Source organism: Arcobacter sp. F2176, assembly GCF_004116465.1.
GTDB lineage: Bacteria > Campylobacterota > Campylobacteria > Campylobacterales > Arcobacteraceae > Arcobacter > Arcobacter siniprincipis.
Map to the genome: position 1 here is coordinate 1 of NZ_PDJV01000003.1, position 115,343 is coordinate 115,343.

The following is a 115,343-nucleotide window of genomic DNA, read 5'->3' on the forward strand; positions in this document are numbered from 1 at the left end:
ACAACCCCTTTATAAAGGGGTTGTATGGAGTTATTTTTGTAATTTAGTAGGTGTTTATTTAGTGATATTTTAGATAAAAATTATTAGAGGTTCTAAGGGTGTTTTTTCTTAACTTAACGGCATTGGGGGACAAGATACCAATTAATTGTAAATTGAATTACATCTCAAAGGTTGAAACTTCACTTTTTTCTAATGTTGTTTTTACGGTGGCAGCTTCGCATTTCTTACTTTGTTTCAAAAATACATTTACTTTATTTAATATAGAAAACTTAAGTTCCCTAAAAAAGGTACTTTATAGATAAATTTATATCAATTTATCTATTATTTTTTGTTTCCTATCTTCTGTCGACAGTTCATAATATTAAAAATTAATTATCTAACAGTAGTCTTATAATAAATCAAAAATATATAATTGAATAAGCATTTTCTGTATTCTATAAGATATAATAAGATTTAGAATCTTTATTCCATTATTATAGAACTGTATTTTACTTTTATTCAAAAGGGCATTTATATGAAGAATTTAAAAAACATAAAAATATTATATATAGATGACGAACAATTTATTAGAGAAGATGCTGTTGAGTATCTTAGTTTTTACTGTGATAATGTATACGAAGCAAGTGACGGATTAGATGGATTAGAGAAGTATAAAGAGCTAAAGCCTGATATTATTATAACAGATATAAAAATGCCAAAATTAAATGGTATTGAGATGATAAAAGAGATACGAAAAAGTGATAAAAATACTAAAATTATCATTGCTACTGCATTTTTAGAAACTTCATATTTACTTGAAGCAATAGAACTTGGACTTATAAAATATCTTGTAAAACCTATAATGGAAGATGCTTTATTACCTGTACTTGAAAGCTGTACAGATGATATTATCCAAAAGTCTTCTATATTTAATATTTGTGGTGGATATAAATTTGACATATTAAACCAAACACTTTTTTTAAATAAAGAACAAATATCACTTACAAAGAAAGAATTACATTTTTTAGAACTATTAATAAAAAACTCTAAACGTGCAGTAAAATATGATGAGTTTAGTAGCTACGTTTGGGATGGATATATGACTGAAGATGCTTTACGTGCTATTGTGCGAGAACTTAGAAAAAAAATTTCTAAACAGAGTATAAAAAATATATCTGGTATTGGATACCAAATTAATTTAATAGGCTAAAAAATGTATAGATATTTATTGATGTTATTAATGTTTTTTTCAACTCTTTATTCAAATGATCCTATACAACCACTGCCTAAAACAGTTAAATATGATAGAGAAAAAGCACTTCTTGGTAAAAAACTCTATTTTGACCCAATTTTATCAAGGGATAATACAATATCCTGTGCAAGCTGCCATAACCTTGACCTAGCTGGAGTAGATAACCTTCAATTTTCTTATGGAATAAAAGGGCAAAAAGGAATCATCAATACTCCTACTGTGTTAAATTCAATATTCAACTTTAGACAAATGTGGGATGGAAGAACAAAAACATTAACCCATCAAGTACAATTTCCTATAACCAATCCATTAGAAATGGGAAATAGTTTTGAAAACCTTATTAAAACATTGAAAAAAAAATCTTATTATAACAATACATTTAATGCTCTTTATTCAAATGGAATTACTAAAGAAAATATTGGTGATGCCTTAGAAGAGTTTCAAAAAACACTTATAACTCCAAGTACATTTGATGATTATCTAAGAGGCAATAAAAATGCTATTACTGAAAATCAGAAAAAAGGATTTGAACTTTTTAATAAAAAAGGGTGTGTTTCTTGCCATAATGGTATAAATATAGGCGGTGGTCTTTATGCCCAATTTGGTTTAACAAATGAAGCCATTGCAAAAAACTTGATAAATGAAAATACAGATAATAATTCCTTTAAGAATGGATATAATCCAGACTTAGGTCTTTATAATATAACAAAAAACGATTTTGATAAATTCTATTTTAAAGTACCAACATTAAGAAATGTAGCTCTAACATATCCATATTTACACAATGGTCGGATAAAAACTTTAAATGAAGCTATAAGTTCAATTGCAAAAGCTCAATTGGGCTTAGACCTAACAAAAGAAGAAACTTTTTTAATTGAAGAGTTTTTAAAATCTTTAAGTGGCAAAGTAACAATAATAGAATGAAAGAATATTTAATAAAAAACAATATCTATATAGTTTTGATAACTTTACTTATACTTTTTTTCCTAATGATTTATACAATTGTTGTACATAAAAAATATACGCAACTCTTTTTTGAACACAATGATCAAATAAATACAATTATAGCTCTAAACAATAAACTTAATAGTTATATTTTAGGTAATAGTGCTGTTAATAATTTTGATGTCTTAAATAAAGATATAGATAGAAGTTTAGAATCTATTGAAAAATTAAAAAATGATGCAATACTAACTAAATTTCAAAATTCATATATAAAAGCATTAGATGATTTATATACTAAATTTAATAAAAAAATCATCTGGTTAGAAAGATTCAAAGCAAGAAGAGCAACAAATAAACAAACAATTTCTATTATTTTAGATAGATCACATAATGAGCTTTTAAACTTTGATATTCAGACAAAAAATAAACTCAATAATATAAGAATCGATATATTAGAAAAAATTGAGCAAAATAGTTTTTACAATATTGATGTTGTTAAGCATTATGATCTAGAATTAGATAATAGTTTTTTAATAAATTTTTTAAATAAGGTTAAAGCACTCCAAAAAAGCATTAACTTTCAATTAAAATATCAAGATATTGCTATAAATCATAGTATAGATAAGCTCCTAAAAGAAACTAAGAACTTGCTGTTTCAACAAAGAGAAAAAGCACAACATAGTGTCTATATAAGTTTAAATATATTATATGTACTAGTAACAATATTCTTAATACTTTTTACACTATTTTATAGAAAACTACAACTATCACAAAAACAATTACAAAATCTTACATATCAAAGTAAACTTGCATCAATGGGAGAAATGATAGGTAATATTGCGCACCAATGGAGACAACCACTAACCCATATTTCATATATATTAATGAATATAAAAACTGCATATGAAAAAGATAAGTTAACACCGGAGTACTTTGAAAAAAAATCAAAACTAGCAAACTCTCAAATAAAATATCTCTCAGATACAATTGATGATTTTAGAGACTTTTTCAAAAATACAAATCAAAAAGAATTTTTTAATTTAAGTGTTTCTATAAAAGAGGTGACAAATCTTTTAAAAGATAGTTTTAAATCTCATAATATAAATATTGAGTATAATTTAGATGATGCTATCTCTATAAAAGCTTATAGAGGTGAATTTTTACAAGTGCTTTTTAATATTCTTAATAATGCAAAAGATGAATTTATAAAAAAAGAACTAATAAATGCAAAACTAATAATAAAAACTTATACAAAAAAAGACACCATAAAAATTGAAATAAGCGACAATGCTGGTGGCATAAAAAATGAGCTACTTGAAAAGATATTTGAACCATATTTTACTACAAAAGATAAAGGATTAGGTATTGGGCTTTATATGTCAAAGATTATTGTTGAAAAGAGTGATGCTAGATTAGAAGTTCAAAATATTAAAGCTGGGGCTTCATTTATTATTATATTTAAAAAGTAAATTTTAATTTTTAGAAAAATTTTATTTTCTCATAATTTCCACATTTTTTTTTCTTATACTTCTTAATAAAACATTTTAAGGAGAGAAAATGAAAAAAGCTATGGTTTTAGTAACAGTTTTATTTGCAGGAGTAAGTGCTTTTGCAATGTCAGATTCAGAACTTTTAAAAAAAGCTGGCGATGCTGGTCTTAAAGCAATCCCAACTAGTCAATTAGAAATATTAAAACTTGTGGATAACCCAAAAAATCCAATTACAGATGCAAAAATTGAGCTTGGTAAAAAACTTTATTTTGATCCAAGACTTTCAAAAAGTGGAATTATTTCATGTAATACATGTCATAACTTAGGAATGGGTGGAGTTGATGGTGTAGGTGCAGCAGTAGGTCATAAATGGACTCCAAATCCAGCACACTTAAATTCACCAACTGTTTATAACTCAGTATTAAATAAAGCACAATTTTGGGACGGAAGAGATCCTCACTTAGAAGCTCAAGCACAAGGACCTATTCAAGCAGGTCCAGAAATGGCTGCGCCAAAAGGTTTAGTTGAAAAAAGAGTTCTTTCTATGCCTGCATATGTACAAGAGTTCAAAAAAGCTTATGGAGATAATGTAAAAATTGATTTTTCACTAATTACTGACACTATTGCAGTATTTGAAAGAAAATTAATTACTCCTTCAAGATATGATGCATTTTTAAATGGAAATATGAATGCTTTAACTCCAAGTGAAAAAGAAGGCATGACTATATTTATTGACAAAGGATGTGCTTCTTGTCACAATGATATTGGTCTTGGTGGAACTATGATGCCATTTGATGCTAAAAAATATAATCTTAATGTAGGTGGATTTACTGGTACAAAAGATGGCATGGTTAAAACTCCAACACTAAGAAATATTGAAGAAACTGCTCCATATTTCCATAATGGAAATGTATGGTCTTTAAAACAAGCAGTAAAATTAATGGGTGATATTCAACTTGATATGAAAATCTCTGATAAAGATACTGATAAGATTGTAACTTTTTTAAATGCTTTAACAGGTGTTAAACCAGATATTTCATATCCACAACTTCCAGTAATTACTGAAAAAACTCCAAAACCAGATATGAATTAAATGATTCTAGGGATTTGTTCCCTGGAGTTATTATTATCTAAAAAGATTAAAGCTTATTTTTTTAATATAATCAAAATTTAACAAAAAGCATTAAAAACTATTTTTAAAACTGAGAGGCATATACCCTGCCAACAAGAAATAAGACACAAAGTTCTGACATATTTTCTCATTTTGTTTCAAAATAATACTTTACCTTATTTTTATAAAGTCCTATTTAAAGGCATTACTAATACAATTATAAAATTTAAAACAATTTTGAAACAATTTGGTTTCAAAATATGTTATACTTTTTTTGTATAAAAACAAAGGAGAATAACATGTTTAAAAATTCAATTTTAAAAAAATTGTTAGCAACTTCAGTAATAACTGCAGCAATGTTAACAGGTGCAAATGCAGCAGAGAGTAAGTATGTAATTGCAACAGCAAGTACAGGGGGAACTTATTATCCAGTTGGTGTAGGTATTGCAACAATTGCTTCAATCAAATTAGCAAAAGACCATAAAGTTACATTCTCTGCAATTACAAGTGCAGGAAGTAATGAAAATGTTGACATGCTAGGAAAAGGCGAAGTAAACTTTGCTATTTTACAAGGACTTTATGGTTCTATGGCTTGGCAAGGAAAAGGTCAATATAAAGGCAATGCTCAAAAAAACCTAAGATCAATAACAATGTTATGGCAAAATGTTGAGCAATTTACTATCAAAAGTAAATATGCAAAAACTGGAAATATAAAAGATATAAAAAATCTTTATGGGGAAAGATTTTCAATCGGTGGAAGAAGTTCAGGTTCTAGAGTTTCTTCAGAAACTATCTTAGAATCACTTGGAATTGATTACAATAAATTAGATTTACAGTACTTAGGTTATAGCCCAAGTTCTACTGCTCTTCAAGATGGAAAAGTACAAGGTATGACAACTCCATCAGGTCCTCCAACATCAGCTGTTACAAATGCTTTTGCTTCAATTGGAAATGATAATATAAAAGTTTTAAATTTCACAAAAGAAGATGTGGAAAAAATTGATGCTGATTATCCTGTTTGGACACCATTTACTATAAAAGCTGGAACTTATCCTGGACAAACAAAAGATATAAATACAATAGCTCAACCAAACTTATTAGTTGTTACAAAAGATACACCAGAAGAAGTTGTTTATTTATTAACAAAAACAATTTATGAAAATCTACCATTTTTAAATAGTGTACATAAAGCAACACTTGCTATGTCTCTACAAAAAGCAATAGATGGATTACCAATGCCTCTTCATAAAGGTGCTGCAAAATACTATAAAGAACAAGGTATTAAAATACCAGATTCTTTAATCGATAACTAAAAATAAAGAGAGTTAAACTCTCTTTATTTTATATCTTACATAAGTGATTTGAAATCATTTATGTAGCTTATAAATCTAAGGACAATAATCATGATACAAATAAAATACTTTAAAGAAATAACATTTATTTATGCAATATTTATTTCACTCTTTCACTTTTATGTGAATATTTGGGGAGGAATAAGTGACTTATGGTTTAACTCAGCTCACTTTGCACTTTTAGGTTCTCTTGGATTTTTAACTTATGAATCTAGTAAAGGAGATGATAAAGTAAGTATTTTAAATATCATTCTTGCAATATTGTCTTTGTGTACATTTATTTATATGGTTTTCTTTGAAGAGAGTCTGTATTCAGTTGCTCACTCACAAATGAGACTAAGTGATGTAATAGTTGTCTGTATGACAATAGCTTTAGCAATAGAGTTAGTGAGAAGATATACAGGTTATATTATTCCAGCACTTATAATATTATGCATTAGTTATATACTTTTTTTAGGTCAGTATTTCCATGGTGTTTTTGCTTTTGGAGGAATGGAATTAGATAGATTTTTATATAGAATGTATTATACAAGTGAAGGGTTATTTGGACCAATTGCAACAATCTCTTCTACTTATGTATTTATGTTTATTTTATTTGCTGCTTTTTTATTGAAATCAGGAGCAGGGGATTTTATAGTAGATATTTCAAATGCAGTTGCAGGGAAATATACAGGTGGAACTGGTCATGTTGCAGTATTTTCTTCTGCGCTTATGGGAACTATATCTGGAAGTGCAGTTGCAAATACTGTATCAACAGGTTCGATTACAATTCCTATGATGAAAAAAGCAGGTTTCAAAGGAACTTTTGCAGCAGCAGTTGAAGCAGCAGCTAGTACGGGTGGACAAATAATGCCTCCTATTATGGGAGCAGGGGCTTTTATTATGGCTCAAATTACTCATATACCTTTTTTAACTATTATCTCTGTTTCTGTGTTACCAGCAATTTTATATTTTGCTTCTATTTCGTTTTATATTCATATACATGCAAAAGAAAATGACATAAAAGGTGAAGATAATGATATCAAAATTCTTCCCTTATTAAGAGAAGGATTTCATTTTATTATTCCTATTACTACATTAGTTGGGCTTTTAATTTATGGTTATTCTCCTACTTATGCAGCTTCAATTGCAATAATTACTATTGTTTTAGCCTCATATTTAACAAAAAACAAAAGAATGGGAATCAAAGAAATTTTAGAAGCTTTAGCCTTAGGTAGTCAAAATATGGTAGTAACTGGAGTCTTATTAATTGCAGTTGGTGTTATAGTTGGAGTTATAAATATCTCAGGTGTTGGAATTACTTTTTCTCAACTTATTATGGAATGGTCAGGTAACTCTTTACTTATAGCCATTGTTTTAATAGCTATTGCTTCACTTATTTTAGGAATGGGATTACCTGTAACTGCATCTTATGTTGTATTATCTGTTTTAAGTGCTCCTGCTCTTGTTGGTCTTATGTTAAGTCCAGAAATGGCAGCACTTGTAAATGCGGGTATTCAAATACCTGAAACAGCTATGTATTTATTATCAGCTCACTTGATTATCTTTTGGTTATCACAAGATTCAAATCTTACTCCACCCGTTTGTTTAGCAGCTTTTGCAGCAGCAGCTATAGCAAAAACTCCTCCAATGCAAACTGGACTTGTGTCTTGGAAAATAGGTAAGGGTATGTATATTATTCCTTTATTGTTTGCTTTTACTCCACTTGTAAGTGGGGATTGGTTTGAGAGATTTGAAGTATTTATTTTCGCTTTCTTTGGAATTTTATCTTTTTCTATTGTTATGGAAGGTTTTTGGGATAAAAAGATGATGATTTTAGAAAGAGTTGTGTTTGGGGTTGCTACAATTTTATTATTAACAGAAGATGAAGCTTATCATTTTGAGTCATTTTTTGGTATAGTACAAACTACACATATCGTAGGATTTATTATCTTTGTTGTTTCTATGATATTACATAAAAAGTTGTTTAAAGAGGGAAACAAATATGCAGGAATTGATTAATACTTTAAAATCTTGTGGTTATGATCCACACTTTGTTCAGACAAAAGAAGAAGCTTTTAATTTAGCTAAAACTTTTATAAAAGAGGGCATGGAAGTGGGTCTTGGAGGTTCTGTTACTGTTGGCGAAATAGGATTACTTGATTATTTGACAAATAAAAAAGATATAACTTTATACAATCAATATGAACTTGGTATTTCTATGGAAGAAAATACACATAGAAGAAGACAAGGATTAGTTTCAGATATCTTTGTTACAGGAATAAATGCTTTAACAAAAGATGGGAAAATAGTAAATGCTGATGGAAGTGGAAATCGAGTAGCTGCTTTTTGTTTTGGTCCAAAAAAGATATTAGCAATAGTTGGAGTAAATAAAATCGTTGAAAATTTAGAAGATGGTTTTAAAAGAGTTATGGAAGTAGCTGCTGTTAAAAACATAGATAGAATGAACAAAAAAGCAATAGAGATGGGAAAAGAACCAAGTCAAAATTTAAATACAATTGCCAATAAATTTACTTGGGTAAAAGCAGATGAAAAAGATAGAATCACAATTATTCTTATAAATGAAGAGTTGGGATACTAAGATGCATGATTATTTAATAATTGGTGCTGGAATTATTGGGCTTAATATTGCAAAAAATCTAAAAGAGAGATTTCCTGATAGTAAAATCTTAGTTATAGAAAAAGAGCCTGAAGTTGCAATGCACAGTAGTGGTAGAAACTCAGGCGTTTTACATGCTGGTTTTTATTACACTGCAAACTCGCTTAAGGCTAAGTTTACAAAAGAAGGGAATATGGCCCTTAAGAAGTTTTGTAAACAAAGAAATCTAAAATTAAATGAATGTAAAAAAGTAGTAGTAGCTACAAATGAAGATGAACTAAGTGGTTTATTAGAGTTAAAAAATAGAGGTGATGCAAATGGAGTTGAACTTCAATGGCTAAGAGAAGAAGAACTAAATACCCTTTATCCTAATATAAAAACTTATGAAAAAGCACTTCTTTGTCCAAGTACAGCAACTGTAAATCCAAAAGAAGTGACAAAAGAGTTTGCAAAAGTTATACAAGAGCTAGGAGTTGAGTTACTTTTAGATTGTAAATATATCTCTTCAAGTAAAGATGCAATTCTTACAAGTAAGGGTGAATTTTACGCTAAAAAAGTGATAAATTGTGCCGGTTTATATGCTGATAAAATTGCAAGAAATTATGGCTTTTCAAAGGATTATGTAATCATTCCTTTTAAAGGAGTATATTTAAAAGATAAAACAAATATTTCTCAACTTAGAACAAATGTTTATCCCGTACCAAACTTAGCAAATCCTTTTTTAGGAGTTCATTATACTTTAACAGTAGATAATGAGAGTAAAATAGGACCAACAGCAATTCCTGCTTTTTGGAGAGAAAACTACAAAGGTTTTGATAACTTCTCTTTAAAAGAGTTTTTAGAAATTTCATATTATGAGTTAAAGCTTTTTATTACAGATGCTTTTTCATTTAGAAGTTTAGCTTTTAGTGAGATAAAAAAGTACAATTTCAAGTATTTTAAAAACCTAGCTATGAAACTAACTAAAAATATGAATCATGATGGTTTTGACTCTTGGAGTACACCAGGTATACGAGCACAACTTTTAAATAAACACACCCTTGAACTTGTACAGGATTTTGTAGTGGAATCAGATGAAAACTCAGTTCATGTATTAAATGCAGTTAGTCCTGCATTTACCTCTTCAATTCCTTTTGCAAACTGGGTAGTTGAAGAGCATATCTTAAAATAAAAAAGAATTCTTTTTTATTTTAAGGTAAAATTTCATCTTTTACTTTTACACATTCCTCATAAACATTATCAAGTAATTGTCTAGCTTTTTTTTCTCTTCTATATTGTCCAAAAAAGTATATTAAGGCAAAGGCACCTAATAAATCAAATGTAAAAGCAAACCAAGCTTCCATAAGAAAAGCATAAATTCCCCAAGAAAAAGTAGATACCAAAAGTAAAAGCTTCATCTTAAACGAATCTTTTGAAATAGTAGCCAAAGGTGTTGTAATAGATGCTAATACTAAAAATAGACCTTCATACTCTTTTAAACCTAAAAGTAAAAATATAGAAAAAAATGGAATAGAATATAAAATTGCTCTTTCAAGTTTTCTATACTCAAATGCTCCAACATAATACATAAGGGCTATTATAACTGATTGATAAACTCCATGTATCCCACCACTTTGATATAAATCAGGTATTATAAAAACAACTGAAGTTCCTAATAAAATTTTTGTTTTTATTAAATCTTTTATTGCCATACCAATGGCATTTAAAACTATTGCTAATACGCCTAGCAAAGGCACCATAAAGGAAAACATGAAGTTTCCCTTTTAAAATTTAAAATTGGCTAATTTCATAAGTGATATGCTAACAGGTTTTATTAGCTTATCATTGAAATCATAGTGTACATTGTGGCAAGCTTTTTGATGTTTTTCAACTCCATCATCACTTCCTATAAGAGCAAAGGCTCCTGGGATTTTGTTTAAGTAATAACTAAAGTCTTCACTTGCCATAATTGGAGTTGCAATATTGCTTTGCCAGTTTTCACCTAAGGTGTCTTTTAATACTTCTCTCACCCTTGAAGCTTCCTCTTTATGATTGATTGTTGGTTGATATCTATCTCTTAAATCAATATCCACATCTACATTATATGCTAGTGCAATCCCTTTTGATATCTCTTCTATTTGATTAAATACTTTTGTTTTTAGTTCATTTGTAGGAACCCTAATACTTCCTTCAACTTTTGCATTATCAGGAATCACTGTTACTCCACTAATTGCATCTATTGATGTAACAGATACTACAACAGCATCTTGTGGTGCCACTTGTCTACTTACAATTTGTTGTAGTGCCATAGTTAATGCAGAAGCTGCAAGAACTGGGTCTTTACAAATTTCAGGTTGAGAGGAGTGTCCTCCCGAACCTTTAAGTGTAATATGAAAAGTTCCATTTCCAGCCATTACTGTACTCTCAGGACAAACAGCTTGACCAAATTTAATAGCTGGCCAATTATGCCAACCAAAAATCATATCAACTCCATCTAAACATCCCTCTTCAATCATCTTCTTAGCTCCATGACCTCCCTCTTCAGCAGGTTGAAATATAAGAGATATTGGGTTTGTTAGTTTATCTTCATTTTGTTTTAACCAAATAGCAGCTGCCATTAGAGTTGCTGTATGACCATCATGTCCGCAAGCATGCATACATTGAGTTTTAACTGATTTATATGAAACATCAGTTTTCTCTTCTAATGGAAGAGCATCAATATCTCCCCTTAATGCTATATGAGGTCCCTGTTTATCTTGGGCAAGTAAGCCAACAGTTCCAGTTCCTGCATAAGTTTTATATGTAATATTATGATTATCTAATATCTCTCTTATTGCTTTTGCGGTATCTGTCTCTTCCCAAGTCAATTCGGGATTTTTATGTAAATTATGTCTAAAATTTGTAGCAAACTCTACTACTTCATCAAAATTATTATACATACCGACTCCTTTTTATTCTAAATACTGAATCACTTTTGCTAATTCATTATATTTTGTTAGACAATCATCACAATTAACTAAAATCTCTGATTTTGCTATTATATAACTTTTGCCTGTTGTTCTATTTCTTACTACATTCTGTCCATCGATATTTTCAACTGCATCAAAAGTACCAATAAATTTTGTACCTCTTAAACTTACAGTTTCTAATCTTTCACCTGGTTTAATCTTGTCCTCGTATTGCAAATATGCTAATCTAGCAGAGGTACCTGTTCCTGTTGTACTTCTACAAATAACTCCTGAGTGAACATAAGTGGTTGACCTTGAGGTATAAAAACCATCTTCTTTTTTCTCAACTTCTCCCATAAAATGTAGAAAAGGAACTGGTCCAACATCACCTAATAAATAGTGTCTTAGTGACTCTTTTTTTCTAACTGCTTCAACTATTAAATAAGCTGTATCACTTAATCTTTTTTCTTCATCAAGTGTAAGATTAAATCCTAACTCACTAGCTTCTACAAGGATATAGAAACCTCCACTATAAGCTACAGAATAGGTAATCTCACCTAACTCTTGGATTACAATTTTTTCTTTATATTGGTAAATATAACTTGGAAGTCCCTCACAAGTTATAGATTCAACTACACCGTTTTCTACTTTAGCTTCAATATCTACAAGTCCAGCTGGTGCTTCAAGTTTAAAGTTTAAGATACCATCTTTTTTCTCAACTAATCCATTTTCAATAACAGCTGTTGCAGTACACATGGTATTTGAACCTGAATATATAGGATAACCCATAACTTCCATGATAATATATCCAGCAACTGCTTCTTTATTCTTAGAGGGAACTACCAAATCAATAGACATCTCAGGGATACCATAAGGTTCATAAAGTAGTGTTTCTCTCAAATCATCAGCATGTTCCTGCAAATAAAGCATCTGTTCTCTTACACTATTACCCTCTAATTCTTTTATACCTGTAAATACTATTCTACTCACATCACCACCTGCATGGGTGTCTATTAGTCCTATTGTGTGTGGCTTATTCATTTTCTGTCTTTAAAGAGTATTTTGCACCATGTTCTTCCCATTGAGAATCAGGTACGATTACTATTTTCCCTAAATATCCTTTTCCCCTTGAAACAAAATATTTTTCTGCTTCATGAAGATTTGAAAGTTTAAAGGTTGCGTGTAATATGGGTTTTAGTTTTTCCTCTTTTATCCATTTCATTAATTGTTTTGCTTCATTTTTTGTACCATGTGATACCCCATGAATCTCCACTTGATAAAGATAAATCTTAGACCATAATACTTCAGTGATGTTATATGAACTAGCTCCTGCTATACTTAGTCTTGGATAGTCATCTCTTTTTTTCATATCTACAATCATAGTATTAATAAAAATATTTGTATACTCTCCACCAACTAAATCCATAACAGCATCAATATTCTCACCCTCTGTTGCTTCTAAAATTCTTTGTTTTAAAGTTGATATTTCACCTCTATCAATCACTTTTTTAGCACCAAGAGCTAAAAGTTCCTCTTCTTTATCCTTAGAACTAAGGGCATAAGGAATAGCTTTTAAGACTTTGCACATTTGGATTAGTGCAGTTCCAACTCCTCCACTTGCTCCACTGATTAAGACTTTATCACCTTTCTTTACTCTTGAGGCATTTAACATTCTAAATCCAGTTTGATATGAACACATACCTAATGAAGCTAGTTGGGCATCATCAATATCTTTATTTTGCATGGCATAGAAGTTTTCACTAGGAATGGCTACATATTCTGCATATCCACCATCTTTTCCATGTCCATAATAATCAGGGATTAAATTTAAATTGGGATTTTGAGATAAATAGATATTAAAATCAACAAGTCCCCTTTGACCTATTAAACTTTTATTTTTATCATCTGCAACTTTTTCAACTGTTCCAACAATATCAGCTCCTTGAATTCGAGGAAAAGTGAAAGTATTATCACCAGTCATATTAAAAGAAGTTACTTCTTCTTTATTATTATCATCAACTGGATATAAACCTTCTCTGGCTTTTCTATCTGTATTGTTTTTAGCTGTTGCTGTTACTTTTATAAGAACCTCACCTTTTTTAAGTGTAGGAATCTCAACATTTTTATATACTAACTTATCTATTCCACCATGACCAACTAAGACCATAGCTTTCATTGTATTATTTTTCATAATTACTCCAATTAATTTTTTTATATTTTTAGGTATAAAATTAACTGGAGTGTTCTATCACATTAAAATATACTCTGTTAAAAGAGTATATACTTATAAATTTTATGTTTTTTATTTTCATTTAAACAACCAATACCGGACATTTAGCTAAACCAGAGATTTTATGAGAAGTTCCACCTAGTAAATAACCAGTCAAATCACCTTGTCCTTGTTTTCCTACTACAATTAAGTCAATATCATTTGTTTTTGCAAAATGCAAGATTTGTTTTGCAACTTGTCCTGAACGAATAAATCCTTTTATTTTTTCTTCTTTTAGTCCTAAATTATGAGCTATTTTTTTACCATCTTCTACAATTTCTTTTGCATATTGTCCTAAAACATCATCCATAGTTTCATACTCAACTGCACCTCTTACCATAGACAAAGAACCTTCAATGAAACTATGATGTCTAAATACAGAAACAATATTTAGTTCACTATTAAAATTTTTGCAAATTTCGCAAGCTTTTTCAAGTGCATTATAAGCTAACTCTGAACCATCTAATCCTACTAATACTTTTTTAAACATATTTGTTCCTTTATCTAAAAGCTAAGTCCCTAAAATATAGGGCAATTTGTGGAAAGAAAATTAGTGCAACAGCTACTGATAAAAGTATAAATATAAAAGGAGGTGTTCCTTTTATTACTTCAAAATATGGTCTTTTAAATATGGCAATTGCTGTAAAAATATCACAACCAAATGGTGGGGTAGCAGATCCAATTGCAACTTGTAGTGTAATAATAGTACCAACTAAAACAGGATCTAATCCAACAGCTTCAACAACTGGTGAAAAAATTGGAACAAGAACTAAGATTACAACAATAGGGTCAACAAACATACATCCCACAAAAAATGCAATAGAAATTACTGCTAATACTCCATATGGTCCCATTTCTTTAATACCAATTGAGGCTAATATTTCTTGTGGAACTTGAGCAAAAGATAAAATCCAAGCAAATGCTGCACCAGAAGCTACTAATATAAATACAACAGCTGTAACTAAACCAGTTGCAACAGCTGAACTATAAAATTCTTTAAATTTCATAGTTCTAAAAACAACTCCTTCTAAAAATAAAGCATAAGCAACACTAACAGCCGCAGCTTCAGTTGGACTAAAAATACCACCAAAAATACCACCAATAATGATTACTGGAAATCCTAAAGGCCATAGAGCATGGTAAAAGGCCAATAGTCTATCTTTCCATGAAGATTTTTCTTGAGTTGGTATATCATTTTTATATGCATAACCAATACAATATACTGAGAAAAGAAATAAAATTAAAAGTCCCGGTCCAATACCAGCAATAAAAAGTTCAGGAATTGAAGTTTTTGAAACAATTCCATAAATAATCATCCCAATACTAGGGGGAATTAAAAAAGCAATATCACTTGAGTTGATTATTAAAGCAAGGATAAATGAATCTTTATATCCACCTTTTTGTAGTCTTGGTCTAAGTGGAGAACCAATTGCTACAACAGTAGCTTGAGTTGAGCCTGAAACAGCACCAAACATAGCACAAGCACAAGCTGTACTAACTGCCAAACCACCCTTTATATGTCCCACAAAAGACATTACTAAATCGATTAGTTTTTCAGCTGATTTTCCTCTTGTCATAATATCTGCTGATAAAATAAACATAGGAACTGCTATAAGAGCAGCTGGTCTAATCCCACCCATCATTTGCTGAATCATAAATTGCATTCTATCAAAATCACCAAATACTTCATGAAATCCAACAGTTGAGCCTGCAATTAAAGGTATCATCATTGGAAAGCCTAGAAGTAATAATACAACCATTATAGAAAAAATTAAAATTGCCATTTCTTACTCCTAAACTTCTATTTGATTTGCAGCATCTGTATAACCATCTTTTATATTTGTAGAAAGGTATACATCTTCATTTCTAATATTTTTAAGTACTGTTGAAAAATATTGCAAGCCTGTGATTATGAAACCAATAGGAACCCATAAATAGATAATATAAACATCAATTCCTAGTGCAGGTAATATTCTGCCACTATTGTATATGCTTACGATATACAAAATCGCATAATATGATAAAAAAAACATAAATAGACCAGTTATAGTTGAAATAATAATCATAAATATTTTTCTTAAATTAGAATTTAATAAGTCATAAATAGCTGACATTCTTATGTGTCTACCTTGTCTTGCTGCATAACTCAATCCAGCAAAAGTTACAATAACTATAAAAATCATATTTAATTCATCTGTGAATATAATTGCATCATTGAAAATAAATCTACTAACAACTGCAGCAATAGTATTTATAGCCATTGCTATAATCCCAAGTCCTAACATTAGTTTTTCAAATTTGCCAATTATTTTATCCATAAAGTCAAGACCTTTTAAAAGAGGGTTAATCTTTTTTTTGGATACTTTTTCTGAATTCTCCATATTTAACTCCTGAATAGATAGCTTAAGTGCTATCTATTTTTTTATTAAAACTTAAAAGTTTTATTTCGCATTTTTTTCTGCTTCTTCAAGGTCTTTTCTCATTTGAGCTAAAAGTTTTTTATTTGAATCACTTTTTTCAGCAAATTTTTCTTGAACTGGTTTTGCTCTTTTTTTAAATACTTCTCTTTCTTCTTTTGTTAGTGTAACAATTTTATAATCAGGATTAGTTCTTACTATTCTTCCTAAACCATAAGCATCAAGTTTTTGTGCTTCTTTTAAAATCACTTTTTCAGCATGAGCAGAAGCATCTTGTACAAGTTTTTTATCTTTGGCACTTAATTTATCATAGAATTTTTTGTTTGTAACAGCACAAGCATTAAAACTACTATGTCCCATATAAGTTAAAACTTTTGATAATTTATCTAAATCATATGCTTCAATCCAAACAGTTGGATTTTCTTCTCCATCAACCATATTTGTTTTTAAAGCACCAATTAAATCTCCCCAACTCATAGGAACAGGAGAAGCTCCAAATGCTTCATATGTATCAACTAAAATTGGAGAACCTGGCATTACTCTCATTTTTTTACCTTGTAAATCTTCAGGTGTTCTAAATACTTCATTTGTAGTAATTGCCATTTCACCTTCAGGAAAAACTGCTAATAATTCTAATCCATGTTTATTAAATATTGGAGGTAACATTTTGTTAATAGCTTTTGAGTTTTTGAAAAAATAATCTAACTCTTTTGTATCAGTTGGTAAAACATAAGGTAGTGTAAATAGATCCATTTCTGGGATTGTTCCACCCATATAACCAGTTGATTGACCTAAAAATTGCAACAAACCAAATTTAGTTTGCTCTAAAAGGTCTGTCTCTTCACCTAATGAACCAACAGGATAGATTTTGATTTTATTGTCAGAATGACTCTCTATATAGTTTTTAAATGCTACTGCATAAATACCTTGAGGATCATCTAACCCCTCACCCATTGCATACTTCCATGTTGCTGCACTAAGACTTGTTGCAGCTATCATACCTGCAAGAACCAGAGATTTTAAGTTAATTAATTTCATAAATTTTCCTTTATTTTTTATTATTTGTTCTAAACACCATTTCCTTGTGTCTTTTTAAAAGGTTTTTTATTTAAATCCTCCTTTATACTCTATTTAATGAATAACTCTCTTGGGAAATCACAAAAAGTTTCCACTCCTGTATCTGTGATATAAATACTTTCAGTTATTTCCATTCCCCAATCAGCTTGCCAAATACCTGGCATAAAGTGAAAAGTCATACCAGGTTCTAGTACTGTTAAGTCCGTTGACCTTAAACTGCAAGTTCTCTCACCCCAATCAGGAGGATAACTAACTCCTATAGGATAACCACATCTTGCACCATTTCTATCAATACCATATTTGTGCATTACTGTATCAACTGCATTTGCAATGTCACAAGTTCTATTTCCAGGTTTTGCTTGCTCTAATCCTGCATCAATAGCTTCTATTAGTGCTTTTTCAGCATCATAATATTTTTGATTGGGTTTGCCCATAAAAATAGTTCTTGACATAGGACAATGATATCTTTTATAACAACCTGATATCTCAAAATAAGTTGCCTCATTCTTTTTAAAAGGTCTTTCATCCCAAGTAATATGAGATGCAGATGCATCCGCACCTGAAGGTAACAATGGTACAATTGAAGGATAATCACCACCATATCCATCAACACCTGCAATTGCAGTTTCATAGATTTGTGATACAACATGACTTTTTGGAATACCAACTCTTACTACATCTAAAACTCTTTGATGTATTTTTTGAGTGATTTTTCCAGCTATTTTCATAAATTCAATCTCTTTTGCAGATTTAATACCTCTTGCCCAATTGACTAAGTTATTTGCATTTATAAAGTTTGCATTTGGTAAAGTTGCTGTCAATCTAAAATGAGCTTCCGCAGTATAATAATAACTATCTCTCTCTGTTGCTATTACACATTTATCCCATTTCTTTTTATTAAGAATATTTTCTCCAATCCATGTCATTGGATGTTCATCTAAGTTTTGTACATATTTTTCTGGATAGCCATAAAGATTATCTTCTTTCATATAACATTTTATCAATGCAGCATTTCTATCCATAAGTCTTCCAAACCAAATAGGCTCATCCTCATCAAGGGAAATAATAACCCCTTGATGAACATAGAAAGACCAACCATCATATCCTGTAAGCCAATTCATATTTCCCGGATCAGTTGCAATTAAAACATCGATTCTTCTTTGTTGCATCAATGATTTAACTCTTCTAATTCTTTGGATATACTCCTTTTTTGTAAAAGGTAATTTTTCTCTCATTTTAGTTTCCTATTTAACAGGACCTACCCAAACTTGTTGAGTATTCACAAACATTTTAATACCATGAGGACCTAATTCTCTTCCTAAACCTGATTTCTTAACTCCACCACTTGGAAGTCTAGGATCTGATTTTACAATTCCATTAATTGAAACTTGGCCAGTAACAATTTTACTTGCTATTAGTTTACCTTTTTCTATATCTCCTGTCCAAACTGAACCACCTAATCCGTATTCAGTGTCATTAGCAATTTCTAATGCATGGTTTGCATCTTTTGCTTTGATTACTGCTGCAATTGGACCAAATGTTTCTTGGCAAGATACAACCATTCCTGGTTCTACATCTGCTAAAAGGGTTACTGGAAAAAAGAATCCTTTTCCTTCCATTCTATTTCCACCTAAAACTAGTCTTGCTCCTGCACTTACTGATCTATCAACTTGTTGGTGCATTTCTTCAACTAATTCACGTCTTGCTATTGGACCAATTTTTGTTGATTCATCTTTTGGGTCACCTAAAGTTAATTTTTCAAATCTCTCTTTTAATAAAGAGATGAATTTATCATAAATAGGTTCTTCTACAATGATTCTTTTTGCAGCAATACAAGATTGACCAGCATTGATATATCTTGAAAGAACAATTACATCTGCTGCATGTTCTAAATCTTTTGTATCAGCTAATACAATAGCTGCATCACTTCCCCCAAGTTCTAATACTACTGGTTTGATTTCACTTCCAGCGATTGCACCAACAGCTGAACCAGCTTTTGATGAACCTGTAAGTGATACACCAGTAACTAGTGGATGTCTAATGATTGATTCTATTTGTGAGTGGTTAATAACTACATTTTGAACTAGATTTTTAGGCATACCTGCTTTTTCAAAAGCTTGTACAATTTTAACTGCACATAGTGGAGTATGAGAATCATGTTTCATAATACAAGTGTTTCCCGACATAAGTGCAGGTGCTAAGTATCTAAAAGCTAACCAAAATGGTGCATTCCAAGGAAGTAATCCTAAAGTTACACCTAAAGGTAAATATTGCACAAAGCTTTCTGTTGCATCAGAATCAATATATTCTGTTTTTAAATATTCTCCAGCATTTTGAGCGTAGTGTTCTGCTGCCCAAGCTGCTTTTGTTACTTCACCTCTTGCTTCATTGATAGGTTTACCCATCTCTTCAGTCATAGGGAGAGCATATTCATCAAGATTATCTTTCATCTCTTTTGCAACAGCTCTTAAAAGCTCAGCTCTTTGTTCAAAAGAAGTGTCTCTCCAAGAGTTTAAATATGTCTCTTGTGACTTTTCAATTATTTCTCTTACTTCTTCAGCTGTATTCATAGGAATCTCATACACTGTTTCTTCAGTGTATGGATTTATTGATTTAAAATGTGTTGAACTATATCCCATAATAACCCCTTAGCCTAAGATTGCTTCAACAGATTTTACAAATCTGTTTAGACCTTCTTTTAAAGTATCTTCTTCAATTGTTAATGGAGGAATAAATTTGATAATTTCACCTGTACTACAAGCACCAATAATCAAACCATTTTCAAAACATTTTGTAGTGATTTCTTTTGTCATTGCTGCACTTTCGAAATCAATTGCTAGCATCATTCCTTTTTGTCTTACACCTTTTACAGCATCATATTTAGAGTTTAAGGCATCTATAGTCTCTCTTATGATGTTACCTTTTCTTTTTGTTTCATTATTAAAAGTTTCATCTTTGAAATAATCTAAACCAACTTTACCTGCTACAAAAGAGATACCTTGTCCTCTAAATGTTCCTGTATGTTGTCCCGGGTTCCAAGCTTTATCAATCTCTGGTTTATTAACTAGCATTCCAATAGGAGTTCCAAAACCACCTAAACCTTTTGCTAAGATAATAATATCTGGATCAACATCTAAATCATCAAAACTAAAGTAGCTTCCACATCTTCCTACACCACATTGAATACTATCAAGTATAAATAATGCTCCAGTATCTTTTGCTAGTTTTTGTACACCTTGTAACCACTCTTTTGTAGCCACTCTTACTCCACCTTCTGCTTGAACTGGCTCAACAATAAAACCAGCAGGAGGTAACATCCCCGAACCTAAATCAAACATTTTTTGTCTTAAGTTTTCTAAAGCTTCCATATCATTAAAAGTATCTCTAATAACATTATTTAAAGGTACTCCTGAACTACTTCTAAAGGCATTATTTGCTGTACAAGCTAAAGCACCTAAAGTCATACCATGGAAACCTCTATTAAAAGCAACAATTTCTGTTCTTCCAGTAACTTTTCTAGCTAATTTAAGTGCTGCTTCAACTGCATTTGTTCCAGTTGGTCCTGTAAATTGAACTTTTCTATCCGCCCAACCTCGTGGTTCTAATACAGTTTTTACAAATGTATTTATAAAGTCTCTTTTTACATCTGTAAACATATCTAGTGAGTGAACAACTCCATCTCTTTGGATGAAGTCAACTACTGCTTCTTTCATTTTTGGATTATTATGTCCAAAATTTAAAACACCTGCACCTGCAAAAAAGTCTATAAATTCTTTATTATTTTCATCTATCATTACTGCGTTTGATGACGATTTAAAAACAGTTGGTACTGCTCTACAATAAGCTCTAATTTCTGATTCGTGTTTTTCAAATGTATTCATTTCATTTGTCATTTTTTTTCCTTAAAATATTTTATTAGTTTTTTTGATTTTGTGGAAAAGACCCTACGAGATAAGTAATATGTTTAATGTAATAATTTTATTTATGTATTAAACAATATTGCTTAATAGCACAATTAAAGTAATCAAAGGTAATTGTGCAGGGTCTACCTGGCACCTAGAATGAAGTTTTTGTCTTGAATTAATATATTTTGTATTTGTTTTATTGGATGTGGAATAATATACATAATATTTGAGAAGATAAAAGAATTAAATACTTCTTCTAATTCTAATAATCTATTATTATAAAAAATCATATTAACTCCTTTTCTTATTATAACATGCAAGAAGTCTAACCAAAATAAAAATCTATGTCAATTTTAAGCTGTATATAAAATATACAAATTGACTGCGACTTTTTGTTAGTGTAAACTATCAATTCAAATATTGTATTAAGTGTATTCTTAAAATTAAAATAAATTATAAACTTATTTTAAAATTTGAAGTTAAATAATATTATTTTTATTGCTTATTAAAAAAATAAATAAAGTCATATTTTATATTTTAAAGCTATTATTATAACTTATTGAATATTAGGAAAATAATGATAAAAAATCTTTTTAAATCAAGAGTAGCTTTACTTTATATATTATCGATATCTATGGTTTTTGCTTTTTCAGCTTGGATGAGTTTACTTAATAATTATGTAATAGAAGTAGCCTCTTTTGATGGTAGTCAAATAGGTATCTTACAAAGTTTAAGGGAAATTCCTGGCTTTTTAGCCTTTACAGTTATTTTAGTAATTATCTTTGTTGCTCAACAAAGATTAGCTTATATTGCAATGATAGCTTTAGGTTTAGGAGTGTTTTTAACTGGACTTTATCCTAGTGCTTTGGGTTTATACTTAACTACAATTTTGATGTCTGTAGGTTTTCATTATCTAGAAACTTTAAATCAATCATTATCTTTACAATGGTTAGATAAGGCAAAAGCTCCAATTGTTTTAGGAAAAATCACAGCAGCTAGATCTTTTACTTCGTTGATAGTATTTGTTTTGATATATATTATGATGAAGTTTTATAGTGTAGAGTACAAGTATGTTTATGCATTTTTTGGTTTGATTACTTCGTTTGTTGCGATTATTGCTTGGGTAGGATTTGATCATTTTAAAGATGATGTGGTACAAGAGAAAAAACTAGTTATAAAAAAAGAGTATTGGCTTTTTTATATTTTGACATTTTTTGCAGGTGCTAGAAGACAGATATTTGTTGTATTTGCAGGATTTTTGCTTGTAGAAAAGTTTGGTTTAAATATTGAAAATATGGTAACTTTACTTTTTATTAATGCTATTTTAAATATATATCTTGCACCAAAAATCGGTAAGTTTATTGTAAAAGTAGGGGAATCAACTACTTTAAAAATAGAATATATTGGATTAGTGATAGTTTTTACTTCTTATGCTTTTGTTGAAAATATTTATTTTGCTTTTTTCTTATATATTATTGATCATTTACTGTTTTCAATGGCAATTGCTCTAAAAACATATTTCCAAAAAATCGCAGATCCTAAAGATATAGCAAGTGCAAGTGCTGTTAGTTTTACTATAAATCATATCGCAGCTGTATTTTTGCCATTTTTCTTAGGTTTGATTTGGTTATATTCTCATTCACTTGTATTTATTATTGGTGCAATTATTGGATTGGCATCTTTTATTTTATCTTTTTTAGTTCCTCTTCATCCAAGTCAAGGTTTTGAAACAACTTTAATAAAAAAAGAGAGTATCTCTTAAGTTACTTTCTTTTTGAAAAACCAAGTTGCGATAATAAGAGTAACAACTCCTAATGCAATCATGGGTAAAATCTCCCAGATTGCAATTTCCCAAGATATATCTTTTAAAAATAAACCTTTGAGAAGTATTAAAAAATATTTTAATGCAATAAGATTTGTAAAAGGGATAAGCCATTGGGGCATATTTTCAATAGGTGTTGCAAATCCAGACATTAAAATTGAAGGTACTAAAAGTATAAAAGCACCTAAAATCCCTTGTTGTTGAGTTGAAGAAATAGAAGAAATAAATAATCCAAAGCCAACAACCGAAAATACAAAAGCAAAAATTGAAACTATTAAAATACTAAGTGAACCAATAAAAGGAACACCAAAAAATGTAATAGCACTTATAAAAATAATGCTAGCTTCTAAGATACTAATAATCATAGGTGGAATAGTCTTTCCAATGATTAAAATAGTAGGACTAAGTGGCGCAACTGATATTTGTTCAAAAGTTCCAAGTTCCCTCTCTCTAGCAACTGATAATGAAGTTAAAATCAAAGCAATAAGTATAGTTAAACTTCCAACTAAATTTGGAAGTATCCACCAAAAATTCTCTAAATTTGGATTGTACCAATTTCGAACTACTAAGGTATCTTTATTTTTTGAAAAGAAATTATTAATGCTAAGTTGAACATATCCAACTGCAATTTGAGCACTTGTTGATTTCCTTCCATCTGCAATAATTCCTATGTTTGCAGTTTTGCCTTTTTGCATATTCTTTGCAAAATCTTGAGGTATCTCAATTCCAGCTAGAATTTCTTGAGAATCTATCTTCTCTTTCAAATCATCATAGCTTTTTAAATAAAGTACTTGAGTAAAACGATCACTATATTTTAAAGTACGAATTAATTCTTGACTTTGGCTTGAATTATTTCTATCTAAAATACCAATACTGATATTTTTAACTTCCATAGTTATTGCAAATGAGAACAATACAAGCATAATAATAGGTGGTACAATAATTACAATACGAGAACGCTTATCACTCCAAATGGCTAAAAATTCTTTTCTAATAAGAGATATTAATTGATAAATCATGAGCTTAACTTCTTTTTAGTAATAATAAAAATAATTCCAAATAAAAATAGACCAATACCCAACATCCAAAGGGTATTTGGAATAATTATTTCATAAATATTTCCTGCTAAAAAGAGTGTTTGTAAAATATTTATAAAATATCTTGCTGGTATGATGTGGGTTAAAAACTGTAACCAAGATGGCATACTACTTATTTGAAAAATAAATCCTGATAAAATCATCGCAGGTAAAAAGCCTATGATTAAAGCCATTTGAGCTGCCACAAACTGATTCTTTGCTAAAGTAGAAATAAGCAAACCAATACTAAGTGCTGCAAATAAATAGACACTAGAAGTTAAAACTAAAAGTATATACGAACCTCTAAATGGAATCTCAAACCAAAATAAGGTAATAAGTACACAAATAAGTAGTGAAAAAAGTCCTAAAACAAAGTAAGGTAAAAGTTTACCTAAAAGTAATTCTAATATTGTAATTGGAGTTGACATAATAGCTTCCATTGTACCTCTTTCCCACTCTCTTGCTACTACTAATGCAGTTAAAAGAGTACCAATAAGTGTCAAAGTTATAGCAATGGAACCTGGAAGTAAAAAGTAACTACTCAATAATGGTGCATTAAACCAATATCTTGTTTGAATATCAATGTTTAATTTTGTTGATAGTTTTTCAAACTCAAGCCAATTTTGCCACAAAGCAAAACTATATTTTATAACAAAATTTGCAATACTAGGTTCGCTTCCATCTGTGATAATTTGTATTTTGGGTTCAGCTTTTAAAATATCTTTATCAAAAGTTGCAGGAACCACAATCATGGCTCTTAATTTTCCTTCTTGTAGTTGTTTTACAAAAGTTCTTCTATCATTTGCTATTTGAACATCAAAACTTTCACTAGTTTGAAATGCTTTTATCAAACTAGAAGTGTGGGCAGAGTTTTTTTCAATTACAATTCCCACTGGAATATGTTTTGAGTCTAATGAAATAGCGTAACCCATTAAAAAAAGGAGCATAAGTGGTAAAATAAAAGCAATTATTAATGCACTTGGGTCTCGAATTATTTGTAAACTCTCTTTTATAAAAAGTGCCAATAATCGTTGTTTATTCATCATCTTCTCTTTTAATTAGTTCTATAAAAGTATCTTCCATAGTAGCATTAGAACCAACTTGGTTAATAAGATTATATGGAGTATCCAAAGCTATTGCTTTACCTTTATAAATCAAAGCTATTCTGTCGCAATATTCTGCTTCATCCATAAAATGGGTTGTAACCATGATCGTCATTCCCTTTTGTACCATTGCATAGATATGATTCCAAAATTCTCGTCTTGTAAGTGGGTCAATTCCAGAAGTTGGCTCATCTAAAAAAAGCACTACAGGGTCATGCATAACAGCACAAGCAAGTGAAAGTCTTTGTTTATATCCTAAGGGTAAAGTTTTTGAAGCTGTTTTTTTATATTTTTCCAACTCAAAAATTTCAATCATACTATTTATTTTTTCTTTTTTTTCTTTTCCTCTTAATCCATAAACTCCAGCAAAAAATTTGAGATTTTCAAAAACAGAAATATCTCCATAAAGTGAAAACTTTTGAGACATATATCCAATTTTGCTACGGGCTTTATGTGAAGAGGTTTCTAAGCTTATTCCTAAAACATGTGCCTGTCCACTTGTGGGTTTTACTAAGCCACATAACATTTTAAATGTAGTTGATTTTCCTGCTCCATTAGGTCCTAAAAAGCCAAATATTTCACCTCTTTTTATCTTAAAGCTTACATCATCTGTAGCTTTAAAACTTCCAAAAGCTTTAGTTAAATGGGAAGCTTCAATTAAAGTACCCTCATTTTCTTCAAATTCACCCATTTGTTTTGCTAATAATGATTCCCCATCAAAGTTACCTTTTAAAATATTTATAAAACCATCTTCAAAATTTGGCTGCATATCTTCATAAGTACAATTTTGGGCTTCTATTTTTTCAAGGGGTGGTAAATCATCTTTGCTTTCACAAATCAGTTTAATACTATTTCCTAAGATTACACCATCTTTTATTTGCTCATGTTTTAATGCCAATCTTAGTGTTTGTCTTTTATCTTTTATATCTCCTACTATTTTAAAAACTTTGCCTTCCATAGTTTTACTTAACTCTTTTGGAATTCCTTCAAATAAAATAGAACCTTCATTTAAAAGTATTACTTCATCACAAAGTTCTGCTTCATCTAGATAAGCTGTACTCCAAACAACTCCCACATCATCTTCAACCAATTTATTAACAATCGCCCATAACTCTTTTCTAGAAATTGGGTCAACTCCAACACCTGGCTCATCTAAAAGCAAAAGCTCTGGCTTTTTTATCAAAGCACAAGCCAGACCTAGTTTTTGTTTCATCCCTCCAGATAAATTTTTGGCAAGAAATGATTCAAACTTTTTTAAATTGATAAACTCCAATAATTCATTGATTCTTTTTTTTTGTTCATCTTTTGGAATAGACTGTAAGTTTGCATATAAAGTAAGATTTTCCAAAACACTTAAATCTTCATACAAGCCAAATTTTTGAGGCATATATCCGATTTTGCTTTGTATTTTGTCTGCATCTTTAGGTAAGGAATAATCTAAAACTTCTAATTCGCCACTGTCTACATCAAGTAGTCCAGTCATAAGTCTAATAAGAGTAGTTTTTCCTGCTCCATCAGGACCTACTAGTCCTGTAATTTTTCCTTTTTTTATGTTTATATCTAGTTTTGAAATAGCAGGGATTTTGTTAAATGTTTTTGTAATTTGTTTCGCAACAACTAATGACATTTTTATTTGTCTTTACTTAAATTGTCAAACTCTATGGTTACTGGCATTCCTTGTTGAATTAAGTCATCATGCTCTTGTAGTACAAATCGAACACGATATACAAGTTGTGTTCTTAATTCTTGGGTTTGTACACTTTTAGGTGTAAATTCTGCTTGAGGAGAAATAAAACTTACAATTGCTTTGTATGGTTTGTTTGGTCTTGAATCTGTATAAACTTTTGCTTTCATATTAGGTTTAATTACTCCTAAATATTTTTCATCTATATAACTTCTTATCCAATATTGATTTTGTAAAGCCATTTCCATAATCGAAGCCCCTTGTGGTACTATAGCTCCTACTTCGTATGCTCTTGTTAATATTGTGCCATCATTTGGAGCAAATAATTGTGTATCATTTAGATGGATTTGGGCTTGTTTTTCTTGTACTTTTAAATATTGTAATTTTGCACGAGCTGATTGTATATCTTCTTTTTGATAACCATTTTGTAGTTGTTCATAGTTTTTTTTATCATAATCATATTGTGCTTTTGCACTATTGTATGAAAGTAAAATTTCATCATGCTTTTCTATAGGGATTGAATTTGTTTTGAGAAGTTTGTTATATCTTTTTAAATCTATTTGAGCTTTATTTAAAGCAGCAGAACTTTTAGATAATAATGCTTTAGCTTTTAATATTTCTTCTTCTCTATATCCATTTTCTAACTTTTTTAATTGGATTTCTTGCATATTAATTTGGGCTTGAATTTCATTGAGACTTTCTTGGTATAAATCTTTATCAAGAGAAGCTAATAACTCTCCTTTTTTGACTTTTTTTCCCTCATCAAAATATAGATTTGATATTTTCCCTGAAACCCTCAATCCTAATGAAACCGTTCTTAAATCAACATTCCCATAAAACCTAGTATTATTGTCTTTTTCATTGAAACAAGATGTGAAAAATAGTGCTAAAAATAGTGTAAGTAAATAAGTGGTAATTTTTGTCATAAATGCTCCTAATAAGCTATGAAGAATTTATATTATATCAAATATAAGATTATTTTTTTAATAAAAGGTAAAGCCCTAAATAGAAATAGGGCTTTAAAATATTTTGATTAAACAGTTATTGTTGGGTCGGTAAAAGTTCTCGCACCCAATTCTTGATCAATTGCATAAAGACCATAACCATTATCTCCAACAAGTTTAATTTTGTCAATGATTGTGTTTAATGTAGCTTCTTCTTCAACTTGTTCTGTTACATACCATTGAAGCATATTGTATGTAGCATGATCTTTGTTTTTCATAGTTAAATCACTTAATTCATTTAAGTTTGCACTCATTTTACTTTCGTGTGCTAAAGCTTTTTTAAATGTATCTAATATTGATTTAAAATCTACATTTGCTTCTTCTATCTTAGGTAAAGTAACATGTACTTCTTGATTTTCAAGATATTTAAATAGTTTCATTGCATGTGCAACTTCTTCTTGATATTGCACTAAAAACCAACTTGATGAACCATTTAATCCAATCTTTGAAGCATACGCTGACATACCCAAATAAATATAAGACGATTGGAATTCTTTGTTTAATTGTAACACTAAGGCATCTGAGATTTCTTTTTTTAACATATTAACTCCTTAATTTAGTTTGTATTCATTATGCGAAAAATATTCTTTATTTTCGTTGATAAATCTTCCTGCTAAGATTTTAGTAACTTAATTAAAAGATTTTTGATATTCTCTTTTATTATAAAGAATTAAATTAATGCCCAAATTAATAAATAAAAGTTGTTTTTTATTTAAAAGTAAAATAACATAATTTTAGATAAAATCACGAAAACTTAAAATAGGAAATTTTTTATGGCAATTTATACATGTGGACACACAACTCCTGACTCAGATTCAATTTGTTCAGCACTTTCTTTAGGATATTTATTAAACAAAATAGGAAGAGAAGCGATTCCAGCACGACAAGGACCAGTTTCTCCTGAAACTCAATTTATCTTAGACAGATTTGGATTTGAAGCACCTGAGCTTAAAACTGAGTTTGCAGGTTGTGAACTTTTTATTACTGATTATTCAGATAGAGGACAAGCTCCAGCTGACTTGGATAAAGCAACAGTTGTCGGTATAGTTGATCATCACAAACTAGGTGATATTACTACTTCAACTCCTTTAGAGTGTTGGATTAGACCTGTTGGATGTACAAATACAATCGTAAAAGAGATGTATGACTTTCATAAAGTTGAGATTCCAGCAAATATTGCAGGAATCATGATGTGTGCAATTTTATCTGATACTGTTATTTTCAAATCGCCTACTTGTACAGAAACAGATATTAAAGCAGTTAGAGAATTAGCTGAGATTTGTGGAGTAGAAGATTTTGGAGCTTTAGGTATGGAGATGTTTAAAGTTAAATCAGCAGTTGAGGGTGTACCTGTACGAGATTTGATTTTAAGAGATTATAAACCTTTTGATATGCATGGAACAAAAGTTGGTATAGGACAGTTAGAAGTTATTGATTTAGCTATTTTTGATAGTGTAAAAGATGAACTAGAATCAGACTTAGAAAAATTAAGAGTTGAAAATAACTTACATACTGCATGTCTAATTTTGACAGATATTATGAAAGAAGGAAGTGAAGTATTAGTAGCTTCAGAAAACCCTTCTATTTTTGAAAAAGCATTTGATGTAAAACTTGAAAATGGAAAAGTATGGCTTGATGGTTGTTTATCAAGAAAAAAACAAATTATTCCTTTCTTAGAACCTGCATTCGCTTAAGATAAAAGATAGCATCATGCTATCTTTTTAATAGACAATATTTTTATTAGGATTCCCTATGGAACTTTTTGCTGATATTACTCTTTATTGGGTAATAGGATTTGTTATTGCTGGATTTTTGGCTGGGTATATTGACTCAATTGCAGGTGGTGGTGGAATGGTTCAAGTTCCTGTATTACTTCTAAGTGGTTTATCTCCTCTTCATGTTTTAGCTTCAAATAAAATGGCAGGTTTAGTTGGTGTTTTAATGGCAACAATTAAATATGCACTTAGTAAAAAAATCTCTTGGAAAGTTGTAAGTATTGCAATTATTCCTTGTCTTATTGCTTCTTATATTGGAAGTAGATTAGTAATGTTTGTATCTGATGAGATAATCAAATGGGCTATTATTTTAGCTATTCCTGTTGCTATGATATTTCTATTTAAAAAAAGTAAAAAAATAGTAGAAGAGAAAACAGAAATAAATAATAAAAATATTATTCTTGCAACTGCTCCAATTGGATTTTATGATGGTTTATTAGGTCCTGGGACGGGAACTTATATGACTATTTCTATGAAAAAGTTTTTACATCTTGATTATTTAATTGCAACAGCTTCAACTAAACCTTTAAATTTTGCTACAAATGTAGGTTCTGCTATTGCTTTTATTGCAGCTGGAAAAGTATTATGGGGTGTTGCTATTGTTTTGGGATTAGCAAATATAGCAGGCTCTTATGTTGGAAGTCATTATGCTATTAAAGGTGGAGAAGAGTTTATAAAAAAGGTACTTGTTTTTGTACTTGTTTTTATGCTTGTTGCTAATATAGTAAAGATAATTGTAAGTTGATGAAAACAAAAATCTTCAAAAATAAAAAGTTAGATTTTTTAGAATTAAGATATATAAAAGATATAAGCCAATGTGAAAAAATGCATTTGCATGAAGAACTTACAATTACCGCACTTAAAGAGGGCTCATTAAATATAAATTTTAATGACTCTTCTAAAATATTAAACCCCAATGAAATAGCCATAATCAACTCAAATATAATCCATAACGCAATACTAAATAGTGAAATTGTCAAAGATGGATATGTATTATATATAGATAAAAATTACTTAGAAAACTTGAATTTGGGCATATCTTTTGATTACAATTTCTTACAAGATGATAAGAATTGTTTTATAAATTTATGTGAAATATTATTGGCTGAGGATATTTCTTTATTAGAAAAAGAAGAGTTATTTATTGAGTTTTGTTTAAATACTTTTTCTTTAAAAGAAAATATAGAAGAAGTAGAAAAAAACTCTTTATCTATGAAAATAAAAAATTATCTTGATAAAAACTTTTTGGAAGATATTATTTTAGAAGATATATCAAAAGAGTTTAATATAACAGTTGTTCATCTAATAAGAGTTTTTAAAAAAGAGTTTGGCTTAGCCATTCATGCATATATACTTAATAAAAAAGTTCATAAGGCAAAAGAACTTTTAAACTCAAATTTGCCCATCATTGAAGTTGCTTTACAAAGTGGTTTTTTTGACCAAAGCCATTTAAATAGAAGTTTTAAACGAGTGTTTCAACTAACCCCTAAAGAATTTCAAAAAAATATACTTTCGTAAATGTTAATTTTGTACAAGATTTAAATTCTTTTATTTTATATACTTCTGTAAATAAAAGGAGAAACTATGAATAGTATAAAAAAATATAATCATATTCAAACAAATAATCTACTCTCAAACCTCTTACTCACTAAATAATTTTCAAATCATACCTTATCATTTTTTGTCGCAAATATTTGCAAAATATATAAAATCATGGAGAATAAAATGACTTATAAAAAATATAGACAATATCCTATTGTCAAAGATTTCGTACGAACTTGGCCAGATAATCAAATCACAAAAGCACCTATTTATGGAAGCGTAGATTTAAGAGATGGAAACCAAGCTTTAGTAAACCCTTTAAATATCGAACAAAAGTTGGAGTATTTTAATACTTTAGTAAAGATGGGATTTAAACAAATAGAAGTAAGTTATCCAAGTGCTAGTGATACTGATTTTAATTTTACAAGAAAATTAATTGAAGAGAATTTAATACCTGATGATGTTACTATTCAAGTATTGATTCCAGCAAAAAAAGAGTGGATAAAAAGAAGTGTTGAAGCTATGAGTGGAGTTAAAAATGGAATATTTCATTTATACAATCCCACAAATGAGTTTCAAAGAAGAGTGGTGTTTAATAAAACTGATGAAGAGATAGTAAACATGGCAGTTGAGTCTATGAAATACTTAGTGGAAATTACTAAAGATTTTGAGGGCAATGTTATATATGATTATTCTCCTGAGAGTTTTTCCCAAACTGATTTAGAGTTTGCTGTAAAAATATGTAATAAAGTAATAGAGGTTGTAAAACCAACAGTACAAAAGAAGATGATAATAAACTTGCCAAATACCCTAGAAGCTTGTACTGCAAATATTTACGCAGATAGAATAGAGTGGATGTGCAATAATTTAAACAACAGAAATACCCTTATAATAAGTGTTCATCCACACAATGACAGAGGAACATCAGTAGCCTCAGCAGAACTTGCAGTTTTAGCAGGAGCAAATAGAGTTGAAGGAACACTATTTGGAAATGGTGAAAGAGCAGGGAACTTAGATTTAGTAAATTTTGCTTTTAATTTACATTCACAAGGAATTGATTCTAAACTTGATTTATCAATTGTCGATGAAGTAAAAAAGATGTATGAGAATTTAACAAACTTAAATATAAATCCAAGACATCCCTATGTGGGAGACATGATTTTTACAGCCTTTAGTGGTGGACATCAAGATGCTATCAAAAAAGGGATTGACTTTTACAGAGAAAACTCTTGCCAAGAGTGGAATGTCCCTTACTTGCCAATAGACCCAAAAGATATAAAAAGGGGATATGAAGATGTTATTAGAGTGAATTCTCAATCAGGAAAAGGAGGAGTTGCTTTTATAATAAATGAGTTTTTTGGAGAAGATTTAACTAAAGAGGAGTCCATAAAATTTGGTATTTTAGTAAAAGAGCAAAGTGATAAATTACAAAGGGAGTTGAGTAAGGAGGAGATTATTGAACTTTATGAGGGGCATAAGAAATAATACTCTCTTGAAGAGGTAAACCTCTTCGCTTTCTTACTTTTGTATTGACGAAAAGTAAGCAAAAACAACTACGGCTGCGAAGCCAAAGGTTCCCTCCCTTATTATTTTTATTTTTTATGCTTGCTAAAACTCATTTATTAAAACTTCCGTTTAGGAACTTTTAAACATTCAGACAGTTAGCAAGCTTGTCTAGAAAAAAGAAAAATAATAAATGAGGGAACCCAAAGGGCTTTGATACGGTTGGTGGTTTTGCTTACTTTGTCCACACAAAGTAAGAGAAGCGAACAGTCGAAGAATGTTTAAGAGAAAAACATAGAATATATTTAAATGGTATAAAGAGTTTTAAAATAACGATTGAATTGAGAAACAACTGGATTTAACGATTTAAAACTCTTGTATTTATATTTTATTCAATTGATACTTAAAAGTTTAGATAAACGCACTTTCCACTTGTTTCTCTCCAAGGTTTTGTCATCATTCATAAGTAGTTCTTTATCATATTTTTCTAATAGTTTTTTTACCATATCCTTAAATGGATTTGGTAATTGATCAAGTATTGTTACTCTATCTTCAGGTTCTTTTTCTAATAACATTATTATTAATGACCCTAATAATGGCGCAATATATTCTTTTGCCATAAGTTTAAGTACATATTCTGCTGTATCTTTTTGCATAAGTGTTGGATTTTCATTTTTCATTTTTGTAATTGTGTCTTTATGTTCTTGAATTACACTTTGATATTCTAAGTCAAGTTCTTTTTTTATAATGGTTTCAATTTTATCATAATTAAATGTTTCTGAATATTTTAATGCTGTATCTACAACTTTTTGTTGACTTTCTATCGCTGTTGCCTGATTTGTAATTATATTTTTTGTTTCTGAAAGTAATTTAGACTGTTCATTAATCCTATCATTAAGTAATTTATTTTTATTTTTTTGATACCAAAATAATGTAATTAATATAAAAGTATTTAGAATATCAATTAAGTTTATTTCATTCATATATTTTCTCCTTTGATAACTATTTATTAAACATACATTTTATATAAAACACCCTTAAATCATACGATAATAATATATTTCAAATAAATCCCATAACAAAGGAGTTTATTTGATACTATTAAAATATTTTATTAAATTTTTGTATTTTTATTATAAAGCATAATCATCTATTATTATTTAAAACAAGAGTTATAATAATAAAACTTTACAATCTGCAATATTTTAAACCTAAACATTTTTTCTACGATATAGTTCAAAATCAACAAATCTTAAAAGGTACTCTTATGAATGATATATCTAATATAGTAGTTTATAATGATGGAGAATTGGAACTAAAAGTTTCTGTAAATGAAGAAACAATTTGGCTTACACAATCTCAAATGTCAGAATTATTTGGTACAAGTACAGATAATATTGGACTGCATTTAAAAAATATCTATAAGGGAATAGAATTAAATGAAAATTCAACTACCGAGAATTTCTCGGTAGTTCGTCAAGAGGGGAAAAGGAAAGTAACTCGTCTTATTAAGCATTATAATCTCGATGCAATAATTTCAGTTGGATATAGAATAAGTTCATCAAAAGCAACAAAATTTAGACAATGGGCAACTTCAATTCTAAAAAATTATATTCAAAATGGCTATGTAATAAATAGTGATAAAATCACCAATGAAAGATTTGTATTATTAGAAAAAGATGTAAATATCTTAAAGAATAAGGTTGATGTTATTTCATCAAGACTAGAGGATAATAGTTTGAAAATCAAGCAAGGCATATTTTTTGATGGGCAAGTTTATGATGCTTATAGTTTTGTATCTGATTTATTAAGAACAGCAAAAGAAGAGATAATACTTATTGATAATTATATAGATGATACAACTTTTACACTTTTTTTAAAAGTTCTAGATATAAAAGTGACAATATTTACAAATACCATCTCAAAACAGTTAAAACTTGATTTTGCAAAATATTCTAAGCAATATGAGAATATCACTCTACAAACTTTTAAAAATTCCCATGATAGATTTTTGATAATCGATAAAAAAGAAGTTTATCATTTAGGTGCAAGTATAAAAGACCTTGGTAAAAAATGGTTTGCATTTTCTAAGATAGATATAAGTGCAAATGATTTAATATCAAAACTAGATTAAAAAGAAGAGAATATGGCAGAACAATTAAAAAATGTATATACAAAAGAGTATATAAGAAATTTAGCAAATAAAATAAAAGAAAATTACAATGACTTTGATAATGATGGTTTTATAAATTCTATATTTAATCCTACTTGGGAAATTTTAGAACTAAAGATGCGAATGCGACATATTGCAATTACCCTTAATGAATATTTACCCTTGCCTTATAAAAAGCAACTTGAAATATTAAAACCTGCATCAAAAGATTTTAGTGGATTTGAAGCAATGTTTTTTCAAGACTTTGTGGAAGTTTATGGATTAGATGATTTTGAGAACTCTATGGATGCACTAGAAGTCTTTACAATTGATTCTAGTTCTGAGTTTGCAATAAGAGCATTTATCTTGAAGTATGAAGATAAAACTATGCAACAAATGAAACTTTGGGCTAAAAGTTCAAATGAACATATTAGAAGACTTGCCAGTGAAGGGTGTCGTCCTAGACTTCCTTGGGCTGTGGCACTTCCTAGATTTAAAGCAAATCCATCAAAGGTCTTTGAGATAATTGAACTTCTTAAAAATGACCCTTCTAAATATGTACAAAAATCTGTAGCAAACAATCTTAATGATATCTCAAAAGATAATCCAGAACTTGTAATTGAGTTTGTTAAAAACAACCTTGGAGTTTCCAAAGAGCTTGATTGGATATGTAAGCATGCTTCAAGAACACTGCTTAAAAAGGGTGATGAAAAAGTATTGGAGTTATTTTCTTTTGGAAAATCACATCATATAGATATTTCTAATTTTATTTGCGATGAACTTGTAAAAGTTGATGATTATTTAAATTTCTCCTTTGAAGTTGTTTCAGATGAAGAACTTGGGAATATTAGAGTTGAGTATGGAATGTATTATTTAAAATCAAATAGGGCACATAACAAAAAAGTTTTTATGATAAGTCAAAATGAGGTAAAATCAAATAATAAAAAGTTTATAAAAAAACAAAGCTTTAAAAATATGACTACTAGAAAACACTATTTAGGCAAACACTATATTTCTATTATAATAAATGGTAAAGAGATGATAAAAAAGGAATTTATTTTAGATGACACCTGCAATTAGATTACTTAAAAAGAATAAATGTGATTTTAAAATACATAAATATGACCATGACCCAGCTTGCACAAATTTTGGGGAAGAAGCAGTTATTAAATTAAACCTTGATAAGAATAGAGTATTTAAAACATTATTAGTAGAACTAACACCAAAAGAGTTAATTGTTTGTGTAATACCTGTATCTAAACAACTAAGTTTGAAAGATGTAGCAAATGCATTTAAAGTAAAAAAAGCACAAATGGCAGATAAAGATGAAGCTCAAAAAGTCACAGGATACTTACTTGGTGGAATATCACCTTTGGGACAGAAAAAAAGATTAAAAACTCTTGTTGATGAAAGTGCATTTAATTATGAGACTATCTTTGTAAGTGGTGGTAAAAGAGGTTTAGATATTGAATTAAAAGCAGAAGATATTGTAAGCTTAGTTGGCGCCCAAAAATTTCTTATTAGTACTTAGGTTTAACTTCTCTTTAATCTTTTGCATGTAGTATTATATAAAGAAAAACGAAAGGATTTATATGACTTCTTCAGATATGAATGCAGTATGTTCTCAATTATTGAAACCCGAAGATTTAGAGATTTCCGATGAGTTGTTCAGTCAAGTTCAAACAGACAAAATTGTTACAAACATAATAAAAGAAAAGAATTCCATTGATATAAAGATATTTTCTATTCACCAGTTATATTTGTCTTTAGTTACTCCAATATTACATGATATTGGTTTTTTGATTATTGATGAAGTTACTTATAATGTTCAAAATGGAAAAGATCAAATTTTTGTTTCAAGGTTTAATCTAAAGTTACAAAAAGATGATGATATAGACAAAATATTAAATGCTAAAAATAATTTAGAAAATGTTATTACAAAAGTTATAAGTGATGAATGTATTCAACACTCAAGGGTATTTTCATTGGTTTATAATGAAAACTTTGATGAAAGAAAGATAAGTTTAGTAAGAGCGATGATTGAATACATTGATCAAGCAGTTCTCACTATAAATTCTGCAACGATTTTAAATATATATATTACCCATCACGATATTACTAAGCTTTTTGTAGACTATTTTTACATAAAGTTTGACCCCAGTGTTAAAAAAAGAGACTCTAAGTTAAAAGATTTAAAAGAAAAAATAGAAGAAAAAATTAAGCAAATACCTCAAATAATTGATGATAAGATTTTAAAATTGACTTTGTCATTTTTGGATTCTCTTCTAAGAACAAGTTATTTTTTAGATAAAGAAACAATTGCTTTTAAAATAAATACAGCAGAGTTTGGAGAAAACCTTAAAGGATTGCAACCAAATTTAGAGAATTTTATTTATCATGAATCTTTTTTTGGTATTCATTTAAGAATGACAAATATCTCAAGAGGTGGTCTTAGATGGAGTGATAGACATGATGATTATAGACAAGAGATAAAATCTCTTATGATTACCCAAGAGGGTAAAAATTCTATTATTATTCCTGATGGTGCAAAGGGTGGATTTGTAATCAAAAAAGAGACAAGTGAAGTCACAAAAGAGTACTTTAAAGAAGTATATACAATGTTTATCAATGCCAACCTTGATTTAGTAGATAATTTGGTTGACGGGAAAGTTGTAAAAGATAAAAATCTTGTTTGTTATGATGGAGATGATGCTTATTTTGTAGTTGCTGCTGATAAAGGAACTGCTGCTATGAGTGATGTGGCAAATGAGATTGCTATTAGCAGAGGTTTTTGGTTGGGTGATGCTTTTGCAAGTGGTGGAAGTAATGGATATGGACATAAAGAGCTAGGAATTACTGCTCGAGGATCACTTAGATCAAGTGAAAGATTCTTTATTGAAGAGGGTATTGATATTTACAAAGATAACATAACTGTCATGGGAATTGGATCTATGAATGGAGATGTTTTTGGAAATGGTCTTATCGAATCAGATAAATTTATTCTTTATGGTGCTATTGGACATAAAGAGATTTTTGTTGACCCAACTCCAGATCCTATTCAAAGTTTCAAAGAGAGAAAAAGACTTTTTGAATCTAAAAATGGAAGTTGGAAAAATTATAACAAAAAATTAATTTCACAAGGTGGTGGAGTATTTTTAAGAAGTGAAAAAGAGATAGAACTAACACCAGAAATTAAAAAGCTTGTGGGAACAACAAGAAAAGTAGTTAGTGGAGAAGAACTTTGTATTATGCTTCTTACTATGCCAGTGGATTTATTGTTTAATGGAGGAGTTGGAACTTATGTAAAAGCAAGTGATGAAAACTCATTAGATATAGGTGATAAGCAAAATGAAGCGGTAAGAGTTGATGCAAATAATTTAAAAGCAAAAATTGTTTGTGAGGGTGGGAACTTAGGATTTACACAAAAAGCAAGAATAGAGTATGCTTTAGGTGGAGGAAGAATCAATATTGATGGAATCGATAATGCAGCAGGAGTTGATACTTCTGATCATGAAGTAAATCTAAAGATTTTATTAAATATGATTAGCAATAATGAAAATATTTGTAAAGAAGATTCCCAAGCAACTTTAAACTCAATGACAGAACAAGTTGTAAAATTAGTTTTGGATAGTAATTACAATCAAGCCTTGTCTATATCTATTGATGAAAGATTTTCAAGAAAATATTTAAATGACTTTTTAAAAGTAATTGAAGTATTGGATAATAATATACCAGCTTTTAATAGAGCAGCTTTTCATATTCCCAAAAATGAAAATATAAATGAGATAATAGATATAAGTGGCTCAATAGTAAGACCAGTTTTATGTTCACTTTTATCTTATTCAAAAATATTTCTAAAAAAAGTATTACTTGAATCAACTTTAGTAGATGACCAATTTGCCTTGCAGTTCTTATATAGATATTTTCCAAAATCATTTGTTGGAGCCTATGAACATGAGATAATAAATCATCCACTAAAAAGAGAAATTATTGCAACTATGATGGCTGATATAATTGTAAATGCCCAAGGAAGTACTTTTGTTAGCGATTATGAAAAATTAGGAAATGAAAGATATTTATTAAAAATCAAATCATATTTAGTAGCAAAACAACTATTTGGAGCTAAAGAAATACGAGAAAAAATCTATCAACAAGATTATATAATGAATGTTGATGAACAATATAAATTAATCAATAAATTAGAATATATTTTATATGCAAGTACTAAATGGATGGTTAAATATCTTAAAAAGAATCAGTTAGATGCTACACATATTTTAGATCATAAAGATGAACTTTTTGATTTACTAAAAGAAGTACATACTCAAAAAGTAGAAAAACTAATTGATAAGGATGAACAATTTAATCTTTTCTTTTCTGTAATTGATTATCTTAGATTTGCGATTCCTGCTATAGTAATAAAAGAGAGTACAAATCACTCCTTTAAAGATGTGATTATATTATTTTACTCTCTTATACATGAGTTTAATATCTTAGACATTATTTTCTCACTTAATAAAGTAGAAATAACTTCTAAAAATGATATGGTTCTAAGAAATCAAGTTTTACAATTCATTGAGTTTATTGTTGTTCATTACACTAAAAAAGTATTGAATTTTCAAAGGTTAAATGAAGAACCAGCTGTAGCTTTTACAAACTTTATAAATAATGAAAGTGAATCATTTTATAAAGTAAGAGAAAATCTTGATCTATTTCTTACAAAAGATAATAAGGATATTAAAGAAATAGCAATTACTGTTAATCAAATGATGGTCTCTTTATTATAAGCTGAGATTATAACTTTTTGTTAACAAAACTGATGTATAATAATTGAAAAGAATAAAAGGATTAATTATGAAAAGTAATATGAATAATGAACCAAGTTTAAATAAAATAGATGATTACAATGGAAAAGAATCAAAAAGTAAAAGAAACACAATAAGACTTGTGATAATAGCTCTTTTGGTTTTTGGATGCATTTATTCATTTTTTAGATATGAGAATAATCAAGTAAATGATTATGTAGGGACACCTGAAAAACCAGGAATCAACACAACCAAAGGGAAATAATTGTTTCAAGACTTTTTTGAATATCATCAACAAACTAAACACTCATACTATTCTGTTAGAAGTAACCCTAACAGAATAGATTGGGACAATCCTCCTTTTAGATTTAAGCCTTATTTTGAGAGTAAAAGAGTTGTTTTAGATTTAGAAAAAGAGAATCACAGATTTATTTATCAAAGTGCTGGAATAACTGCTAAAAAAACTTATCCAGGAGTTGAGTATTATCTAAGAGTAATACCTAGTGCAGGGGCACTCTATCCTAATGAAATCTATTTTCAAAGTAGAAATAACCAAGATATTGATGATGGAATTTATCATTATGATAGTTCTTCAAATTCTATAGAACTGTTAAATCCTATTGAAGATGATGGATTAGATCCATATTTTGGATATGAAAAAAAACAAAATGGATTTATTTTTTTAGTTTCATCTGTATATTATCGTTCATCTTGGAAATACAAGAATAGAGGATTTCGTTATTGTTTACTTGATGCTGGACATATTTTAGGGGCACTTGAAGCTTCTTCTTATGTTTTTTCAAAGCCTTATGAGATAAGGTACGATTTTGATAAAGAGTCTTTAAATAAAATGTTTGGTTTTGATAGGGATGAGTTTTTTACTTCTGCTTTTTTAGTAACTTTTCCTACAAATAAAGAGGTAAAAAAATCAGATTTTAAATTGAATTATGCCTCTGCTACTGGAGATTTTGTTGAAAATGAATTGATTGAGTATGCATATAAAGATAGTTTACCTATTCTAAATAAACAAGCACAAAATTCTTCTGCAAGTTTTAATTATAACAAAGAAGTTTTTCAAGAAACTATTTTAAATAGAAGATCCATAAGAGAGTTTAATCAAGGCTCTATGAGTAAAATAGAATTTGAAATGATAATGAAAAATATTAAAGATAATATTATAAGTGATTGTGAGGAAGAAGTTGAGATTTATTATGTAATAAACAGAGTAAAAGATATGATTCTAGGTCTTTATCTTGACGATAAAATTATAAAAGAGGGTGACTTGAAACAAAAAGCTGGATATTTGTGCCTAGAGCAAGATTTAGGTAAAAGTTCTGCTGTTACATTCTTTTTAACAACAAAATCAAAAAATTACCAAGCTGCTTATCAAAAAGCAGGAATTATCGGACATAGATTATATTTGGCTTCAAATTACTTGGGATATGGTTGTAGCGGAATAGGTGCTTATTATGATGATGAAGTATGTGAGTTTATAGGTGATAATACAATGGTTTTATATGCTTTAGCTATTGGAAAATAGCTAAAGTATATAATTACATTTTAAACATAGAGTGAGGTGAATCACTAGAATTTACCATCCAAATAGAAAAAATATCTATATACTCCCAAAATGATTTTTTTAACTCTTCATTTAAATTTGTCTCTTCAATTGCTTTTGCAAAATTTTCAAGCCAAATAACTCTTGCATTTGAGTCAATTTTAAAAGGAGAGTGCCTTGCTACCATTCTTGGTGCTCCTCTTGAGTGATCAAAATATCTAGGTCCTCCACAAATTTGTATAAAAAAATCAGCTGCATGTTTTTTAGCTGCATCAAGTCCTTCTTTTGTAGGAGGAAAGAGTCCTTTTATTTCTGTTTGTACTAAAAAATCATAGTGCTTGGCAATCATTTCTCTCATGCCTTCTTCTCCTAAAACTTCTAATATCTTAGGGTTTGGTAAAGCTACATTTGGTCTTTGCCCAAATGCACCTTCTGTAATAGTATAATTCATTATTTGCCTTTTTTCTTTTTAAAAGACTATACTACAACAGCTATGCTGAAAAAAAATATATGATATAATCATTAATTAATTTCTTAAGGAGTTACCATGAAAAAAGTTTTTGTTTTAATATATAGTGCACTTTCATCGCTTTTATTTTCCTCTTCATTACTTGCAAGTGATATAGAAGTTTCTTTTACTGATAAGAAATGGGATGGTCAAACAATTCCTTTAGATGAAGTATGTTCAAATTATAATGTAGAAGCTGGAAGTACACCAGGTTTGTATATTGAAAACCTTCCAGATGGTGCTAAAAAAGTTATTTTAAAGTTCAATGATAAGACTTTTACTAAAATGGATAATGGAGGACATGGTATATTATCTTTTGATATAGAAGAAGATTCTACTAATGTAGAAATTCCTCCTCAAATAGGAGAAACTTTCGAGTTAGATGAAAGTTTCTCCGTTGTAAAAGCACATACTGGAACAAGATTTGGGAAACAAGAAGGTGCCTATTTAGCTCCTTGCTCTGGTGGTAAGGGCAATACTTATACTGTTGACATCTCAATTTTAAATTCAGATGGTAAAGTTTTGGCTAGTAAAGAATTAATCTTAGGTAAGTATTAATTAATTTAGTTATTTTAAGATTATTTATGTCAGAATGGTAACTCAAAGTAGTTACCATTTTGAGTATCTATATTAAATAATTCTATTTATCAAAAAAGAGGTTACTGGTGTTTTCTAAAATAATTGATAATTCTTATTATCAGAAAAATATAAAAGTATTATTTATACATACTAATAAAGATTTTATTTCAAAAACATCAAAATTATTGGAAAAATATTTTATCTCTATTACTATATCAACTAACAGTGATGATGTAAGTGAAAAACTTAAAGAAAAATATTTTGATATTCTTTTTATAGATATTGATTCTTCAGAACAAAGTTGTATTGAATTTGTAAAACAAGTAAAAAAAACAAATCCTATGTTGTCTATTATTGCATTTTCAAGCGGAAATAATATACCATTACTTCAAGAGTGTTTAAAGTTATCAATAGATGGATATATTTTTAAACCAATAATAAAAGAACAATTTTCTGCAACTATTGAAAAAGTATGTGATTATAAATGTAGTAAGTATCAAGTTGATAATAATGTAAACTATTTAAATCAATATGTAAAAATAATAGATAGTAGTAACATAATTTCAAAGACAAATATTGAAGGCAAAATTACATATGTAAGTGAGAACTTTTGTAGAATTACAGGCTATTCAAAAGAAGAATTAGTTGGAAACACTCACAGTATCTTAAAACATAAAGATAATCCACCTATTTTATATAAAGAGATGTGGCGTACAATAAAAATTGAAAAAAAAGAGTGGCATGGTATTTTAAAAAATGTTTCAAAATCAGGAAAAGTATATTATGTTAAATCAACTATAATGCCCCTTTTAGATTTAGATGGAAATATTATAGAGTTTATTGCTTTTAGAGATAGTGTAAATGTGGTTTTAGATGATAAAAAACATTTGTTAAATAAAATAGAATTAAATAACTTATCACTTCTTATATTAGTTCAAATTGAAGAATTTGATATATTAGACAAGTTTTACAATATACTAAAAGTAGATCAAATTGAAAAAACTTTTGCATCAAATTTATTAGCTTATTTACCTGATAATTATGTTTTTGAAGATGTATATGCTTTAGGAGATGGGAGATATGCACTTTTAACTGATTATTTTGCTTTTGAAAAGTTAAATATGAAAATACATGATTATCTTGAGATATTTGTAAAAAATGTAACAGAATCTGTTTTAGAAATAGATGGTATAGAGTATGACTTGAACATAATTATAAGTTATTCTTGTGGAAAATATAGTCTTTATGAAGATGCAAGAGCAGGGCTTGAAGAAGCTATATCTAAAAATAAAATCATAAATTATTCAAATGATTCTTCAATAAAAACAAATCAAGAAGCTAAAAAGAATTTTGAAGTTATAAAGATGGTTAAAATTGCCCTTGATAATTATAAAATTGTCTCTTATTTTCAACCAATAATTAATAATAAAACAAAAGAAATTGAAAAATATGAATCCTTGGTTAGACTTATAAATGAAAAAGGAGAAGTTATATCTCCTGTAGAATTTTTGAATATTTCTAAAAAAGGTAATTATTATAATAAAATTACTTCAAGAGTTTTGGAAAACTCTTTTAAAATGTTAGATTTTGTTAATACGAAATTATCAATAAATTTATCTGCACTAGATATAGAAAAAGAGCAAACAAGAAAAGAGATTTTTAATTTGCTTGATAAATATAAGAAAGATAATAAAAGAATTGTTTTTGAACTTTTAGAAGATGAAAATGTAAAAGACTTTAAAAGTATCAAACTTTTTATTAGAAAAGTTAAAAGAAGAGGTGTAATGATTGCAATTGATGATTTTGGAGCAGGATATTCCAACTTTGAAAGATTGCTTGATTTTGAACCAGATATTTTAAAAATAGATGGCTCTTTAGTTAAAAACATAGAAAAAGATTCTTTTAGCAGAAATATTATTGAAACAATTGTCTCTTTTGCAAAAAAGCAAAAGATTTTGACAATTGCAGAGTATGTAGAAAATGAATCAATATTTAATTTATTAAATGAAATAGGAGTTGATTATTCTCAAGGCTACTATTTTGGCAAACCAGAAGATTTGATTAACTAAGAGTTTTACTTTTTTTTATAATACTTTTTATCATATTTGTAAAAACAAAGTAGTGAATAGGAACTAAAATATACCAATACATTCTTCCTAATAAACCTTTTGGGTAAAAATATGCTGATTGAATAAGTTTATTTCCATCTATTTTAAACTCCAACCAAGCATTACCTGGAAGTTTCATTTGTGCTAAAAGAAGAAGTCTTTTATTCTCTTGTACATCAATTACCTTCCAAAAGTCTAAACTATCACCTATTCTTAAATTAAATTGGTCTCTTCTTCCTCTTTTTAATCCTACACCTCCAATCATTTTATCTATGACTCCTCTTGTTTTCCATAAAAAGTCATAATCAAACCAACCAAATTCTCCTCCAATAGAGATAAAAGATTTATAAATTTTTTTATGGGAAAGATTTGAAATATCTTCGACCCTTCTATCCATAAATATTGCATGGGCAAGTTCTTCTGTGTAGTCTTTATCCCAAACACTACCAAATCTATCACTCCATCTACTTACTACTTGGTTATTTCTTATCTCCTCAACAGCTTTTTTAACTGAATCTATATAAGAGGTGGGTTTTATATTAGGAAAATATTTTATTGCATTATTATTTTGTACAGTGGCTTCTGATTTTAATCCTTCTATCAAAGCTTTTGCAACTCCATAAGATACAGGAGTAAATAGATTTAACCAATATGAAGACAAAGTAATTGATAAAAAAGGCAAAGGAATAATGTATCTTTTTAATCCCAAAGCAGTAGCTGTTTGTAACATCATCTCTTTGTATGTTAATTGTTCTGAACCTACATCAATAGTTATATTTCCTTTTTCTTCTAAATATATTGAAGAATAAAGATAATTTAATACATCAAATACTGCTATTGGTTGTGTTTTTGTATTTACCCATTTTGGGGTAGTCATAACTGGTAGTTTTTCAGTTAAGTTTCTTATTATCTCAAAACTTGTACTTCCTGAACCTATAATTACTCCAGCTCTTATCCATATAGTTTGAACCTTATTACTTGAACTTAATATTTCCCCTGTTTCTAATCTACTTAATAGATGTTCACTTGTATCACTATTTTTAACACCTAATCCTCCTAGATAAATAATTTTCTTTACACCGCAAAAAATAGCAGCATCAAGAAAATTCTGAGCAGAAATTTTATCGAGGTTTTTGTAGTCTTTTCTATTTAAAGAGTGGATTAAATAAAAAGCTACTTCCACGCCTTTTAATGCTTTTTTTAAACTTTCTACATCAAAACTATTGCCTTCACAAATTTCCACAGTTCTTTTTAGATTAGGAGTTATAGACTTTTTATTTCTAACTAATAATCTTAAAATAATGTTTTCATCTTGTAAAAGTTTTTGTTTAAGTCTTCTTCCTATATATCCAGTAGAACCAGTAAGTAACACTTTCATTTTATTTCCTTTAATTAAGTCATTGTATCACTTAAAAATGTCTTTTTGTAGATATATTAAATATCTTTATTATAGAAAAAAAGAAAAAAAATTGTTAAATTATTGAGCAAAATTGTATTTTATTCATAAATAGGTATAATTAATATCATTAATATAAAGGTTTTAATATATAGTATGGATGCAATAATTGAATGTAAGCATTGTGGACTTTTTTTAAAAAATAAGAATGAAAAAATCAAATGCCCAAGATGTGGTTCAAAAATTACAAATAAAGAACATAGTCTTGACTCTTTGTATTATGCAATAACTGCATTGTTACTTTTTATATTGTTAAATATCTATCCTTTACTAACTTTATCTCTAAATGGAAATACTTTAAAAACAACACTTATTGGGACTATTAGCGTATTTTTTAAAGAAGATTTTCTTTTTGTTGGAGCTTTGGTCTTATTTACAATTATTTTAGCTCCTATTTTAAACTCTTTTATAATTATATTAATATTTGTTCAAAGTAAAATGAAAAGGAAAATATTTTCTTTTAGAGTTTTATATGATGGATTTCATTTTTTTAAGACTTGGGGTTTCATTGAAGTTTATATTATTGGTGTAATTGTTACATATATTAAACTTACAGGAATGGCATCTTCAACAAGCTTTGATACTGGATTTTATATTATGCTTTTTTATCTTTTTATATTTTATATGTCTAATAAAAAATTTGATATAAAAAGTGTGTTAGAGTAATGATTTTAATATCTTGTAAAAACTGCCAAAAAGTCTATACAAAAAAAGACTATAATGAATTCAAATGTGTTAGATGTGGTCATACAGTAAGAAGAAGAGTAAAAAACACAATACAGACTTCTTTAGCCTTAGTGATTACAGCACTATTACTTTTTATTTTAGCCATGATTTATCCGATGATGGAAATAACACAATTTGGCACAAAAGAGGATAGTACAATATTTCAAGGTGTTATTTCTTTTATTAATTATGGAGATTATTTTATTGCAATTGTTATTTTTACGGCAAGTATTATAATACCTTTAGTTAAACTTTTAGTACTGCTTTTTATATTTGTTTCACTGTGGATTAAAACACCATTTTCCAATAAAACAAAATTAAAGTTATATTATTTTATTGAATTAATTGGAAAGTGGTCTATGATAGATATTTATGTAGTTGCAATGTTAGCATCTACGATTCAACTTGATGAAGTATTTAATATAAAAGGTGGAATAGCAGCGACTGCCTTTGCTTGTGTTGTAGTTTTGACTATGATAGCTGCGCATAAATTTGATACAAGGATTATTTGGGATGAGCGAAGAAAAAATTGAAACTTTAGTTTATGAACCAAATCAAAGGGAAAATAAGTCAATTTCATTTATCTGGCTTCTACCTCTTGTTGTTTTAGGTATTTTAGCTTGGATTGGCTATGAAAGTTATACTAAAAAAGGTACAAATGTAAGTGTGATTTTTAAAAATGCAGAAGACCTTAAAGAAGGAGTAACTCCTTTAGAATATAAAGGTTTGGTTCTTGGAAAAGTAACTAAAATAGAAATAAATGATTTAAATAGTGTCAAAGTAAATATTTTAGTAAATAGCGATGTTGCTAAATATGTTGCAACAGAAGGAACTAGCTTTTGGATAAAAAAACCTACTATATCCCTAACAAAAGTTTCAGGACTTGGTACTTTATTAAGTGGAAATAAAATAGAATTATATCCTAAATATAAGACCTTAGAAGAGTATGAAAATGCAAAACCTCAATATAATTTTACAGGTTTAGATACAAAACCTAGTTTATTAGAAGATAGTGATGGTTATTATGTAAATATTTTATCAAGAGGTGAAGATCTCATCGAGGTTGAAACACCAGTTTTTTATAATAGATTCCAAATAGGTGAAATTTCATCAAAAGAGTTTAAAGATGGCAAAGTTTATTTAAAAGCCTATATTCATGAAAAATACAAATATCTTATAAACAAAAGTTCTCAGTTTGTCATGAATAAGGCTTTAAAAGTAAATTTTGGACCAGGTGGCTTAAATTTAGAAGTAAGTTCCTTATACTCTGCTATTGTAGGTGGAATTACAGTTGAAACTCCAATAAAAGATGCTCAAAAAATAAAACAAGATAAATATTATATTTTAAGTGATGATAAAAAAGAGTTTATTGAAAGAACACATATAAATCTAAAACTTACAGATGCAAAAGGTATTGGAATAAATACTCTCATCATGTATAAAGGAGTAGAAGTAGGTAAAGTAGATGATTTACAACTTACCCAAAATAATATTATCGCAAAGGCTTATGTTTATAAAAAATATGATTATCTTCTAAGTGAAAATAGTACTTTTCATATAGAAGAAACAGAAGTTAGTTTGGATGGAGTGAAAAATTTAAATTCAATTGTTAGTGGAAATTATTTAACAATCGATTATAAAAAAGGAAAACCAAAAGACTCCTTTGAGATTGTAAATAGTAGTATGGAAAAAGTTGATAATGATTTAATCATTACTTTAAAAACGCAAGATTTAAATTCAATAACAAAAAATAGCAAATTGTATTTTAAAAATATTCCTATAGGAAAGGTTTTAGACTACTCTTTATCTAGTGATTTAAAGCATGTAAATATCTCACTTTTAGTAAAAGAAAAATATAAAAAACTAATAAATAATAAATCACTTTTTTATGATATGAGTTCAAAATTATTAGAGCTTAAAGATTTAGATTTAGATATAAACTATACTGGAATAAAGCCACTTATAGATGGAGGAATAGCACTTGTAGAAGTTGATAGAAAAGCAAAATACTCTAAAAAAAGTTTTAAATTGTATAGTTCTTATAAAGATGTGCAAACTCTTAAAAGAGAGTATAGTCATGGTTCATACTTAAATACATACTTTGACAATGGTTTTAATTTAAAAGTAAATCAAGCAATAAGTTATAAAAACCAAGAGATAGGTTTTGTAAAATCAATAAAATTTAGTGAAGAAAAATCAAAAGTAAAACTTTTTATTTATAAAAAGTATGTGAAATATATAAGTAAAAAAAGTAGATTTTATAAAAAAGATGCCATAAAAGTCGATGCATCCTTGGGTGGAGTTTTATTTGAAGTTGATAATTTATCTTCATTATTATATGGTTCTTTAGAACTTGATAATAGTTCAAAAACAAGCTTTCCAAGATATGAAATATATTCTTCTTATGATGATATGAAAAACTTTTCAAATACTATTTCTATCCTATTTGATGATGTAGAAGGATTAAGACAACAATTCTCAAAACTAAATTATAAAGGTGTAGATATAGGAAAAGTATCTAATATTATATTAACACCTCAAAACAAAGTTTTAGTAAAAGTTCAAGTATTTAAAAACTATGATAAGTTTTCAAAAGAAGGTACGATTTTTTATTTAAAAAAACCCAAAGTTAGTTTAAATGAAGTTAAAAATATAGGTTCAACAATTTTACCAGTTGATATTGGTGTTATTGTTAGTAATAAAAACAATTTTAAAAATAGTTTTACGGGTTATGATAGTTTAGAAGAAATAAAACAAGTTGATAATGGTGAGATAATAAGAGTCGCTTCTCTTTTCCCTACAAAACTTAATGTTGATGCTCCAATATATTACAAAAATGTACAAATAGGAAAAATAAATAAAATAAATCTTAGTGGTGATGGATCTAAAACTTTGATTGATTGTTTTATTTCCGATAAATATAAACATCTTATTCGAAAGAATTCTACTTTTCATGATATAAGTGGTTTTAAACTAAAATTCTCTATTTTTACAGGTACAGAGATTGAAACAAACACTTTCACCTCTATACTAAAAGGAGGGCTTTTAGTAGTGACACCTATAAAGTATGGGGGAATGGCTACAGTAAATGATACATTTTTATTAAAAAAAGAGTTAAATGAAGATTGGGAGAAGATAAATCCAAGTATAAAATAGAAGAAGTATTAATTTAAAAAAATAACATTACATTAAGTTATCATCTTGTAGAATATTTTTATCAAAGGAAAAATTTTTTCCTTTAAAATAAAAAGGAAATAAGATGAAAAAAATAATGACTACAACAGCTGGAAATCCAATTTCGGATAATCAAAACACAATGACTGCAGGAGAAAGAGGTCCTGTTCTTATGCAAGATTATCAGTTAATAGAAAAACTTGCCCATCAAAATAGAGAAAGAATTCCTGAAAGGGTTGTTCATGCAAAAGGAAGCGGTGCTTTTGGTGAACTATTTATTACAGAAGATATTTCTAAATATACAAAAGCAAAAGTTTTACAAAAGGGTGAAAAAACTAGATTATTATTGAGATTTTCAACAGTTGCTGGAGAAAAAGGAGCAGCTGATGCGGAAAGAGATGTAAGGGGTTTTGCTTTAAAATTTTATACAAAAGAGGGGAATTGGGATTTAGTAGGAAATAATACGCCTGTATTTTTTATCCGAGATGCTTATAAATTCCCTGATTTTATCCACACTCAAAAAAGACATCCCCAATCAAATCTGAGAAGTAATACAGCAGCTTGGGACTTCTGGTCACTTAGTCCTGAGAGTTTACACCAAGTAACTATTTTGATGTCTGATAGGGGATTGCCAAAATCATATAGACATGTAAATGGGTATGGTTCTCATACCTATAGTTTAATCAATGCTCAAGGTGAAAGATTTTGGGTGAAATTTCACTTCAAAACAAAACAAGGTATTGAGACAATTACAAACAAAGAAGCAGAAGCAATAGTTGCAAAAGATAGAGAATCAAACCAAAGAGATCTTTTTGAAAATATTGAAAAAGGTAATTTTCCAAAATGGAGTTTTGAGATTCAAATTATGACAGATGAAGATGCAAAATATTGTTCATTTAATCCATTTGATTTAACAAAAGTTTGGCCACATAGTGATTATCCTATGATAAAAGTAGGAGAAATGACACTAAATGAAAATCCAAAAAACTATTTCAATGAGATAGAACAAGCCTCTTTTTCACCATCAAATATTGTTCCAGGTATTAGCTTCTCTCCTGATAAGATGTTACAAGCTAGAATCTTCTCTTATGCTGATGCACATAGATATAGAGTAGGAACTCACTATGAAATGTTACCAGTAAACAGACCAATAGTAGATGTAAATACTTACCATGCAGATGGAAGTATGAATTATGAAGTAAAAGAAGCAACAGATGCATACTATGAACCAAATAGTTTTAATGGACCAGTTGAAGATAAATCATTTGCAGAACCAGCATTTAGTACAGGTGATAGTGCTGATAGATATGACCATAGAATAGGAAATGATGACTTTACACAAGTAACTGCACTTTTTAATTTGATGAGTGATAATCAAAAAGAGCAATTATTTAATAATATCGCAGATGCTATGGATGGAGTTCCAAGTGAGATTGTAAATAGACAACTTGCACTTTTTGAAAAAGTACATTCTGATTATAGTGCAGGGGTTAAAAAAGCCTTAGGAATCTAATATGGAAGTATCACCGGAAGAACAAAAAAGGTATGAAGAACTTCAAGTTATGGCATTAGATTTTGCTAGACGTGGGCATACAGAAGACTTAAAAGCTATGCTTGATGTTGGTATGCCTATAAACTTGTGCGACCACAAAGGTAATACCTTACTTATGTTGGCTTCATATAATGGAAATCTAGGAACAACTAGGATGTTGATAGATTTAGGAGCTGAAGTTGATAAAAAAAATGATAGAGGACAAACACCACTTGCAGGTGTTTGTTTTAAAGGGTATTTAGAAATAGTAAAAGAGTTAGTAAAATCTGGAGCAAATATTTATGAAAATAATGGAATGGGAACAACACCTATTATGTTTGCCTCAATGTTTGGGAATTACGAGATTGTAAAGTATTTAAATTCTCAAAATAGTAATTTCAAATCTAAAATTTATTTAGCTGTTTCAAAACTGTTCTCTTTACTAAAAGGGTTATTTAAAAAATAAGAGGAAGTAACCTCTTATTTTATGTAGTTGCTTTTTTTGTCGCTTGTATCTAATTCTTGACCAATTTCTTTATATCTTGCAAAATAGTGTTTTACAAAATCATTTATTTTTTTATTTATTGGCATAAAGTATTTTCCATCTTTTTTAGCAAATTGATTTAAAAATTGTGTTGCATCTTTTTTATCCAAATAGTGTTTTGCTAAGTCTGTATAAGTTTTGATATACCACGTTTTTAGTTTCTCAAATTTTTCATCACTTAAATCAATACTTAGTTTTTCATTTTCCCAAGATAGAACTTGCGAATCAAAAAGACCATTTAGGTGAATCAATCCTTCACAATAGTATGGTTGTACTTCATCAACTTCCATCCAACCTATAAGCCCAACAGCTCTTTTAACACTATCAATTAAAACTTGTCTTTGAAGATGCTTTTCATCATTATTTTGATCTAAGAAAAATGAGATAAGTCCACCAGTTGTAGCTTTGAATTCTTCTATATTTTTAAAGTTACCTGTTTTATTCATGACTGATTCTGTTTCATCATCGCACCATAAAATATGTCCATACTCATGTCCAATGGTTGTGATGTCATAAACTTGGTGCCAAGATGCTGTTTCATTAAATAAAAATTTTCTATCTTCACTTAAAAATTCATTTCCAAATATTTCAGCACTAAGTCTCAAAAATGGTTTAGCACGACTAGTTTGTAAAATCTCATCTGCAAAAGCAAAGATTTTTTTACCTTCTTCTTTTGAGACTATTTCATCATTTGGTACAACTTGAGCTGAAAAAAGTCCATTTAATTCTGCTCCAAAGAATATCGCTGGTCGACCAATATATAGTTGAACCTTATCTAATGATTTTAGAGAAAAGTTATAAATGTTTTTATAAGAAGAGTTTTCTTCAAATGTAGAAAATATATTTGCAAAAGCTGATTTTATTTTATTTACTCTGTGGTCATTTTGTGCAAATTCTGGGTTTGTAAATCTTATATCCCACTCTAATGCAACCGCTTTTCTAAAGTGATCTTCGTAGTATTCAAGTGGATGTCCTATTTGAATTGGTGATTTTATTTTCATCCATGCTCTATCTACATTTGCCCATTTTTCTACTAGTGAGTTCTCTTTGTCTTCTGAAAAAGCTAAGATAAGTGATTGGATATATAAAATATAATCCCATTTGTGACCAAAGATATCATCTTCATATTCTAATAAACTCTCTTCAAACTCTTCAAGGGCATTTACCACTTCTGTTGCTTGTTTTTTAAAAGCTTTTATATAAGCTTGACTCTCATAACCATCACCTTTTTTAACCAATGCAGAATATGATCTATCTGCTGTAATAGAGTTGTGTCCTAAATCAAACAAAGAGTTACTCTCTAGATAATCAAAAACTTTTTCTTCATCACCGTTAAATTTTGATAGTAACTCTTTATTGATACCATTGATAATATGTGCTGTCCAAGAGCTTTGCCATGCAGACATTTTAACTCCCACATCATATACACCTTGAAATATAGCTTGATAAAATGGAGTTAAAAAATTATTGTCTTTTATATAATCAAGCATTTTTTTATGTTTGTTATGCCAAAACTCTTTTACAAAAAGGTATGCTTTCTCTTGTAACTCTATAACTTCTTTTTCATCAAATCCAAGCTTTTTTAACACTTGAACAAGTGAATCATCTCTTAGGTTTACTAATCTAGTAACTAGGGCATATCTTAAATCATCGCTCATATCTAAATTTAATTTTTTTGCAAAATCATCTATTATGGTTAATTGTTCATATTTATTATTTTCTAATGCTGATACTAATTTATTCACATCATTTTTTTGAGCATTTAAATATTCATAGATTTTTTTTGAATCTTTTAAAAATTGTTCATTCATTATAAAACCTTTTTTGTAGTTTGAAGGATTTTATCTAAAAATGCTTTTAGAAGAATTAATAATTTTAAATTATAGTGTTAATCTCTTTTATAATCTATATTTCTTTTTATACAATTAGTGTAGGGACGTGAGTCATATATTATAAGCTTTAAAACAAGTTAATGATTATAATCAATATGTTGGGATAAATTACTGTTAAAGTCATTTTAAGATATAATCCGATTTATATTAAAAATAGCATTATTTAAAAGGATTATATTTGGTTTTTATTTGTTCACGTTTTAGGGTTCTAAAAGGTGTTAAAATCAATTTAATCATTACTTTATTTTTTAATTCTACTACCTTGACTTTTGCTGCACCAACAGGAGGTGTTGTTACTTCAGGGTCTGCAAATATTAATCAAAATGGAACTGTAACAAATATCAATCAAACCTCTAACAAAGCAACTATAAATTGGCAAAATTTTTCTATTAAAGCAAATGAAACAGTTAATTTCAATCAACCAAACTCTAGTTCTATTACACTAAATAGGGTTATTGGAAATGAAAAATCTATCATAAATGGAGCCTTAAATGCAAATGGACAAGTTTGGATACTAAATTCAAATGGTGTTTTATTTGGTAAAAATGCAAGTATTAACACAAGTGGATTATTAGCTACAACTGCAAAACTTTCTGATAAAGATTTTAATGCAGGAAATTATAATTTCAAAAATGCAACAACAAACTCAATAATAAATCAAGGAACAATTGAAGTAATAAACAATGGCTCAGTGATACTAGCTTCAAATGAAGTTGTAAATGAAGGAATAATTAAAGCTATTAAAGGAAGTGTTCATTTAGTTGGAACTGACTCTTATTCAATTAATTTAAATGGAAACTCATTAGTTAATCTTAAAGTAGATAAAGGTGTACTTGATGCAATGGTTTCAAACTCAGGAACCATTATTGCAAATGGTGGAAAAATTTATCTAACTACAAATGCTGTTGATGAATTATTAAAAGGAGTTGTAAACAATACAGGTATTATTGAGGCAAATAGTATTGATGATATAACTGGATATGTTGAGTTGTTTGCCCATGGTGGAGAAGCTTTAGTTGATGGAACTATAACTGCAAAAGGTGGTTTTATTGAAACTTCTGGTAATAAAATCAAATTTTCAGATACTCTTGCCCTAAACGCAGGGAAAGGTGGTACTTGGCTTATTGATCCCAATAATATAAAAATTGTATCTGATGCAATAGCAGAAGTAAATGTAGACTCATCAGGGGCACCAGTATATACATCTTCAAATGATTCAACAATTTTGCGTGCATCTACTATTGAAACTCAACTAAATAATGGAACTAATGTGATTGTTGAAACAGGTGAAGCTGGAACAAATTTAGAAGATGGAGATATCTTTCTGACAACAAGTATCAATAAAACTTCAGGTGCAGATGCAACTTTAACTTTAAAGGCACATAGAAATATAGTATTTGCAGATAGTTATACTAGTTTAAGTTCATATGGTAGTATCTCAAGTAGTAGTAATAAATTAAATGTAGTTTTATGGTCAGATAGTGATGGAAACAATGATGGTTCAGTTTGGATACCTAAGAATTCAAGTATATCAACAAATGGAGGGAATGTTTGGATAGGAGGAGGGACTGGTTCTACAACTTTGAATGGACTAACAATAGGAGACTCTTATGCAGTTGGTAGTAGTTTTTTTTCAGATGAAGGAAAAGCAATAGCAAGAGGTGCTTCAATAAATGGTAATATAAATGCAAATGGTTCAACTTCAGGTGGTGATATTTTTATAAAAGGTCTTGCTAGTCAATCAAGTTATTATAGTAGTGCTAGAGGAGTTTCTATAACAGGCTCAGTGACAACAAACCATAAAGGAAATATTACAATAGAAGGAACTGCAAAAGGTGCTTCTGATGCTGTAGCTATTGGAGATACTGCTTTAACTAATGGATCGGGTATTTTAAGAGTTGAAGAAGGAACTATTTCTATAAATGGACATTCAAACAAAAGTAATAATTCAAGTGATTCTATTTATTTGAACAATGGGTCTTATATAGAAAGTACGGGAACCGGAACACTTATAATAGATGGAAATGATGATGAAATATCTGCTGATTCTACTTCATATATTAAAATTGCTAACTTATTGTTAAAAAATGGTTTCACTACAACTTTAACTAATTCTAATAATGATATAAAAACACTAGCTGCTACAGGTATGACTTCTTTAACATATAGCGATTCAAATGATATTACAATAGGTACAGTAAATGGAGTTACTGGAATAACAGCTAGTGGTGATGTTAATCTTTATTCTGCTTCTGATATTTTTGTTTATGCACCTATTTCAAATGGTTCAAATGTTTTAAAGCTGAATGCTACAGGAGATGTATATTATATTTCAGATAAATCTGAAAATAATGAACCTAAAAATACAGATAATTCGTATTTAATTAATGCAAACAGTTATTATACAATTAAAGATTTTCAAAAATTTGATAATATAAATAATAAATCAATATCTTCAGCTGATAATTTAGTGGATTTACCTAATATTAAAGAAAATTCTATATCTACACAATTAAGTAGTTTAAATGAGATTTTGGGTAAAAATACAACAGAAAAAAATATTAATCCAAGTAACCCAATTATAAAATCAAGTGAAAACTTAACAAAACAAAGTACAAATTCAAGTAAGCAAAGTGAAAGTTCAAGTAAAAATGAAAAAGAACAAAAAAGAAATTCAATTGAGCAAAATACTAACTTTAGTAGTATAGTTGAAAATTCAAATGAGAATTCAGAAGAACAAGAAACAGATTCAAGTGCTTCATCTGAAAATTTAAGTGAAGAAACTACAAATTCAACTAGCACAAGTGAAAGTTCAAATCATGATTCAACAGAAGAAGATACAATTCATTTAGGTGAGGCACAAATAGAAATAGATGTTGATGAAAATGGAAAAATAGTATATAGCAAATCTCAAATTGAAGTAAAAGTTAAAAATAATGGAAAATTAATTTTCTCAAATAATTCAAAAGATATATTAGAAACAGTAGGACTATCTATTAAAGATGGATCATTAGTAAATGATAAAATAGAGATTGTCCTTATTGATAAAAAAACTACTTCTAAATATAGTGCAACTTTATTAGATGGTAGCTCTCTTCCTGAGTATTTAATATTTAATCCAAAAACAGGGAAAATTAATGGGGTTTTACCAAAAGATATTCGCAAACTTGGACTTAATATAAAAGCTATGGATAAAGATAAAACAATACGAATTTTAAGTTTGAAAATCAAGTTTTAAAGTGTATTTAAATAGTTATAATAAGTATTACTATATTGTTAATAAAAAAGTAAATTTAAAAAGAGGATTTAAATATGAATAGAAAAAATTTTATAATTTTTTCAGGAATATTAATATTATGTATTGTTGGTTTTATATATTATAAATTAGAGTATTCAAAAGATATTTTTGCTCAGATTGTTTCTAAAGTAGGGGAAGTTAATTTAGTTAATAAAAAAGGTGAATTATTAGGAAAAGTTGAAGAAGGTTATAAAATAAAAACGGGAGAATATCTTCAAACTAAAGAGAACTCTTCTGCTACAATAAAATTTATAGATAACTCTTTTGCAATTATTTCAGAAAAATCATTAATCGTTATGGAAAACTTAGAATATGATGAAGACTCTAAAAAATCAGTTACAAACTTACTTCTTTTAAAAGGAAATGTGGAATCTACTGTAGCTAACCAAAATACTTTTGGTTCAGAGTATAAAGTAATTACTCCAACACTCCAACTTGCGGTTAGAGGAACAATATTTAATGTAAATGTTGAAGGCAATATATCTAGAGCTTTTGTAACAGAAGGAAAAATTTTAGCTACAAGTGGAAATTCATCATTAACTTTAAATACTGGATATGGTGTAGTCTCAGATGGTAAAAATAAACTAAATGGACCAATATTAATATTAAATAAACCATCAATAAAATTGAATGAACTAAATATTAAATATTATAAAAAATATGTATCATGGAATAAACTTGAAGGTGCAATAAAATATCATGTTCAAATTCATTCTATATCAAAATATAACACACTAATTTATGATAAATATATCAATAAAACAGAATTAAAAGTTGGTGATTTAAAAGATGGAAAATATAAAATAAGTATACAAGCAGTTGATGAATATGGATTAGAAGGATTTAAAAATGAAAGACACTTTAGTGTGCAATCAAGTCCTATTCCTCCAAAAGTAAATGCCCCAAAAAATAGTGAGAAATCAAGAATGATTTTATTTACTTGGGAAAAATCAGTAGAAGCAAGTAAATATATACTAGAAGTATCCAAAACAAGAAGTTTTGATAAGATATTAATTAGAGTAAATAATTTAAACTTTTCACTAGATAAAATGTTATTGCCATTACAAAAAGGAAAGTACTTTATTAGAATGTCAAGTATAGATAATTCAGATAAAATAGGTCCTTATAGTGAAACCTACCAATTTGAAGTAGAGAACAAATGAGAAAGTCAGATAGCATATATTGGAAACATCAATTATGGATAGTTATATTATCTTTATTTATTACATATGCTTTCTCATACACTTCTTTTTATAATAATTTAAAAAACTATTTTAATGATACGATGCAATATTTAGCATCTGAAGAAAAGTATTTTACAGACTCAATAGTTATTGATATAAATGATACTTCCTTAAAAGTCTTACAAAAAGATTTTGGTCATTGGCCATATACAAGAGATAAGTATGCACTTTTAGTTGATTTTTTGCAATCAATGAATGTTAAAAACATAATCTTTGACATTAATTTTGTAGATCCAAGAGCTAACGATGATATCTTTAAAAAAACTATAAACAAGTACAATAATATTTTTTTTGTGACAAGTGCTTTACATGAAGATATTCCAATGAGTTTAGAAGAACAAAAAAAATTAAAAGAAATTTCGTGGAGTGCAAATTCAAATATACCTGCATTGAAATATTATGGTTTACTTATTCCTCATGATAATATTATTAGTGGTGATACAATCTACAAATTTGGAATTACTTCTGTTTTAGGAGATAATGATGGCTTAATTAGATCAATTCCAATGTTATATAATATAGACTCCAATTTACTTCCATCATTACTTCTTAGAATTCAATACCCAGGTGAAAATCTACCAAAACTAAACTATAATTCAAAGACTAATGAACTTTCTGTAAATAATAAAACATGGCATGTTGATGAAAAAAATAGAATAAAACTATTTTATCCTCAAAATGCAAACTCAATTATTTCTATTCCTTTTTATAAAATTATCAAAGTAGCATTAAATAAAAAGTCTATTTCAAATAATAACTTTTTTAAAAATAAAACAGTTTTTATAGGTAGTTCAGCTCTTTCTTCTGATAGAATAAATACTCCAAGAGGAGCTATGTCAGGATCATACTTACTTGCAATTGCTTATGAATTATTTAAAGGTAATTTACTACTAAAAAAAGACAATATCATAGCAAACTCTATATTATTATTAATTGCTGTTTTATTCTCATTATATTTTAGTAGTAGAAAAGATATCTATAAAAAAGATGTAATAACAGTTACTCTATTGACTTTTGTTATGACTATTGTTTATGGATTTATTTCTCTAAAATTCTTTTATTTACAGAGCAATTTATTTTTTTCAATATTAACTATCATATTTTCAATTGCATTTACTATAATAAATCATCAATCAGCTTTAGCCAAATATAATCAAAAATTAATTGAAGAGACTAAAAAACTATATAATGAAGCTAATTGTGATTCATTAACAGGCTTATTAAATAGACGTGGATTTGATGAACAATATACAAAGTACAAAGAAATCACTCAATTAAAATCTTTCCAATCTACATGCCTTGCAGTTATGGATTTAGATCATTTTAAAAGAGTAAATGATACTTATGGTCATGACATTGGGGATTTAGTTTTACAAAAGTTTGCAAAACTTTTAAAAGAACATTCAAGAGATATTGATGTCCCAGTAAGATGGGGTGGAGAAGAGTTTGTAATTTTATTAAGAAACACAACAATAGAAGAATCAATCATTATATTAAATAGAATTCGGGAATTGTGTATGGAAATGGATATAAAAACTCCTCAAGGAATATTAAATGTAACAGTTAGCACAGGAGTTACAACTATAGAAGATTTTTCTAAAACAATTGACTCACATGTTAAAAAAGCTGATATTGGTTTGTATCAAGCAAAAGAAGCTGGTAGAAATAGAGTTTGTATTTCATAAATATAGAATAATTTAGCACTTATCTACTAAAAGTGCTAAATAAATTCAAAACTTTAGCTTCCTTTTATAAAGTTTTGATAAAATTTCTTTTACAAAAACTAAAAATTATAGGTGAAATTCATGGCAGACGTTGCGAAAGCAACTTAACCATGCCCTAAATAAAAAGGAACAACATGGCAAAACATCAATTTCAAACAGAAGTTGGACAACTATTACATTTAATGACTCACTCTTTATACTCAAACAAAGAGATTTTTATAAGAGAATTAGTATCAAATGCAAGTGATGCAATTGATAAGTTAAATTACTTAAAATTAACAGATGAAAAAATCAAAGCAGCACTTCCTGAGGATTGGGCTGGTGAGATTAATGTTTCTTTTGATGAAGCAGATAAGTCTTTGACGATAGTAGATAATGGTATTGGTATGACTGATGAAGATTTAATTGCTTCTATTGGTACTATTGCAAAATCAGGAACGAAATCATTTATTGAAGCAATGACTGGTGATGCGAAAAAAGATTCGAACTTAATCGGTCAATTTGGTGTTGGTTTTTATTCTGTATTTATGGTGGCATCTCATGTTGATGTTATCTCTAAAAAAGCAGGTGAAGAGACAGCATACAAATGGTCAAGTAATGGTTCTGGTGAGTTTGACTTAGGTCCTTGTACAAAAGAATCAACTGGAACTGTTATTTATATCAAATTAAAAGATGAAGAAGCAGAAGAGTTCGCTAGCAAACATAGAATCGAAAATATTGTTAAAAAATATTCAGATCATATTGCTTATCCAATTTTCTTAAATTATTCAGAAGAAGTAACTGAAGAGTTGAGTGAAGAAGATAAAAAAGCTGGAAAAGAAGCTAAAAAAACTACTGAAAAAAGACATGATAAAATAAATGCAGCAACAGCTCTTTGGATGCAACCAAAAGCTAAAATCAAAAAAGATGAGTACAATGATTTTTATAAATCAATCTCTCATGACTCTATGGATCCTATGCTTACAATGCATACAAGAGTTGAAGGTGTAAATGAGTATACAACACTATTTTATATCCCTTCAATCGCTCCTATGGATATGTATAGAGCTGATTATCAACCAGGTGTTAAACTTTATGTTAAAAGAGTATTTATCACAGATAGCGAAAAAGAATTATTACCTACTTACTTAAGATTTGTAAGAGGTATTATTGATAGTGAAGATTTACCATTAAATGTTTCAAGAGAAATCTTACAAGAAAATAGAGTAATGGCAAATATCAAACAAGGTTCAGTAAAAAAAATCTTAAGTGAGATTAAAAAATTATCTAAAGATGAAGAAAAATACGCTGAATTTGTAGCTCAATATAACAGAGCTTTAAAAGAGGGTGCTTACCAAGATTATACAAATAAAGAAGCTTTATTAGAACTACTTAGATACAAATCAACAAAAACTGAAGCTGGTAAAATGACTTCATTAGAAGCATATAAAGATAGAGCTGACAGTGAACAAAAAGCTATTTATTATATCATTGGTGAAAATGAAAATGTAATGAAAAACTCACCATTACTAGAAGCTTATAAGAAAAATGATATCGAAGTATTAATTTGTGATGACAAAGAGATTGACGAAATCATCACTCCAGGATTACAAGCTTATAAAGAGTGGGAATTTAAAGACATCACTTCTTGTGAAGCTCCAAAAGTAGAACAAAGTGAAGAAGCAAAAAAAGAGGTTGAAGAAAAATTTGAATCAATCACTAAAAAAATCAAAGATATCTTAGGAGAAGCTGTTAAAGAAGTAAGAGTAACTAACAGATTAAGTGAATCACCATCTTGTGTTACAAAAGATGCAGGTGACGCACAAATGGCTCAAATGATGCAAATGATGAGAGCAATGGGACAAGCAATGCCAGAAGGCGCTCCAATCCTAGAAATCAACCCAGAGCATGACATAGTTAAGAAATTAAACGGTTGCCCAGATGATGCTCTTATTGCAGATGTATCATGGGTATTATTAGACCAAGCGAAACTATCTGAAGGTATGGAAATTACTGATGCAGTTCAATTCGCACAAAGACTAAACAGAATTACAGCAAAAGCTCTTTAATAAAAGAACTATTTGCACGCATCTTCTGCGTTGCAAATAGTTTTTCTTTCAATCACGTACTTTAGTACGCTCAATCAAAAAAAACTATCTGCGCCTTGAATCTACATACAACTAGTTCTTTTATTAATTTATTTTTATGTAGATATGTAATAAAATTATTTATTATTATGAGGAATTATTATGTTCAAAGAAATCTTGAAAAGCTTGTTGTATACAATATTCAATTATTTTATTTTAGTAATTTGTTTTAATATGATATTCATTTTGGCAATAGGATTTTCATTTAATATTAATGATGATTCTTTTGCTTTTAATAAAATATTAGTTGTAACAAGTTCTATTATCGCAATATTTTGGTTTTATTTTTCAATCACAGATAGAAAGAGTTTTAAATTCTCTTTTTCTAATAGAAAATTTAATTATATCAAGCTATTTACTATTTTATTTTTTTCTCATATCATATCTTTTTTAGTTAATTATTTCTATCCAGAGTTTATAATAAATAATATAGTTGATAATCAAGAAAATATTTTAAATATGATTTATATAATATCAGATTCGCTTTTGTTAAAATTAATAGTTGTTCCTTTCATTTTGTTTATAGGTTTAAAAAATACTATTTATTATTTTTTGCTTTCACTTCTTTAAAGTAAAATAACTTCCATATTAATAGATTATTTTATGCTATAAATTTAAAATCAAAGAAGGACTCAAAGTGACAAAAGAATATATTATTAATTATCTTAGTGAACATAAAGATGAATTTTCTAAAAAATTTGGTATTACTAAGCTTGGGCTTTTTGACTCTTATGTTAGAAGTGAAGCTAAAGAGAATAGTGATATAGATATTCTTGTGGAGCTTGAAAATGGTCTTATTAACATTTACGATAAAAAATCTGAGTTTAGAAATGTATTAGAAAATCACTTTCAAAAGAAGATTAATATTGTAAGAGAAAAATATTTAATACCTATAATAAAAGAAGATATTTTAAGAGAAGTAAAATATATTTAGATTCCAATATGATATAATACTATATGGAAAAAGAATTATTAAATAAAATTAAAATTGAGAAACAAAAACTTTTAGAAGATGGTTTTAAAATCATTGGAGTGTTTGGTTCTTATGCTACTAATACTCAAACAAAAGATAGTGATATTGATTTATTGTATGATATTGAGCCTACTTTTGTGAAAAAATATGCTGGCTTTGAGGCTTTTTCTCGATTGTCTGAGATAAAAGAATCTTTGCAAAAATCTTTGAATCTTAAAGTTGATATTTCTACTATTGATAATAATTCTACTACATTTAAAAAATATGCCCTAAAAGATGTTGTTTATGTCTAGTGCAAAACAAAAGCTTGAGTTTATTTTAGAAAATATTTCAAATATTGAAGAATTTAAAACTAAATACAAAACTATTGAAGCTTTGTTAACTGATTCGATGGGTTACAATGCTACTTTAATGTGTTTGTTTCAAATTGGTGAAACATTACATAAGCTAAGAGATGAATCTTTTGCAGATAAATTACCTATAAAAGGTACTTATGATGTTAGAAATTTTATTGCACATGATTATGAAGGTGTAAATAAAGTTATTATTGAAGATGTTATAAGATTACACTTGCCACAACTTAAAGCAAATATTGAAGTTATTCTTCCAAAAATATAATCTAAAATTTAAATACATTTCAGAATAAGCTTCTTAAAACAAAAATTTATCTTTTTTAGTTATAATTATTAGTAATGCCTTTAGGTATTACTGATAATTATATGTAATATTAAAGGTAATCATATGGACTTTGATTTTATTCTTGCTTTTGCTGTTATTCTTTTGATTTCTTCTATTGTTCATGGTGGTATTGGTTTTGGCTTTGGCATGATTTGTACGCCCTTGGTTGCTTTATTTACTGATATTCAAACTACTATAATGTATATGCTTATTCCTACTATGCTTGTAAATATTGTAAGTATCATGAGTGAGGGTAAGTTTTTTGAGGCTTTGAGGAAGTTTTGGTTTATCATAACTCTCATGGTGATAGGTAGTTGTATAGGTACGGGTTTGCTTATATTTGCCAACTCTGAGTATTTTAAACTTCTTTTGGCTTTGATTATTTTTGTTTATTTATTTCAATCTTTGGTCAAAATTGAGGCTACTTTTGTATCTAAATATCCTAGAGCTTCAACTTATGGGTTAGGTATCTTTGGTGGTATTTTATCAGGTCTTACAAATATTGTAGCTCCTTTGATGATAATGTATAGCATAGAGATGAAGTATTCAAAAAAAGATACTATTCAGTTATCAAATTTGTGTTTTCTTTTTACAAAAATTGGACAGATGGGTGTATTTTTGTATTATGGTTCTTTTACTTTTGAATCTTTTAAAGTATCAATGCTGAGTTTGATTATAGTTGCTATAGGTCTATTTTTTGGTATAAAGTTGAAAAAGAGAATCGATGCAAAGTTTTATGCAAAGATATTAAAAGTTTTACTATTTATTATAGCTACTATTTTAGTAATTGAAACGGTTGGTCATTAATATGGATTCAAATTTATTAAAAGTATTTATCGCTGTTGCAAATACAAAGAGTATATCTTTGGGTGCAAAAGAGCTTAATTTTACCCAATCAAATGTAACATTAAGAATAAAACAGCTTGAAAAAAGTTTGGGCTATGAACTCTTTCATAGGACAAATAGGGGAGTTGTTTTAACCCTAGCTGGTGAAAAGCTTTATCCTTATGCTGTGGATATTGTAAAAAAAGTTGAAGAAGCTAGTTTAAAGATGAAAAATGTAGATTATCAAAAGCTTTTAAAAGTAGGTTCAACCCAATCAAATACTACTATTAGACTTACAAAGTTTATAGAAAATATAAATAAAAACTTCAAAGATATGAAACTAGACTTTGTAGTTGATAGTAGTTTAAATCTAATAGAACAACTGCTTAATTATAAACTTGATATTGCCTTTGTAAATGGAAACCCAAATCATAAAGACATAGAAGTTTTAAATATATTTAAAGAAGATATTGTCTTAGTTGAACCAAAGGACAAAATAGCAGAAGATACTATTTTTGCATATAAAAATGGTTGCTTAAATCGTATATTTTTAGAAGAATATTTAAATAATGAAAATGAAAATAAATACAAAAAAGTAAACCTAGAAAACTATGAGTTGATACTTGCATGTGTGAAAGCAGGATATGGAGTAGCTCTATTTTCAAGAGAGATTATCGAAAAGTTTGGTTATACAGAAAAATTAAAAATTACACAGATGGATTTTAACTTGGATACTTACTTGATATGTAGAAAAGATTTTATTCCTATGATTGAAAATTATTTAAGAGATATAAAATTGATATAAAAACTATTTTATTTATAAGAAATTAAGCCTATTTTGTTATATTCATTTTTTTTAAAAGGATAAAAATGTCAATAACAATAAGAGATGCCGTTGCATCTGATTCACAAACTATTTTAGATTTTATTATTGAACTTGCTGTTTATGAAAAAGCAGAACATGAAGTTAAAACAAATGTTAAGGAGACAAGAGAAGCTATTTTTGGGAAAAACTCTACAGTAAAAGCTTTGATTTGTGAAGAAGATGGAGTAGCCATTGGTTATGCTGTTTATTTTTACAATTACTCAACTTGGCTTGGGAAAAATGGTATTTATCTTGAAGATTTATATGTATCTCAAAGTAAAAGAGGAAATGGTGCAGGAAAAACTATATTAAAACATCTTGCTAAAAAAGCTTTAGCTGAAAACTGTGGACGATTTGAATGGTCTTGTTTAGATTGGAATACTCCTTCAAGAGAGTTTTATGAAAGCCTTGGTGCTGTTGCTCAAACTGAGTGGGTAGGGTATAGACTTGAAGGTGAGACTTTAAATAATTTTGCTAATAGTTAATAATTGATGCCATAAATTATGGCATCGTTTTTATTTATTTTTTAACTCTATGGTACAAGTTGTACCTGCTCTTAAGGTATATCCTTTTGGCACTTCATCTATAGCTATTCTTACAGGTATTCTTTGTGCTAGTCTAACCCATGTAAATGATGGATTTACATTTGCTAAAAGTCCTTTTCCTATTTGGTTATCTCTATCTGTGATACCTGTTGCTATACTTTGAACATGTCCTTTTATTGTAAAGTCAGTTCCAAGTGGATTCATAATAGCTTCATCACCTATATTTATTTTTGTAAGTTTATGCTCTTCAAAATATCCATAAACCCAAAAGCTGTTTTCATTTAACATAGAGATATGACTTTGACCTTTTTGTATAAAATCACCTTTTTTCAGAAGTAAGTTATTTATCCAACCACTTGTAGGTGCATATACAGTAGCTCTTTGTAAATCAAGTTTTGTAATGTCTAGTTTTGAAAGGGCTTCATTTAACTCCTCTTTTGCCATAAGCAAATTATATTTTGCATCATCTTTTACATCTTTTGGAATAATACTGTCATCACCTTTTATTCTTTTATCATATTCTGCTTTTTTCTTAAGATATTGTGCTTTTTTTATTTGAACAATTGATTGGGCTCTTTGTAAGTTTGCTTCAAATCTTTTTTTATCTATTTCAAATAGTTTGTCATCTTTTTTTACATATTGATTATCTTTTACATATACTTTTGAAATCATTCCTGATACATCAGGTGCTATTAGAGTAATATCTGCTCTTATTCTTCCATCTCTTGTCCATGGAGAATCAACATAGTTTTGCCACAACTTCATTCCTAAAACAATGGCTATAGTAACTACGCTAAATGTTATAATATATCTTAAAAGTTGTACGATTTTATTTTTTTGCATATAAATCCTTATTTATAAATTAGTAGCGAAAAGCTTGTAAAAACACACACGAAAAGTGCTGTTCTAAATAGTCCTGGATGCCAGACAAATTCATAAACTCCTAAGTCGGCTAAAACCTTATTTAGTAATACTTGGATTAATCCTGCACATAAAAATATTACTATTAGTGCTGGAATCTGGATACCTAAAATCGATACGATTAAATTCATATAGTTTCTCCTTTTATTGGTAAAAACTCTTTTCTTTTCATAAGTGAGTATATAATTGAAAAGTCCAAATATATATCTTTTAAAAGTTTTTGATCATTGGCTGATCGTAAGTGAACATGTTCAAATTCATTTATTACTTCTCTTATTTTTTCCATTTGTTCTTCTTTATTATTTTTATCTTTTAAGTCAAAATACTTTCTAATCAAGATAAGTATTTTATTTATCTCTGGTGGTTTTGATTTTGTAAAAAGTGTCGCATTTTTTCTTATATTTATAATAGCTTTTCCTATTTCAAGTATTAAAAGTACCCATCTAAATATCTTGTTATTTGATTTGTTATCAAGTCTTCCTATTGCTGAGTATCTTTGTATTAAATCAAAACTTGCACTTTCAAGTCTCACTCTTTGCAGGGCAAGTTTATCTTTAGTTGTTATCTCAATTTGTTTTGATAAGGCCTTTTTTACCCTTGATTCAATCCAAATATTTGATGTAAAATTTATAAGTATAAAACTAAGTCCGGAAAAAAGTAGTCCAACAACTGTAGCTATGTTCATATCCATAAATGTGTCAAAACTTATACTATATTGTGTGTGAATAGCACAAGTTGTAATAAATATAAGTAAAAACCCAAATCCAATCAAGTTTTTTCCTGGCAGTATCATAAAAAGTGAAATTCCAGCTAACACAGGAGTTAAAAATAAACACAAGGTAAATAAATCACTTACATACATAGGAATGATATAAAAGTTATATATGGGAGTTATAATAAAACCTACAGCTGCACCTTTTAAGAAGTTTTTAGTAGCTCCCACTGGATTTGGGGCAGTACTTAAAAGTAGAGTATTAGCAACTGCTGGCAGTACTGCTAAAGAACCATATTCCCAACCTGAGATTATCCAAATAGTTATAACAATGATTAAGGTTATTGAAGCTCTTAGAATCATAAGTGAAATAAGTACATTATCACTATAAGTGGAAAATTTTAAATTTTCAGCAAATTTCTCTAGTCTTTTTATTTTGTCACTATTTGTTGTAAAACCATAATAAGTATTACAATAATCATAAATCTCAGATTCTAATCTAAGAAAAAGTGAGGTAATAGTGTTAAAATCATGAATTAAATCAAAATCATCTAAATCAAGACTCTTCTTTTCTTCTTCAATTTTCATTTTTGTAATATCTTTTACTTTTTTTAGTTCATTTATTAAAGCTGGCAAATTATTGCTATTTGAATAGTTTGATAAACATTTTTCAAAATCTATATAAATTCTTTTAAGTGAGTCAATAAATTCACTATTATCTTTATTATTATTTAGTGTATTTCTAAGTGAAAAAAATGTGGTATTTATGTGCATAAATTGAGAATTTAATCTCTTATAATATAACTTATCGGTTTTTTTCATATTTGTTTCAAAAGAGCTATTTACTCTTAAGGCATCAGAACCTAAAATATCCCTTGCATAGTTTATATTTTCATTTTCAAAATCAAATAGATTTTCACTCTTGCTAAGTGAAGTAATCAAAAGGCTAAATTTATTTTGCTCACCTTTTAAAAGTGTATTTGATAGTTTTTGAGGAAAGAGTATCTCACTTACAAAACTTGCACATAAAAGACCAATTACCACTTCTGATAATCTATCTATTCCATATGTAAATACATTTAAAGGATTTTCAATCGTAGGCATTGCAACTAAGGCAATGGTATATCCTGTTAGTACAAACCCATAAGACATAAAGTTTCTTGACATAAAACTAATCACTGAACAAAGTCCAACCCATAGGGCAAAAAACAGAGTAAAGGATACTCTATCTTGGGCAAAAGCACCAACTAGAATTATTGCCATTATTGTACCAATAACGGTTCCTACAAATCTATAATAACTTTTTGAAAATACAAGTCCACTAAAGGGTTGCATTACAATAAATACAGTAAATACTGAAGTTTGTGGCATAGCTAAGTTAAAATACATACAAATACATAAAGCCAAAAGTGCAGCAATAGTTGATTTTATTATATATTTAAAGATGGGTAAGTCTTTATTTATCCATTCCTCTATGGCTAAAGATATATTTTGCTTACTTGCTACTAAGTACATCTTTTGCCTTATTTTTATATCCACCACCTAAGGCTTCAATTAAATCAATATGAAGTTGAAATTTCTTGTCTTGTAGTGCGATTTCTTTTATTTTTTCTTCTTCTAATTCTATGTTCTTATTTATAAAATTGATTTTGTTTTTTATACCTAATTCATACACTCTTTTTTCAATATTTTTGTTTTTGTTTTTATTAGAAATAACTATTTTTTCAGATTTTTCTTGGGACTTATTTAATTGTATTTTCTTTAATGTTGTAACTATATTATTTACAGCTTTTATTATTGTCTCATTGTATGCATATACTTGGGCATTATAATCATTTACTTTTGTATTTAGGTTTGATTCTCTTCTTTTTGCATCAAAAATTGGTAAAGAAAAGGCCACACCAGCTTCTGGATCAAAAGAAGATTCTTTAAGCAATTGGGAAAATGGAAATGATGTAAAATGCAACAAACCACTTAATCTAATATTTGGATAAAACTTTGATTTTGCATTTTCTATATATTGTTCTTTACTTGCTAAAAGATATTTTTGAACAGCTACTTCTGGCAAGTGAGAAACAATATTTAAATGAATATCTTTGGGTATAGAGATTTTGTATTCATTTGAAATAGAAGGGTTTTCTAACTTATTTATTTGTGATGGTAAAAGTCCTGCAATAACTGCAATAGAGTTTTTTATATTTTCGATTTCTTCGTTTACATTTAAAATATCTTGGTTGATTTTTTCGATTAAGTAGTTGCTTTCATTTACTTTTTCTTTATTTGATAGTCCCATATTATACAATTCATTTAAAATATGATGTTTTTCATAAATCAATTTTTTTAAAGTAGAGAGTTTTTTCAATTTTTCAATTTTGAAATTCCAAGAGATATATAACTTACTAGTAGAAGTAGAAATTGCCAATTGTTTTACTTTTATCAAGGCATCTTGAGCCAAGGCTTCATTTTTTGAAGCTTTAATTAATGAAGCTCTTTGATTCCAAAAGTCAAAATCGTATTGTAAATTTAAACCTGTTTGATAAAGATTATAATAGTTTCCACTTAATGGTTCTGGGAAAATATAGTTTTCACTAAATCTTTGTCTAGTAGCTTGGGATTCAAAATTTACATTTGGTAAATTTGAAGATTTTTTTGCTTTGATTATATTGTTTGCTTTTTGGTATTTTGCCTCTAGTTGTTTTAAACTTGGAGCATTTTTTATTGCATCTTCTATTAATATATTTAGTTGTTTATCATTAAAATCTTTCCACCAAGAATTTTTTAGTTCTATATCATTACTTGAAAATTCATTTAAATCTTTAATTAACTCATCATCTATTTTTGTATCTTTTATTGTATTTGATGTTGTTACTTTAGGAACACATCCTGAAAATAGAATAGTTAATGAAATTACACATAGTATTATTTTCATATTTTTATGACTTCAAATTTGAGTGTATATTTTTTAATGTTTTAATTAATAAGGCTTCTTTTTCTTTATCTATACCTTTTAAAGCTTCTTCTTCAACTTTTTTACTTGCATCTTTTAAAATTTGTTCCAATTTTTTACCTTCATTAGTTATGCAAATCAAATATGCTCTTCTATCATTCTTTTTAGCTCTTCTCTCTACCATTCCTTTTTTTTCAAGTTTATCTATTAGAAGAGTTAAGCTTGATTGTTTAAAGTAAGTATCTTTTGCTAACTCCCTTTGAGTTAAATTGTCTTTTTCACAAAGTCTTCTTATAATAATACTCTCAGATGGGGAAATACCATATTCCTGCAAGTCTTTTTCTAAACGATTTTTTAGTAAATTTCGTATATTGGCTACTAATACACCAAATGCATTATCTATTTCAAACGACATATTTATTCCTTAAAATTAGTGGGGATTTAAATGTTATTGTATTAATAGTTAATATGTTAACTATTAATTAGTTAATGGAATAATATTCTAATTAACTTAAAAGGGTATAAAAATTTTTACCTAGTTTAATCAAATCCCCAATCTATAGGGCTAAATTTAATTTTAAATTGTTATAATTTTTGAATTTTAATATTTGGAGTAAACATGAAATTATCAAAAATCTTATCAATAGCTACAATATGTGCTATTACGCTAAGTGCAAATGCATCTGAGCGAATAACTTTAAAAGCTGCAAAATCTACATCATCTTATTATCAAATGGCAGTACAAATTGGTGAAGATGTTAGTAAAGCTTCAAATAAAAATTTGAGTGTAACAATTGAAGAGAGTCAAGGGTCTGTTCAAAATGTAAAAGAGGTACGAAAAAGAAAAGGAAATTATGTTTTTACAACACCTCCTGCTTTAATTGGATTAGCTAAAAACAAACAAGCTATGTTTAAAAATGATAATCCAGAGGATTATGCAAAAATAAGATCACTTTTTCCTATCCCATATTTGACTATGCATATGGTTGTAAGAGCTGATTCTGATATTAAAACTTATGAAGATTTGAAAGGAAAATCATTACTTATAGGAAAAGGAAGTTTTGGAGCTAAAGAGGCTAAAAAATATATTGATTTATTTGGTTTAAAAGATGATGTTAAACTAATAGGTGCAGAATTATCAGGTGCAGTTACTGCACTTAAAAATGGACAAATTGATGGGTTTGCAACTTCTGGTTCTTATCCTGCACCAAATGTAATAGAAGCAAGTGCTAGTGATAAAATAAGACTTTTAAGTATGAATGATGAACAAATTACAAAAACAAAAAGAGATAAAATAATAATCCCTGCTGGTACATATACAGGTGTTGATGTAGATGTTGCAACAACTACACTTCCAGTTGGAGTTTATACAACTACAAATATGAGTGAAGAGACTGCTTACAAACTTACAAAAGCATTTTGGCAATCAAAACCACAGTTAGAGAAACAAAATATTTGGTGGAAAGCAATCACATTTAAAAACTTAAATATGTTTAAAACAAAACTACATAAAGGTGCATTAAAATACTATATGGAAGTTAATGCCACTATTCCTCAAAGCCTAAAATAATGGTTCAAAAGAAGAGTCGGTCACTGTCAATAAAATTTTTGGTAGTGACTTTTTTAGCATTTATTACAGTTGGTTTTCATATTTACTTAATCTTTACAGGGCTTATGCCAAACTTGGTAAGTAGACCTTTACACTTAGCTTTAGTTTTACCTTGGATTTTTCTTTTATCACAAGATGAAGATAGTTCAAAACTGATTAAATATGGTGGATATATATTATTAGTATGTGGTCTGTTTTCTTCTTTATATATAGTTTTTAATTATAGTGATTTAGAAGATCAATATGGTTCATTAGAAGGTTCTTTACAATACTTTGTTGCTTTATCTTTACTTTTAAGTGTTTTAGAAATGGCAAGACGAGCTATAAAACTAGCACTTCCCTTGACTGCAACTATTGCCTTAGCTTATGGACTTTGGGGTCATTATATCCCTGGAGATTTTGGACATCAAGAGATACCAATGGATAGTTTCTTTGGTACATTAGTTATAGCAGAAGGTGGTATATTTGGAGCTTTGACAGGGGTTTCTGTAAATGTCGTAGCAGTATTTGTAATACTAGGAGCCTTTGTGGGAATAGGTGAGGGTGGTAATGCCTTTATGTCTTTATCTACAAAAATTGCGGGAAGATTAAGAGGAGGGGCGGCAAAAGTATCTGTTTTGGCTTCTGCTTTTTTTGGCTCTATTTCTGGTTCTGCTTCTGCAAATGTTGCTTCAACTGGTGCTTTTACAATTCCTACAATGAAAAAATTAAAATATCCTGCAAGTTTAGCAGGTGCTACTGAAGCAGTTGCTAGTACTGGTGGACAAATTATGCCACCACTTATGGGAGCGGGAGCTTTTATTATGGCAGAATTTTTAGGTGTGCCATATGCTAAAATTATGTCAACTGCTATTTTCCCTGCTATTTTATTTTTTGTAACAGTTTGGATAGGTATAGATGTATTTGCTAAAAAATATAATCTTCTTGCTATGGATAAGGAAGATATTCCTAAATTAAACTTGGTTTTAAAACTGGCACCATTTTTTCTTATACCTTTTGGAATTTTGCTTTATGCTTTGATAATAGTGGGAAAAACACCTCAATACTCAGCAGCCCTTGCAATCTTTGCTTCTATTTTACTTTTACTTGTAAATAGGGATTGGAAAATATCATTTAAAGAGTTTATAGAAAAATTTGTAGATGGTTGTATTACTGCTTCTAGGCAAATTGCATCTATTGCTTCTGTTATTATTTGTGCAGGTATTGTAATTGGAGTTTTAAATATCACAGGTATTGGGGTTAAAATCACTTCTGCTATTTTATATTTATCAAATGGACAACTTTTTGTAGCCTTACTTTTAACAGCATTTGCTTGTTTGATTTTAGGTATGGAAGTTCCTACTACGGCTGCTTATATCATTTGTGTATCAATTGCAGGTCCTACTTTACAAGAGTATGGATTATCAGCTATTCAAGCACACCTTTTTGTATTTTGGTTTGCTTTACTTTCCACTATTACTCCACCTGTGTGTGGTACAGTTTTTATAGCATCAGGAATAGCCCAAGCAAATTGGATAGAAGTAGCCGGGAAATCTATGAAATTAGGTATTGGATTATATATTGTACCTTTGGCATTTGTTGTAAATCCATTTTTGATAGAACCAGATACTAATTTTTTATATGCATTTTTATCTTTTATAAAAATTGCACTTGGTTTAGGTCTTTTATCAAATGCTTTAGTTAATGATAAACAAAAAACAGTTTTAAGAGTAGGTCTTGTACTTTTAGGATTAATAATTATCTTTTATCCCTTTCAATAAGCTATAATACTGTAGCTTATTGGAAAACTTCAATAAAGTACTTCAAAGTACTTGCATAAAATAAGTTTTTTTCTTATAATAAAGTAATTTAATAATAAGTAGCCACTATGAACTTTTTTAAAAAAATTTTAAACTCATTGAACCAAATGTCAAATCCCGTGTTTAGCTTCGATGCCAATAAATCAGAGCTATCTTTTATTTTACCAAATGATGAAAAGTTTGATTTTACACTAGAAAACTATGAAGTAAAAACAAGACATGATCCTTATGTCTTAGAAGCATATACTTTCAATAGTAATGATTTATTTTTTGAATATATCCATTTGGATTCAAATTGCTCGTGGAATGGTCTTGCAAGAGGTTATTTTGAGAATTTGTTAAAAGACTCTATAAAAGAGAATTTAGAGTTACAAGAGAGATTTGAATTTAAACATTATGAGTTCTCTACTTATAAAACAGCTACAAAAGGTTTTGTCCATCTAATATATATTTGGGAAGTAAATAAAGAAGTATTTATGATAGATAAAAAAGGAATACTTTATAATGAGTTTATAAAATTACTAAAAAGTGATTATGAATATAAATATAGTGGAAGAGAAATTTTTGATTTATATCATGAAATAAGCTTAGTAAAGCATAACTCTTTAAATCATTACTTTAATGGAAGTAGTGATTAAAATATAGTATAATAAAAGAAAAACAAAGGATAAACTATGTTTTTCAAATCACTTATTTTCTCATTAATTGCTATATTTTTTACTTCTTGTGCTTCAAGTAGTTTTTATTATGATAAAAAAAATAGCTCTGCAAATATAAATTTATTAAATGTAAATAAAAAAATAACTCTTACAAATCCAAAGGTAGAACATACCTTTTCTCAATGTACAATTAATTCATATACTTTAAAAGATGATAATCAAATATATGGAAATCTATTTTTAGAAAATATTCAATTAAGTGATAATTGTCATTGGAATGGTTCTGTAACTGGTTTTTTTACATATGAATTAAAAACAAGAATGAAATTCAAAAGTTTTGAGTTAGTAGATAGATTTTCAAAAGATTATTATGAAATATCAACTTATAAAGTAAATAATGAAAAATATGTAAGTATTATTGATATGTATACGATAAATAGAGATGTTTTAATTATAGATAATAAAGGAAAATTATCACAAGAAATAATTAAAATGTTAGATCCCAAATTTAACTTTAAATATGTAAATGCTCCAAGAACTGACATAAACTACAATTATAGTTTGGTTAAGTTTAATATGTTTAATTCATATTTTACAAAAGAATCAGAAAGAAGAATACGGGGAAATTAAATAACGGTGGAATCACCGTTATTAATAAGGAGACAATAGCAACGAAAGCTAAAGTTTGTTTGTATGACGAAAGAATTGTAATGTAAATAGGATAAAATATATCCTATTTAAAAAAGTTATAAAAGAAATTTAATTTCTATTTAAGGAGAAACTTTATTGTTTGATGAAGCTACACAATTTTTATATCAATATAAAAATAAACAATTAGAAGCCAAAGATGTATCAGAACTAAAAGAAGAAGTTGAGAAATATAAAAATGAAATCATAAAAAGTGAATATTATAATAAATTTTATGATAATTATTTAAATATAAAAGGTTACACTTATAGGCTTGAAAGAAGTGATTTAAGACTATTTTATACTTTTCAAGAAGCTATATACTCTATTGACTTAGCAAAGTTAACTCATGATGAAGAGGGTGTTTTATTAAATACTGTTGTTTATATATTAGTAATAAATGATTGCATCAATGAATATTTAGAAAATGATATTGATGAAAATATAAAACAAAAAGCAATAGAATTTTATCAAAATGAACAAAAAAGAGTAGCAGCAGAAAATAAAAAATATCACATGTACCAAAACTAATTAATTTATATTAAATAGTTTTAGTATATCTTTTTCAATAAAATCCAAATCATCAGTTAATATAAATACATCTAGTTCATTTTTACTAATCATTCCCTCTTTTAATAATGTATTTTCAATAAAAGAGATTAAGTCTTTCCAAAAAGTTGTATCATAAAGATATATTTTTAGGTTTTTCAGTTTTTTAGTTTGAACTAAAATAATTATTTCAAAAAGTTCATCGAGTGTACCATATCCACCTGGAAAAACTACACAAGCAGCTGAGTATTTTACTAGCATGTATTTTCTTGAAAAGAAGTAATTAAATGTATGATTTCTTGTAGTAAAAGAATTTAGTTTTTGCTCATTTGGAATTAAAATATTTAGCCCAATTGATTCTACACTTTTTGCTTTATACGCACCTCTATTGGCAGCTTCCATTATTCCACCACCTCCCCCTGTAACAATATTGATATTTTTATTTGCTAAATTAAAAGCTAAATCTTCAGCTAGTTGACAAATTTCTGTATTTTGACTTGTTCTTGCACTTCCAAAAAATGTTACACAATTTTTGATATTTTTAAAAATTTCTTCACTGCAATTAAAATCGTTTGCTATTTTTCTTCTTTCTACTATCTCTTCATTGGACTCAATCATTTTTTCTCTTTTGAATTTTTATAGAATTATATTGAAAAAAAATAAGAAAATGAATTAAATATAAAATTTGTTATAATTAATATAAATAATTTATTAGGTAATAGCATGAACATAAAATTAAATTGCGATGTTGGTGATAGCTTTGGTATTTGGAAGATGGGAAATGATGAAGAGATAATGCCTTATATTAATATGGCAAATCTTGCTTGTGGTTTTCATGCAGGTGATGCATTGAATATGGAAAAAGCAGTTAGTTTAGCAGTAAACTACAATGTTCAAATGGGAGCTCATATTGCATATCAAGACTTATCAGGTTTTGGAAGAAGAAAAATAGTATATTCTTTAGAAGAAATTTTAGCCATTGTTATATATCAAATGGGTGCACTAAATGCTTTTTGCAAAATATATGGGAAAAGTATATCTTATGTAAAACCTCATGGTTCTCTTTTTAATGATATGATGGATGATGAATCGATTTTTAAATCAATTTTAAGTGCAATTAGTGCTTATGATAAAAATATAAAATTAGTTATTTTATCAAGTCAAAAAAATGAAAAGTACAAACAAATAGCGCTTTTATATGGAATCTCTCTTATATTAGAAGTTTATGTGGATAGAAATTATCACGATGAAGGTTTTATTCTTTCCCGAAGTGAAAAGGACTCTTTTATAAATGATGAGTTAGATATTATACAAAGGGTAGAGACTTTAAAAGAAAGAGGATATATAACTAGTAAAAATGGAATTAAACTTTTTTTACAAGCTGATACAATATGCTTACATGGGAGTTCTGAGAAAAATTATAAGTTTATAAAAGTAGTTAGTGGATTATTAAATAATTAATTATATTAAGTTTTTTTACACACTTCTTAGACACTTTTTGTAGTTAAACTTCGGGCTTTAAAATAAAGGGGAAAAAATGGCTGAATTATTATTTTTTGCGGGGGCAATATTACTTTATTTATATTCATTTTTATATAGAAAGTTGGCTTTAGTTGCTACTTTAGTTTTGTTTATTATTTCATACAATATGAAAGTAGATGTTGTTTTGATTTGTGTAACTATATCTTTCTTGGTTGTTATTAGATTGAGAAAACAGGGTGTAAAAGATGACCTTTAATATAAAGAGAACATAAAATTAGTCTATTACTTACCATTAACTCACTTTCATAAAATATAATTAAAAAAAGTAGGATTATAATGTTTACAGAAAAGAATATACCAAAATTAATTATATTAACTCCTATAATTACAGTAATACTTATTGCTTTTTTTAATATATACTTTTTTATACAAAATCAAAATAAATACTTTAAAGAAGAAAGTATAAGAGTTGAAAATGACTATATTTCAAAGCAAAAGAATATTCTTGAAAGAGAAATTCAAAGTATAATAAACTATATAAACTTCCAAGTGAAAAATAATAAAAAGTTAAGTATTGAAGAGTTGAAAAATCAAGTTTTAAGATATACCGAAACAATTCGTTATGAAAAAAATGGATATATTTGGATTCATGATACTTCTTATTATTTAAGAGCTCATCCTTTTAGAAAAAATAGTTTAAATACATATGATATTTCTTTAAAAGATGCAGTAGGTAGTTTTATAACTAAAGAGTTTGTGAATAAAACAATAAAGAACCCAAATGGTGTTTTTATAGAATACTATTGGCAAAAACCAGGAAAGATAAATTTCTCTAAAAAACTTGGTTTTTTTAGGCTTTATCAAAAATATAATTGGGTTATTGGTGCTGGATTATATATTGATGACATACAAAACTCTATAGACAAGAATAAAGAACTATTAGAAAAAAGAATTGACAAATATATTAGATTAGTAGTATTTATATCATTTCTTGTTATGTTAGTGATTGGTATTATTTCTTATATTATGTCAAGAAAAATCTCAAAAGCTTTTAAACATTATCAAGAAAATGTACAAAAAAAAGAGTTTCTTTTAGAAGATATGAACAAAAATTTAGAAAAAAAAGTTCAAGTTGCAATTGAAGAGGTTCAAAAAAAAGATAGAGCAATGCTCCATCAATCAAGATTAGCTCGAATGGGTACAATGTTATCAATGATAGCTCATCAATGGAGACAACCTTTAAGTGAAGTAGCTGGTATATTAATGGAACTTGAAACAGCAGCAAAGTTTAAAAAAGCAGATGATGTGATGATAAAAGAGTCTGTTGAAGAATCTAATAAGCTTATCCAGTTTATGTCGTATACAATAGATGACTTTAGAAACTTTTTTAAACCAGATAAAAAGAAAGTTTATTTTTATATAGAAGATTCTTGTATGGAAGCTATTTCTTTGATTAGTGCATCTGTTAAAAATTCAAATATTAAACTTCATTATAATATAAAAATGAATTATGAAATTTATGGATATAAAAGAGAATTTGCACAAGTTTTATTAAATCTTATGTCAAATGCAAAAGATATATTAAATCAAAGAGAAATAAAAAATCCAAGAATAGATTTAGAAGTAGATTTTAAAGATGGATATGCAATTGTAATTGTTCAAGATAATGCAAATGGGGTAGAAGAAGAACATTTAGATTTGATATTTGAACCATATTTTACTACAAAAAGTAGTTCTCAAGGTACAGGACTTGGACTATATATGTCTAAGATGATTATTGAAAAAAATATGGGTGGAGAGTTAAGTGTTGAAAATACAGAAAATGGAGCACTTTTTAAAATTAAAGTAAAGGTATAAAAATGGATGAAATAATAGAACAATTAAAAAACTATACAATTCTTTGTGTTGAAGATGAAGATGGTATTAGAAAAAGATTAGTTAATACTCTAAAATACTATTTTTCAGAAGTTTATGAAGCAGCAAATGGAGAAGAGGGCTATTATTTATACTATGAAAAGAAACCAAATATAATAATATCAGATATAGAAATGCCAGAAAAAAATGGTATTCAAATGGTTGAAGAAATAAGAAAAAATGATTTGACAACTATTGTAATAATGCTAACTGCATATTCAAGCGAAGAGTACCTTTTAAATCTTATAAATCTAAATATAAATCATTATATTTTAAAACCAGTTGTTTCAGATAATTTATTAAGTGGAGTTATAAAAGCCCTTGGAAATAAACTAAAAAAGAAAGTTGTATTTTCAGAAGAGTTGTACTTTGATATGGGAAAAAGAGAACTTTATTATAAAAATGAAAAAGTTCTTTTAAGAAAAAGAGATAAAAATTTTCTTCTTTTACTTCATGAAAATAAAAATAGAGTATTAACTTATTCTATGATTGAAGAGTATATTTGGAAAGATAAATCTATGAGTATGAGTGCTTTAAAAACTTTTATAAAAGAGTTAAGACAAAGATTACCAATAGAATTAATAGAAAATATTCCTCAAGAAGGCTATAAACTAAAACTTCATTAAATATTTTAAAACTCACTAATTACTCACTATATAAAACTATTATTACTTATCTAAAAAATAAGGAAAACTCATGTTGAAAAAATGTTTAATTATTGCTTCACTTGCCAGTATGGTTTTTGCTGGAAATGTAAAAATGAATTTAAATGCAAAGTATGGAGCAGATAACTTTCATACTGTTGGTGCTGAAAAATTTGCTACATTAGTAAAAAAATATACAGATGGAACTGTTGATATTACAGTATATCCAGGTTCTTCATTGGTAAAAGGTAATCCTTTAAAAGCTGTAAAAGATGCAACTGTTGCTATGGCTGATATGTTTATACCATTTACTGCTGGTGGTGGTAAAGTATTTGGTATCTCTGCTTTACCATTTATTGCTCAATCTTATGATGATGCTTATAAATTATATCAAATCTCAAAACCTGCATATGAAAAAACTGCAAGAAGATGGAATCAAAAATTACTTTATAGTGTAACTTGGCCACCATCTGGGTTTTATGGAAATAAAAAGTTAGAGTCATTGGCAGATTTTGATGGTGTAAAAACTAGAACTTATGATAAAAACTCTGCAAACTTTGTAAATGGTGCAGGAGGAAATGCAGTCGCCTTACCTTGGGGAGAAGTTTATTCAGCTCTAAGAACGGGTTTAGTTAATTCTGTTATTACATCATCAAGTTCAGGGAAAGATGGTAAATTTTGGGAAGTATTAACTGACTTTACAAAAATAAGTTATGCTTATCCTTTACAAGCAGTTACAGTTAATCTCGATTATTGGAATTCTTTAAGCTCTTCTCAAAAAGATGCTATGTTAAAAGCAGCGGCAGAAGTTGAAAAATCACAATGGGAAGCTGTAAAAGCAGAAGATAAAGATGCACTTGATACTATGGCAAAAAATGGTATGCATATTTGGGAAACTACTCCAAAATTAAAAGAAGAGTTATCTAAAGTTGCTGATAAAATGCTAAATGAGTATTTAAAAGATGCCAACAAAGATACTAAAAAAATATTTGAAGAATATAGAAAGTAAATTATGAAAATATTTTATTCTTTTATAAATAAGCTCTCATTGTGGGGAGCTTATTTATCATCACTTTTACTAATATCATTAGTTTTATTAATCTTAACAGAGATATTTATTAGATACTTTTTTGATATGTCCACAATGATTGCAGATGAATATAGTGGATATTTGTATTTAGCTGCAATTTTTTTAGGTTTAGCTTATACTTTTAATGAAGATGCACATATTAGAATTAATATTTTAACTTCTAAAATGAGTCAAAAATCAAATAGGTTTATTGATATATTCGCTGGTTTAATTACTATTGCTATATTAGTTTTTGCACTATATAGAACGATTTTATTTACTTATGATTCATATGATATGCAAATGGTTTCAGAAGGAGTTTCCGAAACACCATTATATTTAACTCAATTAGTTATGCCTTTAGGAATAAGCTTATTTATCTTGGCAGTTTTAACTTTTGTTTTGAAAGGATTAAGAAATGATATCTGATCCTTTAATTTTATCAATTGTTCTTGTATTTATAATGTTTGTATTTTTGTTATCTTCAATTTGGATCGGGGTTTCATTAATCTTAACAGGTATTTTAGGTATGTTGATTGCTGTAAATCATTTACCACCAGTGCTCTCAATATATGACAAGATTGGTGATTTACTTGCAGCTTCTATGTATGACTCTTTGAACTCTTGGTCTTTGGCAGCTTTACCAATATTTATTTTAATGGGAGAGATTTTATATAAATCATCTATTTCTACAAGACTATTAAATGGTCTAACTCCTTGGTTGAGTTTTATTCCCGGAAAACTTTTACATATAAATGTTGCAGCATGTTCACTTTTTGCAGCAATATCTGGTTCAAGTTCAGCAACAACTGCAACAGTTGGAAAAATTACCCTTGATGAACTTAAAAAAAGAGGTTATTCAAAATCGCTTGCATTAGGTTCCCTTGCAGGAAGTGGAACATTAGGATTTTTGATTCCTCCTTCACTTATTATGATTATTTATGGAGTATTATCAAATGTATCAATAGGTAAGCTTTTTATGGCAGGAATTCTTCCTGGTCTTTTACTAGCTACTCTTTATTCAGTTTATATAATGATTGCTGCAAGTGTTGATAAAAGTGTAGTTCCTGTAAATAAAGATAAATATTCTTTAAAAGATTTTACTCATTCATTAAAAGATTTATTTCCCGTTATATCTTTGATAACAGTAGTGTTAGGTTCTATTTATGGAGGGCTAGCAACTCCAACTGAAGCTGCTTCTTTAGGTGTTTTAGGTTCAGTAATTTTGGCAATTTATTTTAAAAGTTTATCAATTGAAATTTTGCGAAATGCTTTATTAAATACTATTAAAACTTCTGTAATGATAAGTTTTATAATAGTTGGAGCTGGATTTTTATCTCAAGTAGTAGGATTCTTAGGTATTGCAAGAGCAATTAGTGAATTTATAGCCTCAATGGGGCTTTCACCTTTTGCTTTGATTTTAATTATTGGTATAATGTATGTATTTTTAGGAATGATTTTAGATGGTATTTCTATTGTTGTTATGACTTTACCTATTGTATTACCTATTGTTCAATTAGCTGGTTTTGATCCATTATGGTTTGGTATATTTTTAGTATTTATGGTAGAGTTGTCTCAAATCACCCCACCAGTTGGTTTTTCACTCTTTGTTATACAAAGTATAAGTGGAGAAAAAATAGAATACATATTAAAAGCAACACTTCCATTTTTTATTTTGATGATTGTTGCAGTTGTTTTAATTACAGTTTTTCCAGAAATTGTAGAGTTTGTACCTAGATATATGACTGCAAAATAGATTGATTTATAGGAGAGAAGATGAGTATAAAATTAAATTGTGATATGGGTGAGAGTTTTGGTATTTGGAAGATGGGATTAGATGAAGAGATTATGCCATATATCAATATGGCAAATCTTGCTTGTGGATTCCATGCAAGTGATGCTCTTACTATGAATAAGTCAGTTGCTTTAGCTAAAAAATACCATGTAACAGTTGGGGCACATCCTGGATATCAAGATTTAGTAGGATTTGGTAGAAGAAGTATACCTTGTAGTGATGAAGAGATAAGTTCAATTGTTTTATATCAAATTGGAGCATTAAGTGTTTTTTGTAAAGTACATGATACTTATGTCTCTTATGTGAAACCCCATGGTGGGTTATACCATGATATGATGAATAAAGAAAATGTATTTAGAGCAATTTTAAGTGCTATTTCTTCTTATGATAAGAGTCTAAATCTAATGATACTATCAAGCCCAAAAAATGAAGAGTATGCAAAAATCGCAAAGGCTTATAATATTGCTTTATTATATGAAGTATTTGCAGATAGAAATTACAATGATGATGGAAGTTTAGTCTCAAGAAGTGAAGATAATGCTGTGATTCATGATGAAAAAGAAGTTATATCAAGAGTTAAAAATCTAAAAGAAAAAGGTACTTTAAATAGTATTAGTGGAAAAGAATTAGCTTTAGAAGTTGATGCTCTTTGTGTACATGGTGATACTCAAAATGCTTTAGAGTTTATAAAAATACTTAGAAAGGAAATATCTGCATGATATTTAAAGTAGCTTCTGTTGATTCATTAGTTATATATTTTGGAAATGAAATAAGTGAAAAGATAGCTAATGATGTGCAAAAAGCTTATTTGTCTTTAAAGAGTTTAAATATAGAAGGAATAATAGAAATTATTCCTTCATATACTACTATTTATATCTCATATGATATTTTTAAATATGATTATTCTTCTTTAGTAGAACTATTAAAACAAAGTATTAATCTAGAGTATGAAGATAATAGTTCTAAAAACATTATAAATATTGATGTTTATTATGGAGAAGAAGTTGCTTTGGACTTAAGTGACATGAGTATAAAAACAAAACTTCCAATAGAAAAGATTATAGAAATACATTCACAAAAACTATATGATGTATATGCCATAGGTTTTGCTCCTGGTTTTGGATTTTTAGCAAGTGTTGATAAACAAATAGCCGTGCCAAGATTATCAAGCCCAAGAAAAAGTGTGCCAAAAGGCTCAGTTGCTATTGCAGATACACAAACAGCAGTTTATCCTCAAAGTTCTCCTGGTGGGTGGAATATTATAGGAAGAACAGCAATGGAACTATTTGATAAGAGTTTAGAAAAACTTTCACCTTTGAGTGTTGGAGATAAGGTTAAATTTAATGCAATCAGTAAAGAAGAGTTTTTAGCTCAAGGTGGAATTATATGAGTTTAGAAATAATAAATAAACCAATCCTTGCAACAATACAAGATATGGGAAGATTCTCTTATTCGAATATTGGAGTTTCAAATTCAGGGGTAATGGATGAGTATGCTTATTTATATGTAAATAAAATCCTTGGAAATGATTATGGTACAAATGCCCTAGAAATATCTTTTTCAAATGTTCAGTTTAAAGTAAATGACTCAACACAAATCGCACTTACAGGTGCTAAGTGTGAGTTTTTTATAAATGATGTTTTAATGAATACTTGGGAAACATACAATATAAAAAATGGTGATATTTTAAAAGTTGGAAGAATAATAGAGGGTACGAGAGTATATTTAGCAGTAAGTGGTGGCTTTGATATTAAAAAAGAATTTGGAAGTAATAGTACAACTATAAAAGAGAAGCTTGGTGGGATAGATGGTGATAAATTAAAAAAAGGGGATATCTTACCTTTTAAAAGTTCACAACCCACATACAAAAAAAGACTACATAAAGAATATATTCCAAAGTATAGTGATGAATTGATTTTAAGAGTAATTCTTTGTTCCCAAGAAGATAATTTTTCCCAAGAAGAGAAAGATAAATTCTTTTCAAGCACTTATACCATAACAAATGATTTTAATAGAATGGGGTGTAAGTTAAATGGTGAAGTAATAAAATCAGATATAAATGGAATCATTTCAGAGGGTATTGCATTTGGTGCTATTCAAATACCAAGTGATGGACAGCCAATTATTTTATTAAAAGAGAGACAGACAATTGGAGGATATCCAAAGATTGGAACTGTTTTTAGTCTAGATTGTTTTAATCTAGCACAAGCAAAACCAAATAGTAAAATAAGATTTACTCCCATAAGTATAGAAGAAGCACAAGAGAAGTTAAGAGCTTTTTATCACTATTTTAGATAGTATTCTTCCTATTAATAAATATAGAGGATTGTTTTGGAAGATATAATTAATCAATGGGGTTATTTAGCTCTATTCTTATACTCATTTGGTGGTGGTTTTGTTGGACTTGTGGTTGCAAGTGTTTTAGCTTATTCTGGTGATTTAAATATTTATGTATGTATTATCGTTGCAGCTAGTTCAAACTTTTTAGGGGATCAGTTTTTATTTTACATGGCAAGAACAAATAAAAACTATGCAAAAGATATAATGAGAAAGCATGGGAGAAAAGTTGCACTTGCACATTTGTGGATGAGAAAATATGGCTCACCCGTTGTATTCTTGCAAAAGTATGTATATGGAATAAAAACTTTGATTCCTTTGGCTATGGGACTTACAAAATACTCATTTAAAAAATTTACTATATTTAACTTCTTTGCTACAATTCTTTGGGCAGTAATAGTTGGATATGTCAGTTATAAATTAGGCGAAGTTGTTTTAACTTACGCAGATGATTATAAGTATTATGGAGTAGCAATAATCTTAGCTATTGTACTTACTGTTACTTATTACTTAAAGAAGATATAAATGCTAGCAATAACTACACTAAACATAGATGAAAAACTAAAAGAAAACTTGATATCTTTAGGTTATGAAACTCTAACAAAAATACAAGAGGAGTCTTTACCTTTAATATTAGAAGGAAAAGATGTAATAGCAAAAGCAAAAACTGGAAGTGGAAAAACTGCTGCTTTTGGAATAGGGCTATTAAATAAACTAGATGTAAAGAAGTTTAAAACACAATGCTTAGTTTTATGTCCTACAAGGGAACTTGCTGATCAAGTTGCAGAGGAACTTAGAAGAATAGCTAGATATAAACACAATATCAAAATATTAACTTTATGTGGTGGCGTTCCCTCAAGTAGACAAACACATTCATTAACCCATGGAGCTCATGTAATAGTTGGAACTCCTGGACGAGTACTCTTCCATTTAAGAGAGCAAAACCTAGATCCAGAATCAATTGATACACTTGTACTAGATGAAGCAGATAGAATGCTTGATATGGGATTTTTGGAAGATATAGAAAAGGTTATTAACTTTATACCAAAACAACGACAAACACTGCTATTTTCTGCAACCTATGATGAAAATATAAAAGAGCTTTCAAAAGGTATCTTAGTAGATCCTATTTTTAAAAGTGTAGATACAGTTCATACAGAAAGTACTATAAGAGAAGAGTTTATAAAAACTTCAAGAAAAGATAGTGTTTTATTAAAACTATTTTCAACTTATAAACCAAATTCTGTAATAATCTTCTGTAATACAAAAATCAAATGTGATGAATTAGATACCTATCTTTATGATATGGGATATGATCCTTTAGTTTTACACTCTGATTTTGAACAAAAAACAAGAGATGAAATTATCACACTTTTTTCAAATAAATCATACCCAATACTAATAGCAACTGATGTTGCAAGTAGGGGACTTGATATTGATGATGTTGAGATGGTTATAAACTATGATATGGCAAATGATACAAATGTATATACACATAGAATAGGAAGAACAGCAAGAGCTGGGAAAAGTGGAGTTGCTTTAACTTTATATAATGATTATGATGAAGATAAAGTTGAAGAGTTGCAAGTAAATAAAGAGTTAGTTTATATAGATGAAGAGAGTTTGATTGATGAGGTATATAAACTAAGCTCAGAATATAAAACTATTTATATAAGTGGTGGAAAAAAATTAAAACTAAGACCTGCTGATATATTAGGGTGTTTGATTCAAGATAATGGTTTAGGAAAAGATGATATAGGTAAGATAAAAATACTTCCTATGTGCTCTTATGTGGCAATAAAAGTTGATGCTTATGAGAGAAAAATAAAAGAAAAAGAGTCTTTAAAGATCAAAGGGAAATTCTTTAGAATATTTGATAGATAGTTCATATTATAAAAAATAAAAGTAAAAATAGGTAATATATAATTAAATAATATATTTTTCAAGGAAATTGATGAATAATTTGATTGTAAGTGGTATAAAAAGATTTTTAGAAGCTAATTGTTTTAATCAAAATATTTATGAATATCTTGATTTTTATGATAGATTAAGAGATCTAAAAGAAGTTAAGCTTATCTATGAAGAACTACAACTATGGATTGAAAAAACCTTTTATATAAAATCATTAAAAATTATAATTGACTCTTTGGATGAAAAAGATAAAGAGATCGCTTTTCAAAATTCTAATGATGAAATTTATGAAAATAGTTCAATGATTAAGAAATATAAAGTTTTTATGAATAAAAGTTTAGCCATAAATTTTTATTTAGTTTGTGAAAATGAAAAACACTTAAAAGAAATCACATCAAATGATGAAATCTTAAATGCTTTTTTTTACATGGTGGCACCTTTTGTAAATAGTGTTTCATACCAAGAATTAGTACAAAAGTTGACTTTTAAAGACCCTTTGACAAGTGTTTATAATAGAAAGTTTTTAGTTGAACATTTAAATAAACTATTACCTTTATCAAAAAGAGAGAATAAAAATATCTCATTTTTGATGGTAGGAATTGATCACTTTAAAGCAGTTATTGATGAATTTGATTATGATATTGGGGATAAGGTTTTAATTAGTTTATCAGAAATATTAAGAAATAATATAAGGGAATCTGACATTGTTGTAAGATTAGAAGCGGATGAATTTTTAGTTACTTTAGTTGGACTTACATCACAAAATGATGCGAAACTTGTAGCTCAAAAATTAATCGATGTTTTTGCAAAAAGTGAAGTAAAAGTATCTCCCTCAGGTTATACTTTGAAAAAAACTATTTGCGTGGGTATTACCCATTATGATAATCAAACAAATTCTGTTGATTATATTTTAAGAAACGCTGATATATCACTTTATGAAGCAAAGAATCTAGGAAGAGGTAAGATAAAAGAATTTTTTCCAGATGAAGTTCAGTGTGTAGATTTATTTTAAAAAGGAGTATTAATGGCAGTGGAAGCTAGTGCAAGACATATCTTAATAGACAATGAAGAGATATGTAACCAAGTTAAAGAACAAATAATTAGTGGGGATTTAGATTTTGTAGAAGCTGCAGAACAATATTCATTATGTCCATCAGGAGATCAAGGTGGAGCTTTAGGTACATTTGGTAAAGGTCAAATGGTAAAAGAGTTTGAAGACGTAGTATTCACTGCACCTGTAGGAGAAATACAAGGTCCAGTTCAAACAGAATTTGGTTACCACCTTATTGAAGTAACTTCAAGAAATGAGTAAAATTATTTATATAAAGGCTAACTTTTTATAGTTGCCTTTATTAATGATTTAAGCTCAAAAATCTCTTCTCTTAATTTCTTAATTTCATCATTCACATTGTGTTCATTTGATTGAACCTCTTCAATAATATGTTTCTCTTCATCTTGATTTAGTATCGCCATTGCATCAACTATAATTGCAACAACTAAATTTATCATTACAAAGGTCACAATAAATATAAAAGGAACAAAGAAAATCCATGCATGTGGGTAAACTTCCATGATAGGTCGAACAATTCCCATAGACCAAGACTCTAAAGTCATGATTTGAAAAAGTGTATAAAATGATTCTCCTAAGGTGCCAAACCATTGTGGAAAGCTCTGTGAGAATAGTTGAGTAGACATAATTGCAAATATATAAAAGAACAAGCTCATAAGAGCAATAACAGATAACATACCAGGTATTACACTAATAAGTGCAGTAACTATCTTTCTCATTTGAGGGACAACAGTTATAAGTCTAAAAAGTCTTAGTACTCTTAGTATTCTTAAAATTTCAAAGCCAGAACTTAATGGAACTAAAGAAATAGCAACTATTGTAAAGTCAAATATACTCCAAGCATCTTTAAAAAAAGATATTCTATGAACATAAATTCTAAGTATGATTTCTATTGTAAATATTGTAATAACGATTTGATTAAATAGGTTTGCATAAACTTCATAGTTTGCCATAAATACTTTTGAAGTTTCTAATCCCATCGTAATACCGTTTAATACGATTAAATAGGTTATGAATTTTGTAAAAAATCCACCATCTACAAATAATTTTATTTTGTTAAACATGACAAGTCCTATAAGGATAATTTTCGTAATAATAACCAAAAATTCTTAAGGATTTGTCTTAATTTATTATTTAATCTTCAAATATTTTAAACACTATATCTTTAAGTTCTTTTTTCAAAGTTAGATTCATGTCTTTTTTATTTGTATAAATATAAAAAGGTACAGTATTTAGCATAGATTTTTTCAATCTTTTTCTAACTGTTGAAATTTCATCTATTGGAATAATTTCTTCACCATCATAAAGCGTAAACTCTTTATTTAATCCTAAAGTAAAAGATACAATTTGGTATGTGAAAAATACATCTTCTTCTTGAGTTTCCCATTTTTTTATAAATTTATCTAGTTCGATTCTAAGTTTTTTGAATCTATTTTTTGTAAGGTATCCAAAACTTTCTCTAAATTTATATCTTTCAATTGTAGAAAATTCTAGCACTTTATAAAATTCATTTAAATTTTTCCAAGGAGATCTAAAAAATCTTTTTCCAAAAAGTACTTCTTCAAACGATTTTAGATACTTTTTGTCATCATTTGTTTTAGTATCTTTATTTTTTATTTCAAAATACTCTTTCTTAAATAGTGAAATTAGCCAATTTTCATCAAGCATAGAGACTATGTCTAGTCGTCTCTCTTCATTTTTTTCACTTAAAAAATTCCAAAGCATAGCAATACAGTTTGATGAGTTTCTTTCATAAAACATGCCATTTCTAAAATATTTATTTGAAAGATATAAAACTACATTTTCTAATAGGGCATCTGTTTTTGCAATACCATGATTATAGATTACCTTTTTATATAAGTTAAATCTCATTTCTAAAAGATGTTCAATGTCTATTAAGCCCATATCAAAGAAGCTTATTTTAAAAGTTTTCCCATCTCTTACTAATACAGTATGTTTTGTGATTCTTAAGTTGTCATTTGCTCCACCAATATATCCAGAAGCTACCATATCCCGATTTATATAATCTAATCTATCAGCATCAATAGTTCCACTAATAATTGAATGTAATACTTTAAAATCAAATTTTCCATAAATCTTCTCTTTTAATATAAACATACAAAGCTTATGCAATAATTTGAAATAATCAATATCTGATTGCCTATCACTATTTTTTATAAGTTCTTCTTTAAATAATAAATCAATAAAGTTTTCACCAATTGCTTCATGTAATACTTGCTTTTGATTTGAAGTTATATCTTCATACAAGTCTTTAAAATTCTCTTCTTTTTGAAGTAAATCAGGAGAGTTTTGTATATTTTCATATACTCGTTTTAGTGCATTTTCAACTTGATGTGAAAAAGGAAGATGTCCTACATCATGGAGTAAGCCAGCCAATCTTACAGCTTGTAAAGTGATTATGTAAGTATCATTGTACATTTTAGAGTTTGTAGGTATAGAGAATTGATATAAGGCTTTATTATCAAAGTAAGAACTACCTTCATCAAATGTAATATTTAACTTATCTTCTACAATTATTTCATGAATAACTTTTTTCATACTTCTTAAAAACATGTCCCTTGTTGTTGAATCACTATTTAAAAGGGCATTTTTTAGCATATAAGAACTTACATGCATTGTTCCTAAACAATGTATAAATCTTTTTGTTGTAATTGATGGAAATGAAAAATAAGCTAGGGCATTTTGTGTTACAAATTGCAGTCTATTTAATATCTTACTTTGTAAAATCAAATCTTCAAGTTTTGTATACTCTATATGATTATAAATAGTATCATTTATTAGTCTATTTTGAATGGTAGTTTCCTTTTTTAACTTAAGTTACTCTTTTCATAATTATGACTTAATTTTAGTTAATGTTACAAATTAATTTCAATTTAATTACAAATTTATAAATATAATTATAGAATACTATATTAATACTTATTATCAATTAGGATATCCAATGCAAGAAATAGCAATTTTTTCAATCGTTTTATTAGCTTTAGCATATATTTTAAGAAAAACTTTTAAAAAGAATGGTGGCTGTGGCTGTGGAGAAGAGGGTTGTTCTAAAAAATAGAACAATCTCTTTACTACTATTTAGTTTTTCTTATTTTCAAATATTCGCTCAGTAAATTCTGCGAATTTACCTCTTACTGCTTTTTCAAGTTCAATTGCAAACATTTTAACTTCATCATGTTCAAAATTTGTCTGTTTTAAAAGCGTAGTTAGACCATTATTGTATTTATTTAAATATAAATTATCAATTTGTCTATTTGAACCAATTACAATAGCCATACAACTTTCATCAAGTCTTGAAAGTATAAGTTGAGTAGTTTTTTCACTTGAATTTTGCCACTCATCCATTATAACAATAGCAGAGCTAAGTGTTCTTCCTCTAGCTTCCCCTGGCCACAAAGTTTCAATACAATATTTAGATGTAAGCTCAGAAATTTTGCTATCAATTGATTCTTTGTTTTCTTTATTTTCTGATTTCTTTAACTGTTTTTTAGCAATAAATTCTAAAGTATCAGTCAAAGCCATATTATAAATACGAAATTTTTCTTCATTTCCTGATAAAAATCCAATATCAGCACCTTTGTCAAGTGATTCAATAGAGTTTCGTACATATACTATTTTGTCATAAAGTCCTAAGTCAATAAGTCTCATGGCACTTGCAATTGACATCAAAGTTTTACCACTTCCAGCTTTTGCATCAATAACCAATAAATCATACATATTAGATACAATTGCTTTTGAAAATAGTTTTTGTTTAAGGTTTACAGGTTTTACTTGTAAGGCTTTAAAATCACTTTCACTTAAAATATTTATTATCTTATTTATAATTATTGCATACTCTTTATTTCCATCTTCACTACTAAATTCATAAGAGAAGTTTTCAAAAGTATATTTATCATCAAAAGAAGTAATAAGTTTTCCATCAAGTGAGTTAAATTTAGATGAGTCTAATTCTAAAGTTTTTACAAACTCAAATTTAGGAACAACAGATTTATCATCATGTAAAGTCTCAGCTTTTATTCCTTTGAACTGAGCAAAAGTTCTTGCATAAATATCAATTGATAAAAATATTGTTTGGGCACCTTTATAGTACTGTTGTGCGATTGCTGCAACTTCAATAATTCTTTTGTCATTACTTTCACTTAAGTGAACTTGTTCTATTTCAGAATCATATTTATCTTTTGCAATAACATGTAGTTGAAGATTATCACTAAAATATTTTACAACTTTAAATTTACTTCTATGATCTACTTCTTTGATTTTCATTTTGGCTAGAAGTCTAGCAAACTCTCTTGAGTAAAAACCAAGTTCATTGGGTAACTTTTTTTTATCCTCAAGTTCAAATAAAACAGTTTCTGGTACAACTATTACATTAGAACCATTATCACTGACTTTATACAGGTTTTGTAGGTTTTGTAGAATAATGTTTGTATCTACTACGTATATTTTTTCTTTCATAATTTCATTATATCATGAATTTGTTAGATAATTATTACAAACTGTATATAAAGTAACTAGTTACATTTTGGTAACATTTTGAATTTTCTGGATAAATATTAGGATAAAAGTAGATGTAGAATATAGATGTAATATAAGTAGAGTTTTATCTCTACTTATATTATTAGATTAATTTTTCTCTTGAAACTATTACCCCATCTAAATCAGCATATAAATAATCACCTTCATGAAAAGTAACTCCACCAAAGCTCAATTGATCACCTCTTGAAGAAGTTGTTTTTTCAAAATTTCTTAATGGACAAGTCCCTATTGCATATAAAGCAACATCAATATCTTTTGTATAAGCGATGTCTCTTACATATCCATTGATAATAATAGCTTGCCAATTGTTATTTTTAGCAAAATCCATTAATTTATCTCCAACTACTCCATAAAAATATCTTGCATTTTCAACTACTACAACTTTGCCTTTTCCATTTTCATCTCTTAACATTTCCAATAGTTCCCAATTGCTTTTATCAAGTTTAATTGTTACTATTTGTCCAGCACATTTTTTTAATCCCCCATAATTTTTATATTCATTTGACAATACCTGAATCTCTTTGTCTTGGTTATCATCGCATAAATCTGCAGTTTCAAAATTCATTTCTTCCCCTTTAAATCTTAATTGAAGCAGGAGTATATGTTAATAAAGTGTATAAAAAATGTATAACTCAACTAAAATTAAGAATTTGTTTATAATATTGATACAATGTATCATAAAGTAACATAAAATTGTACTATTCATTTCTATTAGATTATAAAATTAATATTTTCTTAATTTTTATTTAAAAATTAGGCATAAAAAAAGGTTAGTCATTTTGACTAACCTTTTTTATTGTAAATAACTTTATTATTATAAAGCAGTTACATTTTCAGCTTGTGGACCTTTTTGACCTTCAGCTACTTCGAAAGTTACTTTTTGACCTTCGTTTAAAGATACTCTACCGTATCCAGTACTGTTAATTTGTCTATAATGTACGAATACATCTTTACCACCGTTTTCTTGTTCGATAAATCCAAAACCTTTTTCACTGTTGAACCATTTTACTGTTCCGTTTACTAAATCTGCCATGCAGTTTCCTTTGTTGTTTAAATATACTTTATTGCTAAAGTGGTAGAAAATATAAATTTGAGTGTTCTTTCATGGTAGATTATCTGTGTACTTGTAAATAGTTTTCAATAAAAAAAGCCAAAGATGAAACTCGAAACCATCTTCATGAAAAACAGTATAGCTAAAATAAAAATTAAATGCAAGTATTATTAAAAAAAATTTAATATTATATTACATTTTCATTAATCATTACTCTCCAACCCTCATATTTAGGGAGTTTTTCTATCTCTTTTATCTGCGTATTTGTTAAGTTTGGGTAGCTCATTTTCTTCCCATCCCATACAATACAGGGGAAAGTCTTCTCTTTTATGAAAATTGATTTAATAATTTTAAGTATTTTTTTTATCATTTTACTCTTTTATATACTGCAAAAAAATGAGGAACAGAAGGTTTTTGATTATCATCATATGCTAAAAAACTAATCTCTTCTAATCCATTACTTAATACAAATTGATTTATTTCTTTTTTATCCAAAGGTAAAGGTATCTCATCTAAGTTTTTATTCTCTTTTCTACTTCTACAAGAGACAAGTACATATCCTCCTATATTTAATAAATTTGAAATAGCAACTCTAGCTTTACTTCTATAATCACCTGGTAAAACTTGTATTGTATTACATTCATATACTAAATCAAAGTTTCCAAGCCATGCTTTATCATATTCAAATAAATTTGCAACAAGATAATTAACTTTTGTATTTGGATATCTTTTTTTACAAAGTTCGATTGCAGTTGGAGCTATATCAAATGCAGTAACCTCAAATCCAAAGTCGCTTAATGCTTCTGCATCATCACCAACACCACAACCTATTACAACAGCTTTTGGGGCTTGTTTATTGATTTTATTTTTATTTAACCAATTTATTAAATAAGGACTTGCTTTCAAGTCAGCCCAAAATACTTTTTTATAATCTCCCTTTGCATTTTTATAAATGGTATCAAACCAATCTAGTGGTCTATCTTCTTCTTGGTACTGTTTAACCATATTTTTATATTCAATTGGATCAAATATTTGCATTTTAACTCCTATAATAAATTATTTTATTTAAAATAAGGTTTTATTAGTATAATTTTGATTTTTAAAAATAAATATTTATATTCTATTAATATATAGATATTAAAATACATACACTAGGAGTAGAAATGCAGAATAAAAAAACAGTTTTAATAATACTAATCGTATTAATTGGATTATTTCTTGTAGGTGGATATTTTTATAAACAAAATAAAGCCAATGAATTTACAAAAGTTGCAAGTGGAAAAGCAGAGCTTTTTCAAAGGGATTATTCTTTAGTAATAGGACCAAAAGATGCAAAAGTTCAATTAATAGAATTTTTTGATCCAGCTTGTGGAACTTGTGCTTATTATTATCCTTTTGTTAAAGATTTAATTAAAAAGCATAAAGATGATATTAAATTAGTTCTAAGATATGCACCCTTTCATGAAAATTCTAACTATACAGTAAAAATGTTAGAAGGGGCAAGAGAACAAAATCTTTTTAATGAGACTTTAGAATTGATGTTTGCTACACAAAATCAATGGTTAGATGGACATGGTGTGGATCCTAGAAAGTTATGGATTGTTTTAGAAAAGTCAAATATACTTGATATGAAAAAACTATCAATAAGCATGGATAATATCATGTATGATAAAATTATTGAACAAGACTTAGATGATGCAAGGGTTTTAAATGTGAGAGGAACTCCTTCATTTTTTGTAAACGGAATACCTCTTCAAGAACTTAGCGGTGAAAATTTACAAAAATTAATTGAATCACAACTATAAAAGATACTTTAAAGTATCTTTTATTGGCAGTCGTCGTCTTTAAATTTTGCTTCTTCACTTTTTAAATAATCACAATCTTTTTGTAATAAATTCACTCTTTCAAAAACAGCACCAAATGCTAAAGTATCACTTAAATCAGAACTTAACAAATCTAAATCAATAAATCTAGCATCTGCAATTCTTGAAGAAGAAAAGTTTACATTATCAATTGATGCTTCATCAAATCTAACACCCCAGAGATTTGATTCTTTAAAAGAGACATCTTTTATTTCTGTTAATTTCATATTGGCACCTTTGAAATTACTTCTATCAAAAGTAGAGTTCTTTATAGTTGCATTTTCAAAATTACTCTGAAAAAAATTTGAATCTATTCCTTTGACATCTTCAAGCTTTGTTCCCCAAAAAGAGGATTTTGAAAAGTTTGACTTAGATAAATCTGCTCCTGATAAATCAGAACCTGCAAAATTTGCATTTTGTAAATTCATACTTGTTAATTTTGCATCAGTTAAATCACAATCTTCGCAAACAAGTGTTTTTTTAAATTTTTCAAGTTGTACTGCATCATATGAGAAAAGAAATGTGAAACTAAAAACTAAAAGTAATATTTTTTTCATTTTTTATTCTCCTTTAATAATGTCATAAATTTATTTTCTTTCATTCCACCCATAGCTTTTTTATATACATTTTCTCCATCTTTTGTGAAATAAAATCTTGGTATACCCCAAAATTGCATCTGCTTTGGTATATCTGTATCATTTATGTCAAATTGATATGAAATAAAATTTTTATTTACGAAATCTTTTACTTCATCTTTCACAAAAATATGTTTTTTCATATAATTACACTCTGGACAAGTTGGTGAGCTAATCATTACAAAAATAGGTTTATTTTGTTCTTTTGCCTTCTTCATAGCAGTAGTATAATTTTTTTCCCAATTAAAGCTTGCTGCATTTAGTGAAAGAAATGTAATTATAAGTATTGTCAATAACTTAATCATAGAAACTCCTTTATTTGATATAGTATTATAACTATTTTTAATAAAAAAGCAATCTTAAAAAGCAGTTTTATTTATTAAGTCAAAATATAATAAAATGAAAACTATTAACTAAACAATTGGAGATATTATGAATATTATAAAAAAAGTTACATTTATTGCAAAAGATGATTCTATTGATAAAATGAAAGATTTATTAAAAGATATGGTTGAAGCTTCTAAAAATGAAAAAGGGTGTTTATCCTATGACATTTATCAACTTAAACAAAATCCAGCAAAATTTGTAGTTGTTGAAGCTTGGGAAAATGAAGAAGCATTAGAAGGTCACAAAACTACAGAACATTATAAATACTATAAATCAAACTTTGAACCATACTGTAAAGATAAATATAGTGATGATTTAGAGATTATATAAAGGCAATATTTTGAAAAACTTATGGACAGATGAAGAGGCAAAAGAGTATAAAAGTGATTTAGAACTAAGAGTTTTTACTTCTAATTTGTTAGGTAGAAGTGATGAATTAGTTCTACATGGTGGAGGTAATACTTCTGTAAAATCAAAAGTAAATGATGAAGATATTCTTTATGTAAAAGGAAGTGGTTGGGACTTAGTTTCAATCAAAGAAGAAGGTTTTGCTCCTGTTAAACTTGATACTTTAATCAAGATGGCAAAACTTGAGAGTTTGAGTGATAGTGATATGGTATCACAACAAAAAGAAGCTATGATAGACAAAAGTGCACCAAATCCTTCTGTTGAAGCAATTTTACATGCAATCATTCCTTTTAAATTTGTAGACCATACACATGCAGATGCGGTTGTAACAATATCTAATAATAAAAATGGAATAGAAAATATTAAAAAAGTTTTTCCAAACTTTTTAATTATCCCTTATGTAATGCCTGGTTTCATATTGGCAAAAACTATTTATGATATGACTAAGGAGTATGATTGGGAAAATAGTGATGGAATTATTTTGCATAATCATGGAATATTTACCTTTGATGATGATGCAAAAAAATCCTATGACAAAATGATATCTGCTGTTACTTTAGCAGAGAACTTTTTAGAAGATAATGCAAAACTTGAAATACCAAATTTGGAAACTAAAGAAGTAGATTTAACTGAACTTATAACTACTATTTCTAACGAGAAAGGTTATGATGTAGCTTTAAAAGTAAATCAAGATAAAGAAGCTTTATATTATGCTTCTCAAACAAATCTAAAAGAAAATGTTACAAAAGGAGTTTTAACTCCTGAGCATATTATTAGAACAAAAAAAGTACCTTTAGTTTTGGAAAATAATGATATAAAAAGTGCTATAGAAGAGTATAAAAAACAATATAAAATATATTTTGAAAGGTATGCAAAAGATGAAATTTGTCTAAATCCTGCTCCAAATTATGCTGTAATAAAAGACTTTGGAGTTATATCTTTTGGGAAAAATGAGAAAGAAGCAAGTATTATAAATGATATTGTAACGCACACTATAAGAGCTGTTTTAAGAGCTCAAAAATTAGGTGGCTTTGTAAGTATAAGTGAAAAAGATAGTTTCGAAATGGAATATTGGGAACTAGAGCAAGCAAAATTAGCAAAAAGTGGTATCACGAAGTGATAAGTTTCCTTGAAAAATTGAAAAAATAAGAAGTTTTAAACTTCTTATTTTAAAAGTCTGTAAAAATAGACTTTACTCCCCATTTAAATAACATTTTAATATCTTCTTTTTTATTTACAGTATAAACATTTACATAAAATCCTGCATCATTTAATTTTTTAACCAAAGTTTCATCTGTAATTTCAAAATCACAATTATAGTTTTTTACATTTAAACTTTTTAAGTAATTTATCAAATCTTTTGGATGCTTTTTTTCTTGTAATGCTGCTGTTTCGATTGAGGGATTTATATCATGTATTTGTTTTAAATAAATATGATTAAAAGAAGAGATTATAACTTTGTTTTGCATTTTAGTTTCATCAACTATTTTTAATACTTCTTTTGCTGCTATTTCATGGAACTTTGTATTTTCTAAATCTTTTATTTCAATATTTGCGAAGATATTGTTTTGTTTTAAAAATAGTAAGACCTCTTTTAGTGTTGGTATTTTCTGTATTTGTTCTTTTTTTAAATCTTCAATTGAGAGTATATTCTCTTTTATAGCATTAAAGGGATCTTCTTTTATAAACCATGAAGAAAAATCAAGCTTTAGGAGTTGTTCATAGGTATAGTCTACAACCTTATAAGGCTTTTTGAACTCTTCGAAATTTTTTACATCACTTGTTCGTTCTAGTGTGTCATCATGAATAATAACAGCAATTCCATCTTTTGTAAAAGCAACATCAAACTCTACTATTTGGTATTTCCCAATTATTTGTTCAAAGGCTGACATTGTATTTTCAGCTCTTAATGATCTCAATCCTCTGTGAGCTATAAGTAGTTGTTCATCTTTTTTAAAGTTATCCCAAAAGTTCATTTATCTTACCTCTTTTTTTGTAAGTACTAAGTTTAATATTGCCAAGATTGATGTTGTAATTATTAGTAAAAATGAAATTGCATTTATAATAGGAGTACTTCCATCTCTAACTTGTAGATATAAATTTATAGGCAAAGTGGTATCAGAACCCACTAAAAATAGGGTAGTATTGAAGTTCTCAAAACTCATTAGAAAAGCAACAGCACCAGCTCCTATAAGAGCTGGTTTTAAAAATGGTAAAATAATATATCTGATGGTTTCAAATTTTGTGGCTCCTAAATTTAAAGCAGCATCAGATAAAGAGTTATCAAACTTTTTAAGTCTTGCAGAAACTACAAGTAAAACAAAAGTAGAGATAAATGAAAATTGACCAACAATAACCAACCAAAAGCTAGGTCTTAAAATATTAATATCCAATCCAAAAGTATCTTCTATATATGTTCCTGCACTATTTGTTGCTAAAAGTAATGAAATACCAAGTATTACTCCTGGAATTACTAAAGGAAGAAGTGCTAGAAAATAAAAAGCTTGTTTAAACTTGAACTCTTCTCTTTCAAATAAAAATGCACCCATTGTCCCCATAATCAAAGAAAATATAGAGACAAAAAAAGCAGTTTGAATACTTATAAAAATACTTTGTAAACTATTATCATCATGAAATAATCCAAGTCTATCCCTTGTATCTGATAAAAACCAATCAAGGGAGAATCCTTTCCAAGGTAAAGTTGGGAAATCAGAATTATTAAATGCTAAAATACAAGTAATAACTAAAGGTGCAAATAAAAAAACATAAAACAAAGTTATGTAAAGTAAAAAGCCAAAATTATATTTTTTGCTTCTTGGCAATGATCTTATCATGATAAAGCCTTTGAAAGATTTTGTTTAGAAATTTTTAAAGCAATCCAAATAATAAGTGAAGATAAAATCAAAAGTAAGAAACCAAAAGCGGCACCTTGATTCCAATTGAAACTTGCGATAAATTGGTTATAAATTTGCTCTGTAAACCATAAGGAATTTTTTCCACCCATTAGATTTGGAGTTAAATAATTACCAAGTGTTAACATAAATACAACTATAGAACCAGATACAATTCCAGGAGCTGCATAGGGAATAATTATTTTGAAGAAGATTACAAATTTAGAAGCACCCAAATCTAAAGCTGCCTCAATATAGCTATCATCCATGCCATCTAATGCAGAAATAAGTGGAACTATCATAAATAGCATTGAAGTATAAACAAGTCCCATTATCATACTTATATCATTATAAAGCATTTCAATTGGTTTATCTATTATTCCAAATTGCATTAAATAATAGTTTATAACTCCACTTTCTCTAAGTAAAATCATCCAACCATAAACACGCACAAGTTCACTCACCCAAAATGGCATCAAAAGAAGTATTGTCAAAAAGCCTTTATATTTGGGTGAAACAACTTTTGTGATATAAAAAGCAATGGGAAAGGTTACTACAAAAGTCAAAAATGTCACAAGAATAGAGTATGTAGCTGTTCTTACAAAAGTATACCAATATATATTTTCTTTAAAAAATGCATTATAATTACTAAAGCTCCAAACCATATCACCCACATCATTTTCTACTTTTAATGACATAAGTAACAGATCAATTTGTGGCAAAATTATAAGTAAAAAAAGCCACAAAAATACTGGAATAAAGAATATAAAAAATCCTAATTTAATATGCTTTTTCATGATTTATAACACTTACAATCTTCTAAATGAACGCCAGCTTTTACTATGTCATCTTTTTGAATATGAGTAAACTCTCTATTTTGAGGAAGAGAAACCATTATCTCATTATTATTGTCTAAAAAGCTTGCTAGTATTTTTGTATTTGAACCATCAAAAAGTATTGTTTTTACTTTCAAATCAAAATAATTCATATCTTTTTCACCTTCTTTTGGGAATAGGGCAATGGCTTCTGGTCTTATAAATAATAGACAATCTTTTTGTATATCAGTATCTATAAATTTGGCTAAAAAATTAAGACCCTCTTTTGTTTTAACTGAATTTTCATTTTCTTTATAAGCTTGAAACTTATTTGTTTCCCCCACAAAAGATGCTACAAAACTGGTCTTTGGGTTTGAGTATAGATTTTGAGGAGTATCTATTTGTTCTAATTGTCCTTTATTCATAACTGCTACTTTATCGCTCATAACTAATGCTTCAGATTGGTCATGAGTTATATAAATAAAGGTGGTGCCAATTTCATTTTGAAGTTTTTTCAGCTCTATTTTCATCTGTTCCCTAAGTTTTAAATCTAAGGCTCCTAAAGGCTCATCTAAAAGTAAAATTGAAGGTGAAAGTACAAGTGACCTAGCTATGGCAACTCTTTGTTTCTGTCCACCTGAAAGTTCTTGTACATTGTGATTTAAGTAATCACTTAAGTGAACTCTCTCTAACATAGATTTGACTTTTTTTTCTATCTCTTTTTTTGGAACATTTTGTCTTTTTAAGCCAAAGGCTACATTTTCTTGGACATTCATCATGGGAAATAGTGCTAAGTTTTGAAAAACAAGATTTACAGGTCTTTTATTTGGTGGTATTCCTACCATTTCATTATTGTTGATAAGTATATTTCCTGAACTTGGCTCTAAAAATCCAGCAATCATTCTAAGAAGAGTAGTTTTACCACAACCAGATGGTCCTAGAATTGAAAAAAACTTCCCTTCTTCTACTTGGAAGTTTACTCCATTTACAGCTTTGTACTTTCCAAAAGTTTTTTTTAATTCTTTTATGTCTAAAATATTTTCCATTGATTTTCCTATAATAAGGGAGTATGAACTTCCCTTATTGTTTATTGTGCAGATTTTATTAAATCTAAGGTTCTACCCTCTATTTTTTCTAATTTAGCAGGTACAGGAGGATACCAGTTTATATTTTCAATATCTTCATTACTAAATGTTCTCTCAAAGTTATCTCTTTTCTCAGAATCTAATAATTTAATTGCTCCATTAGAAGCTGTACCATAACCTTGGTCATTTGTAAAATAAGCTGCATTTTCTGGTTTTAGCATAAAGTTAATCCATTTATAAGCACCATCAATATTTTTAGCTTTTGAAGGAATTGCAAAAGTATCAATCCAACCTAATGCTCCACTTTTTGGGGCAACAAAATCAATGTCTGGGTTTTCTTTGTGTAGTTTCCAACCACCACCGTCCCATCCCATGGCAACAGTAACTTCTCCACTTCTTAACATACTTAAAAGTGCATCTCCATTTGCCCAATAGTTATGTACTAAAGGTTTTGCTGCAATTAAATCTTTTTCAACTGTATTCATTAAAGAAGAGTAAGCCGCTATATCAGAATATTTTTTAAAGGGATCAACTCCTTTTCCAAATGCAACAGCAATTAAAGTTGGTCTTTTAAGTCTATAAGAGATTTTTCCTTTATATTTAGGATTTAATAAATCACTATAATCTTTTGCACCAGGAGCTAACTTTTTATTAACTATTAAACCAGAAGTTCCATAACAAAAAGGTATTGCATATGATTCACCTTTTACTTTTGTATTGTTTTTAACAGCAGTTAACATAGATGGAACAACATTTGCTGTTGTGATTTTTGAATAATCTATTGGCATATAGATTTTATATTTTGCTTGTACTGAACTTATTCTATCTTGAGAAGGTTGGGCTAGGTCAAATCCTGCGCCTCTTGTTGCTCTTAATTTTGCAATCATCTCTTCATTATTTGAATATGTAAGTTCAACATTTATGCCTGTTTCTTTTTCAAATTTATCCACTAATGCTTGGGGTGCATATCCTTTCCATGTAAGGATTTTAAGTGTATCATTGGCAAATAAGTTACTACTAAGTAAAGCAGTTGTAGCAACAGCTAAAAGGGCTAATTTTTTCATCTTTTCTCCTAAATTTTATATAACTAGTGATTATATTAGAGATTTATTACATAAAAGTAACAACAACATCTTGTAAGTATAATAAATCCTTTTTGCTTATTTATTCTTTAAATAGACTTAAAGTTAATAATTTGTTTATTATAATTATATGCTATAATCAAGTAATTAAAGAAATAAAATTTTTTATAATATTATTTATAATTATAAATGACAATTGTTAATTTTATTCTAATTGGAGAGCATATTGAAATATTTAATGGCCATTGATGCAGGAACAGGTAGCGTTCGGGCGGTTATTTTTGATACTAATGGAAATCAAATAAGTGTAGGTCAAAGGGAATGGACGCATTTAGAAGATGAAGGTGTTAAATACAGTATGAGCTTTGATTTTACTACAAACTGGCAACTATGTATTGATTGTATAAAAGAAGCAATTGAAAAATCACAAATAAATCCAAATGATATTTTAGCCCTTAGTTCTACAAGCATGAGAGAAGGTATTGTTTTATATGATAAAGATGGAAATGAGCTTTGGGGTGTCGCAAATGTTGATGCAAGAGCAGGTGAAGAGGTTAAGTACTTAAAAAAACATTTTGAAGGTATAGAAGAAGAGTTTTATCATACTTCAGGACAAACTTTTGCATTAGGCGCACTCCCCAGAATTTTATGGCTTAAGAATAATAGACCTAAGGTTTATGAAAAAGTTGCAAAAATCTCTATGATAGGTGATTGGATTTTAGCAAAATTAAGTGGTGTAATTGCAAGTGACCCAAGCAATGCAGGAACTACTGGCATATTTTCACTTCTTAAGAGAACTTGGGATTGTAATCAAGCTTTAAAAATTGGACTAAAAGATGATATCTTTCCTCCTTGTTATGAAGTAGGGACTATTATTGGATTGGTTAATGAAAAAGCTTCAAAAGAAACAGGACTTTCAAATAATACAAAAGTCGTAATGGGTGGAGGAGATGTTCAATTAGGCTCTGCTGGATTAGGAGTTGTAGAAGTTGGACAAGTAGCAGTTCTTGGTGGTTCTTTTTGGCAACAAATTGTAAATATATCATCTGATATTTATCCTCCTTCAAATATGAGTTTAAGGGTTAATCCCCACGTTATTCCACATCAATCTCAAGCAGAGGGTATTACCTTTTTTTCTGGACTAATTATGAGATGGTTTAGGGATGCTTTTTGTGATATGGAAAAGCAAGAAGCAAAAGAGAAAAATATTGATGTTTATGAAATACTTGAAAAAAAGGCCAAAGATGTTCCTGTTGGTTCTTATGGAATCATGCCTATATTTTCTGATTCTATGAAGTATGGTAAATGGTATCATGCTGCACCTTCATTTGTAAATTTAAGTATTGATTCAAATATTTGTAATAAGGCTTCTATGTTTAGAAGCTTAGAAGAAAATGCTTGTATAGTCTCTTCTATAAATTTGGAAAAAGTAGAAACTTTTACAAAGCTAAAGTTTGATGAAATAGTTTTTGCAGGTGGAGCTAGTAAGGGAAAACTTTGGCCTCAAATATTAGCAGATGTAACGGGCTGTAAAATCAAAATACCTAAAGTGACAGAAGCAACAGCCCTTGGAGCAGCAATGGCAGCAGGTGTTGGAGCTGGTATTTTTGAGACACTTAGCTTAGCTTCAAAAGAGTTAGTTGTTTGGGATAAAGAGTATTTACCAAACCTTGAAAATAAAAAAATATATGATGATATAAAAGAAAAGTGGATAAAAATTTATAATAAACAATTGGAATTAGTTGATAATGGATTAACTAATTCTATGTGGAAAGCACCAGGAGTATAGATGAAATTAACAAACGAAAATGAACATGAATATAGATTTGGAACACATGGACCAAAATACTTAACAAAAGGTCCCATGATAGATATGGGAGTTGTTGTAATTGGGGTAGGAGAAGAACACCCTTGTCATAAACATGTAAAACAAGAAGAGTCATTTTTTGTTTTAGAGGGTGAATGTAGCGTTTATCTTGATGGAGTAAAAGTTGTAATTAAAAAAGGTGATTATTTACAATGTGAACTTGGTGAGTCACATATGTTTATAAATGAAAGCGAAAAGCCTTTTAAGGCAGTCTTTATAAAAGCTCCACATTTTGAAGTGAAAGATTCTGTGTATATTGATTGGAAACCTGGGCAAGAATTTATAAAAGAGGATTAATAATGGAATTTAAAAGGAATTTGTATTTTATTCTTGAAAGACCAGCAAATCATAAATATGGGATGTTTGTTCAAGCAATTATATATATAAATATATTTGCTAGTATTTTGATATTATTTCTAGAAACAGAAGAGTCTTTAAAAGGATATATGCATATATTAAATTATATAAATATATTTAGTATTGGACTTTTTACTCTAGAATATATTGCAAGAATATATTGTATAAATTATGATAATAAGAAAAAAAGAATGAAGTACATTTTTTCTCCTTTTATGATTATTGATTTATTAGTATTATTACCTTTTTATTTATCTTTTTTTCCTTTTTTAAATATAGATTTAGCATTTCTTAGAACTTTGAGAGTTTTAAGAATTTTCAAACTTTTTAGACTAGGAAAATTTATAGAATTTGATAATATATTGGCTCAAATAGTAAAAGAAAAAAAAGAGGAGTTTATATTTATTTTAATAGCTTCTGTTATAATATTATTTACAATATCACCTTTAGTATATTTTGCAGAACACGATGCCCAACCTACAGTATATAAAAGTATGTTTGATTCTCTTTGGTGGTCAGTAATAACATTTACAACTGTTGGATATGGAGATATGTATCCAATAACAGGTTTTGGGAGAATATTAGCTACATTTTTAAGTGTATTTGGAATAGCTTTTTACGCAATACCTGGTTCAATATTAACATCTGCATTTTTAGATAAGATGAATCATAAAAAGCATTATAAAGAAGAAAATATTAGTGATGAAAAATAAGGCCTAAGATGGAAAAAAGAATATTAGAAATCGAAAAACTAAAAGCTGCTCTTGGTGAAAGTTTAACACAAGAAGAAATCGAGAAAAAACTAAAAGAAAAATTGGAAGCAAAGAGTGAAAAAGAAAGTGTAAAAAGCGAACTTATTGTTGAAGAAGAAGTTAAACAAGATGATATAGATGATGAAACAAAGGAATCTGAAAATATTGATAAAATAAATGAGGAAATTATTGATGAGAACAAAGATGACCTTATAGAAAAAGAATCAAATAAATTAGAAGAAAATCCAACAGAAGATTTAACAAATTTTGAAATTGAAGTTGAGGAGATAAGTGCTGAAAAATTAGCACTTTTAAATAAAAGAAGAATGGAAGATTTAAAAGTAAACAAAAAAAGTTCTATAAATATATTTATATATCTTTTTTCTTTTATTGCTATTCTTTTGATAATTTTTGCAGCATATTTGTTTATGAATAAACCTGCTGTAAAAGAAGTAGTTGTTTATAAAAAGAGTGAACCAAAAGAGATAATAAAAGAAATTGTAACAGAAAAAATAGTTCCTGCAAAACCCCTTGATGATAAGCAATTAAAAAGTTACTTTAATTCAAACAAGTATGAAATTTACAAATGTTATGATTTTAAAGTGGGTATTGCAACTTTTCCAAATGAGTGTAAAAAAACACTAAAAGACTTTTTAGCAAAAAACAAAGATAGTTTTAAACTAGAAGTTACAGCCGTAATATCTCCTGATGATAAAGAGATAATAAAAAAAGCTAATTTAGAAAATGCAAGTGATACACTAAAAGAGTATATTATAAGAGGATTCTCAAGACAAAGAGTTTTAGAAACATCTTTTTATATAAGAGATGTTTTAAAAGATGATGTTATTTTAACTCCTGTAAATTATTATGTTAAATCTAAAAAGTTAAGTAAAGGAATAATTATAAAAGCCTACTATTTAGAAAAATAGTAGATTTTTATTTATTTATGAGATATATTCTTTTCTATTAGTTTTCCCTCTTCATTCATCAAATAAGCAGCTCCAAAACCTAAAACTAAAGATTTATCTTTTGGAGTTAGTTCAACTATTTTAAAATCTTTCATTTTTCTAATAAATGAAAGATTATCTCCATATCTTTTATCAAATAATTCAAAATATTTTTCACCTTCAACTATTTTACATGAGGCAGAAAAATATAATCTTTTTCTAGCATAAATATGAGAAGCATCTTTTTCGTCTTCTATTAAAAAAACATGAGCTTTTAAAGTGTCTTCGATATTTTTATAATGGGGTAGGGCAGAACTCATAACAACATAAAATTTATTATCATCTTCCACAAAGGGTGAGTAACTTGTAAGCGGTTCATTATCTTTACTTGTAGTTGAAAGTGTTAAAGAGAATTTGTCTTTTGGAAAAGTTTTAAATGCATCAATTATCTCTTCATTTGTTAGTTTATTCATAGATTTCCTTTTTTGAATTATATATTTAAAATATTAAAATAAATTAAAAAGGTTATTTTAGTAAAATAGTATAAATAAAGGGGTTTTATGAAAAGATTTTCAAATGAAAACATGGTAGAGATAATTGAATATATTACAAACTATTTAAAAGATAAAGAAAGTAGATATATTTTTGAATTTGAAGTTTTGAATCCAGATATCTCTTTAGATGCATATAGTGGAGAGAAGTTTATTATAGAAAATAAGGAGTATATATATCGAAGTTATAATTCATGGAATTCCTTAGCACAAACTCTATTTTGTAAATTACAGACTCCCCAAGTTATTTCAAAAGAGTTTATTAAATTATCTTTTGTGAAACTAGACCAAGATGATAGTTTTCATAAAAGTTCAAGTGAACAAAGTGAAAAATATGGTATAAATTCAATCTTTGATAATATCAATAAAAATGAAGAAGCCTCATTCATTTATTATTATATGAATGCTTTAAAAAATGTAGATATAAGTTCAAAAACAAAAGTATTAAATTTAGGTGTTAATAGTGGAGGAGAATTTGAGGTTATAAAACAACTTTCAAGTGATTATAAAAAGACTCACTTTACTGGAATTGATTTTTGTGAGTCTGCTATAAATAAAGCTAAAAAAATTTTTTATGAATCAAATTTTTCATTTCTTGTAGAAGATATAAATAATATAAATAATTTAGATTTAGGTAAGTTTGATTTGATAATATCAATTGGAACTTTACAAAGTACAACATTAAATTTTAAAACATTTTTTATGTCTTTGGTTCAAGATTACTTAGAAGATAGAGGTTCTATAATTTTGGGATTTCCAAATTGTAGATGGATTGATACTCAAATGATTTATGGGGCAAAGGCACCAAATTATAGCTATTCAGAGTTGTCAATTTTATTTAATGATGTGATATTTTGTAAAAAGTATTTACAACAGAAAAAATATAGAGTTACTATTACAGGAAGAGATTATATATTTCTAACTGCAACATCAATAAAAAAAGGTTAATATGAAGTTTATATTTATATTTATTTTTATATTTTTGAATCTTTCTTTTGCAGAAGATTTTAATAAGATAAAAAGTGTTGAAGAATTTAAAAGTTATATGGCAAAAGAGCACAAATTTAATAAAAAAGAGTTGTCAGATTTATTTTCAGATGTAATGATTCAAAAAGATTCTTTATGGTTTTATACAAAACCTCATAAAACAGATTATAAGACACACTATTGGACAGATTATAGTAAAAATTTTTTATCAAAAAAGAAAGTACAAGCGGGAGTTGATTTTTTAAAAAATAACAATGAGGCTTTATACAAAGCTTATAAAGAGTATAAAATACCAAGTGCATATATAGTTGCAATAATTGGAATTGAGAGCAATTATGGTGGCTTTATGGGTAAAAATCCTACTTTTGATACTTTAAGTACTTTAGCATTTAAAGAAAATAGAAGAAATAGTTTTTTTAAAAAAGAACTTGAAGCATATTTACTTATGACTAGAAAAGAAAAAATAGATCCCAAAGAGATTAAAGGTTCATTTGCAGGAGCAATAGGTTATTGTCAATTTATGCCTAGTAATTTTAAAAAAGTAGCAGTTGACTTAGATGAAAATAATCAAATAAGACTTGACAGACCAACTGATGCAATTGGAAGTGTTGCAAATTATCTTAGAATGAGTGGATGGGAAAGGGGAACTCCAGTTGCTGTTGAAGTTAATTTTGAGGGAAAAAGATTTGATAAGTTTAAAACTGGATATGCAACTTCATATGATAGAAATGATTTAGTTGGTATAAAACCTATTGAAAGGTTTTATTATGATAAACATGTTAGTTTGATAAAATTGAAGAAAAAAGATAGTGATGAACTGTGGTATGCAACTAAGAACTTCAAAGTAATTACTACTTATAATAGAAGTGCTTATTATGCCATGGCAGTTCATCAATTGGCAAGTAAAATAAAAGAAGAATATCTAAAACAAAAAAATAATTAGTGATAATTAATATAGTTTGGTTTAGTCCATATGATTCTACCTTTTACAGGTTCTAATCCTAAAATTTGTTTAGGTGTCATCAGTGGTTTTTTATCATTTTTGTAGAAAATTTTAAAACCACCTTGGGCAATTTTATTTGCATCTTTATTGTATAAAGAGTTATAAATCTTTATTTTAGTACTGCCTTTTCCATGTCCATCAATGTTATATGTAAGATTGATCCTATCATATTTTTTTACTAAGTTTTTATTTCTTAACATTCTTTCATAAAACATATGAATTAAAAGCATTCTTTTGCCTTCAATATGATTATCTATCATATAGTTTTGCATAGCTTCTTGTACTTCATTTACATCTTTTGCAAAAATATGTCCTATTAGTTTACCTGGAGGATATTTTCTATGTTTTGGAATCTTAAATTCAGGATCAATTGCAATATGAACATTTGGATATTTTAAAAACTTTAAAATAGGTTCTACTGCTTCCATTGGGCTCATTGTTCCTAATTGTACATCTAATATAACAGCAAAGTTTTCCTTTTGTGCTCTGTTGATATATTTCATAATTAAAAGTTCATTTAGAGGTTTTATATGGTCATAATCATTACCTGACTCTAAAGTTGCTACATCTTTTATTATATGATATGTAGGTACTATTTTTACACCATCTGAGATTGTTTCATACTCTTTTTTTACTAATTTCATTTTTTTAGTAAGATCATCAATATTAAGTTCTCCTAATATTCCTAAAGATTTAGCATATGGTCTTCCATAAAAACCAATTAAAATGTCATTTGGATTATACGTGTTAGGTAGAATTTCATTTTTCAGAATTTCATTTTTTACATTTATATCATTCTTTATAATATTTTTAGTAGCTGTTTCATCAAGAGTTGTCTTTTCTTGGATAACATTAATTGCATTTTTTTGAATTTCATTTTCTTGAGTTATACTTTTTAAAGTTGGACTTTCTTGGGTTATATTTTCTTGACTAGCATTTAAAAAAGTAGTGAAAATTATACTAATCATAATAATAACATTTTTCATTTTGTACATTTAATTCCTTATATATTATTCGGGATTATGCCAAAAAAGTATTGTGATTATCTTGAAAGTAGAAAAAGATTTCTACTTTTGGTCTTTTAATTTAACTATTAGATTTTCTAGTGTTTCTTCACCAACTGGACCTATGAATTTTTCAATCATTACTCCATCTTGTGCAAAAAGGTATGATTCTGGTATTTTTTGAACATCATTAAATGCTTGTGCAACTTTTGCATTATCCGCACCTACAGTTACTGGAAAGTTCATATTATATTTTTTCATAAATGCTGCTAGGTCATTTTTACTAATTTGATCTTTAAATAAAATTGATACTACTTCAAATTTATCGGGATATTTTGAAGTCAACTTAGAAAATACTGGAATCTCTTCTTTACAAGGAGGACACCAAGTGGCAAAGAAATTGATTAGAATTATTTTTCCATTTAATTCTTTCGATGTTAAAATATCTTTTGAATATTCAAAACTAATTTTTTTACCTTCAGTTGTGATTAGGTTAAATATGTTTTCATTCTTTTCTTTTTTTAGTTCATTAAAACTAGGTGTATCTTTAATGACAGTTTTTGCATCTTCATCACAGCCTGTAAATAAAAACAGTGTTGTTAATAGAAGTAAAAAGTATTTCATTAATTTCCTTTTGAATTTTTGTAAATTTGTATTTGCAATAGAAAAAGCAAAAAGTACGCTATAAATGACAAAAATGGTATTGTAATAAATCCAAACCAATTAATATAAACAGTAGAACAAGGAACACCTTGTACACAAGGAACCATGTCTTCTGAAATTATGCCAAACATTAGTAAATTATGATAAATACTAAATAGTAAACCTATACAAATAAGTACAAAAGTATATTTAAATATTTTGTCTTCAGGATATAATAAATTAATTAAAAATATTAACACAAGAGGATACATAAATATTCGTTGATACCAACACATACTACAAGGAATGAATTGCATCACTTCACTAAAAAAAAGACTTCCAAGTGTTGCAACTAAAGAAATTATAAACGATAATAATATTAAATTTGAATTTTGTTTCATAAATGACCTTTGGTAATGAAAATATACCAAGTCTATTTTAACAGAAGCTTAATATAAATCTATTTATAATGAAATAAAAAAAGGCCTAATTTGATTGAAGCAACAGTTGTGATATTTATACTTGTTAGTTTGGCTTTGCTGATATTAATTTATAAACAAATTAATAAAACTAAAAGTAGTGAAAATACAGAAGTAAGAACAAAGCAAGATATTATAGATGGATATGAAAAATTGATTTTAGATGTTATTGAAAATAATAAAGATGATAAAAAGTTGATGATTGAAAAAAAGACTCAAATTTTAAAAGTTGTTTCTAAAGATTTACATAATAATATATATTTTGATGATGATGAAGCTAAATATATAATCTCAAAGCTAGCTGAGCTTTAATAAATGGATTAAGGAATCTTTTGAAAAAAAACTTTTATTTATATATTATATTTGTACCCATATTATCTGTCTTAGTCTCTATTTCATTAATTACTTTGCATAATATTAATGAATTAAATACTAGTGCAGATGAAGATATAAAAGCATTTACAAAAAATTATTTAATCGAACAGAAGACAAAAATTTACAATAGAGTACATTTCTTTTCTAATATTATTAAAGTTAAAACAAATGAATTTAGAAGTGAACAAAAAATGGTATTTAAAGATAATACTGAAAAAATTGAATATTTCTCTAAGCACCTATTTAATTATCACAATTATAAAAATGATGATATTAAAAATAAAATTAAAGTAGAAATGATAAATCATTTATTCAAAAATAATCATTTAAATATTATTTTTGATTTAAAAAATAATGAATTATTATTTGATGGAAATAATATTCTAAAAGATGTTGATTTAAAATCTTTAAGTGACATAACTGGTCTGACAATTTTAAATAAGTATAGAAAATTTGATAGATTTATTGAATTTGATTTAAAAGGTAAAAGATACATATTTTATGCAAAAAAAGCAAAAGATTCACCATTATTAATTTTAAGTGGTGATAGCCTTGATACGATTAATGAAGAAATAAAAAATAAAATTTTAAATTCTCTTTTGAATTTTGATGTAGATGATAGTTATTATATTTTTGTAATAGATTTATTTAACAAAAATGGTGGAGAAAATTATGGAAGAGTATTGCTTCATCAATCAACTCCATCATTACAAGGACAATTTTTAAGTACAAATATTAAAGATGAGCGTTTAAAACAGTACAGATTTAGATATTTAGAAGTGATTAAAAACTATGGGGAAGGCTTTATTACTTATGATTATACAAAACCAGAAAGTAAGGAAATATTTAAAAAACTCTCCTTTTTGTATTTGCAAAAAGATTGGAATTGGATAATTGGAACTGGATTTTATTTTGATGATTTAGATTTTAAGACAGAAGAATTTAAGTCATCAATTGAAAAGAAAATAAAAAGAAGCGTAAATACTGCGATTATTGTTGGTATTCTACTCATTATTTTTATATCAATTGCTATATATTTTATAACTTCAAAATTAAATAAGATAATTAATGACTACTCAAATGATTTAAACAAAAGTAATGAAAGCTTACGAAAACAAAAAGATGTATTTAAAACACTTTTTGATAAATCTACTGATGGTATTATTATTTATTCAGAAGATGGATATATCATTAATTGTAATGATTCTGTAGTTAGAATGTTAGATTATGAAGATAAGTTTTTTATTACAAATAAAAAATTACAAGATATTTCTCCAAAAAAACAAAATGAAAATGATACTTCTGCATTAAAAGAAAAACTTTTTCAAATAGTCTCTTTTAATAATCAAACATATAATTTTGAATGGGTATTCTTGTCAAAAAATGGTAGAAAATTATTTTGTGAAATAAGAACTACAAGATTAATTTTGGATGATAATAATATTGTTCATGCAATAATTAGAGATATTACATACAAAAAAGAGTTAGAAGAAAAGAATAAAAGACAACAAGTTATGCTTGCAGAGGAGTCAAAAAAATCTGCACTTGGTGAAATGCTTACAATGATAGCTCACCAATGGAGACAACCTTTAAATAATATAAACTTATTGATTCATTTTGTAAGGGATACTTTTGATACAGGAAAGTTTTCAAAAGAAGAGATAAAAGAAATAACTTTAGATATGAAAAGACAAATTGAGTATTTATCAAATACAATTAATGATTTTACAAATTTTACAAATCCTAAAAAAGAGACAACTCTTTTTTGTGTAAAAGATGCCATTGAAAGAACTTATAATTTAGCTATTGCACAGTTTGAAAAAAATGGTATAAAAGTATTTATTGAATCTGAAGAAATAGAAGTTTATGGAATAGAAAATGAGTTTATGCAAATTATTTTAAATATTATAAATAATGCGAAAGATGCACTTATTGAAAATAATAATAAAGAGAAATTTCTTTTTATAAATGCAAAAAAAATAGATAATAAATTAGTATTAACAATTAAAGATACAGCAGGTGGAATTTCAAATAAAGTTATTTCTAGAATATTTGATCCATATTTTACAACTAAACATAAAAATAATGGTACAGGTATTGGTTTATACATGTGTAATCAAATAATTAAACAATACAAAAATGGTGTAATTAAAGCTAGCAATGAAAACTTTAATTATAATAATAAGGATTACAAAGGTGCAATGTTTACACTAAAGTTAGATTTAGATTAATTGATTTTTAATAAAATCTTGATAATGTCCTTCCACATCTTCAAGTTCATCATGTGTACCTCTTTGGACAATTTCACCACCTTCTAAAACAAAAATTTTATCTGCATTTTTTACTGTACTTAATCTATGGGCAATAGTAATTACAGTTTTATCTTTTAATATAGGTTGCAATGAGTTAAAAAGTTTTGTCTCAGTGTTTACATCTAAAGCTGATGTAGATTCATCAAAAATAACCACATTGGCTCTTGAAACAATCATTCTTGCTATTGATAACCTTTGTCTTTGTCCTCCACTTAATCTAACACCATGTTTACCTACAATTGTATCTAAGCCATTTGGCATATCTTGTATACTTTCGTACAGTTGAGCTATTTTAAGTGCTTCAAAAATATCTTCATCACTTATATTTTCATTGTCCATTGAAATATTAAATCTAAGGGTATTATTAAATAAAATTGGCATTTGAAGAACTAAAAATATGTTTTTCCTCAAAGACTCTTTATTTATTTCATCTGTATTTATACCATTATAAGTAATCTCCCCAGAATTTTTTTGATAAAACCCAGAGATAATTTGTGCTAAAGTAGTTTTCCCACTTCCACTAGCTCCTATTAGAGCAACTTTATCATTAGGTTTAATATTTAAAGTAATATCTTTTAAAATTGGTTTGTCTTCTATATATGAGAAATATAGATTTTTTATATCTATCTCTATGTCTTTTATTTCAAGTGGTAGTTCAATTGTTCCCGTATTTTCTTTTTTCAATTGGAAAATTTTATTGATTCTTTTTAACGCTGCACTTGCATTTGCATAAGAGTATTGAATAGATAAAATATCTTGAATAGGTGTCATTATAAACCAAATATATCCAAACATAGCAAACATCATACCAATTGATAGATTGCTATAAGCAACCATTACAAGTCCAGCTGCTCTTAAAACTTCAAAAGCAACTAAAAATATAGTAAATGAAAATCTCTCATAAGCTACACTTTTAAAGTTAAATTCATCAGATGTTTTTTTCACATTAAGAGCATTTTTTATAGATTGGTTAAAAAAATATTTTTCTTTATTACTTGCTTTTATTTGACCAAATAAATCAAGAGTTTCTCCTAAATTATTTTGGAA

General features: G+C 27.8%; 114 protein-coding genes (1 of these 114 running past the window's edge). 68 read left to right on the forward strand and 46 right to left on the reverse strand.

The annotated features are described in order from the left end of the window. Nucleotides 1-514: 514 nt before the first annotated feature. The 8 genes from CRU95_RS03185 to lhgO all read left to right on the forward strand — a co-directional run bounded on the left by CRU95_RS03185 (nucleotide 515) and on the right by lhgO (nucleotide 9,899). A complete protein-coding gene (locus tag CRU95_RS03185) occupies nucleotides 515-1,189 on the forward strand; it encodes a response regulator transcription factor (protein ID WP_129099705.1) in 675 nt (224 codons plus the stop codon). 3 nt (nucleotides 1,190-1,192) lie between these two features. After that, nucleotides 1,193-2,155: a cytochrome-c peroxidase gene (locus CRU95_RS03190; RefSeq protein ID WP_129099706.1), complete on the forward strand. Its 963-nt coding sequence runs from the start codon at nucleotides 1,193-1,195 to the stop codon at nucleotides 2,153-2,155. 65 nt (nucleotides 2,156-2,220) lie between these two features. Next, on the forward strand, nucleotides 2,221-3,645 hold the full coding sequence (locus CRU95_RS03195; protein ID WP_164969714.1) for an ATP-binding protein: 1,425 nt from the start codon (nucleotides 2,221-2,223) through the stop codon (nucleotides 3,643-3,645). Between the two features lie 88 nt (nucleotides 3,646-3,733). Then, the gene (locus CRU95_RS03200) at nucleotides 3,734-4,759 is read left to right on the forward strand and encodes a cytochrome-c peroxidase (protein WP_129099708.1); all 1,026 of its coding nucleotides are present in this window, start codon (nucleotides 3,734-3,736) and stop codon (nucleotides 4,757-4,759) included. 317 nt (nucleotides 4,760-5,076) lie between these two features. Then, nucleotides 5,077-6,090 carry a TAXI family TRAP transporter solute-binding subunit gene (locus CRU95_RS03205; protein ID WP_129099709.1) on the forward strand — a complete coding sequence of 338 codons (1,014 nt, stop codon included), beginning with the start codon at nucleotides 5,077-5,079 and terminating at the stop codon, nucleotides 6,088-6,090. A 90-nt stretch (nucleotides 6,091-6,180) separates the two neighbouring features. Beyond that, entirely contained in the window at nucleotides 6,181-8,130 is a 1,950-nt protein-coding gene (locus CRU95_RS03210; protein ID WP_129099710.1) for a TRAP transporter fused permease subunit, read from the forward strand. Further along, a complete protein-coding gene (locus CRU95_RS03215; RefSeq protein WP_129099711.1) occupies nucleotides 8,114-8,710 on the forward strand; it encodes a lactate utilization protein in 597 nt (198 codons plus the stop codon). Before CRU95_RS03210 ends, CRU95_RS03215 begins: the two co-directional genes overlap by 17 nt. 1 nt (nucleotide 8,711) lies before the next feature. Next, the gene (lhgO, locus tag CRU95_RS03220) at nucleotides 8,712-9,899 is read left to right on the forward strand and encodes an L-2-hydroxyglutarate oxidase (protein ID WP_129099712.1); all 1,188 of its coding nucleotides are present in this window, start codon (nucleotides 8,712-8,714) and stop codon (nucleotides 9,897-9,899) included. A gap of 19 nt (nucleotides 9,900-9,918) precedes the next feature. Here lhgO and CRU95_RS03225 read toward each other — a convergent pair whose 3' ends face one another. The 12 genes from CRU95_RS03225 to CRU95_RS16555 all read right to left on the reverse strand — a co-directional run bounded on the left by CRU95_RS03225 (nucleotide 9,919) and on the right by CRU95_RS16555 (nucleotide 21,613). Continuing rightward, entirely contained in the window at nucleotides 9,919-10,479 is a 561-nt protein-coding gene (locus CRU95_RS03225) for a YgjV family protein (RefSeq protein ID WP_129099713.1), read from the reverse strand. Nucleotides 10,480-10,491: 12 nt separating this feature from the next. After that, on the reverse strand, nucleotides 10,492-11,646 hold the full coding sequence (gene doeB2, locus CRU95_RS03230) for a N(2)-acetyl-L-2,4-diaminobutanoate deacetylase DoeB2 (protein ID WP_129099714.1): 1,155 nt from the start codon (nucleotides 11,644-11,646) through the stop codon (nucleotides 10,492-10,494). Between the two features lie 12 nt (nucleotides 11,647-11,658). Further along, on the reverse strand, nucleotides 11,659-12,696 hold the full coding sequence (locus CRU95_RS03235; RefSeq protein WP_129099715.1) for a proline racemase family protein: 1,038 nt from the start codon (nucleotides 12,694-12,696) through the stop codon (nucleotides 11,659-11,661). Beyond that, nucleotides 12,689-13,846: an alcohol dehydrogenase catalytic domain-containing protein gene (locus CRU95_RS03240; protein ID WP_129099716.1), complete on the reverse strand. Its 1,158-nt coding sequence runs from the start codon at nucleotides 13,844-13,846 to the stop codon at nucleotides 12,689-12,691. Before CRU95_RS03240 ends, CRU95_RS03235 begins: the two co-directional genes overlap by 8 nt. A gap of 121 nt (nucleotides 13,847-13,967) precedes the next feature. Then, the gene (locus tag CRU95_RS03245; RefSeq protein ID WP_129099717.1) at nucleotides 13,968-14,414 is read right to left on the reverse strand and encodes a universal stress protein; all 447 of its coding nucleotides are present in this window, start codon (nucleotides 14,412-14,414) and stop codon (nucleotides 13,968-13,970) included. Nucleotides 14,415-14,424: 10 nt separating this feature from the next. Further along, nucleotides 14,425-15,708, reverse strand: a complete 1,284-nt coding sequence (locus CRU95_RS03250; protein ID WP_129099718.1) for a TRAP transporter large permease — start codon at nucleotides 15,706-15,708, stop codon at nucleotides 14,425-14,427. A 9-nt stretch (nucleotides 15,709-15,717) separates the two neighbouring features. Continuing rightward, a complete protein-coding gene (locus CRU95_RS03255) occupies nucleotides 15,718-16,305 on the reverse strand; it encodes a TRAP transporter small permease (protein WP_129099719.1) in 588 nt (195 codons plus the stop codon). A 60-nt stretch (nucleotides 16,306-16,365) separates the two neighbouring features. Then, nucleotides 16,366-17,379 (reverse strand): TRAP transporter substrate-binding protein DctP, encoded by a 1,014-nt coding sequence (gene dctP / locus CRU95_RS03260; RefSeq protein WP_129099720.1) that lies wholly within the window; start codon nucleotides 17,377-17,379, stop codon nucleotides 16,366-16,368. Nucleotides 17,380-17,468: 89 nt separating this feature from the next. Then, complete coding sequence (locus CRU95_RS03265; protein WP_129099721.1) at nucleotides 17,469-18,653, reverse strand: M24 family metallopeptidase; 1,185 nt, start codon at nucleotides 18,651-18,653, stop codon at nucleotides 17,469-17,471. A gap of 9 nt (nucleotides 18,654-18,662) precedes the next feature. After that, a complete protein-coding gene (locus CRU95_RS03270; protein WP_129099722.1) occupies nucleotides 18,663-20,057 on the reverse strand; it encodes an NAD-dependent succinate-semialdehyde dehydrogenase in 1,395 nt (464 codons plus the stop codon). 9 nt (nucleotides 20,058-20,066) lie between these two features. Then, nucleotides 20,067-21,311 carry an aspartate aminotransferase family protein gene (locus tag CRU95_RS03275; RefSeq protein WP_129099723.1) on the reverse strand — a complete coding sequence of 415 codons (1,245 nt, stop codon included), beginning with the start codon at nucleotides 21,309-21,311 and terminating at the stop codon, nucleotides 20,067-20,069. Nucleotides 21,312-21,463: 152 nt separating this feature from the next. Next, complete coding sequence (locus CRU95_RS16555) at nucleotides 21,464-21,613, reverse strand: hypothetical protein (protein WP_164969716.1); 150 nt, start codon at nucleotides 21,611-21,613, stop codon at nucleotides 21,464-21,466. 287 nt (nucleotides 21,614-21,900) lie between these two features. Between CRU95_RS16555 and CRU95_RS03280 the strand changes: the two genes are divergently transcribed. Beyond that, entirely contained in the window at nucleotides 21,901-23,085 is a 1,185-nt protein-coding gene (locus tag CRU95_RS03280) for an MFS transporter (protein ID WP_129099724.1), read from the forward strand. Here the strand turns inward: CRU95_RS03280 and CRU95_RS03285 are convergent. The 5 genes from CRU95_RS03285 to CRU95_RS03305 all read right to left on the reverse strand — a co-directional run bounded on the left by CRU95_RS03285 (nucleotide 23,082) and on the right by CRU95_RS03305 (nucleotide 28,554). Beyond that, nucleotides 23,082-24,164, reverse strand: a complete 1,083-nt coding sequence (locus tag CRU95_RS03285; RefSeq protein ID WP_129099725.1) for an ABC transporter permease — start codon at nucleotides 24,162-24,164, stop codon at nucleotides 23,082-23,084. The genes CRU95_RS03280 and CRU95_RS03285 overlap by 4 nt on opposite strands. Continuing rightward, nucleotides 24,161-25,264: an ABC transporter permease gene (locus CRU95_RS03290; protein ID WP_129099726.1), complete on the reverse strand. Its 1,104-nt coding sequence runs from the start codon at nucleotides 25,262-25,264 to the stop codon at nucleotides 24,161-24,163. Before CRU95_RS03290 ends, CRU95_RS03285 begins: the two co-directional genes overlap by 4 nt. Then, complete coding sequence (locus CRU95_RS03295) at nucleotides 25,257-26,951, reverse strand: ATP-binding cassette domain-containing protein (protein WP_129099727.1); 1,695 nt, start codon at nucleotides 26,949-26,951, stop codon at nucleotides 25,257-25,259. Before CRU95_RS03295 ends, CRU95_RS03290 begins: the two co-directional genes overlap by 8 nt. Nucleotides 26,952-26,953: 2 nt before the next feature. After that, nucleotides 26,954-27,934: an efflux RND transporter periplasmic adaptor subunit gene (locus CRU95_RS03300; protein WP_129099728.1), complete on the reverse strand. Its 981-nt coding sequence runs from the start codon at nucleotides 27,932-27,934 to the stop codon at nucleotides 26,954-26,956. Between the two features lie 107 nt (nucleotides 27,935-28,041). Continuing rightward, complete coding sequence (locus CRU95_RS03305) at nucleotides 28,042-28,554, reverse strand: ferritin (RefSeq protein ID WP_129099729.1); 513 nt, start codon at nucleotides 28,552-28,554, stop codon at nucleotides 28,042-28,044. A gap of 231 nt (nucleotides 28,555-28,785) precedes the next feature. Between CRU95_RS03305 and CRU95_RS03310 the strand changes: the two genes are divergently transcribed. The 4 genes from CRU95_RS03310 to CRU95_RS03325 all read left to right on the forward strand — a co-directional run bounded on the left by CRU95_RS03310 (nucleotide 28,786) and on the right by CRU95_RS03325 (nucleotide 32,814). After that, on the forward strand, nucleotides 28,786-29,706 hold the full coding sequence (locus CRU95_RS03310; protein ID WP_129099730.1) for a manganese-dependent inorganic pyrophosphatase: 921 nt from the start codon (nucleotides 28,786-28,788) through the stop codon (nucleotides 29,704-29,706). Nucleotides 29,707-29,764: 58 nt separating this feature from the next. Then, nucleotides 29,765-30,532: a TSUP family transporter gene (locus CRU95_RS03315; protein WP_129099731.1), complete on the forward strand. Its 768-nt coding sequence runs from the start codon at nucleotides 29,765-29,767 to the stop codon at nucleotides 30,530-30,532. Further along, nucleotides 30,532-31,305, forward strand: coding sequence for an AraC family transcriptional regulator (locus tag CRU95_RS03320; RefSeq protein WP_129099732.1), 774 nt, complete (start codon nucleotides 30,532-30,534; stop codon nucleotides 31,303-31,305). The genes CRU95_RS03315 and CRU95_RS03320 overlap by 1 nt, the downstream gene beginning before the upstream one ends. A 207-nt stretch (nucleotides 31,306-31,512) precedes the next feature. Further along, on the forward strand, nucleotides 31,513-32,814 hold the full coding sequence (locus CRU95_RS03325; protein ID WP_129099733.1) for a 2-isopropylmalate synthase: 1,302 nt from the start codon (nucleotides 31,513-31,515) through the stop codon (nucleotides 32,812-32,814). Between the two features lie 410 nt (nucleotides 32,815-33,224). On the opposite strand, the gene CRU95_RS03330 is transcribed toward CRU95_RS03325, so the two are convergent. Then, nucleotides 33,225-33,815 (reverse strand): hypothetical protein, encoded by a 591-nt coding sequence (locus tag CRU95_RS03330; protein ID WP_129099734.1) that lies wholly within the window; start codon nucleotides 33,813-33,815, stop codon nucleotides 33,225-33,227. Nucleotides 33,816-34,099: 284 nt separating this feature from the next. Here CRU95_RS03330 and rhuM point away from each other — a divergent pair, with 284 nt between their 5' ends. The 6 genes from rhuM to CRU95_RS03360 all read left to right on the forward strand — a co-directional run bounded on the left by rhuM (nucleotide 34,100) and on the right by CRU95_RS03360 (nucleotide 41,329). Beyond that, entirely contained in the window at nucleotides 34,100-34,966 is an 867-nt protein-coding gene (gene rhuM / locus CRU95_RS03335; RefSeq protein WP_129099735.1) for a RhuM family protein, read from the forward strand. Nucleotides 34,967-34,978: 12 nt separating this feature from the next. After that, the gene (locus CRU95_RS03340) at nucleotides 34,979-36,064 is read left to right on the forward strand and encodes a DNA alkylation repair protein (protein WP_129099736.1); all 1,086 of its coding nucleotides are present in this window, start codon (nucleotides 34,979-34,981) and stop codon (nucleotides 36,062-36,064) included. Next, nucleotides 36,048-36,515, forward strand: coding sequence for a Cys-tRNA(Pro) deacylase (gene ybaK / locus CRU95_RS03345; RefSeq protein ID WP_129099737.1), 468 nt, complete (start codon nucleotides 36,048-36,050; stop codon nucleotides 36,513-36,515). The genes CRU95_RS03340 and ybaK overlap by 17 nt, the downstream gene beginning before the upstream one ends. A 61-nt stretch (nucleotides 36,516-36,576) precedes the next feature. Next, on the forward strand, nucleotides 36,577-39,771 hold the full coding sequence (locus tag CRU95_RS03350) for an NAD-glutamate dehydrogenase domain-containing protein (protein ID WP_129099738.1): 3,195 nt from the start codon (nucleotides 36,577-36,579) through the stop codon (nucleotides 39,769-39,771). A 67-nt stretch (nucleotides 39,772-39,838) separates the two neighbouring features. Then, on the forward strand, nucleotides 39,839-40,054 hold the full coding sequence (locus CRU95_RS03355) for a hypothetical protein (RefSeq protein WP_129099739.1): 216 nt from the start codon (nucleotides 39,839-39,841) through the stop codon (nucleotides 40,052-40,054). Then, complete coding sequence (locus CRU95_RS03360) at nucleotides 40,055-41,329, forward strand: SagB family peptide dehydrogenase (protein ID WP_129099740.1); 1,275 nt, start codon at nucleotides 40,055-40,057, stop codon at nucleotides 41,327-41,329. 13 nt (nucleotides 41,330-41,342) lie between these two features. On the opposite strand, the gene CRU95_RS03365 is transcribed toward CRU95_RS03360, so the two are convergent. After that, complete coding sequence (locus tag CRU95_RS03365; protein ID WP_129099741.1) at nucleotides 41,343-41,798, reverse strand: globin; 456 nt, start codon at nucleotides 41,796-41,798, stop codon at nucleotides 41,343-41,345. A 96-nt stretch (nucleotides 41,799-41,894) separates the two neighbouring features. Between CRU95_RS03365 and CRU95_RS03370 the strand changes: the two genes are divergently transcribed. Then, nucleotides 41,895-42,413, forward strand: a complete 519-nt coding sequence (locus CRU95_RS03370) for a hypothetical protein (RefSeq protein WP_129099742.1) — start codon at nucleotides 41,895-41,897, stop codon at nucleotides 42,411-42,413. A gap of 107 nt (nucleotides 42,414-42,520) precedes the next feature. Beyond that, complete coding sequence (locus tag CRU95_RS03375) at nucleotides 42,521-44,503, forward strand: EAL domain-containing protein (protein WP_129099743.1); 1,983 nt, start codon at nucleotides 42,521-42,523, stop codon at nucleotides 44,501-44,503. Here the strand turns inward: CRU95_RS03375 and CRU95_RS03380 are convergent. Next, nucleotides 44,496-45,920 (reverse strand): SDR family oxidoreductase, encoded by a 1,425-nt coding sequence (locus CRU95_RS03380; protein ID WP_129099744.1) that lies wholly within the window; start codon nucleotides 45,918-45,920, stop codon nucleotides 44,496-44,498. The genes CRU95_RS03375 and CRU95_RS03380 overlap by 8 nt on opposite strands. Nucleotides 45,921-46,094: 174 nt before the next feature. Here CRU95_RS03380 and CRU95_RS03385 point away from each other — a divergent pair, with 174 nt between their 5' ends. From CRU95_RS03385 to CRU95_RS03405, 5 genes are all read left to right on the forward strand, one after another. Further along, complete coding sequence (locus tag CRU95_RS03385) at nucleotides 46,095-46,664, forward strand: paraquat-inducible protein A (protein ID WP_129099745.1); 570 nt, start codon at nucleotides 46,095-46,097, stop codon at nucleotides 46,662-46,664. Beyond that, nucleotides 46,664-47,257 carry a paraquat-inducible protein A gene (locus CRU95_RS03390; RefSeq protein ID WP_129099746.1) on the forward strand — a complete coding sequence of 198 codons (594 nt, stop codon included), beginning with the start codon at nucleotides 46,664-46,666 and terminating at the stop codon, nucleotides 47,255-47,257. Before CRU95_RS03385 ends, CRU95_RS03390 begins: the two co-directional genes overlap by 1 nt. After that, nucleotides 47,238-49,880 carry an MlaD family protein gene (locus CRU95_RS03395; protein WP_129099747.1) on the forward strand — a complete coding sequence of 881 codons (2,643 nt, stop codon included), beginning with the start codon at nucleotides 47,238-47,240 and terminating at the stop codon, nucleotides 49,878-49,880. The genes CRU95_RS03390 and CRU95_RS03395 overlap by 20 nt, the downstream gene beginning before the upstream one ends. A 103-nt stretch (nucleotides 49,881-49,983) precedes the next feature. Next, complete coding sequence (locus CRU95_RS03400; RefSeq protein WP_129099748.1) at nucleotides 49,984-51,411, forward strand: catalase; 1,428 nt, start codon at nucleotides 49,984-49,986, stop codon at nucleotides 51,409-51,411. A 1-nt stretch (nucleotide 51,412) separates the two neighbouring features. After that, a complete protein-coding gene (locus CRU95_RS03405) occupies nucleotides 51,413-51,895 on the forward strand; it encodes an ankyrin repeat domain-containing protein (RefSeq protein ID WP_129099749.1) in 483 nt (160 codons plus the stop codon). A gap of 14 nt (nucleotides 51,896-51,909) precedes the next feature. Here the strand turns inward: CRU95_RS03405 and ciaB are convergent, their stop codons facing one another. Next, on the reverse strand, nucleotides 51,910-53,784 hold the full coding sequence (gene ciaB / locus CRU95_RS03410; RefSeq protein WP_258238617.1) for an invasion protein CiaB: 1,875 nt from the start codon (nucleotides 53,782-53,784) through the stop codon (nucleotides 51,910-51,912). Nucleotides 53,785-54,043: 259 nt separating this feature from the next. On the opposite strand from ciaB, the gene CRU95_RS03415 reads away from it, so the two are divergent. The 11 genes from CRU95_RS03415 to CRU95_RS03465 all read left to right on the forward strand — a co-directional run bounded on the left by CRU95_RS03415 (nucleotide 54,044) and on the right by CRU95_RS03465 (nucleotide 66,083). Then, nucleotides 54,044-57,103 carry a filamentous hemagglutinin N-terminal domain-containing protein gene (locus CRU95_RS03415; protein WP_129099751.1) on the forward strand — a complete coding sequence of 1,020 codons (3,060 nt, stop codon included), beginning with the start codon at nucleotides 54,044-54,046 and terminating at the stop codon, nucleotides 57,101-57,103. A 74-nt stretch (nucleotides 57,104-57,177) separates the two neighbouring features. Beyond that, nucleotides 57,178-58,326 (forward strand): FecR domain-containing protein, encoded by a 1,149-nt coding sequence (locus tag CRU95_RS03420; protein WP_129099752.1) that lies wholly within the window; start codon nucleotides 57,178-57,180, stop codon nucleotides 58,324-58,326. Further along, nucleotides 58,323-60,092 carry a diguanylate cyclase gene (locus CRU95_RS03425; RefSeq protein ID WP_129099753.1) on the forward strand — a complete coding sequence of 590 codons (1,770 nt, stop codon included), beginning with the start codon at nucleotides 58,323-58,325 and terminating at the stop codon, nucleotides 60,090-60,092. The genes CRU95_RS03420 and CRU95_RS03425 overlap by 4 nt, the downstream gene beginning before the upstream one ends. A gap of 173 nt (nucleotides 60,093-60,265) precedes the next feature. Then, complete coding sequence (gene htpG / locus CRU95_RS03430; protein WP_129099754.1) at nucleotides 60,266-62,179, forward strand: molecular chaperone HtpG; 1,914 nt, start codon at nucleotides 60,266-60,268, stop codon at nucleotides 62,177-62,179. 264 nt (nucleotides 62,180-62,443) lie between these two features. Then, nucleotides 62,444-62,827 (forward strand): hypothetical protein, encoded by a 384-nt coding sequence (locus tag CRU95_RS03435; RefSeq protein WP_164969717.1) that lies wholly within the window; start codon nucleotides 62,444-62,446, stop codon nucleotides 62,825-62,827. A gap of 67 nt (nucleotides 62,828-62,894) precedes the next feature. Then, entirely contained in the window at nucleotides 62,895-63,191 is a 297-nt protein-coding gene (locus tag CRU95_RS03440) for a nucleotidyltransferase family protein (protein ID WP_129099756.1), read from the forward strand. Between the two features lie 23 nt (nucleotides 63,192-63,214). Continuing rightward, nucleotides 63,215-63,523 (forward strand): nucleotidyltransferase family protein, encoded by a 309-nt coding sequence (locus CRU95_RS03445; protein ID WP_129099757.1) that lies wholly within the window; start codon nucleotides 63,215-63,217, stop codon nucleotides 63,521-63,523. Beyond that, a complete protein-coding gene (locus tag CRU95_RS03450) occupies nucleotides 63,516-63,848 on the forward strand; it encodes a DUF86 domain-containing protein (RefSeq protein ID WP_164969718.1) in 333 nt (110 codons plus the stop codon). The genes CRU95_RS03445 and CRU95_RS03450 overlap by 8 nt, the downstream gene beginning before the upstream one ends. A gap of 123 nt (nucleotides 63,849-63,971) precedes the next feature. Further along, nucleotides 63,972-64,715, forward strand: coding sequence for a sulfite exporter TauE/SafE family protein (locus CRU95_RS03455; RefSeq protein ID WP_129099759.1), 744 nt, complete (start codon nucleotides 63,972-63,974; stop codon nucleotides 64,713-64,715). 1 nt (nucleotide 64,716) lies between these two features. Beyond that, on the forward strand, nucleotides 64,717-65,538 hold the full coding sequence (locus CRU95_RS03460; protein WP_129099760.1) for a LysR family transcriptional regulator: 822 nt from the start codon (nucleotides 64,717-64,719) through the stop codon (nucleotides 65,536-65,538). Between the two features lie 65 nt (nucleotides 65,539-65,603). After that, entirely contained in the window at nucleotides 65,604-66,083 is a 480-nt protein-coding gene (locus tag CRU95_RS03465) for a GNAT family N-acetyltransferase (protein WP_129099761.1), read from the forward strand. Nucleotides 66,084-66,113: 30 nt separating this feature from the next. Here CRU95_RS03465 and CRU95_RS03470 read toward each other — a convergent pair whose 3' ends face one another. From CRU95_RS03470 to CRU95_RS03490, 5 genes are read right to left on the reverse strand one after another with little or no spacing between them, the layout of a single operon-like run. After that, the gene (locus CRU95_RS03470; RefSeq protein WP_129099762.1) at nucleotides 66,114-66,986 is read right to left on the reverse strand and encodes a biotin/lipoyl-binding protein; all 873 of its coding nucleotides are present in this window, start codon (nucleotides 66,984-66,986) and stop codon (nucleotides 66,114-66,116) included. An 8-nt stretch (nucleotides 66,987-66,994) separates the two neighbouring features. Further along, nucleotides 66,995-67,195 carry a DUF1656 domain-containing protein gene (locus CRU95_RS03475; protein WP_129099763.1) on the reverse strand — a complete coding sequence of 67 codons (201 nt, stop codon included), beginning with the start codon at nucleotides 67,193-67,195 and terminating at the stop codon, nucleotides 66,995-66,997. Continuing rightward, nucleotides 67,192-69,291, reverse strand: a complete 2,100-nt coding sequence (locus tag CRU95_RS03480; RefSeq protein ID WP_129099764.1) for an FUSC family protein — start codon at nucleotides 69,289-69,291, stop codon at nucleotides 67,192-67,194. The genes CRU95_RS03475 and CRU95_RS03480 overlap by 4 nt, the downstream gene beginning before the upstream one ends. Beyond that, nucleotides 69,272-70,705 (reverse strand): TolC family protein, encoded by a 1,434-nt coding sequence (locus CRU95_RS03485; protein WP_129099765.1) that lies wholly within the window; start codon nucleotides 70,703-70,705, stop codon nucleotides 69,272-69,274. The genes CRU95_RS03480 and CRU95_RS03485 overlap by 20 nt, the downstream gene beginning before the upstream one ends. Before the next feature lie 4 nt (nucleotides 70,706-70,709). Next, nucleotides 70,710-71,138: a MarR family winged helix-turn-helix transcriptional regulator gene (locus tag CRU95_RS03490; RefSeq protein ID WP_129099766.1), complete on the reverse strand. Its 429-nt coding sequence runs from the start codon at nucleotides 71,136-71,138 to the stop codon at nucleotides 70,710-70,712. A gap of 204 nt (nucleotides 71,139-71,342) precedes the next feature. Between CRU95_RS03490 and CRU95_RS03495 the strand changes: the two genes are divergently transcribed. The 5 genes from CRU95_RS03495 to CRU95_RS03515 all read left to right on the forward strand — a co-directional run bounded on the left by CRU95_RS03495 (nucleotide 71,343) and on the right by CRU95_RS03515 (nucleotide 76,008). Further along, nucleotides 71,343-72,293, forward strand: a complete 951-nt coding sequence (locus CRU95_RS03495; protein WP_129099767.1) for a TAXI family TRAP transporter solute-binding subunit — start codon at nucleotides 71,343-71,345, stop codon at nucleotides 72,291-72,293. A gap of 44 nt (nucleotides 72,294-72,337) precedes the next feature. Beyond that, entirely contained in the window at nucleotides 72,338-74,092 is a 1,755-nt protein-coding gene (locus CRU95_RS03500; protein ID WP_258238618.1) for a TRAP transporter fused permease subunit, read from the forward strand. 107 nt (nucleotides 74,093-74,199) lie between these two features. Next, nucleotides 74,200-74,769: a hypothetical protein gene (locus CRU95_RS03505; RefSeq protein ID WP_129099769.1), complete on the forward strand. Its 570-nt coding sequence runs from the start codon at nucleotides 74,200-74,202 to the stop codon at nucleotides 74,767-74,769. A gap of 36 nt (nucleotides 74,770-74,805) precedes the next feature. Next, nucleotides 74,806-75,420 carry a hypothetical protein gene (locus CRU95_RS03510; protein ID WP_129099770.1) on the forward strand — a complete coding sequence of 205 codons (615 nt, stop codon included), beginning with the start codon at nucleotides 74,806-74,808 and terminating at the stop codon, nucleotides 75,418-75,420. Nucleotides 75,421-75,576: 156 nt separating this feature from the next. Beyond that, complete coding sequence (locus CRU95_RS03515; protein WP_129099771.1) at nucleotides 75,577-76,008, forward strand: hypothetical protein; 432 nt, start codon at nucleotides 75,577-75,579, stop codon at nucleotides 76,006-76,008. Here the strand turns inward: CRU95_RS03515 and CRU95_RS03520 are convergent, their stop codons facing one another. After that, nucleotides 76,009-76,644, reverse strand: coding sequence for a TIGR00730 family Rossman fold protein (locus tag CRU95_RS03520; protein WP_129099772.1), 636 nt, complete (start codon nucleotides 76,642-76,644; stop codon nucleotides 76,009-76,011). A gap of 105 nt (nucleotides 76,645-76,749) precedes the next feature. Between CRU95_RS03520 and CRU95_RS03525 the strand changes: the two genes are divergently transcribed. The 14 genes from CRU95_RS03525 to CRU95_RS03590 all read left to right on the forward strand — a co-directional run bounded on the left by CRU95_RS03525 (nucleotide 76,750) and on the right by CRU95_RS03590 (nucleotide 88,490). Further along, nucleotides 76,750-77,487 carry a 5-oxoprolinase subunit PxpA gene (locus tag CRU95_RS03525; RefSeq protein WP_129099773.1) on the forward strand — a complete coding sequence of 246 codons (738 nt, stop codon included), beginning with the start codon at nucleotides 76,750-76,752 and terminating at the stop codon, nucleotides 77,485-77,487. A 76-nt stretch (nucleotides 77,488-77,563) separates the two neighbouring features. Continuing rightward, nucleotides 77,564-77,764, forward strand: a complete 201-nt coding sequence (locus tag CRU95_RS03530) for a hypothetical protein (RefSeq protein ID WP_129099774.1) — start codon at nucleotides 77,564-77,566, stop codon at nucleotides 77,762-77,764. A gap of 80 nt (nucleotides 77,765-77,844) precedes the next feature. Continuing rightward, nucleotides 77,845-79,365, forward strand: a complete 1,521-nt coding sequence (locus CRU95_RS03535; RefSeq protein WP_129099775.1) for a cache domain-containing protein — start codon at nucleotides 77,845-77,847, stop codon at nucleotides 79,363-79,365. 2 nt (nucleotides 79,366-79,367) lie between these two features. Next, nucleotides 79,368-80,048 (forward strand): response regulator transcription factor, encoded by a 681-nt coding sequence (locus tag CRU95_RS03540; RefSeq protein ID WP_129099776.1) that lies wholly within the window; start codon nucleotides 79,368-79,370, stop codon nucleotides 80,046-80,048. Between the two features lie 70 nt (nucleotides 80,049-80,118). Further along, nucleotides 80,119-81,075, forward strand: a complete 957-nt coding sequence (locus CRU95_RS03545) for a TRAP transporter substrate-binding protein (RefSeq protein WP_129099777.1) — start codon at nucleotides 80,119-80,121, stop codon at nucleotides 81,073-81,075. 3 nt (nucleotides 81,076-81,078) lie between these two features. Further along, entirely contained in the window at nucleotides 81,079-81,564 is a 486-nt protein-coding gene (locus tag CRU95_RS03550; protein ID WP_129099778.1) for a TRAP transporter small permease subunit, read from the forward strand. Next, nucleotides 81,554-82,891, forward strand: a complete 1,338-nt coding sequence (locus CRU95_RS03555) for a TRAP transporter large permease (RefSeq protein WP_129099779.1) — start codon at nucleotides 81,554-81,556, stop codon at nucleotides 82,889-82,891. Before CRU95_RS03550 ends, CRU95_RS03555 begins: the two co-directional genes overlap by 11 nt. A 20-nt stretch (nucleotides 82,892-82,911) precedes the next feature. Further along, nucleotides 82,912-83,649 (forward strand): 5-oxoprolinase subunit PxpA, encoded by a 738-nt coding sequence (locus CRU95_RS03560; protein WP_129099780.1) that lies wholly within the window; start codon nucleotides 82,912-82,914, stop codon nucleotides 83,647-83,649. After that, a complete protein-coding gene (gene pxpB, locus CRU95_RS03565; RefSeq protein ID WP_129099781.1) occupies nucleotides 83,646-84,320 on the forward strand; it encodes a 5-oxoprolinase subunit PxpB in 675 nt (224 codons plus the stop codon). The genes CRU95_RS03560 and pxpB overlap by 4 nt, the downstream gene beginning before the upstream one ends. Beyond that, entirely contained in the window at nucleotides 84,317-85,228 is a 912-nt protein-coding gene (locus tag CRU95_RS03570) for a biotin-dependent carboxyltransferase family protein (protein ID WP_129099782.1), read from the forward strand. Before pxpB ends, CRU95_RS03570 begins: the two co-directional genes overlap by 4 nt. Before the next feature lie 33 nt (nucleotides 85,229-85,261). Further along, nucleotides 85,262-85,792, forward strand: coding sequence for a DedA family protein (locus CRU95_RS03575; RefSeq protein ID WP_129099783.1), 531 nt, complete (start codon nucleotides 85,262-85,264; stop codon nucleotides 85,790-85,792). Beyond that, nucleotides 85,793-87,151 (forward strand): ATP-dependent RNA helicase DbpA, encoded by a 1,359-nt coding sequence (dbpA, locus tag CRU95_RS03580; RefSeq protein ID WP_129099784.1) that lies wholly within the window; start codon nucleotides 85,793-85,795, stop codon nucleotides 87,149-87,151. A 70-nt stretch (nucleotides 87,152-87,221) separates the two neighbouring features. After that, a complete protein-coding gene (locus CRU95_RS03585) occupies nucleotides 87,222-88,190 on the forward strand; it encodes a GGDEF domain-containing protein (RefSeq protein WP_129099785.1) in 969 nt (322 codons plus the stop codon). 12 nt (nucleotides 88,191-88,202) lie between these two features. Next, nucleotides 88,203-88,490, forward strand: coding sequence for a peptidylprolyl isomerase (locus CRU95_RS03590; protein WP_129099786.1), 288 nt, complete (start codon nucleotides 88,203-88,205; stop codon nucleotides 88,488-88,490). A 17-nt stretch (nucleotides 88,491-88,507) separates the two neighbouring features. Here the strand turns inward: CRU95_RS03590 and CRU95_RS03595 are convergent, their stop codons facing one another. Beyond that, nucleotides 88,508-89,311, reverse strand: a complete 804-nt coding sequence (locus CRU95_RS03595; protein WP_129099787.1) for an ion transporter — start codon at nucleotides 89,309-89,311, stop codon at nucleotides 88,508-88,510. A 70-nt stretch (nucleotides 89,312-89,381) separates the two neighbouring features. Then, complete coding sequence (locus CRU95_RS03600) at nucleotides 89,382-90,998, reverse strand: HD domain-containing protein (protein WP_258238619.1); 1,617 nt, start codon at nucleotides 90,996-90,998, stop codon at nucleotides 89,382-89,384. 211 nt (nucleotides 90,999-91,209) lie between these two features. Here CRU95_RS03600 and CRU95_RS03605 point away from each other — a divergent pair, with 211 nt between their 5' ends. Continuing rightward, nucleotides 91,210-91,326 (forward strand): FeoB-associated Cys-rich membrane protein, encoded by a 117-nt coding sequence (locus CRU95_RS03605; RefSeq protein ID WP_129099788.1) that lies wholly within the window; start codon nucleotides 91,210-91,212, stop codon nucleotides 91,324-91,326. A 20-nt stretch (nucleotides 91,327-91,346) separates the two neighbouring features. On the opposite strand, the gene CRU95_RS03610 is transcribed toward CRU95_RS03605, so the two are convergent. The 5 genes from CRU95_RS03610 to CRU95_RS03630 form a co-directional block, all read right to left on the reverse strand. Then, the gene (locus CRU95_RS03610; protein ID WP_129099789.1) at nucleotides 91,347-92,723 is read right to left on the reverse strand and encodes a PhoH family protein; all 1,377 of its coding nucleotides are present in this window, start codon (nucleotides 92,721-92,723) and stop codon (nucleotides 91,347-91,349) included. Nucleotides 92,724-92,886: 163 nt separating this feature from the next. After that, entirely contained in the window at nucleotides 92,887-93,369 is a 483-nt protein-coding gene (locus tag CRU95_RS03615; protein WP_129099790.1) for an S-adenosylmethionine--2-demethylmenaquinone methyltransferase, read from the reverse strand. Between the two features lie 249 nt (nucleotides 93,370-93,618). Continuing rightward, the gene (locus CRU95_RS03620; RefSeq protein ID WP_013135109.1) at nucleotides 93,619-93,837 is read right to left on the reverse strand and encodes a cold-shock protein; all 219 of its coding nucleotides are present in this window, start codon (nucleotides 93,835-93,837) and stop codon (nucleotides 93,619-93,621) included. Between the two features lie 205 nt (nucleotides 93,838-94,042). Continuing rightward, nucleotides 94,043-94,225, reverse strand: a complete 183-nt coding sequence (locus CRU95_RS03625) for a hypothetical protein (protein ID WP_129099791.1) — start codon at nucleotides 94,223-94,225, stop codon at nucleotides 94,043-94,045. Continuing rightward, nucleotides 94,222-94,893: a bifunctional 2-polyprenyl-6-hydroxyphenol methylase/3-demethylubiquinol 3-O-methyltransferase UbiG gene (locus tag CRU95_RS03630; protein WP_129099792.1), complete on the reverse strand. Its 672-nt coding sequence runs from the start codon at nucleotides 94,891-94,893 to the stop codon at nucleotides 94,222-94,224. Before CRU95_RS03630 ends, CRU95_RS03625 begins: the two co-directional genes overlap by 4 nt. A gap of 125 nt (nucleotides 94,894-95,018) precedes the next feature. Between CRU95_RS03630 and CRU95_RS03635 the strand changes: the two genes are divergently transcribed. Continuing rightward, nucleotides 95,019-95,660 (forward strand): thioredoxin domain-containing protein, encoded by a 642-nt coding sequence (locus CRU95_RS03635; protein WP_129099793.1) that lies wholly within the window; start codon nucleotides 95,019-95,021, stop codon nucleotides 95,658-95,660. A 20-nt stretch (nucleotides 95,661-95,680) separates the two neighbouring features. Here CRU95_RS03635 and CRU95_RS03640 read toward each other — a convergent pair whose 3' ends face one another. Together CRU95_RS03640 and CRU95_RS03645 are read right to left on the reverse strand one after the other, a co-directional pair. Further along, on the reverse strand, nucleotides 95,681-96,274 hold the full coding sequence (locus CRU95_RS03640) for a pentapeptide repeat-containing protein (protein WP_129099794.1): 594 nt from the start codon (nucleotides 96,272-96,274) through the stop codon (nucleotides 95,681-95,683). Next, nucleotides 96,271-96,657: a thioredoxin family protein gene (locus CRU95_RS03645; RefSeq protein ID WP_129099795.1), complete on the reverse strand. Its 387-nt coding sequence runs from the start codon at nucleotides 96,655-96,657 to the stop codon at nucleotides 96,271-96,273. The genes CRU95_RS03640 and CRU95_RS03645 overlap by 4 nt, the downstream gene beginning before the upstream one ends. A gap of 127 nt (nucleotides 96,658-96,784) precedes the next feature. Here CRU95_RS03645 and CRU95_RS03650 point away from each other — a divergent pair, with 127 nt between their 5' ends. After that, the gene (locus tag CRU95_RS03650) at nucleotides 96,785-97,069 is read left to right on the forward strand and encodes a putative quinol monooxygenase (protein WP_129099796.1); all 285 of its coding nucleotides are present in this window, start codon (nucleotides 96,785-96,787) and stop codon (nucleotides 97,067-97,069) included. A 10-nt stretch (nucleotides 97,070-97,079) separates the two neighbouring features. Then, the gene (locus tag CRU95_RS03655; RefSeq protein WP_129099797.1) at nucleotides 97,080-98,267 is read left to right on the forward strand and encodes a class II aldolase/adducin family protein; all 1,188 of its coding nucleotides are present in this window, start codon (nucleotides 97,080-97,082) and stop codon (nucleotides 98,265-98,267) included. A 49-nt stretch (nucleotides 98,268-98,316) separates the two neighbouring features. Here CRU95_RS03655 and CRU95_RS03660 read toward each other — a convergent pair whose 3' ends face one another. The 5 genes from CRU95_RS03660 to CRU95_RS03680 are packed head-to-tail and all read right to left on the reverse strand — an operon-like array spanning nucleotide 98,317 to nucleotide 103,002. Further along, nucleotides 98,317-99,123: a glycerophosphodiester phosphodiesterase family protein gene (locus CRU95_RS03660; RefSeq protein ID WP_129099798.1), complete on the reverse strand. Its 807-nt coding sequence runs from the start codon at nucleotides 99,121-99,123 to the stop codon at nucleotides 98,317-98,319. Next, a complete protein-coding gene (locus tag CRU95_RS03665; protein ID WP_129099799.1) occupies nucleotides 99,124-99,981 on the reverse strand; it encodes an ABC transporter permease in 858 nt (285 codons plus the stop codon). It lies immediately after the preceding gene. Then, on the reverse strand, nucleotides 99,978-100,835 hold the full coding sequence (locus CRU95_RS03670) for an ABC transporter permease (protein ID WP_129099800.1): 858 nt from the start codon (nucleotides 100,833-100,835) through the stop codon (nucleotides 99,978-99,980). The genes CRU95_RS03665 and CRU95_RS03670 overlap by 4 nt, the downstream gene beginning before the upstream one ends. Further along, nucleotides 100,832-101,899 (reverse strand): ABC transporter ATP-binding protein, encoded by a 1,068-nt coding sequence (locus CRU95_RS03675; RefSeq protein WP_129099801.1) that lies wholly within the window; start codon nucleotides 101,897-101,899, stop codon nucleotides 100,832-100,834. The genes CRU95_RS03670 and CRU95_RS03675 overlap by 4 nt, the downstream gene beginning before the upstream one ends. Nucleotides 101,900-101,940: 41 nt before the next feature. After that, nucleotides 101,941-103,002: an extracellular solute-binding protein gene (locus tag CRU95_RS03680; protein WP_129099802.1), complete on the reverse strand. Its 1,062-nt coding sequence runs from the start codon at nucleotides 103,000-103,002 to the stop codon at nucleotides 101,941-101,943. A 244-nt stretch (nucleotides 103,003-103,246) separates the two neighbouring features. Here CRU95_RS03680 and lsrK point away from each other — a divergent pair, with 244 nt between their 5' ends. Genes lsrK through CRU95_RS03700 form a run of 4 tightly spaced genes read left to right on the forward strand, consistent with a single transcriptional unit; the run spans nucleotide 103,247 to nucleotide 106,925 of the window. Then, complete coding sequence (lsrK, locus tag CRU95_RS03685) at nucleotides 103,247-104,809, forward strand: autoinducer-2 kinase (RefSeq protein WP_129099803.1); 1,563 nt, start codon at nucleotides 103,247-103,249, stop codon at nucleotides 104,807-104,809. Beyond that, on the forward strand, nucleotides 104,810-105,184 hold the full coding sequence (locus CRU95_RS03690; protein ID WP_129099804.1) for a cupin domain-containing protein: 375 nt from the start codon (nucleotides 104,810-104,812) through the stop codon (nucleotides 105,182-105,184). It begins immediately after the preceding gene. A gap of 2 nt (nucleotides 105,185-105,186) precedes the next feature. Further along, entirely contained in the window at nucleotides 105,187-105,957 is a 771-nt protein-coding gene (locus tag CRU95_RS03695) for an ion transporter (protein ID WP_129099805.1), read from the forward strand. Between the two features lie 8 nt (nucleotides 105,958-105,965). Beyond that, on the forward strand, nucleotides 105,966-106,925 hold the full coding sequence (locus CRU95_RS03700) for a hypothetical protein (protein WP_129099806.1): 960 nt from the start codon (nucleotides 105,966-105,968) through the stop codon (nucleotides 106,923-106,925). Nucleotides 106,926-106,936: 11 nt separating this feature from the next. On the opposite strand, the gene CRU95_RS03705 is transcribed toward CRU95_RS03700, so the two are convergent. Next, nucleotides 106,937-107,416, reverse strand: a complete 480-nt coding sequence (locus CRU95_RS03705; protein WP_129099807.1) for a HugZ family protein — start codon at nucleotides 107,414-107,416, stop codon at nucleotides 106,937-106,939. An 87-nt stretch (nucleotides 107,417-107,503) separates the two neighbouring features. Between CRU95_RS03705 and CRU95_RS03710 the strand changes: the two genes are divergently transcribed. Then, nucleotides 107,504-108,442 carry a methyltransferase domain-containing protein gene (locus CRU95_RS03710; protein ID WP_129099808.1) on the forward strand — a complete coding sequence of 313 codons (939 nt, stop codon included), beginning with the start codon at nucleotides 107,504-107,506 and terminating at the stop codon, nucleotides 108,440-108,442. A 1-nt stretch (nucleotide 108,443) separates the two neighbouring features. Further along, nucleotides 108,444-109,424, forward strand: coding sequence for a lytic transglycosylase domain-containing protein (locus tag CRU95_RS03715; protein ID WP_129099809.1), 981 nt, complete (start codon nucleotides 108,444-108,446; stop codon nucleotides 109,422-109,424). Here CRU95_RS03715 and CRU95_RS03720 read toward each other — a convergent pair. The 3 genes from CRU95_RS03720 to CRU95_RS03730 all read right to left on the reverse strand — a co-directional run bounded on the left by CRU95_RS03720 (nucleotide 109,421) and on the right by CRU95_RS03730 (nucleotide 111,531). Beyond that, nucleotides 109,421-110,479 carry a hypothetical protein gene (locus CRU95_RS03720; RefSeq protein ID WP_129099810.1) on the reverse strand — a complete coding sequence of 353 codons (1,059 nt, stop codon included), beginning with the start codon at nucleotides 110,477-110,479 and terminating at the stop codon, nucleotides 109,421-109,423. The genes CRU95_RS03715 and CRU95_RS03720 overlap by 4 nt on opposite strands. Before the next feature lie 72 nt (nucleotides 110,480-110,551). Then, nucleotides 110,552-111,112, reverse strand: a complete 561-nt coding sequence (locus CRU95_RS03725) for a TlpA disulfide reductase family protein (RefSeq protein WP_129099811.1) — start codon at nucleotides 111,110-111,112, stop codon at nucleotides 110,552-110,554. Then, nucleotides 111,112-111,531: a disulfide oxidoreductase gene (locus tag CRU95_RS03730; RefSeq protein WP_129099812.1), complete on the reverse strand. Its 420-nt coding sequence runs from the start codon at nucleotides 111,529-111,531 to the stop codon at nucleotides 111,112-111,114. The genes CRU95_RS03725 and CRU95_RS03730 overlap by 1 nt, the downstream gene beginning before the upstream one ends. A gap of 90 nt (nucleotides 111,532-111,621) precedes the next feature. Between CRU95_RS03730 and CRU95_RS03735 the strand changes: the two genes are divergently transcribed. Then, entirely contained in the window at nucleotides 111,622-111,921 is a 300-nt protein-coding gene (locus CRU95_RS03735; RefSeq protein ID WP_129099813.1) for a hypothetical protein, read from the forward strand. Nucleotides 111,922-111,941: 20 nt separating this feature from the next. Then, a complete protein-coding gene (locus tag CRU95_RS03740) occupies nucleotides 111,942-114,215 on the forward strand; it encodes a cache domain-containing protein (RefSeq protein WP_129099814.1) in 2,274 nt (757 codons plus the stop codon). On the opposite strand, the gene CRU95_RS03745 is transcribed toward CRU95_RS03740, so the two are convergent. After that, nucleotides 114,207-115,343, reverse strand: partial view of an ABC transporter ATP-binding protein gene (locus CRU95_RS03745; protein ID WP_129099815.1) — the 3' portion only. The gene runs 639 nt beyond the window's last position; the window shows 1,137 of its 1,776 coding nt (coding positions 640-1,776); its start codon lies off the right edge, out of view — the gene reads right to left on this strand; it ends in the stop codon at nucleotides 114,207-114,209. The two genes, CRU95_RS03740 and CRU95_RS03745, sit on opposite strands and share 9 nt — an antisense overlap.

Excerpts from the sequence above, each read along its gene's own strand:
- CRU95_RS03185 (WP_129099705.1), top strand. The coding sequence starts at position 515 with ATGAAGAATTTAAAAAACATAAAAATATTATATATAGATGACGAACAA.
- CRU95_RS03190 (WP_129099706.1), top strand. The coding sequence starts at position 1,193 with ATGTATAGATATTTATTGATGTTATTAATGTTTTTTTCAACTCTTTAT.
- CRU95_RS03195 (WP_164969714.1), top strand. The coding sequence starts at position 2,221 with ATGATTTATACAATTGTTGTACATAAAAAATATACGCAACTCTTTTTT.
- CRU95_RS03200 (WP_129099708.1), top strand. The coding sequence starts at position 3,734 with ATGAAAAAAGCTATGGTTTTAGTAACAGTTTTATTTGCAGGAGTAAGT.
- CRU95_RS03205 (WP_129099709.1), top strand. The coding sequence starts at position 5,077 with ATGTTTAAAAATTCAATTTTAAAAAAATTGTTAGCAACTTCAGTAATA.
- CRU95_RS03210 (WP_129099710.1), top strand. The coding sequence starts at position 6,181 with ATGATACAAATAAAATACTTTAAAGAAATAACATTTATTTATGCAATA.
- CRU95_RS03215 (WP_129099711.1), top strand. The coding sequence starts at position 8,114 with ATGCAGGAATTGATTAATACTTTAAAATCTTGTGGTTATGATCCACAC.
- lhgO (WP_129099712.1), top strand. The coding sequence starts at position 8,712 with ATGCATGATTATTTAATAATTGGTGCTGGAATTATTGGGCTTAATATT.
- CRU95_RS03225 (WP_129099713.1), bottom strand. The coding sequence starts at position 10,479 with ATGTTTTCCTTTATGGTGCCTTTGCTAGGCGTATTAGCAATAGTTTTA.
- doeB2 (WP_129099714.1), bottom strand. The coding sequence starts at position 11,646 with ATGTATAATAATTTTGATGAAGTAGTAGAGTTTGCTACAAATTTTAGA.
- CRU95_RS03235 (WP_129099715.1), bottom strand. The coding sequence starts at position 12,696 with ATGAATAAGCCACACACAATAGGACTAATAGACACCCATGCAGGTGGT.
- CRU95_RS03240 (WP_129099716.1), bottom strand. The coding sequence starts at position 13,846 with ATGAAAAATAATACAATGAAAGCTATGGTCTTAGTTGGTCATGGTGGA.
- CRU95_RS03245 (WP_129099717.1), bottom strand. The coding sequence starts at position 14,414 with ATGTTTAAAAAAGTATTAGTAGGATTAGATGGTTCAGAGTTAGCTTAT.
- CRU95_RS03250 (WP_129099718.1), bottom strand. The coding sequence starts at position 15,708 with ATGGCAATTTTAATTTTTTCTATAATGGTTGTATTATTACTTCTAGGC.
- CRU95_RS03255 (WP_129099719.1), bottom strand. The coding sequence starts at position 16,305 with ATGGAGAATTCAGAAAAAGTATCCAAAAAAAAGATTAACCCTCTTTTA.
- dctP (WP_129099720.1), bottom strand. The coding sequence starts at position 17,379 with ATGAAATTAATTAACTTAAAATCTCTGGTTCTTGCAGGTATGATAGCT.
- CRU95_RS03265 (WP_129099721.1), bottom strand. The coding sequence starts at position 18,653 with ATGAGAGAAAAATTACCTTTTACAAAAAAGGAGTATATCCAAAGAATT.
- CRU95_RS03270 (WP_129099722.1), bottom strand. The coding sequence starts at position 20,057 with ATGGGATATAGTTCAACACATTTTAAATCAATAAATCCATACACTGAA.
- CRU95_RS03275 (WP_129099723.1), bottom strand. The coding sequence starts at position 21,311 with ATGACAAATGAAATGAATACATTTGAAAAACACGAATCAGAAATTAGA.
- CRU95_RS16555 (WP_164969716.1), bottom strand. The coding sequence starts at position 21,613 with ATGATTTTTTATAATAATAGATTATTAGAATTAGAAGAAGTATTTAAT.
- CRU95_RS03280 (WP_129099724.1), top strand. The coding sequence starts at position 21,901 with ATGATAAAAAATCTTTTTAAATCAAGAGTAGCTTTACTTTATATATTA.
- CRU95_RS03285 (WP_129099725.1), bottom strand. The coding sequence starts at position 24,164 with ATGATTTATCAATTAATATCTCTTATTAGAAAAGAATTTTTAGCCATT.
- CRU95_RS03290 (WP_129099726.1), bottom strand. The coding sequence starts at position 25,264 with ATGAATAAACAACGATTATTGGCACTTTTTATAAAAGAGAGTTTACAA.
- CRU95_RS03295 (WP_129099727.1), bottom strand. The coding sequence starts at position 26,951 with ATGTCATTAGTTGTTGCGAAACAAATTACAAAAACATTTAACAAAATC.
- CRU95_RS03300 (WP_129099728.1), bottom strand. The coding sequence starts at position 27,934 with ATGACAAAAATTACCACTTATTTACTTACACTATTTTTAGCACTATTT.
- CRU95_RS03305 (WP_129099729.1), bottom strand. The coding sequence starts at position 28,554 with ATGTTAAAAAAAGAAATCTCAGATGCCTTAGTGTTACAATTAAACAAA.
- CRU95_RS03310 (WP_129099730.1), top strand. The coding sequence starts at position 28,786 with ATGGCAATTTATACATGTGGACACACAACTCCTGACTCAGATTCAATT.
- CRU95_RS03315 (WP_129099731.1), top strand. The coding sequence starts at position 29,765 with ATGGAACTTTTTGCTGATATTACTCTTTATTGGGTAATAGGATTTGTT.
- CRU95_RS03320 (WP_129099732.1), top strand. The coding sequence starts at position 30,532 with ATGAAAACAAAAATCTTCAAAAATAAAAAGTTAGATTTTTTAGAATTA.
- CRU95_RS03325 (WP_129099733.1), top strand. The coding sequence starts at position 31,513 with ATGACTTATAAAAAATATAGACAATATCCTATTGTCAAAGATTTCGTA.
- CRU95_RS03330 (WP_129099734.1), bottom strand. The coding sequence starts at position 33,815 with ATGAATGAAATAAACTTAATTGATATTCTAAATACTTTTATATTAATT.
- rhuM (WP_129099735.1), top strand. The coding sequence starts at position 34,100 with ATGAATGATATATCTAATATAGTAGTTTATAATGATGGAGAATTGGAA.
- CRU95_RS03340 (WP_129099736.1), top strand. The coding sequence starts at position 34,979 with ATGGCAGAACAATTAAAAAATGTATATACAAAAGAGTATATAAGAAAT.
- ybaK (WP_129099737.1), top strand. The coding sequence starts at position 36,048 with ATGACACCTGCAATTAGATTACTTAAAAAGAATAAATGTGATTTTAAA.
- CRU95_RS03350 (WP_129099738.1), top strand. The coding sequence starts at position 36,577 with ATGACTTCTTCAGATATGAATGCAGTATGTTCTCAATTATTGAAACCC.
- CRU95_RS03355 (WP_129099739.1), top strand. The coding sequence starts at position 39,839 with ATGAAAAGTAATATGAATAATGAACCAAGTTTAAATAAAATAGATGAT.
- CRU95_RS03365 (WP_129099741.1), bottom strand. The coding sequence starts at position 41,798 with ATGAATTATACTATTACAGAAGGTGCATTTGGGCAAAGACCAAATGTA.
- CRU95_RS03370 (WP_129099742.1), top strand. The coding sequence starts at position 41,895 with ATGAAAAAAGTTTTTGTTTTAATATATAGTGCACTTTCATCGCTTTTA.
- CRU95_RS03380 (WP_129099744.1), bottom strand. The coding sequence starts at position 45,920 with ATGAAAGTGTTACTTACTGGTTCTACTGGATATATAGGAAGAAGACTT.
- CRU95_RS03385 (WP_129099745.1), top strand. The coding sequence starts at position 46,095 with ATGGATGCAATAATTGAATGTAAGCATTGTGGACTTTTTTTAAAAAAT.
- CRU95_RS03390 (WP_129099746.1), top strand. The coding sequence starts at position 46,664 with ATGATTTTAATATCTTGTAAAAACTGCCAAAAAGTCTATACAAAAAAA.
- CRU95_RS03395 (WP_129099747.1), top strand. The coding sequence starts at position 47,238 with ATGAGCGAAGAAAAAATTGAAACTTTAGTTTATGAACCAAATCAAAGG.
- CRU95_RS03400 (WP_129099748.1), top strand. The coding sequence starts at position 49,984 with ATGAAAAAAATAATGACTACAACAGCTGGAAATCCAATTTCGGATAAT.
- CRU95_RS03405 (WP_129099749.1), top strand. The coding sequence starts at position 51,413 with ATGGAAGTATCACCGGAAGAACAAAAAAGGTATGAAGAACTTCAAGTT.
- ciaB (WP_258238617.1), bottom strand. The coding sequence starts at position 53,784 with ATGAATGAACAATTTTTAAAAGATTCAAAAAAAATCTATGAATATTTA.
- CRU95_RS03420 (WP_129099752.1), top strand. The coding sequence starts at position 57,178 with ATGAATAGAAAAAATTTTATAATTTTTTCAGGAATATTAATATTATGT.
- CRU95_RS03425 (WP_129099753.1), top strand. The coding sequence starts at position 58,323 with ATGAGAAAGTCAGATAGCATATATTGGAAACATCAATTATGGATAGTT.
- htpG (WP_129099754.1), top strand. The coding sequence starts at position 60,266 with ATGGCAAAACATCAATTTCAAACAGAAGTTGGACAACTATTACATTTA.
- CRU95_RS03445 (WP_129099757.1), top strand. The coding sequence starts at position 63,215 with ATGGAAAAAGAATTATTAAATAAAATTAAAATTGAGAAACAAAAACTT.
- CRU95_RS03450 (WP_164969718.1), top strand. The coding sequence starts at position 63,516 with ATGTCTAGTGCAAAACAAAAGCTTGAGTTTATTTTAGAAAATATTTCA.
- CRU95_RS03455 (WP_129099759.1), top strand. The coding sequence starts at position 63,972 with ATGGACTTTGATTTTATTCTTGCTTTTGCTGTTATTCTTTTGATTTCT.
- CRU95_RS03460 (WP_129099760.1), top strand. The coding sequence starts at position 64,717 with ATGGATTCAAATTTATTAAAAGTATTTATCGCTGTTGCAAATACAAAG.
- CRU95_RS03465 (WP_129099761.1), top strand. The coding sequence starts at position 65,604 with ATGTCAATAACAATAAGAGATGCCGTTGCATCTGATTCACAAACTATT.
- CRU95_RS03470 (WP_129099762.1), bottom strand. The coding sequence starts at position 66,986 with ATGCAAAAAAATAAAATCGTACAACTTTTAAGATATATTATAACATTT.
- CRU95_RS03475 (WP_129099763.1), bottom strand. The coding sequence starts at position 67,195 with ATGAATTTAATCGTATCGATTTTAGGTATCCAGATTCCAGCACTAATA.
- CRU95_RS03480 (WP_129099764.1), bottom strand. The coding sequence starts at position 69,291 with ATGTACTTAGTAGCAAGTAAGCAAAATATATCTTTAGCCATAGAGGAA.
- CRU95_RS03485 (WP_129099765.1), bottom strand. The coding sequence starts at position 70,705 with ATGAAAATAATACTATGTGTAATTTCATTAACTATTCTATTTTCAGGA.
- CRU95_RS03490 (WP_129099766.1), bottom strand. The coding sequence starts at position 71,138 with ATGTCGTTTGAAATAGATAATGCATTTGGTGTATTAGTAGCCAATATA.
- CRU95_RS03495 (WP_129099767.1), top strand. The coding sequence starts at position 71,343 with ATGAAATTATCAAAAATCTTATCAATAGCTACAATATGTGCTATTACG.
- CRU95_RS03505 (WP_129099769.1), top strand. The coding sequence starts at position 74,200 with ATGAACTTTTTTAAAAAAATTTTAAACTCATTGAACCAAATGTCAAAT.
- CRU95_RS03510 (WP_129099770.1), top strand. The coding sequence starts at position 74,806 with ATGTTTTTCAAATCACTTATTTTCTCATTAATTGCTATATTTTTTACT.
- CRU95_RS03520 (WP_129099772.1), bottom strand. The coding sequence starts at position 76,644 with ATGATTGAGTCCAATGAAGAGATAGTAGAAAGAAGAAAAATAGCAAAC.
- CRU95_RS03525 (WP_129099773.1), top strand. The coding sequence starts at position 76,750 with ATGAACATAAAATTAAATTGCGATGTTGGTGATAGCTTTGGTATTTGG.
- CRU95_RS03530 (WP_129099774.1), top strand. The coding sequence starts at position 77,564 with ATGGCTGAATTATTATTTTTTGCGGGGGCAATATTACTTTATTTATAT.
- CRU95_RS03535 (WP_129099775.1), top strand. The coding sequence starts at position 77,845 with ATGTTTACAGAAAAGAATATACCAAAATTAATTATATTAACTCCTATA.
- CRU95_RS03540 (WP_129099776.1), top strand. The coding sequence starts at position 79,368 with ATGGATGAAATAATAGAACAATTAAAAAACTATACAATTCTTTGTGTT.
- CRU95_RS03545 (WP_129099777.1), top strand. The coding sequence starts at position 80,119 with ATGTTGAAAAAATGTTTAATTATTGCTTCACTTGCCAGTATGGTTTTT.
- CRU95_RS03550 (WP_129099778.1), top strand. The coding sequence starts at position 81,079 with ATGAAAATATTTTATTCTTTTATAAATAAGCTCTCATTGTGGGGAGCT.
- CRU95_RS03555 (WP_129099779.1), top strand. The coding sequence starts at position 81,554 with ATGATATCTGATCCTTTAATTTTATCAATTGTTCTTGTATTTATAATG.
- CRU95_RS03560 (WP_129099780.1), top strand. The coding sequence starts at position 82,912 with ATGAGTATAAAATTAAATTGTGATATGGGTGAGAGTTTTGGTATTTGG.
- pxpB (WP_129099781.1), top strand. The coding sequence starts at position 83,646 with ATGATATTTAAAGTAGCTTCTGTTGATTCATTAGTTATATATTTTGGA.
- CRU95_RS03570 (WP_129099782.1), top strand. The coding sequence starts at position 84,317 with ATGAGTTTAGAAATAATAAATAAACCAATCCTTGCAACAATACAAGAT.
- dbpA (WP_129099784.1), top strand. The coding sequence starts at position 85,793 with ATGCTAGCAATAACTACACTAAACATAGATGAAAAACTAAAAGAAAAC.
- CRU95_RS03585 (WP_129099785.1), top strand. The coding sequence starts at position 87,222 with ATGAATAATTTGATTGTAAGTGGTATAAAAAGATTTTTAGAAGCTAAT.
- CRU95_RS03590 (WP_129099786.1), top strand. The coding sequence starts at position 88,203 with ATGGCAGTGGAAGCTAGTGCAAGACATATCTTAATAGACAATGAAGAG.
- CRU95_RS03595 (WP_129099787.1), bottom strand. The coding sequence starts at position 89,311 with ATGTTTAACAAAATAAAATTATTTGTAGATGGTGGATTTTTTACAAAA.
- CRU95_RS03605 (WP_129099788.1), top strand. The coding sequence starts at position 91,210 with ATGCAAGAAATAGCAATTTTTTCAATCGTTTTATTAGCTTTAGCATAT.
- CRU95_RS03610 (WP_129099789.1), bottom strand. The coding sequence starts at position 92,723 with ATGAAAGAAAAAATATACGTAGTAGATACAAACATTATTCTACAAAAC.
- CRU95_RS03615 (WP_129099790.1), bottom strand. The coding sequence starts at position 93,369 with ATGAATTTTGAAACTGCAGATTTATGCGATGATAACCAAGACAAAGAG.
- CRU95_RS03620 (WP_013135109.1), bottom strand. The coding sequence starts at position 93,837 with ATGGCAGATTTAGTAAACGGAACAGTAAAATGGTTCAACAGTGAAAAA.
- CRU95_RS03625 (WP_129099791.1), bottom strand. The coding sequence starts at position 94,225 with ATGATAAAAAAAATACTTAAAATTATTAAATCAATTTTCATAAAAGAG.
- CRU95_RS03630 (WP_129099792.1), bottom strand. The coding sequence starts at position 94,893 with ATGCAAATATTTGATCCAATTGAATATAAAAATATGGTTAAACAGTAC.
- CRU95_RS03635 (WP_129099793.1), top strand. The coding sequence starts at position 95,019 with ATGCAGAATAAAAAAACAGTTTTAATAATACTAATCGTATTAATTGGA.
- CRU95_RS03640 (WP_129099794.1), bottom strand. The coding sequence starts at position 96,274 with ATGAAAAAAATATTACTTTTAGTTTTTAGTTTCACATTTCTTTTCTCA.
- CRU95_RS03645 (WP_129099795.1), bottom strand. The coding sequence starts at position 96,657 with ATGATTAAGTTATTGACAATACTTATAATTACATTTCTTTCACTAAAT.
- CRU95_RS03650 (WP_129099796.1), top strand. The coding sequence starts at position 96,785 with ATGAATATTATAAAAAAAGTTACATTTATTGCAAAAGATGATTCTATT.
- CRU95_RS03660 (WP_129099798.1), bottom strand. The coding sequence starts at position 99,123 with ATGAACTTTTGGGATAACTTTAAAAAAGATGAACAACTACTTATAGCT.
- CRU95_RS03665 (WP_129099799.1), bottom strand. The coding sequence starts at position 99,981 with ATGATAAGATCATTGCCAAGAAGCAAAAAATATAATTTTGGCTTTTTA.
- CRU95_RS03670 (WP_129099800.1), bottom strand. The coding sequence starts at position 100,835 with ATGAAAAAGCATATTAAATTAGGATTTTTTATATTCTTTATTCCAGTA.
- CRU95_RS03675 (WP_129099801.1), bottom strand. The coding sequence starts at position 101,899 with ATGGAAAATATTTTAGACATAAAAGAATTAAAAAAAACTTTTGGAAAG.
- CRU95_RS03680 (WP_129099802.1), bottom strand. The coding sequence starts at position 103,002 with ATGAAAAAATTAGCCCTTTTAGCTGTTGCTACAACTGCTTTACTTAGT.
- CRU95_RS03690 (WP_129099804.1), top strand. The coding sequence starts at position 104,810 with ATGAAATTAACAAACGAAAATGAACATGAATATAGATTTGGAACACAT.
- CRU95_RS03695 (WP_129099805.1), top strand. The coding sequence starts at position 105,187 with ATGGAATTTAAAAGGAATTTGTATTTTATTCTTGAAAGACCAGCAAAT.
- CRU95_RS03700 (WP_129099806.1), top strand. The coding sequence starts at position 105,966 with ATGGAAAAAAGAATATTAGAAATCGAAAAACTAAAAGCTGCTCTTGGT.
- CRU95_RS03705 (WP_129099807.1), bottom strand. The coding sequence starts at position 107,416 with ATGAATAAACTAACAAATGAAGAGATAATTGATGCATTTAAAACTTTT.
- CRU95_RS03710 (WP_129099808.1), top strand. The coding sequence starts at position 107,504 with ATGAAAAGATTTTCAAATGAAAACATGGTAGAGATAATTGAATATATT.
- CRU95_RS03715 (WP_129099809.1), top strand. The coding sequence starts at position 108,444 with ATGAAGTTTATATTTATATTTATTTTTATATTTTTGAATCTTTCTTTT.
- CRU95_RS03720 (WP_129099810.1), bottom strand. The coding sequence starts at position 110,479 with ATGTACAAAATGAAAAATGTTATTATTATGATTAGTATAATTTTCACT.
- CRU95_RS03725 (WP_129099811.1), bottom strand. The coding sequence starts at position 111,112 with ATGAAATACTTTTTACTTCTATTAACAACACTGTTTTTATTTACAGGC.
- CRU95_RS03730 (WP_129099812.1), bottom strand. The coding sequence starts at position 111,531 with ATGAAACAAAATTCAAATTTAATATTATTATCGTTTATAATTTCTTTA.